Source organism: Pontibacter burrus (assembly GCF_010686685.1).
GTDB lineage: Bacteria > Bacteroidota > Bacteroidia > Cytophagales > Hymenobacteraceae > Pontibacter > Pontibacter burrus.
The window spans coordinates 1-115,343 of the sequence record NZ_JAAGWD010000007.1; the positions used below are offsets into that span (position 1 = coordinate 1).

The window sequence follows — 115,343 nt, forward strand, 5'->3', positions numbered from 1 at the left end:
CAATCGAAAGCAGTTATATCCAATGCTATTTTTTCGATGCCGCAATTGTCGGTAGAGCCATTATCTACATCTTCTGCTTTGATCGTGGCTTTGCCTGTTGCATCAAGCTGCACGGTAATGGCCTTTGTCTTAACAATTGGTGCGGTGTCATCTTTTACAACCACCTGCTGGGTCTGCGAACTAGAGTTTCCTGCCGCATCAGTATAGGTCCAGGTGATGGTGTAGGTCCCCTGTGCTGTATATGAGAGCAGATCAGTGGTTTTACCTGCAACTGTACCTGACACGTTATCTTCAGCGCTTGGCACGGCTGTAACTGTCGCTCCACACTGGCCCGTTATAGTTGGCAATGTAGCTATAGTTGGCACCGGTGCCTCCTTATCCTGCACAGTAACTACTTGCGTAGCTGTAGCTTTATGACCAGACGCATCGGTTACCGTCCAGGTTACGGTTGTTTTACCTAACGAGAAAGTAGCCGGTGCATCATTTGTTACACTAACATCGGAGCAGTTATCGGCTATAGTTGGTGTGCCCAGTACAACGCCTGAAGCGGTACTCTTTCCTGCATCCGTATTCACTACAACAGCAGCCGGCGCGGTAATGGTAGGCTTGATCGGGTCAACGATAGTTACCACGGCCGTTGCCGTTTCGCTGTTGCCATTCACATCCGTCACAGTCAGTGTAACGGTTTTGGTACCTAGATCAGCGCAGGTAAATTCGGTCTGACTTAAGCTATAGCCATCTGCAGCAATTGAACAGTTGTCGGTAGAGCCATTGTCTACATCTTCTGCTTTGATCGTAGCATTACCATTAGCATACAGGTTAACGGTTATGTTTTTGGTAACCACAGTTGGTTTCTGGGTATCAGTTACAGTTACATCGAAGCTTATAGTTGCTATGTTACCGGCAGCATCAGTCGCTGTAAACGTGTTAGTGGTTTTACCTACCGGGAACAGAGATCCTGAAGGAAGACCTGCTGTTTGGGTAATGGTAACTGTTTCGTTCTTCCAGGAGATAACAGCTATTCCATGGCCTGAACGCCCTACCATTTCGCCTCCCTCTGGATTAGGCATAGTTGCATTTCCTGCAATAAGTTGAGCATCGGTCATGTAATATTCAGCAGTTGGAGTGTAATCAGCTGGCTTGAATGAATCAGCTGTTAAAACATAGCCAGAACCACCCGAAGATGTTGGCCAGCTTGTAACCCCACCGTACCAGCCACCACCAGCTCCACCGTTAGCCCAGTCATCGCTACCTGCTGCGCCACCGTTCCAGCCTCCAACGGAGCCAGAATTCCCCATATTATTAGGATTTGCAAAGCCAAAAGAGCCGATTACAACACTATTGTAGTCCTCGGTCGATGTTCCTCCATTGGTCTGACCAGAACCTGTTATGGTAAAGCCCTGTGTAGAAAATGAAGGAGCGTTTAAGCCTCCACCGTCGTTCCCGACATAGCCCGATGATGCCCCCTCATAGTTTTCACCATGTCTGCCGCCGCCCCCGCCGGCAACGATGATTCGAGAATATAAGCCGTCACTGTTATTCCAGGCTCCATTTATTAATCTGATGTCCGTAGCACCGCCACCACCTGTTGATGCCCAAGAGGAGTTGGTGCTTCCTGTACCCTGACCACCAACATAAATGTAAAGGGTTGTGCCAGCTGTTAATGTAACTTCTCCTTTAGAATATCCCCCTCTGCCACCAAATTGATTTGGCACCTTCAAGTCGTTGCCACCCTGAGCACCCCACGTTTCCAGGGTGTACTTACCAGTAACTGGTACTGTAAACGTTTGAACACTGCCTGTAAAGTTGAAAGTCTTTTTGTTGTCTTCTCCTGAACCAACACAATTATCTGTAGCAGTTGGCATGGTATAAGTAACTACAGCCCCACACTTATCTGCGTCATTGTTTTTAGTGATGGAAGCTACAGCTGCAAACACAGGCTTTGTCTCATCCTTAACTACAACCTGTTGTGTTTGTGTTGAGGTTAAGCCTTCCTTATCTCTGTATGTCCAAGTAATGGTATAATTACCTTGTTCTTTGTAGCTTAGCGGATCAGTTGTTGTTCCTGTAATTACACCATCGTTATCATCGTTGGCTGTAGGAGCAGTTACCGTAACTGCACATTCTCCTGTTAAAGTCGGCAACGCTGCCAGGGCAGGTACCGGTGCTTTGTTTGGTTCAACTATAGTTACATTTACAGTAGCTGTGTTTGAAACCTCGGCACCATTGCTTACCTTATAGGAGAATGCATCTGTGCCAACTAGATTAGCCGCTGGAGTATATGTAAATGCTCCTGTGGCTGCATTGCCAATAGTAAGCGTTCCGTTGACAGGTGCTGTAACTATAGAATAGGTAAGTGGATCTCCACTCACATCCCTCGCAGTTAAAAATCCAATATAAGCCTCATCCTTTAAAGTAGTGACCTCCCCCGCATTTAAGCTTGACCAAGCGGTAGATAACCCCATATCCTTGATAATGCCGTGATTGGCGTTCGGGGTTGCATCGTAGGCTATCGTTCCAGATGTTTCGTTAAAGCGCCAGAAACCTGCGAGACCTGCTTCGTTACCGTTCAGAGTGGTGACAGCAAGCGATTTTATTTCTTCAACAGTTAACGCCTTTTTCCAAAGCGATACGTTATCAATCTGACCGTCTGCGAAGGCTCCGTCAACGTTCATAAAGGTACCAATGCGAATAGGTGCGCCGGATGCAGAAGAAGTATAGTTTACTGTTCCTGACCCAACCAGCTTACCATTCGCATAAATTTCCATTCTGCGCTGGCCACTAACATTGCGTCTTACAGTTGTAACATGTACCCACTCCCCAACTTCATAAGCTTTTTCAGTAGCAATCCAGGTCCATCCATAGCCGTGTTTGTCGATTCCGTAAGTAAATACGCCATTCTCAGCAGTAAGCCAGAACTGCATATCACCACCACCGCCCGATGGCCTATTAAAAAGGCCGGCAGCAGCCATGCTATTTGCCTTAAACCATAGCGAAACGGTAAATTCTGTTTCGGAATCGAACTGATTGGAAGCTTGAGACGGAATTTCTACGTAGTCGTTTACCCCGTCGAAATGCAAGCCGTTAAGGTAAACGGCAATTGGTTGTGATTTTGGTTCATAAACAAGGGAAGGTAAATTACTATTCCCCGCCCCGTCAAGCTTAAAATAATACCGACCTTCAGTTACAGAAGAAGTAGGTTTTAAAACCCATTCAAATTCTTTAACATTTGTCTGATTTTTAAATGCAAAATAATCAACAGGAGACCCACTGTTTATTACCTGCCCTGGCATGTAAGTTTCACCAGTATTTGTCAATTGTTGCGTAGTTGGCGTACCACTTGGTACATATGCACCAGCGTCCATTACAAAATGCTCGTTAGCTGTACTTGTCGCTGATATTTTAATAAATGGCCCATCGACACTTTCTGAATAACTCAATCGGTTTTCTAGAAAAATATTGTGCTCATTACTAAAATTAACGTCAGCCAGAGTATGAATTTTAAGCCTCAACCTGATGGCCTCATCTGTATTGGTGATCTTAATCTCTTCATTCTCTGCACCTTTCCAGGTAGCAGACGTTTCAGATCCATCGTCGTTTCTCCAACGCCAGCTACTGTGGTTCAGAAATGGACCAGCTACCGCATCAAAGAGCAGGCAACTAAAGAAAAAAAACAGTAAAAGTTTTTTCATTTGAATTGGGCTAAAAAGTTGTTGGTTTATTGGTTATATAGTTGGGCTTTGTGATTTTCAACTTCGTAACACTCTAGTCTGGAACAGGCTAAAAATCAGGCTCTTGTTATAAAAACTTATCAACAGTAACAATGCTGTCGCTAAAAAAATAGCATATATAAAATAGTGGTAATTAAGCGCCGCGACCTGGTTAGGGAATACATCTACCTGTTGCACACTACTCTGGTCAGATTGATATTGAGCTCCTATTTCCCCGTTTGCACGTATCACACCGGAAATGCCCCTGTTATTGTTGATAACCAAGTCTTTTCTTGATTCTATAGCTCTTAACCTGCTATTGTAAAAATGTTGCCGGGTTATAAAGGAGTCTGAAAACCAGCCGTCGTTACCTAAATTAATGAGGAAAGAAATCTGATCAGTTGGGTATCTGTTAAGTAAGGCCGGAACAGCTGACTCGTTGCAGAGCAATACTCCTGCTTTGCCCCAGGGAGTTTTCATAGCCTGTTGTCTTTGCCCTTGCTGAACAATAAGTCCGCTACCAGCCAGAAAAGGAAGAATGATATTACCACTATTACTAAAAAGCGGAGATTCAACAAGCGAGAGGAGCTCTCCTTTATCGTAGCGGTCTAGCACGGCACCAGTTGGGGTAAAGAGATAAGCTGAATTGTAGACTGCATTACTAGCCTCCGCAATACTAGTGCTCATACCCAGTAAAAAATGGGTATTATTATCAGCTGTGGTTTTAGCAACTTCTTTCAGAAAGTCGTCTTCATTACTATAGGTCCAGGGGATAACAGTTTCAGACCAAAGGATAAGATCTGAATTGACCGCTGCTGCCTGCCTGTTTAGAGTGAGCAGGTTCTGGATCAAAGCATTTCCATTTTGTTCGTTCCAGACTGTTTCAGGAGACATGGAGGCGAGAATAAGTGCCACACTTACTTTAGGTTTACTTTGTGCGACTACCTGTTGCGAACTATAATTGTAGAGTAAACTCCCGGCAATAAAGTGAGCTGATACAATAAGAGCAGGAATCAGAGCTAGTCTCCAGGCTTTCTTATGAAATGCATAACTAAGGGTAAAATTGACAAGCACAACCAGAAACGACAAGATGTACACACCGCCTACCGCTGCTGGCTGCGCCAAGAATAAATGACTGGCCTGAGTAATACCAATACTATAACTCATCCAGGGCATACCCGCAAACAGCACTGCACGAAGCCATTCAACTATAACCCAAACTGAAGCAAATAGGAAGGCATTACCCCATGCATGTAATACAGCAGAATCCGAAAACTTAACTCTGGAGTAAATGAAGAACTGAAGCGCGTAGATACTGCCAATTATAGTTGCTGCAAGTAACCAGCAGATAATACCTAACACAATACTACTCTGCGCATATTGATATATGGCAGCAACCATCCAATAATTTAGAATACCTGCTGATACAACTCCAAAGACAAACCCCTTATAAAGAGCCTGTTTTGATTGAGTTATGTTGAAAAAAGAAAGGAATAGAAAACTGAGTGCAAACCATGCTATAGTATAGTTTACATACATCAAAGAAAGACTAATGAGTATTGCCGATACAACTACAAGCGCATAACTATAAGATGCTGAAGATTTCCGTAAGTGTGCTAAAATCGTCTTCCAAATATGCATGGTTTTTCAGCCCTACTTACAAAGAGTACAGTAATTTGCCTCGTAAGAAAAGGGTAAAAGTTTGGCTAATAGTTGATAATTAAAAATTGCAAATACTACTCCATCGAAAAGCAGGAGCTACTCATGATCATAGCTTTGTATAGTTGGGCAGGAGGCAGAAATTAAGAAAGGGTAAGTATTTTGCACCAATAAAAACAAACTCAAAAACTCAGACTGTTTTCGACAGTACACAAACCCAAAATAAACACCTGAAGGCAAGTCAGATTCTAAAAGCTAATTCTTTGAAAACCTTACTTTTACAGGCATTTATTTCATTCCGCAAGTTACAAGTTGTGCTTGCGTCTTTCCTATAAGGGTTTGGACTAATTTGTCTCCGTTTTAAAAACAAGACAAATTAAAAGCTTAAACTGCTGCTCATATTAAAACGGGGATCATGAACTAATGCTCTCAAACTATATTGGATAGGATATTAAACTATAAACATTAGCATGTAAAAGCCTTATGTGGTGAACAGCCAAAACATTGAATCTGAAGACCAGACCTATGTAATCCACGGCGTCTATACCCTGCTCACGAAACTGGAAAATAAAGCAGAAGAGTAAGTTATATCATAAAAGTGTCCGAACATGGCCGCTATAGATTCCAAAGCATATATAGTATACAGACAGTTTACAGACAGAAGTTGATGCAGCTTTTTGTACCATCGGGTAGCTGATGCCAAAGAAGTGCATGCCATTGCAAAAATGTTTCGGGAACTGGGCGAAATTGAGCAAGAGCATGTCACCCAAATGGCGGAAAAGCTGCTTCAGGATGGCATAAATACCACTGTGCCACCTCCCTCCTGGCGTGTCCGCACCCTCGACCGCATTGGCAAGTTACTGGGTTACGGTTTTAGTATTGGTGTGATAATGAACACCGATAGAAGTATAGCAACTGCCCAACTGACTCAGAATAAAAAAAGCCCGCCGGGTTTGCTTTATTTATTAACCTGGATGAACTGCAGTATAAAAGAAAAGCACTTGACTTTCAACACAAAAAACCACAACACATGATCCTTCCCGCCCCTGCTGTAAACAGTTTAGCCGTTGGCAAACTATAGCAAGCCCGTAAAAGGATAAGCAGCGAAACTATAGTTAAAAAATGAGCAGGGCACTAACACCTCCTGACCTGATTCCGGGTTGAGGCCTAAGCAACAACTTTTCTTTACGTATCTTCAGCTTTTGATCCAGCACGTTGTAGAGATAGAGGGTTCCCTTAGCTGACACATACCCTATCAGAGCGCCAGCCAACACATCCGTTGTCCAGTGGGCGTTATCGTTAATGCGCGAGAGCCCTACCAACGTAGCAATGCCATACGCTATGGGCGGAACGGCGGGATGCTCGTAACGGTAAACAGATGCCACAGAAGTTGCCACAGCAAACGCAGTTGTGGTATGGGAAGACGGCAGGGAGGTATGAATAGTACTTTGAAATGGGCCATCAAAAAAATGATTATCTTCCCCAGTACTAGGTCTGTGCCGGTGAAACTGATGCTTTAGTCCTTCTGTAATTCCGGCGCTCAACATAATACTGCCTGCCGCTAGCATACCAGCTTTTTCCAGCTTTTTATCTTTGATCAATATGCCAATCGCCATCGCTGTTCCGGTAACTGGTAGCATATAATGCTGCCGACCCAGGGGCTCTACCACGGTCGCAATCTTATCCCCTACCTGCGACCTGTGAGAAAACATAAACCGCTGAGCCGGCTCATCCACCCAGGCAAAAGTTGCTATCCAGGCCCCCACACCTGCAACTATAAGGGCTCCATTTTTCAAAGCCGATGCTTTCGGCACGCTACCCTGTGGCAACTGTACCGGAAGTATCTGTTGTAAGGTATCCACACTATGACCATAACCCACTGTATCTGTAGTTCCTGACGGCACCTGAGCATGCGCCTCCTGAACGATAAATAGCAGAAAACAAAGAAATAAACGATACCTGCTGCTAAAAAGAAAAACCAGTTTCATAGGACTGTAGTTTCAGAAAGAATAAGTACTGTTTATCTGCTACCTGGTATGGTAAAGCCCAGGTCCGCACTGATGATAAAGGCCCTAAGGCCATCGCTGCGCCAATAGTTGCCACCCCGCACTTCTATGCTTTTAAACTGTGTGGTGTTACTGGAAAAAGGAAGTCCGAAATGGGTGATGCCTTCCAGCGGAGAATAGCGCACGCCAAGCCCAGCTTTGTGGCTGTTTATCCCTGCCAGATCATAGTCTGAAGTATAGAATTCTTCAGTTGAGGAATGCGTTTTGTAAGGAGCGAAATAATCCACAGCCGTTTGAGTGTGGTAGCGGTAGAAGGGGTAAAACGAAAAGAACGGCCCTATCTTGATCGGCGTTTCGAGTTCTACAGTATTTGCTGTCATGCCCCAGCTATCGGTATAAAACCGGTAAAAGAAACGCATGGTCAGATAATCGGAGGTATAATAGTTTATCCGCAGTCCAACCGGATATTTGTAACGACTATCGGGCAGGCGCTCAATATCAGGGAGTTCCTGGTCAGTAAAATAGACCCTGTGAAAAGGCGTGGAAAGTAAACCAGTCTGGTACACAATATCAGAGGAAAGAGCTGCCTGCATTTTCTGGTTTAAGACCTGCGACAAGGTGGCGGACAAACTATAGGATTGCCGCTTGTCCTCGCTCAGTAGCTCGCCCTGGCTGCGCAGCTCTATCGGGTAAATTAGCGACCAGGTATCAAAAAAGGCCAGTGCGCCCAGGCTCAGCTCACGGTTCCCATCCTTCGAAAGGATAGCCCAATTCACCCCTACCGACAGCGACCGATAATCGTACTCGGTAGAGCCGCCAATGGTGATGCCTTTTATCGTGCGGCGGGCATTGTTGCGGCGGCTGATACCTACGTTCAGATGCGTACGGGTATCTGATTTAGAGGCACTGGAAACATTATAGTCTATCTTGTCAGTAGAAGCTGAACTATAGAAATCCATCCCGAAGTTCACGTTCAGGTTGGTCACCGTATCCAGCGGCACATTCACAATTATAGTTGGGGTGACATCGGTCAGTTCTTCGGTGCCTACCCCACCTGTTACCGGCGAGTGCTCGCCGGTCTGGCTATAGTAGCTGCCCAGTATATTTACCTCCGTTGGCGACAGTTCGCGGGTTCTGCGGCCTTTGGCAGTTGTGGTGGAAGTAGTCTGAGCCATAGTTGCCGTGGCCACCGAGCAGGCAACCATCAGACCGATAAACTTTAATTGCATCCGCAGCCCCCTCCCATTTTACCTCCGGTCGCGCCGGATGCCCCTTCCCGGTAACTTTCAAAATTCATTTCAAAGGTCTGCACCTTGCGGGCGCTCAGCTGCATCTCTTCTTCGTTTAAGTACGTTTTCTGATACGGCTTTACGGTTTCACAGCTGCTCAGCAAACCAACTATAAGCAGGCAGGTACAGGCAAATAAGGATCTTAGATGTGTTTTCATAGTTTATGGCTTCGGGCTGCCTGTTTTGTTCTCTTTCTCAGGCGATTTCCTGTTTTGGTAAAAATGCAGGCTAAGGTTGTCAGAAGCGAGCATTTCATCTTTATCCGTTATCAGCAGGCACTCCACTCCTTTCAGTTGGTTAATGAAGTATAAGCCATCTTCGGGGCCCAGTACATAGGTGGCGGTTGTCAGGGCATCAGCCAGCTCGGCATCGGGACAAATGATGGTCACGCTTTTCAGGCCGGTGGCAGGATACCCGGTCCGGGGATCGATGATGTGGCCGTAGCGCTTACCATCAACTTCTGCATATTTCTCATAATCGCCGGAGGTAACGATAGCTGTTTCGCTGGCCGTTAGCCAGCTGAATACTTTGTCTTTTTCGGCAGGGTCGGCAATGCCCACGAACCAGGGCTGACCGTCAGGTTGTTTTCCCCAGGTAATCATGTCGCCGGCTGCATTTACTACCCCGGCCTTAATGCCCATTTTGCGCATCACGTCGCGGGCACGGTTGGCGGCGTAGCCTTTTCCAATTGCTCCAAACCCGATCTTCATTTCCGGATCGTCTAGAAAGACGCTATAGTTTGCAGGATTGAGTTTGATACGCTGATACCCGATGTGCTTGACAGAAGCGGCCACTTCTTCAGGTGAAGGCATTTTAGTCATCGTGCCATCAAATTTCCATAGTTTGTAAGCAGCGGCAAATGAAATATCAAAAGCCCCGTCAGTGAGTTTGGAGACTTTAATGCTTCTTTCAATAAGCTGATATAGTTCGGGATCGACGGAAACGGGCATAGAGCCTGCCGCCCGGTTAATGGCACTGGTCTGGCTGGTGGGCTGCCATTCGGAGATCAGGGCCTCAATGCGCTTAATTTCATTTACACCGACTTCAATGGCTTTATTTGCCAAATGCTCGTTTTCAGAAACAGCTACCAGCTCAAAACGGGTACCCATTAAAAGGAGCACCTTCTTGTGCGCTTTGGCAGAAGAAGGTGCTCCTTGGGCAATCGCCTGTGGCTGCATCAGCAGCAGGCAAACCATAAAAAGCAAGCGCAGGCGATGCAGCATAGGAAATAAGTTTATGTTAGTGGTGCAACAGTTTCTCGAGGTGTTGTACGTAAGCTTCAGGTCCTCCGGTTTTGTAGCCGGTCTTAGAAATTATTTTTCCATCTTCGTCAACCAGTACTACCAGTGGAAAGACACCCTCCGTGTTATACTTTTCAGCCAATAGCTCGTTGTGCTTCACTTGTTCGGCTGGCAACTGGTTTTTCTTGAATCTCGGAAAATCCAGCTCTAACAGCACCAGATTATCTTTGGCATATTTTGCGAAGGTGTCGGTGTTCCATACTTCTTTGTTGAGCAAAATGCAGGGCTTGCACCAGTCTGAACCGGCAAATACCATCAGGATAGGTTTGTGCGCCGTTTTTGCCTGTTTTATAGCTGCGTTGTATTCGTGCAGCCAGGCCTCGTGCCCGGCTATAGTTTGCGCCTGGCTCGCTGTGGAAACCATTACGGCAAAAAGAAAAACGAGTAGTGAAATACGCTTTTTAAACATAGCAGCAAAAATTAAAGTGAACATCCAGCAGTCCCTTAACTGCCATGCTTTTACAACTTTGCAAACAGCGGTATTGGTTCACTTGTGGGGTAGGAATGTTTCGCTAAACTATGTCGTCAAGAATGGTATAAGTATAACGCTGTTTTATGCCTAAAGTATATTTAGTGTCCTTTGTTTCTTTAGTTCTTTGCATCTCAATTTATACTTATCCTATAGTCTCTTTATTCTTGCTTTACAACGTGACTAGGGTGCAACGATTTGAGCAGTCAATAGATTTTGAGCAGTCAATAGATGTTATTAAAGCCAACTAGGCACTTTATCTCAACATTTAAAAACCTTTAAAGACTTCTCAAATACTACCAATTCCCAGTGAAAATGGGTCAATAATTCCATCTTTCGGTCTACTTCAATAAAAAAGCCGCTCCATATCAATTAGAGCGGCTTTTCGAACTCAATACATTTCCCCTTTATTTACACTTATCTAACTAAAAGTGGGGCAGGTTGTTTTATTCCACAATGTTTTAATCTTTTAAATTTCTGCTCCGCTCGTTTTGTATAAAATAATTGTCAACTTTTAAATACGACTCATTATTTACACGAAAAAAAGTCCATCCTATAGAATCAGGTAATTACTCTTCTACTTCAAATGAAAAACCTACCTCATCCTCTCCTCTACCTGCTGTACCACTGAACCTTATCTTGGTATCAGAGATTAATGTAATTGCCAACCAAGCTTCCTCCTGACCATTATTCATTAAGATTAATTTCCCAGTACCCTTATCTATTTTCCATTGGTGGGCGCCACTACCATCGTTATTATAGCTTTTGTCAAATGATCCCGAGTTGCAATTATAAGTATGTTTTTCTGATTTAATATTTATTGCCAGGGTAGATGAACTGAAGGAAAACGTACCTTCTACAAATCTGGTTTTATCATAAACTCCAGCTGGATAACAAGTTTTGTTACCTAAATCTTTGAAATTAAATTGCTCCTCTCCGCCTACAACATAGGATGTGAGTTTCCATGGGCTTCCATTTATCAATCTAACCACTATGCCTAAAGTAGCTTTAAAGGTAACAGGAGCTCCACTTACTATGGTACCATCCCCTTTTTTGACAGTCGCTTCTACCGTTTGATCCGCAGCAGGCGATTGATGCATCTTCCAGGTTACTTCAGCCATACCTTGGGCATTGGTAATAGTTTTGGCTGCACTCAATGTACCATTTCCTGATTTAACAGTCCATTCCACTTCTATGTCCTTTAGAGCATTTCCATCTGCATCTACCACTTTCACTTTTAATGGCTTCGCTAAAACCTTACCTGGTTCACCTTCCTGGTTGTTTCCATCTACCAGGGAAATAGTATGTGGTTGTGTAGGCCTGTATGTAGCAGTCACTTTTTTGGTAAGCAGCACCCCCAGGTTACTATCCGTAAATACAACATCAAAGCTGAATGGCTTATCCTGCAGGCCGGTAGCAGTTGTACTGGTAGCGACCAAGTTAAACTTGCCAGCTGCTGCGGGAGTAGCCGAGAGTTGAATCCTGGCATCCGAGATATTCTTAAAAGTGACTTTACCAGAGGGTAGTGGCAGCTCTTTCTTTGCAGCCTGCGTCTTAACCGGGTCTTTATATACCGGAAGGCTGGGACCAGTCCCTAAGAACCAACTTTTGATTTTATTGGTAGTTGCCAGAATGGTATTGTAGGCTTCCTGCATTTTGGCCAGGTACATAAAGGTAGTGGCAAAAAAAGCAACCGAAGAAGCAGCATCTGTTTTTACCAATGTTCGGTATTCTCCATTTAAGGTCAGTACTTTTGCTTTATCTTGGTTAAAAACGTTCTCGTCTTCTGCTGCCTGTCTACCACCTGGAGATACTGCTCCTACACGGTTACTGGAAAACTCTTCCAGAATTTTCTCTGCTACACCTTTCAACTGGGCTACTCTTTGGGCTTCTGTATGTGCCTTCACAAAAAAGCCAACACTTGTGGCCATACATGCTGCAGCTGCTACTTTATCATATAATAATGGGGAAGGGAGCATGGCTAACTGTGTGCCAAGAAATAAACTTGCAGAACCGGCTATCATGCTTTTGACAAAGCTCTTCCCTGTTCTGTAAATTTCTTCGCCGGCATCACTGCTGCTAGTTACACGATAGTTGCCCGGATCAGGCTCATCTAACCTAAATTCGCTTTCATTTGGTGTAATACTCTGAAGCATATACGCCAGCTTTAACTGTTCCTCAGCAGTTAGTTTTGCGAAGTTTTCTTTCACAACCTGCTTTTGCTGCTTCAATACTTCTATGTAAGCCGGATCCAATTGTATAATAGGATCATCTACATATGCTTGCAATTTTTGCGAAACAGCATCTAATTCAGTTGAAAAGGCATTGGCCACAGCTACCGGGTCAGTTATAGTAGTATAAGCTCCTACTGTCAAATCAAGTTGTTTATTGATCCCTATTCCACTGTAATCAACCAGTACATTTCCGGAAGCAATGACAGGCATGATAAAAAGTACCTGGTTGGAATCTCCGGCAAAAACCTGTACATCCACATTCCCTACTCTAATCATAGAAGCAGAAGTAACCACAGGTTTATCTGTTGCCTGAGAAATCACGATCTGTCCCGGAGTAGCAGATTTAGTAAGAAGTAAGATAGATTGCTTTGCATCCGGCGACGGTTCTTCAGAAGAGCTACATGCCACTACAAAGAAAATGGTTAAGAAAAAGAGTATGATTCTTTTCATCCACTAAGAATTAAGGGTGAATTTGATATAAAAAGGGGTGAGTTATGCTATGTTACACTTACTATTGATACATCAAAGGTACTTTTAATTCTTACCTACTTCCTATACCTAAAACTGGGTATTATATTCTAAAAACTTCTTAAAACACTGAATATTAAGCATCCGCAATTTTAAGATTTACTATAAGATTGGGATATGAGGTAAAGATTTCATTCTATAAGTAAATAGCTTATTATGGCTTGTAATTAGAATCATTTCAAGTTCAGGTACACAATCTAGAACTATGAATTTAACATGCTTTCTAAAGTTGGAAATTGCTTCGACTTCATACTTATTAAAGATGAGAATCAGGTACTACATGCTACTCTGTGCGCTTTAATAGCTAATCTCCTATCCCAAATATTCGCCTACAACTGCCAAATCCCTATTAAATGGTTCGATAATTCAATCCTTTGGTCTACTAAAAGGGAAAAGCGATCATTCTGATCGCTTTTCCCTTTTTCTTTTTCTACTAAAAACTGCTGCACAAGGCTGCAAAGGGCAAAAAAGCTATTCCCACACATTGTTCGATAATCCTCTAATCTACAATAGTCTATTGCTTCACTACCTACATTGGCTCTGAAATTTGCAGACCTAAGCAATGGTATTGTTATTGTGAACAATGCTCCATTTCCCTGCATCAATATTTCATTTGTAAAGCCTAGGAGCACATTCCCCATACCAAAAATATCTAATGTAAAGTAAGAACGGGTTAAATGAAGAATAGTCTAATGTCCGTTTTTCAGTTACACAATAACATTAATTTATAATTACCCTTTTAGATTTCTTCCACAACAACTGCTTCTCTGCTGTTAATTAAAGTACGTTGCCTTAATATATAGTCATTTATAGTGTGCCTGAAAACAATGAGTTTATAAACATTAAATTTGGTACTACTCTATTAAAATTATTCAGCACGATCTTATCTTTGTAAACTTTAAAATCAGGCTATTGAACTTTCAAATCCGCCTGATACTTCTATCAAAGTAAAAAGTTTATTTATTCTCTATACCCGACACGTACTTGCAAAAAATTTACACCTCCCGTCTAGCTTTTTGCTTATTTTTCTTATTTGTAGCGTTTAGCGCAGAAGCCCAGCAACAGTCCAATACAGATCACATTATACCGTATTCGACTGACAACACACATCTTACCATATGGAATGGAGAACAATATGTCCCTCTTTTTATAAAAGGTATCAATATGGGGATCGCAAAACCCGGAACTTTTCCGGGAGAACTGGCAGCAAGCCGTGCGGATTATGGGCGGTGGTTTGATTTGATACGTGCTGCCGGCTTTAATACCATTCGGTTGTACACCCTGCACTACCCGCATTTCTACGAAGTGCTTGACTCTTTTAATCTCGCCAATCCACAGCATCCCCTTCTATTTTTTCAAGGAGTCTGGCTGGAAGAAGAAGTACCTGGCTATGACGAAGACTTGTATACTCTTAGTACATACTTTGAACAGGAGATCAAAGAAAATGTAGATGCGGTGCATGGTAATAAAGTGATAGCTTCCAGACCTGGAAAAGCTTATGGTTCTTATAAATCGGATGCCTCCCGATGGTTGCTAGGCTATATCATTGGGCGTGAAATTCACCCACCCGAAGTAGTACATACCAACGAGAGACATTTAACAAGTACCTCATTTCAGGGAACATACTTTTCTATTGCGAATGCTAGCGCAACTGAAACCTGGGCTGTTAAGCATCTGGATTTATTGTTAACCTGGGAGATGGACAACTATAAAACACAGCGCCCTGTCAGTTTTTCAAGTTGGCCTACTTTAGATCCCCTGCACCATCCTGGCGAAGAAAATCAGTATGAAGATTTGGTTTCGGTTGACCTTGCAAAAATAAATAAATCTAAGGCACAAGCTGGTTACTTTGCGAGTTACCATGCCTACCCCTATTATCCAGACTTTATGAGCCGGGATGCCGCCTACACCGGTACAACAGATTACCTGGGCCAGAACAGTTACCTGGGATATCTGAAAGCGTTAAAATCACACTATAAGAATATACCACTTATAATTGGCGAGTTTGGAGCGCCATCTAGTTGGGGAGTTGCGCATTATGCACAAAGCGGTATTCACCACGGGGGCATGGATGAGGCTACACAAGGGCAAAACAACCTTCGGATGCTCCGCAATATTGATGCAGCTGGTGGTGCAGGCGGTATTCAGTTTGCCTTAATGGATGAATGGTTCAAACGTACCTGGATAACGGACCCGATGGACTTTAACCCAGACAGACGCATACTATGGCACAATGTAACAGCTGCTGAACAAAATTTCGGGTTACTTGGCTTTAAAAAAGAAGGTGCTGTTACAAAACCGTGGGAGCAATTTTGTACCGGCTGCCCTGTAAAAGCAGTGGAAGCCGGTGCTGACTTTGCCTTTCTGAATCTGAAATTGTTGCTTGAAAAGCCCTTTGTAGTAAATGATACCCTTTGGATAGCACTCGATACATATGATGCTGACTTAGGCGAGCAAATCTTACCGAACGGAAAAAAGGTTAACAACAGGGCTGAGTTTTCTCTTATGATTACACAGGATAAAGCAGAGTTATATGTAACAGAAGCTTATGACTTATTTGGTATCTGGCATGGCACATCAGCATCAAAGCAGCTATTCCGCTCTATTGCAACCACCGGTGCACCCTGGAACATAGTACGCTGGCGCAACAATAACAATGATCAGGAGGTGCAGTACATCGGTCAGCTCCGTGTAAACCGGCTGGGTTTACCGCCAACCTCCATGGATGCTGTGACAATTAGAGACACTTCAATTGACATCAAACTGCCCTGGACATTACTGAACTTTACGGACCCTAGTTCATTAGCAGTCATGCACGATGACCGAGCTATCCCTGGAAGCCAGGAAAGGGTATCGGATGGGGTAGCGGTGACATTGTTTTACAAAGGTGAAAGTTATCCTACCGAAAGCAGGTTTAAATGGGATAACTGGAACAATGTCAGGACAGCAGTGGAGTATAAAAAAGCATCGTACGACATAGCACATCGGTATATGCGTTCTTTACCTGGAAACCCGGTCGCTAAACAAGACTTATACACGGTTCATGTGGATGAGTTACTTGAAGTAAAAGCAGCAAAGGGTGTTCTTCACAACGACCTCTCTCTTGATGGAAGTCCGATGGAAGCCGTATTGCATACTGGACCCAAACATGGCCAGCTCATACTATACCGGGATGGTGGATTTGTTTATCTGCCTGAAGAAGGTAAAACTGGTTTAGTAACCTTTACTTACACTATCCTAGCCGGTACGCACCAGTCGGAACCAGTAACAGTAAAACTATTCGTTGACGGAACACCTAGAGGAACGGGTTTTGCTACCCTCTACCCTAACCCAACTTCAGGTGAAGTACAAATAGAAGCAAAAGCTGTAGTCGATCGCCTAGAACTCTATAGTAATGTCGGTATGCTTTTACAAAAACAGCCTGTAAATGCCAAAGAAATAAAACTACAATTAGATAAGTTACCTTCGGGTATGTATATCATAAAGCTTTACTCTGGTAAAGAAAGCCTTACCAAAAAAGTTATTTTGATTCGTTAAGGTTGGTTAATTCCAAAGGAAGCATCGTGCATACGGTATACTAACTTTTTATCCAGAAAAGTAAACTTTATCATAGTACGTAATGAAGTCTGATAAAAAGGAGCTTACATAAACAGTAGAATTGTTATTAGACATTGGTGATTCTAATAACAATACTTTAAATCATATATTGAAAAGCTCAAATCGCCCTTAGGAATATGATATTACTTCTGTAGCCAGGCAATGTTAGTATTATGGCATTCAGGACTTATGCTTTTAACTATTCTTCTAAAGCCGCCAAATCCTTATAGATGAAATTCGATAATTTTATCATTTGGACTACACAGTAAAGTTATAAAGACCCGCTTATTTTGATAAATAAGCGGGTCTTTGTTTTTAGAGTAAAAAACATCAAATCTGCAACAGGCCACTACCAACAACTACTACAGCACGGGATATCTAGCCAGTGTGCTGACCGAAAAGTTTGGGAACTACGATACGGCTCTAATCCACTCAGGCCTCTTTATTTTTTCCGGGATACCTATTACCGCTCTCTTTCTATCAACAATTTTCAACGCTATCAGCAACATCTCTACGTTACAAGCGAAGACACCACTTATACCGGCAACCACGTCACTTGGCAGCTATACTACGATACACAAGGTGTGCCACTGTTTTACCACTACTAACATAGTACACACAACAGCAAAAACGCGGTATTTCCCTCCAGGTTTTAGCGGGTATTGATTTTTGGGTTTATTAACTCAAGTCTTTCTAAAAGGAGCTATTACAAGTTGTAACAGAGCTAGAACAAACTCCCATGCTTAGGTAACGGACGCCTTACATCAACCGTGTTTTGCGCTACAGAATTTACTAAGGTTGAGACAAGATATGCTTTTATGTCTGTGACCAGAAAAGGCTGCAATATATTGCGTAAGGTTTAGAAACCTTCATTTTTAGCCAGCCAGAATACTTCGCTTTCCGGATACAAGTTGACAGGCATCTGTTCATGTGTTGATTGTATCGGTTCGATTGCGTTCGTTGTAATGATGGTAGAGGTGTTCAGTATGGGTCTGTTTCATATCAATCCACTACTCTAAGAGCCCACCAAGGGAGAATAAGGCTTTGCTTATTAACAGAAACCGGTAAGGCACTTTCCCGGTCGTAGTTTTGCGCTATTCATAAAAGCCTTTAGCCGGCACCGTACAGAGCTTGTTAGAAATTAAATCTTGGAAGCTGGGATTTTCCAGTCCAACAGAACAGATTCTGTTATGTTAATCAGTCTCCCAGACACGGACTTTTATAGTTTAATCCCCCAGCTCAGTTGGCTCTTTGGTCGTTCCTTCAACTTCGCCAATTCCTGTGTCAGAATCTATCCGGTGCTTTGGATCGAACCGGTAAAATTCTTCATATCCTAGTTTTTCCACAGCTCTTGCACCGTTGGCTTTGATGTAGCCTACGGAAAGCGCGTAAGCTTCCCAGTCAGCTTTCAACTCGTTGAACTTAACCGGAAACTGTGCCGCCACATTGTTCTCTTCTTTAATATCTTCTTTCAGGTTGTACAAATGCCATTCATCGCCTTCTCCATAAGGTGGCGGCATAAAAATCAATTTCCATTCGCCTTTCATAACTGCTTTACATTCTGCTATTTCATAGCCTAATACATCAAACGCATTTCGTATGGGCTGTTTTGTTTCTTGCTGCAAGAATGGTTTCAGTGTAGTCCCATAGAGCGGTTTCATGCCCTTCTCGCTTGGATACCTGACATTGGCATAATCGAGTATAGTGGGCATGATATCTGTAACATGAAGCATTTCATTGGTGACCACACCCCGCTTATGCATGCGCCTGCCAGAAACGATGAGCGGTGTTTGGGTTCCCCCTTCATAGGTCGTAAGTTTAAAGTAAGCCAAAGGAGTATTAACTACTTCAGCCCAGGCACCGCCAATAGAAATAAACGAATTGATCTTGCCGTAGTTTTCCAAGCGGTTATCATACTCCCGGGCAACCGATTCCCTGGTATTTGGTGCATAAAAATGTGGCTCTTTGGGATTGGCACCATTATCAGACATAAAGAATATGATAGTGTCATCAAATTTGTTCAGGTCTTTTAATTTGGAGAATAATCGGCCCAGGTTCCAGTCTAGGTTCTCAATCATAGCGGCGTAAATCTCCATCTTCCTCGATTCTTCCATCCGCTCTCTCTCAGTCAGATCATCCCATTTTTTAAATTCTCCACTACCTTCGTTGGGAGTCAGATTATTGGGTACTAGCCCTAGTTCCTTCATCCGTTGCAGGCGCTGCTCCCGGATTGCATCATATCCCTTGTCATAGGTGCCCTTGTATTTATCCAGCCATGCATCCGGCACATGTAAAGGGTCATGAGGCGAAGTAAAAGCCAGGTAAGCAAAAAAAGGATTCCCATCTTCCTGCTTTGTTATGTATTGGATCATTTTATCAGTATAGTAATCAGAAGAGTAAAAATCTTCTGGTAAATCCTCTACTGTCTTTCCATCTTCCGAGTACTCAGTGTGTGGCTTCTCAAATTCACTCAGGGCACGCTGGTCGTTAAAATGACTGGCACCACCCCCTAAAAAAGAGAATGTTCGTTCGAAGCCCCTGGAATGGGGTCTTTTACCTTCCAGTTCACCTAAATGCCATTTACCCGCCATATAGGTATGGTAGCCGGCATCTTTCAGAATTTCAGGAATGGTCAGTACATCGTTATTCAAATAGCCTTCATAACCTGGCTGCATATATTGATTAGTAGAGTGTGCCGTCGGCATATTGCCTAAACCCGCATGATGGTTATCGCAGCCGGATAAGAGCATGGCCCGTGTTGGGGCACACAGCGCAGAAGTATGGAAATGCCGGAAGCAGGCACCGTTGTCTGCCAGCTGCTGCAGATTAGGTGTATGGATTTCGCCTCCGAAAGGCTGACAATCAGAGTAGCCCATGTCATCCACAACAACAAGCAAAAAATTTGGCTGGCCTTGTACACTCATATTGTTTTCAGATTTTATACAGCCTCGAGACCTTCTCTCTCCTGCTTTAACTATGGATTAAAAGCAGCAAATAAATTGAAGCCTGTATGCACACCCGCGGTAATTAAGTTATCAGTTAAGGAAAAATACTGCAGCGAATCAGGGGATTTATCCGCTATAAGAGAAAAGATTTGGACTACTTATTTAGTCAAATGCCAGAAACTATAGTTTAAGCTATTGCTCTTTAATGTTCGACTATGGTTCATTTACACCTACCCTCTATAACAATAAGCAATTTGACCATCTAAATTCTATACGAATGATTACCCTTAACGCCTATAGAAACAACACTAAAATTCAGTTACAGGCAGAGAAGCCAACCACAACTATAGGTTTCTTCCTTTGGATTTAGTTAGTAAAAAGGTTAATTAGGCTGTGCGTACAATTAACACGTATAAAAATTAATTTATTCTGCTCCTTCTCTTGTACCACTTGACGCCTTCGTACCAAACCACTGAAACGAAACCAGTAACTATAGCCAACAGCAATTGATTTCCGGCTAAGGGAACTAAGTTAAAAAAGCGGGCTAATGGTTCTACATACAGCAGCAACCCCGATAAAACTATAGTTATGCCAATAATCAACGGTACCAGGTTGTTCTTATATTTTAGGGTAGTAAGCACTGAATAGTAAAAAGAGCGGTTCACCAGCGTCAGGAAAATGTTGGCTGAGATAAGCACTGTAAAAACCATTGTGCGTGTAAGGGCTTCCTCATATCCTTGTTGTACGGTGAACTGGTACACTAATAGAGAACAAACTGTAATAACAAGCCCTTGAACGATACTGGTCGTCAGCTCCCTCCAGTTGAAAAAAGTCTGAGAAAATTTGCGTGGTTTCTGCTCCATGACATTTTTCTCAATTGGCTCGTTTTCGTAAATGATGGAACAGGTAGGGCCCATGATGAGCTCAAAATAAATAATGTGAACTGGCGAAAATATATTAGGAAACTTCCACCCCAGCACCAGCGGGACAAACACTGTTAAGATAATTGGGATATGAATGGATATGATGTATTGAATAGCTTTCTTGAGATTTGCGTAAATCTTTCTCCCCATTGTCACAGCGTCCACCATCTTACCCAGGTCGTCTTCCAGCAAAATGAGTGAAGCTGCCTGCTTAGCAATCTCAGATCCTTTCCGTCCCATGGCTATACCAATGTGAGCGGCTTTCAGAGCCGGTCCGTCATTAACACCGTCTCCAGTCATGGCAACTACCTGCTCTTTTGCCTTCAGGGCATTAATGATGCGGAGTTTAGCCTCCGGAAACATTCGGGTAAACACTTTTGTATTCATTACCCGTTCAGCCAATTCTTTCTCTGGAATGGAGACTAGTTCTTCCCCCGACATACTTTTCTCGTAGCCCCTAAAACCAACTTGCCGGGCAATAGCTGCAGTTGTAGCGGCATTATCCCCGGTAACAAGCTTCACATCGATCCCTGCAGCGTAAAAGGCTTCGAATACCTGCTGAATGCCATGCTTAGGTGGGTCATAGAACGCAACAAGGCCTTTAAATTTAAAGGGCAGCTCTTGTTGCCTACCTGGAAAATTATCTCCAGCCCAGGCTGCTGCTGCCACACCCAACACACGGTATCCTTCCCCAGCTAGCTTATGCATCACACTTTCCACTTCAGCTTTTTCACTAACTGATAATCCCTCCAACTTAATATATGCCTCGGGTGCACCTTTCGATGCTACAATGCGCAGACCATGGCTATTTTCAAATACATGAGTCATCATAGGAGGCTTTCCTCCCAGCGGGTATTCGTGCACCATGCGGTAATGGGGTCTTTCATCCGCAGCGGTCTGTCTTCTGTAGGCCTCATGAAGTGCCACTTCCATAGGGTCAAACGGAATTGGCTCGCTGGCCCACATAGCTATCCGAATAAGCTCCTTTTCGTTATCATCCAGGTTAACATCTAAACGAGAAACACGGTGAGAAGCTAACGCGAAGACCGTGTCAAGCTGCATGCGGTTCTCAGTGATAGTACCGGTTTTATCAGTACAAATAACCGTAGCGCTCCCCAGAGTTTCCACTGTTTTCATCTGTTTTACCACGATCCCTAGCCGCATCAGCCGCCAGGCCCCCAAGGCCATAAAGGTGGTAAAGGCTACTGGAATTTCTTCCGGCAGAATACTCATGGCTAAGGTAAGAGACTTGAGCAAGCTATCGAGCACGCTGTAACTATGGGAAAAGTTTATCGCCCACACAATCATAAGCACCGCAGCACCTAACAGCACCATTTTCCGGACGAAGTTATTGATCTGAATTTCCAGAGGCGTCACTTCCTCTGCAATGTCTTCGATACTCTTCCCGATCTTACCCAGTCTTGTATCGTTGCCTATTGCTGTAACCGTGGCTATGGCCAGACCACTGGCTACGGTCGTCCCCTGATAAACTATAGAATCTGGCTGATGCTGGTCTTTAAAAACTGCAAGAGACTCACCAGTCAGAATTGATTCATCTACCGAAAAATCATTTGCCTGCTGGATATGGCCGTCTGCCGCTATCAGCCCTCCTTCCTCAACCATCAGGCTGTCACCTACTACAACCTCTTCACTTTTGATTTCCTCAATACGACCATTCCGGATAACCTTACAGGTTGGCTGTGTGAAAGTACGTAGCTTTTCAAGGGCGCTGCGGCTTCTGGAGTCCTGGTATAGCGAAATAGCAGCTACCATTAAGATAGCAACAGCCAGAAAAATACTGTTGCCAGTGTCTCCACTTATCCAGTAAATGAGCGAAGCTGCTAATAATAAGACTACCATTGGTTCTTCAGCTAACCGTTTGATGGCTACCCAAAGTGCACTTTCCCTTCGCTGTTCCAATCGGTTCAGTCCGTACTTCGCTCTAGATGCAAGCACTTGTTCAGTGCTTAGGCCTTGCGTGTGCATGCGCTGTTCTGGTATTTGAGCTTCAGGCATGGGTTTGTGAGCTAGCATGGTTGTAATTGCAACTGTGAGGCTTATAGATAGCTGATTAATGTTGCCAAACAGTATATCCATCATACGCATCTGCCTCATTTTGTATACTAGCAGTAGTGGCATTAACCATACAGAACAGCAGGTCTTGCAACAGACTTGTCCTTACGGACAGGTTATGAACACCGCTCATAGAACTCCATCTGTTTTTCACAGAATAAAACAGATGATTAACGTAATACTTGGGCAGAAAGCAACTCCCTGCACCTACATGTGTATACTAAAGTAACATTGAAAGAAAGGCCCCCTAGAAGAGTTAAGCCATACATAACTCTATGATTGACTCTCGAATAACTTTGCAGCCTTATATGCTTAACTAGGCAAAAAGTAAATACACATCCAATCCCATGAGCACTTAGATTTCCAGTAAACACCTTTTAGCGCTCTATAAAGACAATCCAACTAAGTAAGTATCCCTCACAGACGTTTGTACTTTTTACCTTAATCGAGCAAACTATGAAGTATATTTTAAAAACATGGATGGTCTTCACACTGCTACTGGGCATGAACTACCATCCTCTCCTGGCGCAGGAAACAGATACGCTCCGAAAATATGAGCGGTCCCGGTCTGTTAGTCTGAGAGTACCGTTCTATAAATCTAAATTATTCAAAGCCTCTATAATACCGGCTATACTGATCGGGTATGGCGTGAGCACAATAAAGGACAATGGCATCTATTCAAGCTACGACATGCGGGATGATGTCTTACGCCATAATCCTGACTTTAATTCGGGGCTGGACAACGCCCTATTGCTGGCCCCTTATGTTGAGCTGGCAGTGGTAAACCTTCTTCAGGTAAAATCTAATAACGATTTTGTGAATACGGCACTGGTTACCCTTAAAGCAGAAGCCGTCATGGCAGTACTGGTTTTTGGATTAAAGGAAATAACAAACCTGGAAAGGCCGAATGGAGAAGATGATAAATCTATGCCCTCGGGACATACAGCGCAGGCTTTTCTGGCTGCCTCCATTGTTCATACAGAGCTTCGGCACCGGAGCCAATGGTATGGGATTGGGGCTTATGGCATCGCAACAAGCGTAGGCGCCCTAAGGGTACTAAAGAACAAGCACTGGCAGTCAGATGTGTTTGTAGGAGCTGGCATTGGCATCTTATCTTCCCACCTTTCTTACTTATCGCATCGCAATCGTTGGGGACGTAAACCCTTTACCCTCATTCCGACTTATAACGCCCATGCCGCTGGACTTGCCCTTTTTATCAACCTGGATGAATTACAGTACAAGCGAAAAGTACCAGCTACCCATGCGCCTGACTTTCGGCTGTCTTCCACAGCGACCACAGGAATGACTTTCCCGCTAAAAGCAAACTATAGCATGCCATAAAGGGGAATGTATACGCTACTTAAAAAATGAGCTGGGTACTCACGCCGCCTGCAGCTAAACCCGGTTGTGAAGTAACTTAAGGGTACTATTACCACTTGAAATGCCAACACATTACTAGATAAAAAAACTGTTTAGGTAGAGTATAGTAGCCCCTTACTAAGTTTTATCTCCTGGCAATCACCTCACTTGTTCTTACAAAAGTATAATACGCTATACCTATAGTTAAAAATAACGACAATATATTTATATGCCTGAGAAAAAGATCATAACAGTATTTGGCGCAACGGGTGCTCAGGGCGGCGGCGTTGCGCGGGCTATTTTACAGGATAGCGATAGTGCATTTGCAGTTCGTGCCGTTACCAGAAAGCCTGACTCAGACAAGGCAAAAGCGCTGGCTGCTATGGGTGCAGAAGTAGTGACAGCAGATATTGATGACAAAGAGAGTATGAAGCAGGCGCTGAAAGGTGCGTACGGAGCATACTTTGTTACCTTCTTCTGGGCTCACTTTTCTCCTGAAAAAGAATATGCAGAAGCAAAAAGCATGGCCGAGGCCGCTAAAGAGGCAGGCTTACAGCATGTAATTTGGTCTACATTAGAAGATACCCGCCAATGGGTACCCTTGGATGATAACCGGATGCCTACACTCCAGGGAAAATATAAGGTACCTCACTTCGATGCCAAAGGCGAAGCCGACCACTTCTTTACTGAATCAGGAGTTCCTACTACCTTTCTGAGGGCCTCCTTTTACTGGGATAACTTTATATACTTTGGCATGGGACCTAAAAAAGGAGAAGATGGGCAATATTACCTCACCTTGCCAATGGACGACAAAAAGATGGCAGGTATTGCCTCAGAAGACATTGGCAAGTGCGCCTATGGCATTTTTAAACGGGGCAAAGAATTGATAGGAAAAACTATCGGCGTGGCCGGCGATCAGCTGACAGGACAGGAAATGGCCCAGGCCATGTCCAAAGCACTGGGGCAAACGATCACCTACAACAGCATCTCGCCGGAAACCTACCGGGGACTGGGCTTTCCGGGGGCAGACGACCTGGGCAACATGTTCCAGTTTTACCGGGATTTTGACGAGGTTTGCAACAGCGCTCGGGACGTAAGCTTTTCAAAAGCCCTGAATCCTGAACTGAAATCTTTTGACACCTGGTTGGCTGAAAATGCACCGCGCATACCGCTTGAGTAAACTATAGCTAGCGGTATGCTTTTGCCCATATGCAACAGGGTACACCTATATGTGCTATGAACAAGCGGCTTGTATTAAACTACTCCGAAAGGCTTTCTATGATTTTCCGTTTTATCTCGCGCTCCACATTAATGGTATCGGCTGCACTTATTTTTGAGGCGAGTGAATCGATGCCCGTATGCCGTTCAAGTTCCTTGTTTGCAGCATGGTGCAACGAATCTATTGCCATGTTGGCACCAGATTCTACTACATTGTAAAGGGTATCTTCCAGGTTATTATCTATAGAACAGGATGCAGTACACAAAGCAATGGCTACATAAAGTATCTTTTTCATCTGATGGTTCGGGTTATTCAAATTTCAATGTAACACGAACACGAAACATGAGCACCATCCTAACTACAGAAAACACTTCAGTTAAGCCAAACAACACTATTAAAGGCTATATAGAAATGAAATTGACTTATAGTTTACAGATTAAACTATAACATAAGGATTAACTGTTGGTCTTAGGTATTTGGTATTTTACCTATTTCACCAGCTTTACCACCTGAATCACGTTTCCCTTTCCTTTCATAAGCTCTACGGGCTTCCTGATGTTCTTTCCTTTCCTTGAATTCTTTCTGACGCTGTTTCTTTTGCTGATCTCCTGACCTGGTACTCATTGTCTCATTTTAAATTAAATAACGCTAAATCTGATTCTTTCAAATACTGATTGTCAAGATAATTATTGCTCAAACGCTTAAACGAAATTTACTCACATTCTGCTTTGGGAGCGATAAGCTATCCTAAATTTCTTAACAAGGATAGAATAATCGATAACTATAAGGAGCCGAACTCGTGAATATATAAAATGTTGAGCAGCGGCGGAATTTTAACTAATTTAACAAACACACATAATGTAGTTATAAAATAGAAGCTATGTAAGCAGGAATCAGGTCTTAGTAATACAGGTACCACTTTCCGACTTTCATGGTTTTTGTAAAATCCTTGATCATCCAGCGCTTGTTATCAGGCATCTCTCCTTTTGTAATCAATATAGTTTTCTGGCTCAGCAATTTTGTTAATGCAGTTGAATCAGCTGCATTACTCAACTCAAGATAAGTCTGTCGCCACAGCATATCCTGTTCGAATTGGGTTTCCCTTTTCACACTTCGGCTGTGGTCATGCAGCGTGATAAAATTGCGCTTTAGCTCAAAAGCCAGGGAAGGCAATAGCTTATCGTAAACTATAAGTTCATGATCTATAAGCCCTTCTGATTTTAACACTTCAGCCAAGTGCTTTGTGGAATTAAACTCATCAGGGTTATTTTCAAAGACATACGTTGAGAAAGGAATTATAAAAAGTGTGAATATAAAAGCTACAGCTAATAACTTATGCAGCATCCCTCCTACCTTCTTCCAGAGAAAGAAAAAACAAACCAGTATACAAGCCAAATAGATGTTTGCTATAGTTGGTACTGAAATAATCTGCAACAGGTAGGAAGCTATTAAAAGACAGATTACGATCAGCACATAGTACCCAACACTTATAGTTGCGGCTTTTACTTTCTGTGGTTCACTAAGGTGGTGCAGCAACCATGCAACCGGTAAAGCGAGCCCCGCAAAAAGTGGAAGAATGTATAGTATCAGTTTTGAGCTGGAAAGTGAAAAAAACAACAGCGGGATGACCAGCCATAGTATAAACAGCCTTTTTTGCCCCGCTACAAGGCTTTTAAGCTTTTTAAAGTATAGAAGTAATATGAGTGACCATGGAAAACTAAGTGCAGGTGCCAGCAAAAAGTAAAACCACCAGGGTTTGGACCGGTTAAATGTTTCCGGGTTAGCATAGCGGTTTACAACATGATTTAACAAAAAGTAATCGACAAACTGCCTGTTCTTAAACATAAGGTACAGGTACCACGATGCACTTAACAACAGGAAAACTACGAACCCTGCAAAATGATGAGCCTTACTAGATTTTGATTTTACAGCAGTATCCGATTTATAACCCGCAACTACCATTAAAGGGAATATAAGGCCTACAGGTCCCTTTGTAAGAAAAGTGAAAGCTAAAGCGAGATAAAAGGCGTATAGCCATCCAACTTTCCTCCCCAACTTATACTTTACCCATGCCCAGATGGCAAGTAATTCGAAAGTAGCCAGGTAAGAATCGGTGGTTAGGTTGCGGGCAGATACCAAAACTGCGGGCATAGTTATATAAACTATAAGGGCAGTTAAAGCAATGGCGCGGTTTTTAAAGATCAACCAACCAAGCTGGTAAACCAGCAGCGCCTGAAGAATAAATGAGAGCTGTAGAAAAAAGCGAACACCAAATTCATTTACACCGAACAAGGCCATGCCAGTTGCTGAGATTATATAGGTTACCGGGGGCTTATGATAGTGTAAAATGCCCAGTAAACGCGGGTGTATCCAGTTATCAGACTCGAGCATCTCTCTGCTGATTTCTGCGTATCGTGCTTCGCTTGATTCGATCACTCCCCACCCACCCAGGTTATAAAGCAAAGCTGCCAACAAGAGCACCAATATAATCCAGGCAGTGCTGCGCCCATGCAGCCAGTTTTGCAATTGCATGGCGAGTAAGCTATCCGGAAATTGTTTGTGACGATTTCTGCTGCCGAAGACCGATCATCAGGTTGCGGCTATAGGCAATGATGCCAAAAAGCTGACCAATAAAGATAACCGGATCCAACCTCAGCACAGCATAAAGGATGATCATCAGGCTACCAACCAGACTGATGACCCAGAACCCATTGGGCAATACCGACTCCTGCACCTTTTCGGAGCAATACCATTGATACACAAAACGTATCGTAAAAATTATCTGCCCTGCGCCTCCCCAGGCTACCAATGCGCCGGATATTTTACTATGCTGCCAGATGTAAGACAAACTATAGATATCACCGAATAATAACCATGCAACAGCAGCCATTGGAAAAACTACTGATGACCACCTCACCCACCATGGCAATTCCTGCCACACATTCTTAAAGTGCAGATTCCGCATATAAATAAAATATGAGACAACCTGCCCACCAATGATCACCAGGTCATTCCGGAGTATCCCGTATAGCATTAGAAGAAAGGATGCCAGTATACTGAAAGTCCAGAAAGAAGTTGGTGAAAGTACTCTGCCTGCTCTTTCAGACATTATCCATTGCACGAGTATGCGTGAAGAGAATAAAACCTGGGCTATCAGCCCCAAACTATAAACCCCTATATCAGACCTGCTCATGCTTTACTATAGTTTGGGATATGTGCTTGTCGGATAAGCTATAGTTTATATACCTGCTGCGCATCCACCTGAAAGCGAAAGTATCGTTCAGAGGTCCCCATAGTCGGTTAAACAAATGGTATTTGGCTGTACCGGCATACCGTTCGAAATGCTGAACCGGAACCTGCTTTACACTACCACCTTGCAGTTGAATCAGAGCTGGTAAAAAGCGGTGCATGCCATTAAAAAAGGGAATTCGTCTGGCATAGGCTGTATCCATTATTTTAAGAGGGCAGCAGGTGTCCTGTATGCCATCATTTATCATCAGCCTTCTGAAACTGTTCGCTATTTTTGAGGATAGCTTCTTAACTAAAGTATCCTTGCGTCCCATTCGTATGCCATTTACCATCTGGTATGTTGGCAGAAATTCAAAATAGAGCAGAAAATCCAGCGGGGAAGTTTGCAGGTCAGAATCTATATACCCAATATAGGTGCTTTCGGAATTATCGATGCCGGCTTTTATGGCTGTACTTAACCCATAGTTCTTATCTAATGAAATGAAACTATAGCTCGTATTTCGTTGGCAGATTTGCCTGATCTTTTCAGCGCTTCCATCTTTTGAGCCATCATTTACAAAAAGTACCTTTGTAGGCAAAGGCGTCTGTTGCAGAAAAGCACCCATCGACTCGCAGAATCTTTCGAGGCATTCTATTTCATTGTACACCGGAACAATTATAGTTAGAGATTTTGCTTCCATAGGTGCTTTGTATATTTAAAGCTAAAACGCGCTTATTTCACAAGGGCCGCCACTTTTGGGGCATAGTGGTGGAGGTTAAACCACTGCACAAACTGCGTCAAACCATTTTCCAGAGAAGTAGCTGGTCTATAGTTTATTTTCTCTTCCAGATCCTGTACGTCAGCATATGTTGTATGCACATCACCAGGCTGCATAGGCTCCAACTGTAAAATCGCTTTCTTTCCAAGCAATCTTTCCAGGATGGAGATAAGTGTCAGTAAGTTTTCAGGTTTACTATTGCCTACATTATAAAGATGAAAAGGCGTGCTGACCTGAGCAGTTTCGGGAGAAAGGTGAAGCAAGTTGACAATACAGCTTACGACGTCATCTATGTAGGTAAAATCACGCTGCATGTCTCCGTTGTTAAAAACTTTAACAGGGAAGCCTTCTACAATAGATTTTGCAAAACAATAGTAAGCCATGTCGGGTCTGCCCCAGGGACCGTACACTGTAAAAAAGCGAAGGCCGGTGGTGGGTATGTTATAAAGATGCGCGTAACTATAGGCTAGTATCTCATTAGCTTTTTTAGTAGCCGCATACAATGAGACCGGATAGTCTGTACACTGGGCAGTATTAAAAGGCACCTCAGCGCTATTGCCATAGACAGAACTGGAGGAAGCAAAAAGTAAATGCTTGGTTTTATACCTGCGGCAACATTCCAGTAGGTTCATAAAACCAAGAATGTTGCTATCAATATATGCTTGTGGGTTATCAATACTATATCTGATGCCTGCCTGCGCTGCCAGATTAACTACTATATCAAACTGATGTTCATGGAACAGCATTTGCAGCCCTTTTACATCTGTCAGGTCTAGTTGTATAAAGCTTAAATCAGGATCTTTACAGTTGAGGCAAAGCTGGTTATACGCAATCTTTTGCTTCTCAAAACCCTGCGCCTGTAGCCTGGCATACTTTAATTCAGGATCATAAAAAGAATTAAGCACGTCTAACCCAATTACGGTATGGCCTGTATGGTAGAGTGACTGCATCACATGATGCCCAATAAAACCTGCACTCCCGGTTACCAAAACCCTTTTGTCCTCCACTACATCCATAAGACACTAATTCTTAACTGGAACCTGGCTACTTATTCTCATTTAATTAAAAATATAGACTGCCAAGTAGTTTTATAATTAAACTCCCATTCGATTGCAATGTTTCAAACTATTATATAAATAATTATAACCTATAACTATAGTTTATAATATTTATTGAGCCTAATATTAGGTTATAGAGATAAAGGCTAAAGGAATAAATGCTTAAGTTCGTCTTACCTATAAATAAGTATTGTGTGATACTGTAGTAACTATAGAATTCTCAATGTAATGCCTGCACTCTCGGTTTGCTTGTTGTCTATAGTTCTGTTAAGCAACTTTGCTCAATACATTAATTATTGATAAGCGCATTTGTTGTTGCGCTAAAGGCCATGCCCAGCACACTTTCAAGCGAAAAGCCGCCGCCCATACCGGGTGCTGCATTCAATAGCAGTTGGGAGTGCGCATAGTATTGGTTCTGCTCTTCCGACAGGTAAAATTCACAGCCTTCCACTTCGCCAAGCAGCACGTCGCGGGAGCCTGGTTTGTAGTCGCCTTTCTCATAGCACATAGGCTGCGAACCTTCGCAGCAACCACCACTCATGTAGAACATCAGCTCGCCGTAGCGCTCCTTCAACTGATCAATAACATCTTTTGCTTTTTCTGTAGCTATAATCTTTTCCATGTTTCTATATGTTAAAAAAAATCACCTGAGGAGGCCCCAGGTGATTTCAGGTTAAATGACAAACTTTAGATTAAAAGAAACCTTGTTTCTTCTTGTCGTAGGAAATAAGCATGTTCTTAGTCTGGCGGTAGTGATCCAGCATCATCTTGTGGTTCTCTCTACCGTAACCCGACTGCTTGTAGCCTCCAAACGGAGCATGCGCCGGATAGGTGTGGTACTGGTTCACCCAGACACGGCCAGCCTGAATGGCTCTTGGAACCTGGTATAATTCGTGCGCGTCGCGGGTCCAGACACCTGCACCCAGTCCATAAATCGTATCGTTTGCGATCTCAATGGCTTCTTCGGTTGTTTTAAAAGTGGTAAGCGCTACTACCGGGCCAAAGATCTCTTCCTGGAATACACGCATTTTGTTGTGACCTTTCAGGATAGTAGGCTGGATATAATACCCTTCTGCCAGTTCACCCTCCAGTTTTTGTGCCTCACCACCTACCAGTACTTCGGCTCCTTCTTCCTTACCAATCTCAATGTATTTCAGGATCTTCTCATACTGAGGTTTCGATACCTGTGCTCCGATCATGGTCTCGCCATCCAGTGGGTTACCGGCTTTAATGGCCTTCACACGCTCAATTACGCGGGCCGTAAAGGCGTCGGCTATACTTTCGTGCACCAGAATACGGGTTGGAGCAGTACAGATCTCGCCTTGGTTCAGAGCAAAGAACGTGGCTCCTTCCAGGGCTTTGTCAAAGAATTCGTCATCGGCTTCCATCACAGACGGGAAGAAGACGTTCGGGGATTTACCGCCCAGCTCCATCGTAGACGGAATGATGTTTTCAGAAGCGTATTGCATGATCAGCTTACCTGTTGCCGTAGAACCTGTAAACGCAATTTTGCTGATTCTTGGGGAAGTGCCCAGCGCCTTACCAACTTCTGCACCGAACCCGTTTACCACGTTCAGCACACCGGCTGGCAACGCGTCACCGATCAGCTCCATCAGGCCCAGGATACTGGTTGGCGTCTGTTCAGCTGGTTTCAATACAATACAGTTACCAGCTGCCAGGGCTGGAGCAATTTTCCAGGAAGCCATCAGCAGCGGGAAGTTCCATGGAATAATCTGCCCTACCACGCCCAGCGGCTCGTGCAATACAATGCTGACTGTGTTGGCGTCGTGCTCTGAAATACCACCTTCTTCGGCGCGGATCACACCGGCAAAATAACGGAAGTGGTCTACTACCAGCGGAAGGTCAGCTACGCGTGTCTCACGGATCGGTTTCCCGTTATCTATAGTTTCCAGTGTAGCCAGGTACTCCAGGTTATCCTCAATGATCTGTGCGATTTTTAAAAGTGTGTTACTGCGTTCCGTCGGCGATGTCTTGCCCCATTTCTGAAACGCTTCATGCGCCGCGTCCAGCGCCAGTTCAACGTCCTCCTTCGTGGAGCGGGCCGCCTGCGCGAAAACTTTCCCGTTAATGGGGGAAATATTGTCGAAGTATTCTCCTTTAACTGGTGGGACAAATTGCCCACCAATGAAGTTATCGCGTGGCAATTCTTTCCCTTTTAACTGTGGAAATTTAAATAATTTCTTCTCGGCTCTGCCGTTCTCAATGATAGGCTCTAATACTGTGCTCATAATTTTATAACTTTAAATGAATGTATATGCAGATTACTACTGTCTTTGCAACTCTTACAAATTTACAACTATACCAGGCACGAGGGGTAGTACAGAACATCCATAAGGTAGGACAAAAGGGAAATCACCAGACAACTATAGTTTATAGTTAAGGGGGATAACCGAAAGGAGAAGCTGATGGATAAGGTGCTATAGTTTTAAAATTGATAATATGATACAGCCTATGGATCCGGATAAAGACCTGTTTTTTATAAGCCCGCTCAAGGCCTTACCCCAGTCTTTTTTCGAAAGCCCCTTCCGCGAAGATTATTTTGAAATAGCCTGGCTAAAGAATGAGGAACCCATACATTTTATAAAGGATGAAGCGCTTTATATCAAAGGAGACTGGATGTACCTTATCCCGGCAAACCGCTCTCCGCGTCCCAGCAAATCAGGTAAAAATGGGACACTTATCGCCTTTCATAAATCGGTACTCGACTATGAGGTAAAAGAATTTACGCTGGATGTGATCAGGCTATTCCTCGGGAAAGGCGCAGGTAGTTTCTCCACGATATTGCTGGAAGAGGATATGGTGATTACACTGGAAGGCCTCCTGCGGGAGTTAGAAAATGAGTATGAGCAACAGCAAAAGAATTTACTGGTACTCAAAGCCCTTTTAAAAGCATTTCTGTTAAAGTTAATGCAGTATAAAACGCAAAGTTTTACGAGCCAGGGCCTGAATGAGAAGCGCATCTATCATTTCCTGCTGCTATTGGAGAATCATTTCAGGGAAGAAAAATTGGTGACATTTTATGCTGATAAACTGAACATAACGCCCAAAAGACTAAACCAGATACTGAAACAGAAAACCGGGAAAACCATTACACAGCTATTACAGGAGCGCACTGTAGTGGAAGCGAAACAGGAGCTTATTTTAAGTGCTCAAACTATAAAGGAAATTGGCTACAGCCTGGGATTTGAAGACAGGTCTTACTTCAGCAGGTTCTTCAAAAAAATGACCGGACAAACGCCGGAGCAGTTTCAGAAACAGGCAAAAGAGAGAATCTTTCCCGCCTGATTTTCACAAATAAGGATAGATCGTTACTGAGTATTTAAGCTAAATTAACCACCCTAATCCCTCCTTCTACTGGTTCTCGATGATTAACTATAGTAAACTATCGTATAATCAGTTACATCCTTAAAACCGACATTACCGCCCTCTTTGTTATTCAACAACATTCTGTGAGCTTTACCAGTGGTCAGTTCCACTGTTTTTAACTTAAAAGTATAGTGCTGTTGGCTATAGTTTAAGCCCCTCAGAATACTACTCCTCCGTTGGCTTTATAGTCATAATAAAGCAAAATCCAGTAGCCTAAATTTCTTAGTAATAACAATCTGTGCCTGAAACATCAAGAAGTATGAGAAAACTCCTACCGCTTATAGTTGCTGTGTTACTGTGTGGGGCACTCAGTGCTCAAACAAAACAAAATAAGACCAGGAATCTTAAGAGCTCAAATCCTGCATGGGTAAAAAATATACCCACAAAAGATGTGATTACATGGCGACGGCATATTCACCAAAATCCCGAACTGTCTTTCGAGGAAGAAAAGACGAGTAAGTATGTAGAAGATGTACTTAAATCATATCCAAACATCGAAGTCATAAGGCCTGCTAAAACAAGTGTTGTCGGAATTCTGAAGGGTGCTAAACCTGGCAAAACGGTTGCCTTCCGGGCAGATATGGATGCTTTGCCTATGCAGGAAGAAACCGGATTGCCTTTCAGTTCAAAAGCGGACAATGTGATGCACTCCTGTGGCCATGATGCACACACGGCGATGCTGCTGGGAACTGCTGCTACCTTATCCAAAATGCAGAACCAACTGAAAGGAACAGTCTACTTTATATTTCAGCATGCAGAAGAACAGCCGCCGGGCGGTGCATTAGATATTATAAATGCCGGAGTTTTAAAGGATGTAGATGCCTTTTTTGGCATGCATGTACTTCCCAATTTTCCAGCCGGGCATGTTGGCATTTTGCCGGTGGGAGCTGCATCAACTGCCCAAGATGTATTTGATCTGCACATTATCGGAAAAGGGTCGCATGGCTCGATGCCACACCTTGGAATTGATCCGGTCGTGGTAGGGGCTGCCATTGTCACTGCGTTACAATCTGTCGTATCCCGCAATGTGGAGCCGGGTGAACTGACGGTAGTGACTATCGGTAAATTTCAGTCGGGGGATGCTTTTAATGTGATCGCAGACAGGGCAGAACTGGCTGCCAGTATAAGAACCACTTCTGACGCGACCCGAAAACTTGTAGAGAAAAGAATTAAAGACATCATCGACAACATTACAGAGGCATATGGAGCTACCTACGAGCTGAATTACATTCCAACCTATCCGGCCATACAAAACGATAAAGCGCTGAATGCCCAAGCCAGAAACAGCGCGGTCACAATTCTAGGGAAAGAACAGGTCTTTGACGCCCCCATGATGACTGCCAGTGAGGATTTTGCATACTATAGAAAAATAGCTCCCGTGAATTTCATGACACTTGGTATTGGAGATGGCGCGGCTAACCATAACCCTAAGTTTACGGTGGATGAAAATGCTTTGCAGAACGGTGTGAAAGCACAGGTACAGATCATCCTGGACTATCTGAATAAGTAAGGCACAGTTACAAACTATCGGATTTTTACAGATCAATTGCCTTGAGATAGCTGGCAGAATCAACGAGTAAAGCAAGATGGATGAAGTATAACCGAAACCCTGAACCAATGAGCAAGTTCACTTTCCCATCAGGCATCGCTAATCAAAAAGTATTACTCCTGCTACTCTTCCTGGTAATTTTAAATAAGGTAAACGCCCAGGAACAGGAAAGTGAAAAAAGGCTCGAAGTATACGGCTATCTTAAGGCAGATGCGGGCTACGATTTTAAACAATCTGACCCCAACTGGTTCGATATTTTACGGGTTTCCAGGCTCCCTCAGTTTGAAGACCAGTACGCACCTGATGGCAAAATTTATTTCAGTGTCCGCCAGACACGACTAGGCTTTAATTCCTGGATACAAACGCCAATTGGCAGGCTCAAAGGCAATTTTGAGTTCGACCTGTTTGGTGTAGGACCAGATGTCGGTCAAACCACCTTCCGGTTCCGGCAGGCTTACGTAGAACTTGGGCGCTTCACCTTCGGGCAACTCGAAAGCCTTTTCTCGGATGTGCAGGTAACGCCAAACACACTGGATTTCGGGGCACCACCCAGCAGACCATACCTGCGCCCCATCCAGGTCAGATACAGGCAGGTCAGGGAGCAGGATAGTTGGGGAATTGCCTTAGAGCAGCCTGGAGCCATTTCAGATGAAGGCATTTATGCAAACCGCATAGAACTTCAGAACGTGAGGCCTGCATTTAAGGCGCCTGATCTTTCGGCAGAATACCGCAGAATGCTCAGCAACGGCTACATTGAACTGGCAGGAATTCTAAAATGGATCAGATGGGAAAATACAGTAAGCAGCCCAATTGACCTGAGCGGCGAAGAAATTGGCTGGGGATTTAATCTTAGCTCTACCCAACAGGTAACAAGCAAAACCTTATTTAAGGGGCAACTGATCTATGGTAAAGGAATTGAGAGCCACTTAACAGACGGAGGCCCGGATATTGGTATAGCAAACAATTTACAGGACCCGATCAGGCCAGTGTTAGGCGTTGCATTGCCCGTGACAGGTGGACATCTTTTTGTAGAACATGCCTGGGATAGCAAATGGACCAGTGTAATGGGCTATTCCCGGATACACATTTACAACTCGGATGCGCAGGCTCCCACTGCTTTCAAAAACGGGCACTATGCCGCGTTCAATCTGCTGTTTCACCCAATTCCACAATTCCTGACAGGTGGTGAGCTACTGTGGGGCAAAAGAGATAATTTCAGGAATGGTTTCGACTCATCTACTGTCAGACTACAGTTTTCAGTTAAATACAGTTTTTCACATTCGGTATCAGCAAATGAGAAGAACTAATAAACTGACCTGCTAACTGTGCTACCCTCCTACCTGTTATAGTTATCAACTATAGTTGGCGCCAACTGTTTGCCTGTTCATAGGTTACATAAAAAAGCCTTATAACGAAGTTTGGATTGCTTTCTGCAATCTGATTTTATACTTTTATGTAATTTGTTGCCGGAACGTTTTAAGCCTGACACCCTGTTGAAATAAAAGCTGCGGACGTTTACGTGCTGCAATACGCTGATATGAGAACCTACCTGTTGTTATTTCTGAGTACGCTTTTTTTGCTTTTCGCAATGCCGAAAAACAACAGCGTGCTGCGCAGTACACAACAGGCAGAGCTGAAAGAGGCAGGAAAATACTGCAAGCGTACCGGCAAGCCTTGTCCTAAAAAGTGCCTGAGACACCAGACAATCCCTAACCAACAGCATAATGAAGGTATTGCGACTGACTGTGGCCAGCAACTATATGCTATAGTTGATTTGTCGCAGGCAGATACTCTCCTCTCGTTTACAACCACTTCTGATTATGTGCTCCCACATATCCGGAAGCACCTTTCTCCTGTACTGGAACACGAACCTGAACCACCCCGGTTTGCTTAACTTCATTTAGCAACCTGCATTTCAAGTTTAAGCACGATTCTGGATAAGTACCTAAAAGTGTACAGCCCGAAATGTGGCATTCAGTATAGTTTGTAATTCAATACAGAGAAGTAAATCATTCACATGAACAAAAAGAAATTTTCGATAAAAGATATACCGGGCTGGGCTATTACGCTGGCTATTTTTGGGGTTTTATATTTAACCGGCCTGCACACCGAAGCTATTGGCCAGGTACAGCGCATTCTGCTGGCAACCGGAATTAAAAATGCAGACGTACCGGAAACCTTACAAAACCCGGATGCAAAAGCAGTAGTAGATGCCGCAGCTTCCGCAAACCCAACTATGGCCGGAGCCGGTTTCAAAATGGTGGACCTGCAGGGAAATCAGGTGAACTTCGAAAGCCTGAAAGGCAAAGTAGTATTCCTGAACATCTGGGCTACCTGGTGCCCGCCTTGCATTGCCGAAATGCCCAACATCCAGCGCCTGCATGATAAAGTAGCCTCAGATAAAATTGCTTTTGTGATGTTATCTGTAGACGAAGGCGGCATGGAGAAAGTGAAAAAGTTTATCGACAAGAAAAACTATAGTTTCCCGGTGTACATGCCGGCCAGCAACTTCCCGCGTGAGTTTTACTCTGAGGCCATTCCAACAACCTTTATCATAGCTCCGGATGGTAAAATTGTAGCCAAACAGGAAGGGATGGCAGATTACGATACACCCGAGGTAGCGGCGTTTCTTCAACAGCTAGCTGCAAAAAACTAACGTTATAGTTCGCCAATTGCTATCGTTCTTTCTACTTTACTACTAAGTCAGAGCAGAAACAAACTATAGCATCTGAATTCGCACCATAACATATAAAAAGCAGGAAGTACTCACTTCCTGCTTTTTACTTTTCAGACCATACACTCTTATCAGTTCCCCATTATCCAAACTATAACTACTTTAAAAAAAGCTATAGTTTAAAAAGCCCGCTCAACTATAAGTTAAGCGGGCTTTTTATTATTTTATAGTTACAGATTGCTGATAAGGAAGCGGACGTTAAAGGCAACATCTCCCAGCCATACGCCCTGATGACCAACCAGGTTAATACCCGGTTTCCAGTCGACACCAACAGAAAAAGGTATCTCCTTAAAAGCGTATTCCAGCCCCATGATCAAGTCTGCACCAAACACGGTATGACTATGATCGTCGTGGTCGTGGTGTTTATCGAACCAGGGATGGTGGTGGTGATGGTGGTCGTGGTAATCCCAGAAACCAACGTGTGCGCCAATACCGCCATAAAACTGCAGTTGAGGCACTTTAAAAGCTGTAGTATGCTTTTCGTAAAGCCCTGTTAAAAGTACGCCGTCCCAGCGCGGTGAGATGATACCTTCTATGGCACTCTTATTATCAACAAAATGCTTCACGGTAAGGCCATAAACATAGCCTCCTCTCAGGCCGATGCCGGTCTTATAGTTTTGTGCCAGCAAGGGCAACGCAGATAGTAAAATCAGTATAATGGTAAGTTTTAACCTAATCATAGTTTTATATTCTAAGCTGATGTAAAACTATACGTATTGCTACTACGAATGGCCATAATGAGGTTTTTGCTTAGCCAGGGCTATTGTTTCACATCAAGATGGCACATTTGTAAACTATAAACTTTCTCATATCCCCCATATCAGAGAACTGGTGCTTCAGCTTTTATTTTTGTGTTTACTGGAGCCCTCGGGCGGAAACGGAATAGTATTACGTAGCTTATTGATGCGCTCTCTGTCAAAGTCAGGGAGCTGCATTTCTCCCGAATCGCGCCACTGCCTCACAGTTGCACTTACCTCCTGGGCCTGTTCCTCCGACAGGCCTTTGTCGCGGGCAAGAAACAGCATCTGCGAAGGAAGCGCAAAGTCAGTTCCGCTGGCTTTAATTACATCCATCATACGCAAGAACAGGTCTTCTTTTACCTGCAGGAATTCATCAAAATCTTTGGCCGTTACATAAGCATACACTTCCAGAATAAGCGCATCCTGGGCAAGCTCTGCAAAACGTATACGCGCTGGGTCGGGGCTAACTTTGGGGTGTGCGTATAGTAGTGTACGTAGCTCTACAAGCAGATAACGGACCTGGTCGGGGGTGGTATCGTAGCGCAGGCGTAGTTTCGGGGCCATCAAAAAACGATCGCGTGGAGCAAAATTTTCGATGTGGAGCGATGAAAACTCGCCGTTTGGTATCGTAACTATCGTTCGCTCGTTCGTGCGAATACGCGTAGATCGCATCCCGATCTGCTCTACAGTGCCCGATACGCTACCTACCTGGCAATAATCCCCCACCCGGATGGGCTGATCTGCAATAAGCGTAACGCTACCTACAAAGTTCTCAACGGTTTTCTGCGCACCAAGCGCCAGCGCAATACCGCCGATACCCAACGCCGCAATACCGGCTGTAACATCAAAACCAAAAGTATCCAGCGCCAGAATAACACCTAAAATAAGCAGAGCCACTTTTAACCCTCTGCGCAGGAAAAGCACCGCCGAAACACCAGCCTGGTTATTACGCCGTACAAGCTGCTTCTCAAATAGCCGGGTCAGGAACTCCATCAGTTGCCACACCAGTAGCAGCATGGCCACAATGCCAACTATAACGGTAATCTCACTAAGCCTTAGTCGTACGATGATAGAAATACCGGCATAACGGCTTGCCAGCACAAAGATCCAAACAGCCAGGTACAACCTTACAGGTAACGCAAATGCCCGGATAATACCAGCCGTAGCTTCCTCGCGGGCCTTTCTCCAGACAAGCGGTATCAAGTAAATTATCAGCGAAACAACGCCCTTTGCTACTATATAGGAAACTATAGCCAGCACGATAATGGTAAGCCAGTGCCCGATGGGTACGCCTCCCCATTTGTTTTCTTCCAGCACTTCAGGCGTAACTTTATCTACCAGAGCAGATGTTTCCGCTTCTTCCACTGGCAATGGTATGCGCTGTACTGTTTGTGATGAAAACAACCAGATAGGGCCACCGTCCGGACCTTGCGTGCGCTCCAGAACCAGGTCGGTGCGGTCGGCATTGATGGTGATGGTGCCAACCTGGTCCAGGTTTGGGCCCAGGTCATCGTTAATGTTCCCTTCAGGCGAGTCGCTGATCCAGGCATAGGGCATCATTTTACCGGTACGGTCCATGAGTTGCTGCAGTGCCTGTGCTAACACCGGTCCGTTCCGGGTTTTTATCAGGGTGGTATCAATGTTAAGGTATTGAGCTGCCTTCTGATAATTCTGGTTTGCCACGGCTTTTATAAAACCTTCAACAGTGCCCTTGGGTGTGCGTCTTCCCAACGAATCTTCAGGCCAGGTGGGTGCGGCAATTTCCTGTGTAGTGTCAGCAGTATCCGGAGGTGTGTCCTGCGCCCGCGCCGGGTACAAGAGCCAGACTGAAAGCAGCGCAATTGTGAGTAAAATTCTGAGTGTATAGTTACCAGCAGAAGGTGATGCAACTGGTATTTTATCATTAATCATGCTCTGATCTTTCTATGTAAAAATTAGCGTAGCCGCCAGCGTAACAGCGGCAAACTATAGCTAAATCAAACGTAGGGCAGGCATAGTAGTTACGAACCAGAAACCAGGGCACTTACTTTCAGCAACTCAAAAAACGATAGAAAGCTGTATTATTCCTGATTCAACTATAGACTATAGTTTTGCAGGTAAATCAGCATTGCAACAGTTTGTAGGAGGAATTGATTCAGCATTCTATGCCCCGGAACTATAGCCTGAGAAGGCATAAATGAATGGCAACAGTGCTATATTTGGCTGTACCGGTTCGCTAGTGATGCGGATAATCAATTGAACCTATAGCCCTGTCTACGCTGATGGCACAAGGTCGAGCTCCTTTATTTCCTGTTTATAAGCTGGCGGTAGCAGCAAGGCTTTAAGTAGCCTGTCTGCCTTAATTATCCGCCCTAGTTTGTAGAGTATGAGAACAGGCTTAAGAAGCGAACCCTTTCTAAACCTCAGCAAGGCTCCTACCCTGTCTGGTATGACCATAGCCTGGGCCTCGAGCAGGATATAATAGCGCAGCACGCCTAGGTGCTTCCGGTACTGCCTGAAAAGGTCCTGGGTATAGTGGCTTTGCTGCAGGTTATGTTGCAGATGATCGTTGCGCATGATCAGCCAGGTTTCAAATGTGTCAGGAAGTTCCTTTAAGCCCATCCTGTTCCCCACGCGGTTAAAAACCTGAAAAACCTCCTGTTTCTCCTGCAGGCTCAGTTTACGTTCCAACAATTCATAAGAGCGGATAGAATAATCGATCAGCATGAACAAGACATCGCGGTAAGCCCAGTCTGGTATGCTGGCGCCGCGCTTCGCCTCTACCGAAGCATGGATCGAGGCCATGGTATCAATGGCACGTAAGGCAGCTGCTTCTTCAGAGAAGACGATTTTACGCGCGTACGCCACCGTGGAAAAAAGCCGGCGCAGGGGGTCTGCAGGCAGGCGGCCTGTAAAGTACAACCAATCGACAGCTTTGTTCAACGCAAACTCAGCAGCGGCTCCGGCAAAAATAAACAGTATGGTATCGCCCTTACCCCAGATTTGCCGCACCACAGATTGTTCATCTACAAAATACCTCATACCTGATAAACGAAAAGCAAGCCCAGTTTGTGCAGAACAGGTGAATCCATTTCGATTTATGCTTTATTGAGACCAGAGAAAGGGACCAGGAACAGAAAAGGTAGAATGAAGAAGTGTGACCGACATCAGCACATGCTTCCGTACAGCCACACTTTAATCAGGGTTTATAGTTTGATAAGTTGGCGGGGGTCGGAGTATTGCTTCGCCAACGGTTCGTAATATGGCAAGTTGACATAATACATGCAAGTGACTTGATTTTTTTCAGTATTTCACGCAAGGCAACCCGTATAAATTACCAGCTCGCCTGCTACCCGAACTATAGTCTGGGATTCCTATCGTTTATCTTTACAAAACCTGTTACTGCTTTTTATTGTACCTGCGCCGGCCCATTTTTATGTGGTTGAGGCGCATTTGCCGTGTTGCCAGAAAATGGAGTTTCTCGCTATACAGTATCCAGCCCCCGAGTGCTCCGATCAAACTGCCTGTCAGTATATCGAAGAAGCGGGTCGTGATCAGGTTGGTAGGATTAACGGTGAGCGAGTTACCTGTTTCGGCCAGGAATATGGTTAGCACCGTGATGAATATGACAGCAAGGCCATAGTTGCGCACCACAAAAAATTCGACCACAATCTGCAACAGAATAATGCTCAGGCTTATAGTTAAAAGCGAGGGCTTCAGCAACAGGATAAACCACGTCAGAATAAGGCCTATAAAAGTGCCCAGTACACGCTGTGCGCTCCGTTGCCAGATGTGTGTGGTACTCACACCCTGCATTACCGCTGCACACGAAGCAGGTACCCAATACGGATTCTCCAGTTTCAGCAAGTAACCAACCAGTAACGACAGCCCGACAAAGAAACCGTATGTAAGCGACTCTATCAGATTAATGTACTGGTTCTTAGTAACGGCCACTACATCGTTGGTGGTGGCAGCACGTCGGAGGGTTATCAAACTATAGACGAGACCCAATATGCAGGAAACAATGGTACCGATGGCAGCCAGTCCCAGGTTATGGGTCACTTTTGTAATGTCGTGAGGCAGGGTAATGGTTACGGCCGCAATCATGATAAAGAAGAAGTTACCCGGCGGGCGCACCATGTTCAGGTAATACAGCACAAGATGTACAACAAAGGCATACAGCCCCAGCACCAGCGCTGCTACATACGGGTTAAAACTAAAGAGCAACCCCACCATAAACGACACCAGCATCCCGAAGGAACAGGTCATCAGGATGATCATGCGGCGGCTCAGCTGTTCCGACTGAATGTAGAGAATTACCAGAGCAGCCATAGAAGCCAGTTTCCCATCCTGCAGATGCCCTGTAAAGTAGCCCCCCAGCACCGGAACACCAATACACAGGCCGGCCAGCACCGGCAAATGCCACTTTCTTTCTGTTTTCTTAAACTCCAGTAAATTTATCAGCATAAGGCACAGTGCAGTTTGTACAGGTATTCTGAGTAAACGATAATTTACAACGAGCAGCTAATATCTGCTTTAAAAGCCTGAAACTATAGTTTTTCAAGCAACAGTAATCCACAAAAGGCACTTGTTACCTGAACTATAAAAAGACCGGGCAGCCATATGTTAATTTTTTTTAAGTTTTTTTAAGAAATATGTAACCTACTGTAACCGTGCTCCGTAAAAAGAAACGGCTAAAAGTTGAAAAGTTTTTAAATAAACTTATCACAAAAAAAGGGTTCTCAGACGGGGAACCCTTTTTTATTTCCCTCTTCCCTGATAATATGCTCTAGTTCAGAACCCCTTCTTTTTAAACTATAGTTTCTTTAAATACCTGGCTCGCCTTCACAGTTAATTCTTAATTTTGTACCTGTCCTGAACGGGTATCACTTTACAGCAACAAATTTTGGAAAACGCTACCAGAAACAAAATTAAAGGCATTGCCATTTACCAGATTGCCGGCGGTATACTGGGCATCATTCTTACAGCCTGGGTAATGTACAGCAGCGGAATGGTGATAGACCAGAATGCGTTACGTATGGGTTTGCTGGCTGCAGGCCTGTTTGTTTTCTCCATTTTATGTGGCCGCATGCTCTTTCGTAACCCGGCGCGCGGCCTCAGGTTATCCATCGTAAACCAGGTATTGCAGGTCATTTACTTCTCGTTTGGTACCTATGGTTTCCAGTATGTGGCTGGCTTGCGCATTGGCATTGGGGTTGATATGGTAGGTTCCTGGGTATTTAAATTCCGTGTTGCTTTGTCCTCGTTCCACTTTAACTTGGATACCGATATTGGTCAGAAGTTTATCGGCATTAACCTGGTTGCCCTTTTTCTTATTTTCTGGATGGAACAACTGATGGAGAAAGTAAAAGACTAACATGCTATAGTTTAAAGACTTGCTATAGTTAAAAATTAACAAGAAAGCCCCGGCCTAAGCACCGGGGCTTTTTGTTTGCAAAGGGTTTAAGAAAAAAGTTGTACTTCTATTACCTGTAACCAGACAGCTAGAACAAACTCATAATGCTAACGCTTAATTTTTAGTACAATTTCTAATAGGTTGAAAGCTGCTTAACACAGTTCTAACATGCTGCATAAACTAAACTAACAATTACCTAATAATTAACATGTTACAATAACAACAAAAATCAAATCAATTCTAAAATTGTAAAGTAACGAACAGTTATAGTTTGGGTAAAAATTAACTATTTGTAATAGTCGGCTCTTACCTGGTAAACTATAAACCTTTACCAGATAGTAGCGGGCTTTCTATAGTTTGTTTTGCCACTAATAATCCTGAAATAACTATGAAACAACTTTACTTTACCTCACATTTCCTTTCTCAGCTTGCAAAGGCTTTCAAACATTCAAAGCTACTTTTTCTGCTTCTCATCTTAGTACCCGTTGTAACCCATGGGCAGTTTAGGCTACGATGGGCTAATATTTCTGGTTTACCAACAGGTAATGCAGCGGTTGCCGTAGGCAACGACCAGAATCCTGTATATCTGACTTCAGAAAAAGCAAATAACGGGTACGCCAACCCCCATCTTAAAAAAATGAACCCAGGCGGTGGGACACACTGGATACTTGAGCTCAGTAACGGTATGTTTCAACACAAAATGGATTCGCAGGATAACATCTATGTGTTAGGGACAAACTCTATTACAAAGGTAAATGCCAGCGGACAGGTAACCTGGAATCATGACCTGACACAATACAACCTGCAGGCAGATAACATTGAGTTAGATGAGCATGATAATGCGTATGTAACTGGTACTACAAATACTTCAGCAATTAGCGTTATTAAGATATCTCCATCGGGCGAGCGTGTCTGGCTAAGCACAATACAATACGATCTTGATCTTAGCAGAAGGCCGTTTGTTACAATTGGCGATGAAGTATATGTAGGATTTTCGGAGAGAGGGAATGGCAACGCCAGTTTTGTTACGCTTTTAAAAATAGGCAAAGCAGCCGGAGACACATTACTACAAAAGAAAATAAAGGATGCCCAGGTATTTCAGAACTACTACCTGGAAGCAATGCGCTGGCATAGTAGTGGCAGTCTTCATTTGTTCATAATGAACTCCCCTGCAACATCCACACTGGTACTTAAACTGAACACAACAGGAGAGATTATATGGAGAAACAATTTCAGGAGTGAAGATAGAAATTACTTTTCCGATGCAACCTTAGATGAGCAGGGAAATATTCTGTTGCTAACATCTGTACAACTCTCGAATAACCGGCCAAACAGTTTCTCGGTAGCTAAGCTCAGCAACACCGGGCAAACCTTATGGCATCACACTTATAACAATTCAGCAAGCAGAAGCGCATCCGGGAGAGGGATTGATCTTTTAAGCGATGGCAATATTGCTGTCATAGGATCAGTTTTCGATAGCGATAACAACAGATCTGTGCTTATGCAGCTTTATAGCACGGTTGGAGATTTGATAACCGAACACCACCACCGACCTACTAGCGGTGGAGACCCTGAAGGTGTAGACCTTGCAGCTGATGATGAGGGCAATCTGTATGTGGCAGCATACTATGAATCGTTGTTAGTGATGAAATACACCGCATCATTTGACTGTATTCTCCCACATGTTAAGGCCTCTGGTAGTACGATAGACTGTAATACCGGCACGGCACAGCTTACAGCAACTTCTCCATTCTCAGACAATGCAATATTCAGCTGGACGGGGCCGGAGGGGTTTACCTCAAATGAGCAAAACCCGTTAGTAAGCGTCGCCGGTAATTACAGGATTACTGTAACCCTGCCTGATTCTGACTGCAAAACAAGTACTACTGTTACTGTACTACCTGCAGGCAGCACCACCTGCTATACTATAACGTTCGATGATGATCCTCATGGCCTTATCACAGCTACTCAAACCAAAGCGGGCACTGTAAATATTTTTGGAAAGAACCGCAGACCAGATGGTACCTATGCAACAGAAAACCACGCTGCCATTTTTGACACCGGTATGCCAACCGGCGATGACGATGACCTGCATACTATGGACTGGGGCAAGGCACTCATCATTAACCAGGACCTGGGCGACGAGCCAAACGACAACCAATGGGGCGGAGAACTGATCCTGGACTTTTCAGCCTTTGGCCCTGTAACAATGGAATCGCTCAGAGCATTGGATATAGATGCTTATGAAGATGACAGTTGGGTATACCTGTATGACGGAGATGGTAATGAACTTCACAAGGTAAGATTACAGCCACTAGGAAACAACAGCCGTCAGGAAGTATATCTAGGTAATACAGCAGGTGTGATGCAGTTACGCATTGTGCTTAATGGCACGGAGGGTCTGGTTGGCTCAGCTGCTGTAGACAATATCAGGTTCTGCACAAAAACTGAACCTTGCGAAGAACCAGAAACTGAAAATAGATTAACTGCCTACGCTGCCCCTACCCTCTTCTCCGACAAAACAACTATAGCTTTTCAAGCCACCGAAGCTGCGCCTTACACCGTTACGCTACACGACCTCCGCGGCAACCTGATCGGTGAGCTGGCCACAGGCACAACTATAGCCGGTGAAACAAAAGAGGTGGAAGTGGATGGCACCGCCCTGCCAAACGGCATGTACATCGCCCGCATCATCAGTGGCTCTCAAAGCAAGGCTGTCAAACTGATTCTGAGAAGGTAAGTTCCTACAGGAAAACTATAAAACAAAAATCCCCGGCCAATCTGACCGGGGATTTTCTTTATCAATAAGTATTAAGAGAGTTATGCATGCGGATTTACATAGGCAGGATCACCACCGTCGTCATCTGGTAAATTACCACCTTTGGCACGCAGTTCGGCCAGGCCTTTTTTACCGTAAGCCAATCTGGTGATTACAACATATAGCACCGGCACCACAAAGATAGCGAGGAACGTAGCGGCCAACATACCACCAATCACCACCCAACCTATCGTTTGGCGAGACACGGCACCCGCACCGGAAGACATTGCCAGCGGAACCACACCCAAAATAAAGGCAAGTGAGGTCATGATGATCGGACGCAGACGCAGCTTAACAGCTTCTATAGTTGCCTCTATCAGTTCCATTCCCCGGTCTACCCGTTCCTTGGCAAACTCCACAATTAGAATGGCGTTTTTGGCCGCCAGACCGATCAGCGTGATCATACCCACCTGGGCGTACACGTTGTTATCCAGTTTAGGAAGCAATGTTAAGGCAAGTATAGCACCGAACATACCCAACGGAATAGCAAACAGGATGGAGAACGGCACCGACCAGCTTTCGTAAAGCGCCGCCAGCAATAGCAACACTAATATGATAGAAAGTGAGAAAATATAGATCGTACTGCCACCTGCTGCAATCTCTTCGCGACTCAGACCGGAGAATTCGTAGCCATAACCCGCTGGCAATACCTGTGCTGCTACTTCTTCCAATGCCTGAATAGCTTGTCCCGAACTATAGCCCGGCGCTGCACTACCATTTATATCCACGGAGCGGAACAGGTTAAAGTGCGAAATTACAGGAGCATTTTCTACAACCCTCGTCGTAATCAGAGCGCTAAGCGGAACAGATTCTCCCTGGCGATTCATTACATAGAACTGCTTCAGGTTTTCGATGTCCATACGGTAGGCTGTATCGGCCTGCGCCACCACCCTGAAGTTTCGTCCGTAGCGGGTGAAGTCGTTGACATAGCGGCTACCCATGTACGTTGACATAGTGGCATACACATCGGCAATATTCACACCCAGGCGCTTGGCTTTTTCACGGTCCACATCCACATGGTAGCCTGGTGTTTTAGCGGTAAAGAAACTATAGGCCATGGCAATTTCAGGGCGCTGATTGGCTGCTGCCAGGAACTGCCCCATTACCTGCTCCAGTTCCTTCACGTCGCCGGCTCTGCGCTGCTGTAACACAAAAGTAAAACCACCCGAAGCGCCCAGACCAGGGATAGCAGGCGGCGCAACTACCAGAATGTTAGCTTCTTTTATACCAGATAGCTTTTGCTGCAGCGTAGCCATTACGGCCTGCAGGTGTTCTGATTCATCCTGACGCTGATCCCAAGGCTCCAACTGCACAAAGAAGGTACCACTGTTAGACTTGAACGAGAAGTTGATCGCGTTAAGACCGGCAACTGAGGTATAGTTACGGATTGCCGGAATGGTGGCCATCTGCTCCCCAACCTGGTTCAGCACTGCTGCTGTACGGCTCGTAGAGGCACCTTCAGGCAGCTCTATCGACACAAACATTCGGCCCTCGTCTTCGGTAGGGATAAAGCCGGTCGGTTTGTTAACAAACAGGCCAAAAGTACCTACATAAAGGCAAACCAGCAAAATGAGTACCAGCGGGGTAGCTTTAATGCTTTTGCGCACACCTACTGAGTAAGATTCGGTTGTGCGGGCAAACCAGTTGTTAAAGCGATAGAAAAACTTATTGATACCACGTGAATTTTTATCCACGTTCATTGGCTTCAGCATCAGCGCGCAAAGTGCCGGTGTAAGGGTCAAGGCCACAAACGCCGAGATCAGTACCGAGATAGCAATCGTGATCGCGAACTGCTGATACAGACGGCCCACAATGCCCGGTATAAAACCTACAGGTATAAATACGGCTGCCAGAATAAGCGCAATGGCAATTACTGGTGCCGTAATCTCTTTCATCGCCTTTCGGGTGGCCTCTTTAGCCGAGAGCCCCTCGTGATCTATGTTATGCTGCACCGCTTCCACCACCACAATGGCATCATCCACCACTATACCGATCGAAAGCACGAAACCAAACAGCGTTAGCGTATTGATGGTAAAGTCGAGCGGAATAAAGAAAATGAAGGTACCGATGATCGAAACCGGAATAGCAAGAATCGGGATGAGCGTAGCGCGCCAGCTCTGCAGGAACAGGAACACCACGATGATTACCAGTATGAGCGCTTCTATCAGCGTCATTACTACCTCATTAATCGACACCTGCACCACAGACACTGTCTCGAAAGAAACGATGTAGTCTACGTCAGCAGGGAAAGTCTCTTTCAAATCGTCCAGTGCTGCGTAAATGCCCTCAGCTGTATCCAGCGCATTACTGCCCGGTGCCTGGTAAATCAGCATCATCGTAGCCGGGTTGCCATTGATCTTGGATTCACGGCCATAGTCAAAGCGGCCAAACTCGATACGCGCCACATCGCGCAGGTAAACTATAGATCCATCAGCAGGATTGGTGCGAACGATAATATTGCCAAACTGCTCCTGCGTCTGTAAGCGGCCTGTTACGGTTATCGGGTACTGAAATGTTTGTGAACTATACTGCGGCGAGTTACCAACCGAACCGGCTGCAACCTGCAGGTTTTGCTCCTGAATGGCTGCGGTCACTTCACTGGCCCCGATGTTGTACTGCGCCAGTTTATCCGGCTGCAGCCAGATACGCATACTAAAGTCCTGACCAATCGAGAAGATATCACCCACTCCGCTTACACGCATCAAAGCATCTTTGATGTAGATGTTGGTATAGTTATCCAGAAACTGAATATCGTGGGTTCGCTCCGGTGAGTAAATACCGATTACCATCATGATACTCGGGTTACGCTTACGTACGGTCACACCCAGTCGGCGTACTTCTTCCGGCAGGGTTGGCTCTGCAATACTGGCGCGGTTCTGCACATCCAGCGTGGCAATATCAATGTCAGTTCCGATCTCAAACGTAACCGACATGTTCATCTGCCCAGTACCCGTACTGGTAGATGAGATATAGGCCATCCCCGGAGAACCGTTGATCTGCGTTTCGATTGGAGTGGCAACCGCCTGTTCTACCGTAAGGGCATCAGAACCGGTATAGTTGGCCGATACCGAAACCGATGGCGGCGAAATATCCGGATACTGTGTTACGGGCAAATTCAGCATGGCCAGCAACCCCACCAGTACGATCACAATCGAGACCACCATGGCGGTGACGGGCCTTCTTATAAATACTTCTGAAATCATGTTTCGCTTTAAATGTCTTCTGAAAGATGATGGTGATTATTTCTGACCAGATGCCTGCGGTTGCCCCTGTTGTGGCGCACCAACCTGAACTTTGGCCCCCTGGCGCAGGCGCTGTATGCCTTCGGTTACGATCTGCTGCCCTTCTTTCAGGCCTTCGCGTACCACAATGTCGGCGTTCACGCGTGTGCCCAACTGCACATTCTGCTGCACCGCTGAGTCACCCTGCACTACATACACATAGTACTCGCCAAGCTGCTCTGATACTGCTTTATAAGGGATCACAAGTTGCTCGCCTATATCCTGGTTCAGCACATCCAGGCTCACTGTCATGCCCGGTATCAGCACATTGTCGGGGTTAGGGAACTGCACACGCACAGTAGTTGTACCCGACTGGCGGCCAATGGCCCTGTCGATAGCCAAAAGCTTGCCCACATGCGGGTATTGCTCTCCGCTGTTAAACCTGATCGTGAAAAGAGAATCAGGCTGATTACCCTGCTGCAGACGGCTGAAGCGGGCTAATTCGGCCTCGTTTATCACAAAATCAACCGCCATCGGGTCTGAAGATGAAATAGTGTTAAGCAACGGCTGTCCCGGCGAAACCTGCGCCCCTACCCTTACCTGCGAAATACCTATAGTTCCGCTGAAGGGCGCATTGATTACCGAGTAGCTCAGGTCTGTAGAAGCGCTGCGTACCTGCGCCTGTGCCGATGCTACCTGCGCTCTGGCTGTCTGAACTTCGGTGCGGGCATAATCTACCTGTTGCTTTGCTATGGCATCACGCTCGGCCAAACGCTCGTAGCGCTCCAGGTCTTTTTCTACGCGGGCAAGGTTAGCTTTGGCGCTCTGCAGGTTTGCCTGCGCCTGCTGAATACCTGCCTGGTACTTGTTCTGATCTATTTCGTATAGTTTCTGGCCTTTGGTGACACGCTGCCCATCCCGCACAAAAATGTTGGTGATATAACCCGCTACCTGCGGACGCAGCTCCACTTCCTGAACCGCCACCACCGTTGCCGGATAAGTATCTTTGCCTGTTACGCGTTCTTCTTTTACCTGTACCGTGTTTACCGGGACGGCCATGGCGGCAGGATTCATCTGCTGCTGTCCGGCATCGTTGCCGCCACAGGATGCAAGTAAAGCCGGTGTAATAATGGCCGTAAGCAGCCAGGCGTATTTGTTATTCATGTTCGTCTTTTTCACTGATTTTATCTGTTGATATCGATGTTACCTAAGGCTCTTTGAAGGTCCAGTTTGCTGGACAGCACATTATATAATGAGTTGTAGTAGTTAAGCTGAGTAGTGCGCAGTTCGGTTTCGGCAACCACCAGGTCTACATAAGCTTTCACCCCTTCGTCGTACTGCAGCTTTATGATCTCGTACACTTCTTCGGCCATTTTCAGGTTATTCTGCAGAGTGCGCCACTCTTCGTAATCGCTCTTATAGTTGGCCAGTGCGGTCTGGTATTGTGTGTTCAAAACGCGGCGGGTATTCTCGATCTCAACATCAAGGCGTTCCTCTTCCAGTTGCGCGATCTTTACGTTCTGCCACCTTCTGGTTCCCTGAAAAATAGGCAGCGACACCTGAAGGCCAACTCCCGAAGTAGGATAGTGCTGGTTGTAAAGGCTTGCGATATCGTTGTTGAAGTATAGCAGGTTATAGTTGCCAAACGCAGAAATGGTTGGTAGGAAACTCCAGCGGTTATAGGCGGTGTTGAGGCGCAGCAGCTCGCGTTGGGTCTGCAGTTGCTGCAGCTCTATTCTGTTTTCGTATGCCAGCAGTTGGGTGGTATCTACCTGCACGGCAAGCTCCATGCGGCTATAGTCGTAGGCTAGCTTCAGTTCTTGGTCTACCGGGTAGCCCATCAGTTGCTTTAGATAGGCAATACCGGCTTTAATCCCCTCCTGCGCACGTTTGCGGTCTGCCCGAATGTTGGCAAGCGTAATGGCTGCACGCTGGTAATCAGTTTTATCTACCAGGCCCACTTCGTAGCGGCTGCGGGCATCGTTGTACTGTTTTTCCTGGCGCACAATGTTCAGGTCCAGAATGCGGAGCTGCTCCTGCGTAAGCAATACATCAAAAAAGGCCTTGCTCACTTCCACCACCGTAGTTATGCGGGTATCGGTGATCTGCTGATCCAGCAACACTCTTCTGGAGCGCGCAGCGCGGGAGGCAAGCAGCAGGTTGCTGTCAAAAATATTCTGGGTAGCCTGCAGCGAAAGATTGGAATTGTAGCGCTGCCCGATGGTCATGATCTGATCGCCGAAGGGCTGTTGCTGCCTTTTGATGTTGAATGTACCACCCAGATTGGCAGAAATCTGCGGAAACCAACCCGAAAGGCTGGCTCTGATCTCTCTTTCTCCGATGGCTTCATCAATCACTGCCTGCTCTACTGCTGCCCTGTTCTCGAGCGCATAGTTCACGACCTGCTCCAGTGTCAGGCTGTCGGTTGCCGGTGCGGGCTTGCTTTGGGCAAGCAATACTCCCGGTGCAAACAGGCAGACTATAAGCAAAAGTTTAAATTTGGTTAGATTCATTCTGGGTTCAGTATTCAGTATTAAATGATGTTATTAACGGAGAAAAAATACATGGCTGACAACAAACCGAAAACTTTATTTTCTATTCATTTAATTCTATGTCAGGTTTTTACCTATAGTTGTTTAAACATTAGTTATACTATAGTTAAACGATAGCCTACAGCACTTATGCAGCCTGCTTCATACCATCCCAAAGCAGTTCCGGAATCTGCCTGAGTTCACGTTCCTGCAGCGTAATCTTATCCGAGCCAGCCAGTTTTACTGCCGTAATAATGCTGCTGTTTGCCAGCGTAGCCAGAATTTTAGGGCTTACCTTCTTCAGCTTTCCTTCAGTTATGCCGCGCTCGAAGAATGCGATGAACAACGAAAAAAAGTCATCCTGCTCCAGCGATGGCCTATCGGCACTATAGGGTGAATTCAGGAATTGCTCAAAAAACTTCAGCACATTCGGCTGCCTGGTGTAAAAGGTAAAAAGCCCGAACCACAGGTTGAAGAAACAGTCTTTGAAAGGTATTGTTTCGCAATTTTCTTCACTTATTACCTGGATGGGCTTCTGCTGGGCGTATGCGAACAACTCGTGGATGAGCTGGTCTTTACTCTTGAAGTAATGATAAATGGTACCGGCTGCCACTCCAGCCCGCTTTGCGACCATACTCATAGGTGTACCGTGGAATCCGTTTTCACGCACAAGCTCCAGGGTACTCTCAAATATGGCTCTCTTTTTATCGGCAATCGGCTCCATGCTTTCCAATTGAATGTTCATTCGGATTTACAAAGGTAACAGGGCAAAGCCTGCCATAAAAGCAATTTCGTCGTAAGGTTGGATTTCCGGGGTAAACTGCAGAAATAATGGTACTAAACCGGATCAGTAACAGAAATCGTAAATATAGCTATAGCACATTTATTAACTTAAACTATAGCACCATGGCACTTGCACATAACTTACATAAACCCCGGCGTGTGAACAGCGCCAATAATCCGGTCTGGATGGATGCCCTGCGTATATTACTCGGGCTGTTCCTGTTTGTGAAAGGTATCTTTTTTTTGGAGCACACCACCGATGTTTTCTACATTTTTGGTTCCGGGCAGGAGTTTATATCAGCCGGCAAAGCACATTTCTTAACCAGTGCAGTTCATATAGTTGGTGGACTGATGATCGCATTCGGCATGCTGACGCGCCTGGCACTGCTTTGCCAGATCCCGATTCTGTTAGGCGCACTGCTTATTGTAAACCCGAACCGCAGCAGCGGCATTAGTGTAGATAATTCCGAACTGGTACTTTCGCTGGTAATCACGGCCCTGCTTCTGTTTTTCATGTTTGTTGGCCCCGGCCGCTATTCTGTAGATAATAAGATTCTGCGTCCTAAACCGAACGAGGAACTATAAACAACCATTTACTACCGATAAAAGGGTAACATGTAGCAGTACAGAGCGCTACAGTACCAGGGTGCACAGGCAAATACATGAGCAGTTAAAATAAATCGATCCGTATCAACAGGCTGATACGGATCGATTTTTTAGTAACTATAGCTTATCACCCTCCTGTACGGTTAAGCTCTTCCAGGTTATTTCTGCGGCGCTCTTCCACATTCTGGCCTTTGCTGAACTTATACCGCAAAGTAAATGTGGCATTACGGGTTCTGAAGTACTGGTCAAAATCGCTTACGCTGCCATCATCCAGCTTGGTACTCAGCACCAGGCTCTGGCTCTTAAAAATGTCGTTTACGTTAAGGCTTACGTCCAGCTTATCATTCAGGAAGCTCTTACGAATTCCGCCACTCACCCACCAGCGCGGTTCAATAATGTACAGGGCATGCACCGTTTTGCTATAGTAGGTACCGTTCAGCTCCAATCTGTATTTGCGTGGTAAAGCTATCGTGTGGTTCGATTGCAGCATGTAATAGATCTGATCGTTGATCACCTGCCGCTTATCAACTATAACACTGTTCTCATTATAGGCCAGCACAAAGGTATTGTTGGTGTCCCAGTTCTTCATGATTTTAAACGGGGCCAGCAAAGTCATGCTGATACTGCGCATATCGTTTACATTACCCACATAATAAACCGTGGTAGTATCTTCCGGTATAATTTGCACCAACTCGGCAATTACGTCCTGGTTGTGCTGGTAGCTCAGGCCTAAACTATAGGTTTTACGGAACAGCTGTGTAATGCCCACTGAATTGGTAAATTGTGGGCGCAGCTCGGGGTTACCCAGCCAATAAGTATACTGATCGCGGTAGGAAAAGAAAGGATTCAGGTGGCCATAGTTAGGGCGTTGTATGCGGCGGCTATAGTTATAGTTTACCTCATAGTTATCACTGATCTTGTGCTGCAGGAAAATACTCGGGAACAGGCTCAGGTAATTGTGCTTGTCTATATCTTCGGTTGTCACCAGCTCCCCTTCCGATACCGTTTGCTCGGCACGTAAGCCGGCCTGCAGTGTCAGGTTATCTTTCAGCTTGCCATTCCAGTTAGCGTACGCTGCATAAATGGTTTCGTCATAAATAAAGTGATTGGTTCGTCTGGCATCTGGCACAGGCACCGGTCCATTGTTCAGGAAAAACCGGGAGTCGGCATCTGAAACAACTTTACTTGCTTTAAGCCCCAGTTCCAGTTTCTGGCTATTAGGCAATGGTTTCACAAAGTCCAGTTTGGCGGCATAAATATCAAATCCGCTTGGGGTTTCTGTGTACCACAGGTCCTGCCGGCGTGGTGCACTTGCGCCAATAAAGGTTGTATAGTTATAGAAATTGGCGTGCCCCCTATTAGTGATCCGCACATAGTCAAGGTCAAAGTTAAGCGCCGTACCCAGCGTGTCAAATTTGCCGGCGTAATGCAGGTTTCCGGTAACATTGCTGAAGCGGTTGGTGTTATAGTTGTCGGCTTCTACAAAAAGGTTATAGTTGCCGGGCGTATTACCAATATAGGTATCGGTCAGGAAGTCGGCATTCAGTTTATTTGTCACGAAATATCCCATAAAGCCAACACTGTGCTTCTCGTTCAAACTATAGTCTGAGCCCAGGCGAACAGCTGGTGGCCCCTGCACCACACCATTCGACTCGGCTGTCTGGTCAAAATAAGTGGTGGTACCTTCATCCTTAAAAACGCGCGTAAAGGTGGCTTCCCGGCCAAAAACCCTGCGAGCCATATCCAGGTTCAGGAACGAATTCCAGTCACCGGATTTATAGTTGATGCTGCCCGTTGTACTATAGCCAAAATCAGTTCCGTTATAGTTTCCACCTGCTGATATGTTGCCATTCAGGCCAAAAAGCGTGTTCTTCTTCAGGTTGATGTTCAGGATGCCGGAAGTGCCTTCAGCATCGTAGCGGGCTGATGGGTTTGTGATAATCTCGATGTTTTTGATGTTCTCAGCAGACATAGACTCAAGCAGCGAGCGCAAATCACGGGACGACAAATAAGTAAGTTTGCCATCAATCATCACAGTAGCGCCGGACCTGCCGTTTAGCTGGATATTGCCCTCCTGGTCTACAAAAACGCCCGGCGAAGTTGCCAGCACATCAAATGCTGTTTTCCCCGTTGCCAGTGCTGTGCCTTCGATACTCACAACCAGTTTATCGGCCTCCTGGGTTATAGTTGGGCGCAGGGTTTCCACGGTTACTTCTTTCAGTTGCGTGGTGGCAGGTGTAATACGGATGGTACCCAGCTCAAGTGCCGGCTTTTGTGCTGTAACCTGTAGTTGTTTAAGCGTTTTGGTCTTGTAGCCCACAAAGCTGATCACCAGTTGGTATGCACCTGGCTGCAGGTTTGCAAACTGAAATACTCCCTGCGCGTCGGTCATTTTTACGTCGGCTGTCTGACTGGTGCTTTGGTGCAGCAGGGCAACGGTTGCGAATTCAACAGGCTTGCGGGTAAGGGAATCGGTGAGTGTTCCGGATATTTTACCTGCAGCTGGCGGGTTACTTTGTGCCAATGCTATAACAGGTAAGCTTAGGCAAAGGCATAGACATGCCAGCAAAAGCAGTATACTTTTTTTCATAGTGAAAGCTCTAAAGTGTTTTGACAGGTGTTGCTCTAAAGACAAGTGCTTTTATAAACGGTTGCACCAGTTGAGAAAAAAATATGCAGGCTAACTATAACAGAGTAAACTATAGTTCCTTCAAAATAAAACCGCCTGCTCTATGAGAGCAGGCGGTTTTATTATAATTCATTAATATACTGGGGTTAAGAACGAATTCTATAGTTTACAACTATAACTTACCAGTTTAGTGGCGGCCGTGTAGTAGCACCAGGCATCATACGGCAATCATCAGGAAATCTGAAGAATGGGAAATTATGGTTTATATCGCGGCGTAAAATGGTAACCTTTTTCTCACTTACCCCTGATACATCAAAAAAGCCAATCACCTGTTCATTAGCGTCAGAAGCATTTTTCATATTCCCCTTTACCTCAGCAGGTGGTGGGTCGAATACAGTACCAGTACTGTTCTTCTGCTGCTCCAGTATCCGGAAGTAGTTAAAAGCATCTGCAGAAATAGCGTGCTGGTAAACAGTAAGTTTGTTTTTTACACCCAGGTATTTCTCAAAGGGCAAGAATAACACTTCCTTATTCCGCACTTTTTGTCCGTTAGTCAGGCGGTCATCGGCAACCTTTAAGAGCTCCAGCTTTTCGCTTAAAAAACACTGCACACAACATTCCTTCGGATCAGGGTACCCGGTCATCGGATTTATAAAATCCCAGGGCTGTGTATTTATTTCATATTCAGTTTCAAACGACCAGCGCATATAGTCCTTCCTGTCTCCGGGATCCTTGTAATCCACCAGCACCTGGTAGCCAGGTAGTAGCTGTTTTTCACGATCTCCCTGAAAAGCAAAGGTCTGTTCATCTACCTCAAAATGGACCGAGTCGATCGGAAGTGCCTTGAGCAACATGACAGGTTCGGATATATATTGTTTTCCGCCAACATGTATGTTGAGCGTGTAGGTATGGCCAGGTATACCATAGGCTTGTTCGGAACCGTACCCCTGACAATAGTAGCCGGCTTTGTCATATTTAAAAGGATAGTACTCTCCTTCGTCGCTGGTAATAAAAACAAGAGCTTTTTCCTCAAAAGAATTGTATGGCACAGAGTGCGGCTGTGAGTAGCTCAATCGAACATAGTTTAGCTTCGACAGATTGGTAAAGTAGGCTTCTACTACCAGGTGTTTACGTTGGGTATCCAGATCAACATCTACCGGATCAATGCATCCCATCAGGAACACAAGTGCTATTGATAAAAACCGTTTCAGCATATCGGTTTAGAATTTAACATTAACGTTTACAGAAGGGATTGGCGCACCAATAATGGAGAGTTTATAGGCACTTGGTGGTTCGCCATAGTGGTGCTGGTAAAGCATTGAATAAGCATTTTTGCGACCATACAGGTTGTATATAGAAATACCGCCACTATATTCTACTTTACCTTTTTTTATCGGCTCCCGGTTTAGCGATACATCCAGGCGATGATAATCAGGCATACGCTCCTGATTTCGGCCGGAATAGTTTGCATAAATCTGCCCCTGATACCAATACCAGGAGTCAGCGAGCGTAACCGGGCGGCCGGTAGTATAATTAAAATTGGCAGAGAACTTCCAGTTTGGCCACAGATGGTAATCCGTAAATATGTTCAGGTTAACCGGCTTGTCGTAGTTGGAAGGATAAGGATCTCCATCGTTTATAGTTTCCGCCTCTGTAGCACCTTTTATCTGGCGCATTGAGCGGGAGTAAGTTAAGCTAACCCAACCTCTTAAGCGGCCCAGATTCTTTTTTATCATCCACTCCGAGCCATACGCATACCCATCTCCAAACAGCAGGTCTGATTCCAGGGATGGGTTCAGCAGCAATGTGGCGCCATCTTTATAGTCTACCTGGTTGTAGAGTTTTTTATAGTATACTTCCCAGTTATACTCATACATGCTCTCCGGGTCTGCCTTAAAATATCCTATTGAAAGCTGATCGGCAATCTGAGGTTCTATATGCTGGTTCGACAATTTCCAGACATCTACAGGAGTTATGGCAGCTGTGTTGGAAATAAGCTGGATGTACTGGCGGGTGCGGCTATATCCGATCTTTATTGATGATGAAGGTGTAAGGCTGTATTTTACAGATGCGCGAGGCTCTAAGCCCTGGTATGATTTAACTATATTTCCTGAGCCAAAATACAGAGTGTCAATAATGGCCTGTTCACTGCGAGGCTCACCTTCGGCATACACATAAGTGGTAGCAGGGCCAAGTTTGGAAAAGTGTGAAAACCGTAGCCCCACCGAGAGAGACAACTTCTCGTTTAGTGTTATTTCATCATTAATGTATACAATCTGCTCGTACCCCTTTTCCTGCTGGAGAGTACGCGAATTCAGGCTCGAGGTGCCTGAAGGAACCAGGTCGCCGGGATCGATCACATACAAAGAGGACTCCCCTCCAAAGTCGATCTGGTGGCCGGCCATACCAAAATAGCCAAAGCTGATCTTTGCCTGGGTAAGGTCAACCCCAGAGTTCAGTTCAAACTCCTCACCGGTCGATAACCCTTCTACCTTATTTTTGTAAATGCTTTTAATCAGGGTTACATCGCCGGTAAAATTATTGCTGAACAGGTGGCTCCACTTCAGGCTGCCCAGCGTGTTGCTCCATTGGTAAGTAGTATCGTTCGGGAATTTAAAACCATCGTTACTATAGTATCCCGAAAAACTTAAACTGTTGTTCTCATTCGGTTTATAGCGTAGCTTCAGGTTCCCATCATAAAAATGGCCTGAGCTGTTCTGTATATTTCTGCTCGGAAACAGCTTCATAATATAGTTCGGATAAGCTCCGCGAACTGCAGCAAGCATGGTTACTTTCTCAGATAAAGGTCCATCCATACTGAACTTTCCTGTTATAGGTGAAGCCCCAATCTCGTATTGCATTTTGTCCGGGTTACCGTCGCGCAGGCTCACATCCAGAATAGAAGAAATCCGGCTGCCGTAGCGTGCCGATATACCACTGCGGTGCAACACAAAACTTTTCAGGATATCAGGATTATACACTGAGAAGAATCCGAAAAGGTGGTTGGCATTAAACAACGGCGCATCGTCCATCAGCACCAGGTTTTGGTCGGCGCTACCGCCACGCACAAAAAAGCCGGACGTTCCTTCGCCTGCACTTACCACACCGGGCAACGAGGTAACCGTTCTGAGCACATCGGCTTCGCCAAGCAGTTTTGGCATACGCGTCATCAGCTTCTGGTCTATAAAAGTGCTGCCCATGTGGGTAGAGTTCTGGTCAGTTACCTGCCGGGCAGTTACTTCTACCACCTTCAGGTCAAAATTGCGGTTTATCAGCGTAAACTCTACCTCCTTGTCGGCATTTAGAGTTACACTTTCACGGAAAGGCGCCATCCCGATGTATTGACAAGTTACTTCATGGGTACCTGCCGGCAGGCTAACCATAAACTTGCCCTGCTTATCTGAAAGGACAGTCTTACCGTTACTGAAAACCAAAAAAGCGCCCTCCAGTCTTTCGCCCCAGGCACCTTTAACAGTCCCTGACAATCGATACTGCCGTTCGCTGGCCTGCTGGGCTAGTACCTGCTGTGATACGAAAAACAAAAGCACCAGAAACAATCGTTGGAGCATATAAGCGGGAGTTTAGAATTGAAAGACCAGGCAAATACAAGTTTAAACAATAAAAATACAGATTTATATAGAATATAAACTATATGCATTACGGAATTTATACACAAAAGCTGACGGAGCGGATTATTAACTCACAAAAAATGCATGTTTGAGCCTCAAGTTGTTAGCACCACTTTGCCAATCGTTTTACCCTGCTGGAAAAGCCGGATAGCCTGGTGCATAGCTGAGAACGGGAAAACCTGCCCAATGTACTGCGGCGTCAGGTTAAGGTCCTGTAGTTCGCCCAGCAGGCGGTGCATCAAGTCTGTTTGTTCGTACAGGTAAATAAGGTTAAAGCCCATCAGGGATTTATTTTCGGTAGGCAGGCGTAAAGGGTCTATTTTAGGCCGGCGCAGGAAACGCCAGATAAGCCTGGGGTAGTTTGGTTTGGCAGTATGCGTGGTAAAGCTGGCATTTCCGTACACCACCATGCGGCCCATGGGTGCAAGCAGGTCCCAGCCTTGTTTCAGGATATCCCCGCCAATGCATTCCATTATCAGGTTCAGCGGCCTTCCCTGTAAGGCATTCTGCAGTTGTCTGGTAAAGTTATCATCCCGCACAATCACTTCATCATAGCCTTCCGAGTTTAACAGGAAATCAGCTTTACCCGGATTACCAACCGTACCAATTGTATGGGCACCAAATGCTTTACAGATGCGGTTAGCCAGAATACCAACTCCACCTGCCGCACTATGTATAAGCACTGTTTGGCCTGGCTGCAGATCGCCCAGCTGCCTGAGCGCATAGTAAGCCGTAAGCCCCTGAACCAGGTAGCCTGCTCCCTCTTCAAAACTCCAGGTATCGGGTAATTTTATTACATAGCGCTGGTCGATGCAGATGTGCGATACATACCCTCCAAATCTGGTAACCCCCATTACCTTATCGCCTACCTGCCATGCCGTTACCTGCTCCCCTACTGCTATAATTTCGCCTGAGAACTCCAGGCCGGGTATAAAAGAACCACTTGGTGTTGCACTATAGAGCCCCTGCATCGCAAAAATATCTGCAAAGTTTAGTCCGACCGCTTTTACCTGCACGCATACTTCCTCAGACGCGGGTGGCGACAGCGTTTCGGTCTGTAGCTTTAAGTAGTTAATGGAACCGGCACGCGGCATACGGTACACCTGGCGTTGAAGCATAAGCTATAGTTCTTATCTGTTAAGGAACACTAATCCGCTATTGCACCAGGCACTACACAACTATAGACGGGGTTCTCCTTGCCAAAACGGCAAATAGCAGAAAATAAAGATAGCGTTATTGTTAATTTCTGCAACTACTTTTCTACATCCTGTTCTATAGTTAGCTGAAAATTACTAACTGCCTACGCTGCCTTAAACTACAAAACGCAGCACCACCCGAAGTTCAGGCAGTGCTGCGTTTTAAACTATAGTTTCAACGAAACCGAAAAGCGGAATTGTTAGCCTATTCGTACAGAGGTCATCGTAAGCGAGCCACCTACAGCTTTATCGTTAAAGAAGGCAACATCGTCTTTGTCGGTTTTAAGACCCAGGGTATACATCAGCGGCCAGTAATGTTCCGGGGTTGGAATGGCCAGCATCGCTTCTTTGCCAAGCTTCTCGTACTTTATCAGTTTATCGTGGTGACCGTTGCGGATCAGGTCTTTAAAAGTGTTGTTGATCTGAATCGCCCAATCATAACCATACTCGTTGTCATTGAGTTTATCCCAGGCTACCATGCGCAGGTTGTGTACCAAGTTGCCACTGCCCATGATCAGCACGCCTTTTTTGCGGAGCTGCATCAGTTGCTTAGACAAGTCGTAATGATACTGCGGACCTTTGGTATAGTCTATACTTAACTGTAAAACCGGAATATTGGCTTTCGGGTACATATGGCGTATCACCGTCCAGGCACCGTGATCCAGGCCCCAGTCGTGGTCCATTTCTACATTGGTTGATGTAATAATAGATGCCGTTTCCTTTGCCAGTTCCGGGCTTCCGGGTGCATTGTATTGTACATCAAACAAGGCCTGCGGAAATCCACCGAAATCGTGAATGGTCTTCGGAAAATCCATGGCTGTGATGCGGGTGCCCCTGCTCAGCCAGTGCGCCGAAACAACCAGCACTGCTTTTGGTGTTGGTATTTCTTGGGCAAGTTTGCTCCAGTACTGACTGAATTCATTGTCCTCGATGCCGTTCATGGGCGAGCCGTGGCCCATAAACAATACCGGCATCAGCTGATCCTGCTCATTGAGGTTATCTGTAAATCTGTTAAATGCTGATAAAGTGGTCATGCCTGCTACTCCTGCTACTAATGTCTTAATGAACTGTTTGCGTTTCATATCTGCAGTTCTGTTTTTAAAATCGATGTAAATATATGGCAGTTGTTCTGCACTTTACATTTACAAAGGTAGGCCAACCCAAACTGCTTTTCATTGACATATGTTAAGAAAGCACGAGCAACTAATATGGCAGATATCAGCCAAACTCTTTCGGAAACTATAGACATAACTATAGTTAAGCCTTTTCGCGGACGGCTATAGTTTATACTTTTGTTTTATCAGCTCTACCAACGCTTTTTCTTTGGCTGCATCTGGTTGGTTGGCTGCAAAGTATTTCCATACACCATCAATGTAGATGAGAAGCAATTCGGCTTCGAGTTCAGGCTGGCTATAGTTAAGATCTTCGAAACATTCGGTTAGGCGCAGCAGGCAAGGACGCATAAAATTCTCGTGATACCTCGATGAGATCGGATTCAGGGGCATGATCTTGTACTGCATCCGCCAGAAATCAGGATTGGAGCGCGTCAGGATGATGGGCAACTCTATCATGCTGGCAATGTATTCTTTTGAAGACAGCCCCGCCAGTCGCACCGTAGTTTCGCGAACTATAGCCTGGTAGGCTTTCTTCATGATCTCCTCCAGCAACTGGTCTTTTGTACCGAAATGTTTAAAGATCAGCGCCTCCGAGGTTTCGGCTTCTGTTGCAATGGACTTAGTGGGTGTTGCCCTTACGCCGTTCTCAGTAAACAGCCTGAGGGCAGCATCCAGTATGTCCTGTTTCTTACTCATTTATAGTTTAACTGTGATTAAACGCGCTCCAGGATAACGGCATAGCCCTGCCCTACACCTACGCACATGGTTGCCAGCGCATAGCGTTTGTTCGCTCTTTTAAGGGATAAAGCGGCACTGTATGTAATACGTGTACCCGACATGCCCAGCGGGTGACCTAAGGCAATGGCGCCACCGTTTATGTTTACGCGCGCATCATCATCTGCCAGCCCCAACGCACGTGTGCAGGCCAGGCTCTGGGCCGCAAAAGCCTCGTTCAGCTCGATTACATCCATGTCATCTATAGTTAGACCAGCCCGCTGTAGCGCTTTTTGGGTAGCCGGAACCGGGCCGATGCCCATGATGCGCGGCTCCACACCTACTACTGCCGAGCTCACAATGCGGGCCAGCGGCGTCAGGTTATACTTTTCTACCGCTTCACCAGATACCACATAAGTTGCCGCCGCTCCATCGTTAAGGCCAGATGCGTTCCCTGCCGTCACCGTGCCGTCAGCCTTAAACGCGGGTCGTAGTTTTGCCAGCGTCTCCAGCGTCGTATTCGGTCGAATGAATTCATCTTCCGTAACTATAACCGGATCGCCTTTGCGCTGGGGTATCGTAACCGGCATTATTTCTTCTGCCAGCGTACCGTTCTTTTGTGCCTCAGCAGCTTTGCGTTGCGAGTGGAAAGCAAACTTATCCTGATCTTCGCGCGAAATGTTGTACTTTTCAACCAGGTTTTCGGCAGTAACGCCCATTGGGTCTACGCCGTAGGCTTCCTTCATTTTAGGGTTCACAAAGCGCCAGCCAAAACTAGAATCTTCCATTTTGGAATCCGTACCAAAGGCTTTGCTTGGCTTGGATATGACCAGCGGACCGCGCGTCATGTGCTCTACACCGCCGGCTACAAATACATCGCCATCGCCCACTTTAATGGCACGGGCTGCGTTAATGATTGCCGACATTCCGGAAGAGCAAAGCCTGTTCACCGTTTCGCCCGGAACTGTATAAGGTAAGCCAGCCAACAGCGCAGCCATGCGGGCCACGTTGCGGTTATCTTCGCCGGCCTGGTTGTGGCACCCCAGAATCACATCGTCAATATCTTCTGCAGGGATGTTCGGGTTACGGCTCACCAGTTCTTTGATCACCATTGCCGCCAGGTCATCGGTACGTACTGCGGAGAGCACGCCTCCCAAACTGCCGACTGGTGTTCTGATACCATCTATAATATATGCTTCTCTGTTCATGATCTGTATGTTTTACTTTGTTGCAGCTTTAATTCTTTTTGAGTTGACCAGCTAAAAAGGCCGTGGATACAGAAACTCCCAATCCGATCAGACAGCCAAGGGTTACGGATACAAATCTTTCCACCGCCGACCAATAGCTTTTGGTTTCCTGTTCGTGCAGCACAACAATTATGAGTGCTACCACGGCCGTTCGGGCCACGTTCATCAGGTTAAAAAAACGGCAGATGAGAATGGCAAGCCCAATTCCCAGCACCATCATCAGGAGTTCCGGCACAGGCAATAGAAAGCAGAGTAAACCTACACTCGACCCGATCAGGTTAGATTTCACCCGCTCTACTGTTAGTTTCGGAGAGTCTTTTACTTCCGGTGCAAGTACCAGAATAATGGAAAGTATGGTCCAGTACAGTTCGTATTGCGGAAAGGTCAGGTACAGGGCATAGCCGATAAAGAAGCCTACCGTACACCGGATGGCATACAACACTACATCCGCACTAAGCATATATTTTGTGTCTGCCATGAGCTGCTTTATAGTTTGGTTTCTATCTTAACGTGTCACTTGTTTCCGGACGCTGTTAGCCTTGCTGGGCTGTTTGTGTTAACTGCATTCAACTATAGTTTAAACTATTGCCATACTCATCCCTGCTTATAATTCATGAATTAACCAACTAGCAAGTAACTGCTAACTATAGTTGAAGCGGCAGGTGTATTTTATGCTGATGCCTGCGCTTCCAGCTTCTCTACAAAAGTGGCTGAGGTTTTTTCCCTTACTTCTTCCAGTGTAGCACCGGGCATCACCTCCGTAAGTGTAAGTTTCCCGTCAATAAATCTGAAAACTGCCAGTTCTGTAATAATCATATCAACAGCTTTTGGTGCCGTTAACGGTAGCTTACAAACCGGAACAACTTTGGGAGACCCGTCTTTATTTGTATGCTGCATGGTAATGATGAGCGTTTTAGCACCCGAAGCCAGGTCCATAGCGCCACCCACCCCTAACAACTGCTGACCAGGCACAGCCCAGTTTGCCAGGTTGGCCTGCTCATCTACTTCCAGTCCACCCATTACGGCGACATCCACGTGGCGGCCCCTTATCATGGCAAACGAATCGGCACTATCGAAATAGCTTGCGCCAGGTAATGCCGTTACCGGAATTTTACCTGCATTTACAGGGTAGTCCATAGCGCCGCCACCATCCGTTGGGGTTGGCCCTACGCCCAGCATGCCGTTCTCAGTATGCATCACAATGCCGTCTTCCGGTGTTATCAGGTCTGCTATTAGCGTTGGGATGCCGATACCCAGGTTTACCACATCGCCCTTCTTCAATTCCTTTAAAGCACGACGGGCCATATTCATGCGTTTCTCATCTACTTTCTTAGACGATGCCACAGATGCCGAGGAGCCAAGATCTTCCAGTGTAAGCGTGGCCTGCACCAGGTAATCGACATAAGAGCCCGGCGTATGTATGTGCTCCGGCTCAATCTCTCCGACAGGAACAATTTCTTCCACTTCGGCAATTACAATATCGGCCGCTGTAGCCATGGCGCGGTTGAAGTTCTGTTCCGTCATGCGGTAGCTCAGGTTGCCGGCCGTATCTGCTTTCCAGGCACGCACAAAGGCCACATTACCCCGGATGCCTTCTACAAATACCTGCTCCTGCCCTTTTATTATTTTGGTTTCACGGCCTTTAGCAAGTTCTGTTCCGGCAGATGTTGGCGTAAAAAACCCACCAATACCAGCACCGCCTGCCCTTATGGCTTCTGCCAGAGTGCCTTGCGGTAACAGTTCGTATTCCACTTTACCTTCCTGGGCAGCTTTTACCGCTTCGGGATTACTGGTAAAAAACGAACCGATCATTTTACTGATCTGCCCGTTGCGCAGCAAAAGGCCACCGCCAATACCGGCCTCGCCAACGTTGTTCCCAACAAAGGTCAGGTTCTTAGTGCCGGTCTCTGCCAGTGCGTGCATCAGGTGCACCGGGTTGCCGGTCATCCCGAAACCGCCCTGTAAAAGTATATCGCCATCTTTAACCAAAGCAACTGCTTCTTCAAGACTTATCTGTGGTACTGATTTCATATGCTTAGGAGTAAATTTTTAAATAGAAGTCGCCTTCATTTTTCATAAAATAGAGCAGATTTTTGGCAAAGGCTTCCGGCAGTTCTACACTGGATAAATGGTTGGCATCAATACACTCGTGCCGCGCCTGCGGAATACGTGCCGCCATAAATTCACCGTCAGCAGGAGTTGTTACTTCGTCTTGCAAGCCGCTGATAATAAGTACCGGAACCCGAAGATCCTGTAGTTGATTTCTGAAGTCTGCATCGCGCACGGCAGCACAGTTAGCCGTATAGCCTCTCACCGGATTCTGCGCGAACTTCTGAAGAATGGCATGTACTGTTTCCGGGTGCTCCTCTCTGAACTTAGGCGTAAACCATCGTTGTTCAGTTCCATCCAGAATGCTTTCCAGGCCATGTTCCTTTACCTGCTCTATCCGATTGTTCCAGCCTTCTACTGTTCCGATTTTTGCGGCTGTGTTAGCCAGTATAATCTTCTTAAAGCGCTGCGGAGCATAGATGCCCAACCACTGCCCGATCAGCCCTCCCATCGAAAGGCCGCAGAAATATACTTTTTCAAGTTTCAGATGATCCAGTAATTCCAGCACATCCTGTCCCAGTTCGGCTATAGTTACTTCATCGGCTTCTATGGTGCTTTGTCCGTGGCCGCGCGTGTCGTAGCGCAAAACGTTATAATCGTTTCCAAGTAACTCTACCAGTTTGTCCCACATGGTGTAGTCGGTGCCCAGCGAGTTCGAAAGTACAAGCGTGTCTTCCATTCCGGAATCTTGGAAATTGTAGAAGCAGGTATAGTTGGAAAGTTTAATTGTTGACATCTCTGTAAGAAACTATAGTTTAGACTGCTCCATTTCAGGAAGCGTTCGTGCATGGCAGTGTTACAAAGTGCATGATGGCGACAGTACAACTGTAGTTTGTGGTACTGCCGCCAGTTAATGCCCGCTTATCTTGGTCCGTGGGTTCTTTCTATTTCAGCGTCAAACACGCCGGCTTTTTCTTTATGAACCACAAAGTCGAAGTCAATGGATGCAAAAGGCTCATCGATATTGAATTTCTCTTTTGCTTCTGCTTCGGAATATCGGGTAATGTGCGGCACCAGGTCTTCGCGGGTAGCAAAGGCAAAATCATCCCAGATCAGCGGATCGCCTTCTATATTGATCTGTGTAGTGAGCTTGCGGTAGCCGGGTGCAGTTACAAAGAAGTGGATATGGGCAGGACGGCTGCCATGGCGGCCAATTGCCTGCAGTAACTGATCGGTACAACCACCCGGAGGACAACTATAGCCTACCGGCAGAATGCTTTTGAACTTATACCTTCCTTCAGCATCTGTAATGATGGCACGACGCAGGTTAAAAGGAGGCTGAGAAGAGTCGAAAATAGAATACATCCCTTTTAGGTTGCAATGCCATACTTCCACTTTTGCATTTGGTATTGGGTTGCCTGCGTCGTCTTTTACCTGGCCCTGCATGTAAAGTCGCTCGGCGCCAACTTCAGGCTCAGTTTCCAACTCCGCATACCCCACCGATTCAGGTGAGCCTGGCACATAAAGCGGACCTTCTATAGTTCGTGGTGTACCGCCTGTAATGCCTGCTTTGGCCTCGGCCTCGTCCATGCGCAGGTCCAGAAAATGTTCCAGGCCAATGCCAGCTACAACCAGTCCCCATTCATTGTTACGACCAGTGTTGGTCATCCAATCTACAGCTTTCCAGATCTCTTCGGGTTGTATATCCAGGTCCTCAATGGCGTAAAACAGGTCGCGGGTAAATCTGTTAACAATCTCTTTTATGCGATCAGAACCTTTGCTCGGATCTTCAGTTGATTTGATCTTTTCGATAACAGCGTCAATCACAGCTCTTTCCATGGTAGTTAAGTTTTAGTTATAGTTTGTTGATTTAAGGTGCTGGGTTAGTGTGCTTCTTCTTCGTTTTTAACAGAAGAATAATGTTGGCAGAGGGCGGTCACTTCTACATCCATGAATGGGTAAAGCGGCAACGACATCAGGATATCGTGCAGTTCTCCGGCACTGGCTACATTAAAAATGCTGATGTTGGCATACTTACCGGCTATGCGCCAGATATGTGTCCATTTGCCCTGTCGTTGCAGATCCTGTGATAGGGCTTTTTCTTTGGCTTTCAGATCATCCACATAGTCCTTGTCCAGGTCCAGTGGGATGTTTACCGTCATGTGCACGTGAAATAACATACCTTATTTTCTTTTATATTTTTCTACCTGATTCATATCCAGCTCAATGCCAAGGCCCGGACCCTGTGGAATCTCCATCACGCCGTTTTCATACCTTATACGTTTTGTAACGATATCATCGGTAAGCAACAGAGGTCCAAAGAGTTCGGTGCCCCATTCTAAGTGAGGGAGTGTGCTGAAAACATGGGCCGATGCTACCGTACCAATCGTACCTTCAAGCATGGTGCCACCATACAGGCTGATGCCGGCGCCCTGCGCAATGGCTGCCTGCTTCTGAATGTTGTTTAAACCGCCTGCTTTGGATATTTTAAGTGCGAACACGCTGCCGCCACCAATCTTAGCGAGTTTAAAGGCATCCGAAACGGTACCAACAGCTTCGTCGGCCATAATCGGCACCCGGAAGTATTGGGTCAGCTTGGCTAGTCCGTCGAAGTTGGTTTTAATGATAGGTTGTTCAATCAAGTCGATTCCGGCATCCTGTAGTTTGGCAATTCCCTGTTTGGCAAGGCTCTCAGACCAGGCCTGGTTTATATCTACCGTGATCTTTACATCCGGACCAACTGCCTTTTTGATAGCTGCCACATGGGCAATGTCCAGGTTCGAGTCTTTTCTGCCGATCTTTAGTTTAAAAGTGTTGTGGCGGCCATTCTCCAATAGCTCCTGGGCTTCCTGTATGTCTTTTTCGGTATCGCCGCTGGCAAGGGTCCAGAGTACAGGTAAGGTTTGTGTTACAGCCCCGCCCAGCAAGGTTGCCACCGATACGCCCAGGCGTTTGCCCTGTGCATCGAGCAGCGCCGTTTCTATGGCTGACTTCACAAACTGGTTGCCTTTTACCTGGTATTCCAGCTCGGCCATCAGGGCGTTAATGCAGGTTGCTGATTTACCGATAAGCAAGGGCGCGATGTAGGTGTCGATGGTGAACTTCATGCCTTCCGGAAACTCATCGCCATAGCTCAATCCACCTATAGTTGTGGCTTCGCCTAGTCCTTCTATGCCATCGCTGCAGAACAGCCTAACAATAACTATAGTCTGGTTGCGCATCACAGCCATCGACAAATGGTGCGGCCTTATGGTAGGCAGGTCAACAACTATAGTTTCTATTTTCTCAATATGTGCGTCTTTCATAAAAGTGGCCCCGGTAAATGCAACAACTAGTGAGTATACGCTCACCAGGGTAAGTGTTTACTTACTATTAGTACAAATTTACTTGGATTGCCACCCCTAGGAGTAGGACATTTCGGTTAAAAACAAGACAAACCGGACATTTCAGGCTTAGTTTGCCTTCATTCCTATCTGTTTGCGGAAGGCCACAGGGGTTTGGCCGGTGCGTTTTCGGAAGAGCCGGGTAAAGTAGGCTGGATCATCAAAACCGAGGTCATAGGATATGTCGGCCACGTTCATGTTAACTTCTGAAAGTGCTAGCTGCGCCTCAGTTATAAAGTAATCGATGATAATATCTTTAGGTGATTTACCGGCTATAGTCCGGCAGATGCGGCTCAGATGGCCAGTGGAGATAAACAGTGCGTGGGCGTAATCTTCTACCGTTTTCTTGTATGATCTGTATTCTTTAATCAGCTGCTGAAATCTGCGGTAATAGACCTTGCTGATGTTGCCGGCGGAAGCGATAGCAGTCTGCCCACCCAATGAAATGCGGTATAGTTGCACGAGCAGTTGGCCCACCAGGTACTGTAACATCAGCAGACGACCGGGTAGCTGGCTTTTGTATTCCTGTACGCATTTTTGCATGGTGGCATATACCTCTGCAGTAGCCTGGTCTGCATCAATAACAGGGGCAATATGAATCTGATCCATACCAAATACCACTTCTGCTTCGCGCTGCAGCATATGTTCGAGTACCGTATCAGCCAACGTAATGATCCAGCCGCTCACTTCCCCCTGGTGCAGAAAACCGTGTTCCAGGTTTTTAGGAACAACTATAAAGGAAGGGGCATCTATCGTTACGGTATTCGAGCTGTAATGGAATATGGTAGTCCCCGCTTCCACTATAAAGATCTGCAGCAGGTTGTTGTGAGCATGCAGTTTTACCTGGCCGGCGTGCTGCTTCCCTATCTCCCCAAAGGGGTGCACATTTATCAAACCTTTAGCAAATTCGATGGTATTGTTGCCGTAAAGCCCTTTATAGAATTTCTTGTGGATCATGCTACATGAAATATCCGTGATTCGGGGCACTAAAGCAACTATAGTTCATGGTTTCGGATCAGGCATTTTCATGGTGCTCCTTAAAAAGATTGAAAGCCTCTTCGTTGCCCTGCTGATAGGCCAGATCAAGAGCTGTAAGGCCGCGCGCATCGCGTATGCTGGTATCAGCTCCAGCATCCAGCAAAACTTTTACCATTTGATTACGACCAAACAAGGTTGCAAACATCAGGGCTGTTCCGCCACTTCCGTTCTGCAGGTTCAGGTCTGCGCCATTTTCAATTAAAAGCTTAGCAATTTCAGAATAGCCTTTAAAGCTCACGCCCATCAAGGCTGTATTGCCGCTGTTGTCCTGTGTGTTCGGGTCAGCTCCGGCTTCAAGCAATAGTTTGGTAGCATCCAGGTGACCATCATAGCTGGCTATAATAAGCGGCGTAAAGCCGCGGCCATTGGTTATGCTCAGATCGGCACCTTCTGCAATCCGCTCTTTCAGGTAAGTTACATCGCCATTGCGGGCAGCATCAATTAAAAGGTCATCCGGGTTAGTGGAATAAAAGGTCATAGGTAAAGGATTTTGTTATAAGGCTGGTTACGTAGTATAACTTTAAATGGCTGCGCTTATCTTTATAGTTTATAGTCGGATTAAAATCAAACATATCCGGAGCGGGCAGGTTTTCCGTTCAGTTAAATAAAACTATAGTTATGCTCGATATCGTAATTGAAGCCCGAAAGGCATCGCTGGCACCGGGTATGGATGTGCGCCGTATTCTGCCATTCAGGCTGCGCCGCATGGTAGGCCCGTTTATATTTATGGACCATGCCGGCCCCGTGGATGTAGCTCCTGAGCAAACCCACAACATGGATGTTTTGCCTCACCCGCACATTGGCTTATCAACGGTAAGCTACCTGTTCGGCGGCCAGGTTACGCATCGCGACAGCCTGGGTGTAGAACAGATCATCAGGCCCGGGGAAGTAAACTGGATGACAGCCGGCAGCGGTATTGCCCATTCCGAGCGCTTCGAAGACCCCAGTGCCCTGGCAGGCGGCAACCTGGAGATGATACAGACCTGGGTAGCCCTGCCTGAGAAAGACGAAGAAAGTACCCCAGCTTTTACAAACTATAAACCGGAACAGTTGCCCGTTTATACAGATAACGGGATATGGATGCGCCTGATTGCCGGAGATGCCTATGGCTTACGAAACGATGTAAAAACCCACTCCCCCCTGTTTTACCTGCATGTTGTTTTAGAACCGGGCGCCCGCATCAATTTACCCACTGAACATACAGAGCGTGGCATTTATGTAGCAAAAGGAAGCATAGAAGTCAGTGGAAGAACTTATACTGTAGGTCAAATGCTGGTGTTTAATAAAAATGCCGAACCAACTATAGTTGCCAGAACGCCGGCTACACTCATGCTGCTGGGTGGCGAACCACTGGGTGAACGCTTTATCTGGTGGAACTTTGTATCGTCGCGGAAGGAACGGATAGAGCAGGCCAAAGCCGACTGGAAGGAAGGCCGCATTATTTTGCCTCCAAACGATAACCAGGAATTTGTGCCGTTGCCCGAAGACAAGTCCAAGCCGGCAGGCGGCCCGGCACCACAAGCGTTATCTTAATCAGTTTGAATCTACAGAAGCTGGTATTTCAGTAAAGTATTTCGCAACAAGTTTTAACAAGGCATCGCGGGTGAGCGGTTTACTCAGGAGTTCTGTTACGCCCGCAGCTTTTACCTTTTCTATATCACGCGGATTTGCCGAAGTGGTAAGCACGGCTATCACCACGTTATGGTGTTGCATGGCTTCCATATTATTCAGCGTATCTAGAAAGCCAAATCCATCCATGATAGGCATATTGATATCCAGCAGAATCAGGTTGGGCACACAATGCTCTCCGCTGGTTTTCGATAGTTCGCAACGCGCCTGAAGTAAGTCAATTGCCTCCTTGCCGTTCATACAAACCAGCAGTTCACTGGCAATACCTGCACGTGTTATAGTTAGTCTGTTAATATAATTCGTGGTCTCATCATCATCAATGAGCAATACCGAAGGTACTTTCTTCATAAAATTTCAATCTCCTGAATACGAGCCTAAGCTATGGCAACTATAAACTACCGTTATAGATCAGCTAAAATATTCTTTTACACGTTTTTAAAGTAAAGTTCAAAGGTTGTGCCTTCTCCTTCGTTACTGATCACTTCAATGTATCCTCCGGAGTTATCAATCAAGCGTTTTACAATGTAAAGTCCCATGCCTGTACCATCAACATGCGTGTGGAAGCGCTTAAACAGCATAAACAACTTCGACACGTTGGCAGGGTTAATTCCCAGGCCATTGTCATTTACCGACAGCTTTATAAATCCATCGGTTGCTTCCGTTTTAATGCTGATTACCGGATCTCTGTCTTTTGCTTTGTACTTAATCGCATTGCTGATCAGGTTATACAGCACGCTGTGAAGGTTCTTTTTAGAGAAAATAACCTTGGGAGCAGCATCAAAATCAACCTGAACCTGGGTTTTTTCATGAGATAGCTGGTCCTGCAGACTTTGCCTCACATCCTCAAACACCTCACGCACATCCACATGTTCAGGCTCGCCATCAATGTCGCGCTGCACTTTTGCTATATCTGTCAGGTCCTGAATCACATTCTTGAAACGAACTATAGCTCCTTTCATCATTTCAAAAACAGGTCCGGTTGGCTCTCCGGGAATGGGTCCTGCGGTAGCGATCTGGTCTTCCAGTAATAACATCAGGCCTTCTATGTTCCCGATCGGTGATTTCAGGTCGTGCGAGGCTGTGTACACAAACGTATCCAGGTCTTCGATCACGCGCAGCAGGTGCTCGTTGGTCTGCTGTAGTTTTTCCTGGGTATTTTTCAGGTCAGTAAGGTCAATGAATGAGCCCAGTACACGATACGGCATCTGGTACTCGTTGTGCATAATGTATGCTCTATTCGATACAAAGGCAAAGGTGCCGTTCGCTTTTCTGATCCTGTATTCCCCGGACCATTGATCTTTACCGGTATTGATGACGTTATTTATAGCATTTACTACCTTCTTACGGTCATCGGGGTGAAGCAGGTTAAACCAGCTGTTTACACCTTCGCCCATCTCCGATATTTCGTAGCCCAACATGGTTTTAAGGCTGTCGCTCCACCAGATTTCGTTGGTTACCAGGTTCCAGTCCAGGATAACATCGTTCGTCGCCATCGACACCATTCTGAAGCGCTCTTCGCTAGCGGCAAGTGCAGCAGTACGTTCTGCGACCCGCTTCTCCAGCTCGTTATTCAGCTTTATCAGGTCTTCTTCTGCCGCTTTAAGCTCTTCATAGGCCATCAGCACTTTGTCTTCGCTGCTTTTTTTAACGGTAACGTCGCCCATCGTCAGGGTAACACCATCCCCCATTTTTACAGCTGCCAGCTCGTACCAGGTTTTGTCACCATTTACCTCTAATTGCTGCTCAATATGGAACGATTTGCCTTCTTCGGCTACCTGCACCAGTTTGCGGAACAGGCCTGCTTTTTTAAGGTAGGGCATGCTCTCCAGCACACTCTTGTTTAGCAGATCAGCCTGTGATGCATCTATTAAAGCTTCGGCCTTTTTGTTCAGCAATGTCCAGTTAAAGTCAACAATGTTACGTCGCTCATCACGTACCGCCTTGAAGGCCATAATACTGTTAAGCGAACTGTTCAGCACGCCCTGTACTACATTGCTCAGTGTCTTCAGGGTTGTTACATCAACAAAACTGATTACTATGCCATCCTTATTTCCATCCCGCTTCAGGTATGGGATAATACGCATCAGGTAATACCGTCCATCCTGGGTTTCTATCTCCTGCTCTACTTCCGCCGAAGTATTGTTGACCTTCTTTATCTCATCTATAAACTGGCTATACTTCAGGTTATGCGACAAGTGGTGTATAGGGCGGCCCAGGTCGCTTTCTATAATGTTGATGAGCTTACCAACAGCCGGGGTAAACTTACGGATAGCCAGGTGATGGTCCAGGAACAGCTGCCCGATGTTTGAGCTGCGGATATAGTTATCCAGGTCTTCGTTCAGTTCCTGCAGTTCCTTTATTTTTAGCTGGTGCTCTGAGTTTACAGTATGCAGTTCTTCGTTGAGCGATTGCATCTCTTCGTTGGAGCTCTGCAACTCCTCGTTGCTCGACATCAGCTCCTCGTTGCTCGATTGCAGCTCTTCGTTGGATGTACTCAGATCCTGTACCGTCATGTGCAGGCTTTCGCGCACTTCCTTCAGCTCCATTTCCAGTGCGGTAAGTTGCTGATAATAGTCTGTATCCGATACAAAGGTCATGTCTGATACTTTTGGAAGCGGCGTTACTTCACCAAGTTCCTGCAACAGCACCAGTATTACTTTAGCCTGTCCTTTATCAACAGCTACCGGCCTGATAGAAACATGCACAAGCTGTTCCTTTTTGCCCATTTTTACGGTTACCTGTCGCGCTACCACCTTGCGGTCCTGCTTCAGGGCCTTGCGGATGCCAACACTCAGCGTGACAGCCAGCTCTTCAGGCACCATTTTAATCAGGTTGAAATGCAGGCGCTTATCCGGGAATTTAAGGAAACGATTTATATCGCCGATGCCATGTAACAGTTGATACTGCTCATCAACATAAAGGGCCGTTACCTTAAAGTCTTCGGCCACGGCATCCATAAACGAGTTGTTGTAAAGCGCTAGCGATACGTTTTTATATTGGGTATTCTGACTCAGTGGAAGATGGTTTGTGTTGTTATAGCTCAGTCCATAGGCTTTCTGGCGGCCTGCCTGCTGGCTTTCTTTTGTTTTGCGGAACAGCTTCCATTTGCGGTTCTCTTCTTTAAAGTAAGAACCCATATCGCCGATGTGCTCGCTTGGCCCCAGCATCAGGTAGCCACCAAAGTTAAGGGCATACGGAAACAATGCAATTACCTTGTTCTGCAACTCTGCATTCAGGTAAATGAGCATGTTCCGGCATGTAATCAAATCTATACGACTATAAGGCGGATCTTTCTGTAGGTCGTGCTGCGCAAAAATCACCAGTTTCCGGATATCATCTTTTACAATGTACCGGTTGTTCTTTAAGGTGAAGAAACGCTCCAGACGGGCTGCTGAGACATGCTTGGCAATACTGAGAGGGTAACTGCCTTTTGATGCCTGTGTAATCGCCTGCTGATCTATGTCCGTAGCGAAAAGCTTTATGTTAGGCTCTCTGTCCAACTTCTCGTAGGTTTCGGCAAAAAGCATAGCCAGCGAGTATACTTCTTCGCCGGTACTGCAGGCGGCCACCCATACTTTAACAGGCTGGTCTTCCGGCTTGTTGTCAATTATCTTCGGAATGACTTCGCTTTCGAGCAGTTCAAATGCTTCTAGGTCGCGAAAGAAGCTGGTTACGTTAATAAAGAATTCCTGGCAAAGCTTTTTAATTTCGCCTGGGTTCTCATGCAGGTAATCCAAATAAGCAGCCAGGTCCGCAACCTTTAAACTATCCATCCGCTTCCGTATTCTACGGTTAATGGTAGCTTCCTTGTAATCCGAAAAATCGGTTTGGGTGTGGTTGCAAACCAGATCTAATATTTCTTTTAAAATTTCCTGATCGCGGTCTTGTTTGTTATCGTTTATCAGAGATCTGAGCAACGGAATTTTTTGAGTATAAGAGATAATTTCTTCGGGCATGTGCTCCGGCGCAAGCACATAGTCCACGTTACCGGCATCAATGGCGCTGCGGGGCATTCCATCAAACCTGGCAGTGTCCGGGTCCTGAACTACTACCATGCCGCCTGCTTTTTTAATAGCCCTGGCTCCCTTTGTTCCGTCTGTACCGGTTCCTGATAAAACTACACCAATGGCATATTTGCCCCTGCTCCTGGCCATCGATTCAAAGAAGAGATCAATAGCAAAATTAGGTTCACGGCTACGGGCTTTGTCGGTCAGGCGAAGGCGACCGTTCTCGATTGTTAATTGTTTCCCGCTTGGCAGCACATACACGCAGTTTGGCTTGGTAAACATGTTGTCTTCCGCTTCCAGTACTTGCATGCTGGTGTGTTTGCTTAGCAGCTCCGCCATCAGACTTTTATGGTCAGGCGACAAATGCTGAATGATCACAAACGAAAAACTAGAGTTATTAGGGAAGTGATCGAAAAGCACATGAATTGCTTCCAGGCCACCCGCAGATGCACCAATCCCCACAAGGTAGTGGTCGGCCGGTTTTGCCTTCTCGCTTTTGGTTGTTTTGGCAATTGTCTTTGGTAACTTTTCTGGTACTGACTTCATGTATGCGGTAGTCGTATTATAGCTTCAGGCTTTCACTAGTATCTATCTTTCATCAGCTTCTCCAGAACAGCGTGCCGTAGCGTTTCTGCAGCATCGGCATCGTCTGCATTCCAGGGAAGCGAAGTAAATTTCACCGTTTCTTTATAGATCTCAAAAGAGTTTCGCGGATGGTAGCTTTTGCCGTCTGGCTCCATTTGAATCGCGTTGTTAGGGTTACCGCCCCAGTTTACTGTTTGCTGCACTTCAGGACGGAAACCCAGAATAAATTCCCCTTGTTCAGCGTTTATAGGAATAGCTAAAAGCCCGCTTGCAATTGTGTGGTAGGCCTTGCTATGTGGGTAAACCTGCGGCAGCACATTGGTAACATATAAGCCCCCTGCATTGTTGCGACGCAGCCACGATACCAGATCTCTCATTTCCTGTTCCGAAGGTGTTTCGCCGGCAACCCACACAGTTCCTTCATAAAATACGGCTGCTCCAGCCAGGTCGAAAAGCTCCAGAATTGTAGTCTCTCCTTCCAGTAAGCCTTCGGCAAAATTTGTGCTGGTGTATAGTTGCTCCAACAGGCTGGCGTGTACACTACGAAGCTTTACTCGGTGCGCCATCGTTTCTTCTTTATGCCGGGCTTCCAACTGTGCAGATAGAATACCGGAAAGCAGTTCCATAGCAGAGCGCATTTCGTAGCTCGGGTACTTCGGCGTTTTATGATGGCACGAGATCAATCCCCACAATTTATTATCGATGATCAGGGGCAGCGACATAGAAGCATCTACATTCATGTTGGTCAGGTACTCCAGGTGCACACTGGCTACACTGCGTAAGCTGCAATCTGATAAATCGGTAAACTTATGCGTGATTGGGTTAAGCACTGGTACCAGCCGCACAGGCGTATAGTTGCGCGTTGGTATCAGGCGGTACGGGTTTTTAAAGTACAGATCACGGGCTTGCTTTGGCACATCAGATGCCGGGAAACGAAGGTCAAAGTAATCGTCCATGTCTTCTTCACGGGCCTGTGCTATCACAATGCCGTTCCAGCTCGGGTCGAACTGGTACACCATTACCTTATCAAAACCACTGAACTTTTTAAGCTCCTCAGCTGCCACCTGGGCCACCTGCGGGATCGTTTCCGGCTCTTTCAGCAGGGAAGTGATGTACTTGAGATGCTGATACAGACTGATGAACGACTCCTGCACGGTAGGTTTACTTTCTTCAAGCTCTACCAGAATGTACTCGGCATGCTGTAAAAAAGTAGACGTGAAGGATTTCTCTACACCATCAACTATAAACGTGAGCGTGAACGGAATTTTATCCTGATTAGCATGGGCACCCAGCTTGGAAGTAATCTCAGCTAACTGGCTCTCCTGTATCAGGCTTGCAAAGGGCTTGGAAAGCAGCTCATCAGCTGTAATCTGCAAAAAAACCTCAGTATTGGCACTGGCTTGCAGAATCCGTAACTCCTGTTTATCGAGCACCAGCAACATGCCATGCGGCTGTATCAGATTGACCAAGTGTAAGGGAATACTTCCGCAAACTTCTGAGTCATAGTTCTTTTCGAGCGGGATATTTACTGGAGCTGGACTGTATTGCATTCGTACTATTTATAGCGTTTACCAACGTGGCAATGCCATAAACATACACATTAAGCTGCAGAAAGTTTAATTTTAACTAGGATAAAATTTACGTAATAACCACAACAAGTTACGTATTTACCACAATAACAGAGTTGCCTGCCATTAAAACGGAGCATCTGTTTTATAAGAACATAGCTAACCGGCGCTTACTTTTAGGCCTGTAAAGAAGTGCCCTTCTGGCTAAAGGGTTTGCCTGATTATATACCTATAGTTTTGAACTGATGCCCGGAACGAGCAATCAGCATTAGGCTGAAATAAAGTTACTCAGATTCTGCATCCTGCCAACTTATAGATTATAGTTTTAAACTTCTTCCTGCAAGTTAGTAATGAAGTATTTACCCGTGTTGATGCCATCTACCAGATCCTGAACAGTTCTGCTTTTAAACACTCTGAGTAAATGCTCGCGGTAAGCTTTAATCTCGTCGTGCAACGGGCACGGATGCAGGTCAGAGCATTGCTTCATGCCCATGCCGCATTTCCGGAAAGCTTCCAGGCCATCTATCGTTTGTACTACTTCCAATATGCTTATCTCGGCGGCGGGACGATGAAGGAAAAAACCACCACCAGGACCCTTAATCGAAGCGATCAGGCCTTTGCGTACCATGTCCTGCAGAATTTTACCGATAAAGTGCATCGGTAACTCTAGTTCTTTAGCAACTTCTTTTATACCTGTTTTAAGCCCTAGTGCGTCCTGTATAGCAATATACACGATGGCGCGCAGGGCATATTCTGTTGTTTTCGATAACATGGAAAAGCGTTTATTCTCTAAAAACTGGTACGGCTGCGAAGTTAGTTCTTTGCTTCCAGTTGCCGCATTCCTTCTGCTGTAATCATTTCGGTAGACCACGGTGGAGACCACACCAGGTTTACTTTTACGTCCAGGTTCGGGAATCGCTTCAGCAGGATCTGCTCTGTTGCGTTAACTATAGTTCCGCTCATCGGGCAGCCGGGTGTGGTAAGCGTTAGGTTCACTTCTAAGGTGTCGCCGTCTAAACTTACTTCATAAACAAGCCCCAGATCCACTATGTTTATGCCAACTTCCGGGTCGATGATGTATTTCAGGGTTTCGAATACCTCGTTTCCGAAATCCTCAGGCACGTGCGTTTCCATAGGTAAAAGGTTTAAGTTCCTGAACTTTGTGTAATAGTAATTGGAAAACAGATACAGTATACAGCACCGATGTGAGTGTAAACCCAATAGCGCCGGCCAGAATTACTTGTTGGTTGCGGAGCAGCACTCCCGTTAACAGTAGTAGAAAGCCAAGCAGGTAAGTTATGTTCAGGCAACGCTGCAAAGTATGGTTATAGAGATCTTTGGGCAGCGGTGTTTTAAAACGGCCTACATAGTTCTCGTAAGCGTGCATCCAAACTATAAACGGCAAGGTTTTAAAAGTTTGCCCTACTATAATAGCAGATACAAACCCGAAGAAAACTGAGATGCCATACACCAGGTAAATAGACGATAACAGTTGCTGCGGCAGGTTTAAGTTGCTACTCACAACTATAACCAGCACCAGCGGCAAAAGCAGCAGGCCCAGCGCTACAAAGGTTTGTTTCATACCCAAATCCACGTCGTGCCGCTGGCGTGTTTTGCTGGTCTCGTAAACGAACAGCAGGAAAAGCACTACACCAACTACTACCAAACCCGCATACACCGGCAGCAAAGCAGTATGAAAGAACAGGTGATCGAAAATGAAGAACACCAATCCGGCATTGATCAGGTTATAGCTCCAGTTCAGCTTTTTAAAGTTCTCAGCATGAGCCAGCAGAAACATCGGTATCAGCTTAGCCCCTACCCCAATAATGAGTAGTAAAAACCAACCGGCCATGCCAATGTGTGCATGCAGTTTCAGGTAATGGGTGTGCTCTACCGGCAGAAAAGCCATAGTGAAATTCAGCACCATCACCAGCCCAACAATACCCGTTAACAACAACCAGATAGCCGATGTAACGATGAAGTCTGCCTCTATAGTCCATTTAGGTGCCAGCCGTGCAGTCTGGATTACGTTTATTGTAAAAAGCGTGAAGGAAATGACCAGGCTACAGGCAGCAACGTGTATCAAATACCCCAGCTCAAAATGCCAGAAGCACCAGGCCAGCAGTATGGTACCCGCTCCTAAAAACCCGAACGCTATAGTTGCCAGCTTCTCGGAGTATAGTTTACACTCCAGCACCACGGGCAACAACTGGTACAGCGCCCCGAAAATAAGCATGGTTGCCCAGCCCAATGCCGCCACGTGTGTTAGGGTCAGCAGTTTCGGGTGAAAATAGTGGCCGCCAAAAGCATCTGTAGAGAACAGCAACAGGATGCTAAGTGCCACAAAAGCCAGGGCAGCAAATGCATAGTGCGGCAGCACAACCCATTTGCCCGGCGAATTGGATGTAGTGGCAGCGCTCATCGTTTTATTATCTATAAATTAAAAGGTATACTTCGTTGGGGCCAACGTCATTTATTGCTACAGTAAAACCACGTTCTTCCAGTTGCGGCAACAGGAACTTCGGCACTCTTTTATGCGCTACATACAGCGCTTCATCGGTCGGCAATACTTCCAGCTCATCTAGTATAGTTACCATAGGCTGTGGCATTTCCAGGTGGCGCACATTTATGCGTTTTACCTTGCCGGCAAAGCGTGCCACGGCAGCTTCAAAGGTCACTGTAGCGGGTGCTATAGTTTTAGATCTAGCAGCTATAGTTTCACCTTCCTTCCAGAAATAAGTATGCACCAGGTCCGGCGACTTCACATCGGTAAAGTAGTGCAGGTTCTTCTTTTTCAGGATGGCAATCAGCGGTGTCGGTTCAAATGTGTTGATGATCAGCAATGCTTTATCACCAGTTATCTCTCCCACTGCACTCATAATCTTCCGGAAAGGGTCGTTGCCATCAGCTATATCCTGGCGCACATCCAGGGTAATAAGCTTGTTTCCCGGTAGTTGAACCAGGCAAGGTGGTAAATCAGCAACTATAGTTTCAGGAGTTTTCATTGCCGTGGTTGTATGTTGTTGTCCAGTTGTAAAGCCGAGCGGTTCCAGCTTCCGGTAAAAGGTCTCTACTTCGCAGCCGCCAATGCGCGCAGCATCAGCTATAGTTACCCGCGAGGCCAGTATCTTGCGCAGCACCGGATTCCGAAGTTTCTCAAAGTGCTTGTTGATACTGGCAATTGCGTCTATGGCCGCCGGGTTTTCCTTTATCAGGGCCGAGATTTTGGTATTGGCTGCAATGTTCATATGCTAAGCTGCCTGTGGCTTTGCTAACCAGAACTCAGGGGTGAAATTGTCCTGGCGCGGGTCATGGTTATGGTTCAGGAGATCAGCACTGGATGCCAGTTCTTCCGGGTCAACTACAGCCTGCAGGTACGGAAACAGTTCGCGTTCTTCCCACCGGATGTGGTCGGTCAGGTCGCGTTCCAGTACTTCAAACAACTGCTTATTCATCGGGCTGCCTTCTTTGATCAGCTCTATAATCGTATGAATAAGTTTGTGCTCTTCGGCCAGCCGTCCGCGCAGCGTATCATCGGTTTTTAAGATCCTTTCCAGCAACCACTCTTCTTCATCGCAGTGTTCTTTCAGAATGTTCTCCCAGAAATACCGCACGTAACTGCGCAGTACTTCCAGGTCTGTACCGTTCTTCAAACCCTGTCGGATCTTCCAGCAGAACAGCAAACCAAAGTGGTGCTCACGCGAAAGCGGCACTAAACTTTTATCTCTTTTTTGTGGTGTGATCGTCTTGTTCATAGCTATAGTTGTTTAATTGTCAGGCCAGGAATTGGGGACCGACAGGCGGTCAGAAAACAGGAAGTTAGTTAAGTATTCCTGCCAGTCCCTGCATCCTATAAATCATCTACTACTTCACTACTTCTTTTTCCATCTCAAGCGCTTTCGGGAACAGGATGTTGTTCTCTAAGTGGATGTGGCGGAAAAGGTCGTCTTCAAACTCCTTCAGTTTTTTGAAGGCTACGGTATATGTCGCGCAGGCATCGGCCGGCAAGGTATAGTTGTTGGTCAGTTCACGAATTCGCTCCAGCTCGTTGCCGGCGTGGTCGTGCTCCATTTCCATCATGTTGATCGGGTTCTGGATAGAGCCAAATGCTGCAGGCTCTAACTTCACGCCGCTCTTTTTAGCTTCGTCCAGCTGTTTAATATACGGGAATAGCACGCGCTCTTCTTTCGGCATGTGTGATTCCAGCTCGTTTGCCACGTTGGTAAAGTGCTTTACAACTTCCAGCAGTTCTGGGTGGCGCTGGCCATGTACACGGGCAATTTTAGTGGTGTATTCGTAAAGGGCCGGGATGGCTTCGCGCACATATTTGTGGTGCATGTTCACGATATAGTCCGCTAAAAAGCCTGGCTCCCATTTATCGTATTCAGCTTCACGCGCTTTCTCGGCTTCGTCCATGGCAATCAGTTCGGCTTCCAGCTCATCCTGACTGATGCCTTTTTCTTCGCAAACCTGCTTCACCGATTTTTTACCGCCGCAGCAAAAGTCAATACCATATTTTTTAAACACCTGCGCTTTACGGTAATCTTTGGCCACCAGTTCGCCAACAGTCTCGCCTTCGGCTGGTGTCAGTTTCGCAATGCGTACCTCCCATACTTCCGGGCCCTGCTCCAGGTACTCCCATTTAAAGGTGTTGCCACGCTCGCCTAACAGCTGGTAATACAGCGGTTTCGGATCGTGGTCGTTGTGGATAATAAAGGCTTCGCCACCCTTTAAGGCATCAAACCATTCGAAGATGGTCGGGTGCTTCATGCGTGGTTCCAGTACGGTAACGTCCAGTGTTTTAATTGTTTCTGTGCTTTCCATTTCGTTAAGATTAAAAGTCTTACTTCTTGTTGTTACAAATGTATTTAGTTGATGGCACAAAAAAAGAGTAAAATGTCTTTTATTAAAATGACATTCGTCATTTCTATTGGTAATTCTATATAGCACTTTTGAATACTTCTTTCTATTCAGAATTAATCACAGTCAATCCACCCTGTTCATGAAAAAAAATGCCAGCCCCAGCGCGAAAGGTCTCTCCTTTAAAAGAAAATTTACCGGCACCAAAAAGTCGCCTTATGAGCAGTATAAGTATGAACTTCGCTCATCCACTATTCGTAACCCTGCCGGCGATGTAGTGACCGAACTAACCGACGTGGAAGTGCCGGTACAGTGGTCGCAGATCGCTACCGATATTTTGGCCCAGAAATATTTACTCAAAGCAGGTGTGCCGCAGCCCGATGGCAGTACCGGCGCTGAGAGATCGGTAAAGCAGGTAGTGCACCGCCTGGTGGATTGCTGGAAACAGTGGGGCAGCAACTATGGCTATTTTGCAACAGAGCAGGATGCGCAGGTATTTTATGATGAGCTGGTGTATATGCTGCTGGGCCAGTATGCCGCGCCCAACTCGCCACAGTGGTTTAATACCGGACTCTATAGTTCGTACGGCATTACGGGCAAAGCGCAGGGGCATTATTATATAGACCCTGACACCGGCGAAATGAAGGAATCCACTTCTGCATTTGAGCGGCCACAACCACACGCCTGCTTTATATTGTCGGTGAAGGATGACCTGGCGAACAAAGGCGGCCTGATGGACTCGCTGGTCCAGGAGGCGCGTATCTTTAAATACGGCTCGGGGGTGGGTACCAACTTCTCGAATGTGCGGGGCAAAGACGAAAAACTGTCGGGCGGCGGTTCTTCATCGGGACTGATGTCGTTTCTGAAAGTGAACGACCGGGCGGCTGGCGCTATAAAATCGGGTGGCACGACGCGACGCGCCGCTAAAATGGTGTGCCTTGATTTAGATCACCCCGAAATTCAGGAATTCATCAACTGGAAGAAAGAAGAAGAGAAAAAAGTTGCTGCGCTGATTGCGGCCGGTTATTCTTCGGATTACGAAGGCGAAGCGTATGCTACCGTGTCGGGCCAGAACTCCAATAACTCTATCCGGGTACCGAACACCTTTTTTAAAGCCCTGAAAGAGAACGGCGACTGGCTCCTGAAAGCCCGCACCGATGGTAAAATTCTCAAGTCGATACCAGCCCGTAACTTATGGAAACAGGTTGCCGATGCTGCCTGGGCCTGCGCTGACCCGGGCGTGCAGTTCGACACCACTATAAATGAGTGGCACACCAGCCCGGCAGAAGGCAGAATAAACGCATCGAACCCCTGTTCGGAATACATGTTCCTGGACGACACAGCCTGCAACCTGGCCTCACTGAATTTGATGCGCTTTTTTGATGAGAAGAAACAACAATTTGATGTAGCCGCTTTTGAGCACGCTTGCCGCCTGTGGACTGTAGTATTGGAGATCTCAGTTTTGATGGCGCAGTTCCCTTCCGAAGCCGTGGCGCAGCGCTCTTTCGACTATAGAACCATCGGGTTAGGTTATGCTAACTTAGGTGCTTTGTTGATGGTGCAGGGCCTGCCCTACGACAGCAACGAAGCGCGTGCCTTGGCAGCTGGCATTACCTCTTTAATGACTGGTACCGCTTACCGTACCTCCGCCGAAATGGCCGCTACCTTGGGTGCTTTTGCCAAATACGACATCAACCGTGAGGCCATGCTCCGCGTGATCCGTAACCACCGCTACGCTGCTTATAACGAGGCAGACAACTATGAGCAACTAAGCATTAAACCAGTTGGATTAGATCAGCAATTATGCCCGGATTATTTGCTGAAAGCCAACCAGCAGGCATGGGATCAGGCATTAGCACAAGGCGAGAAATACGGTTACCGCAACGCGCAGGCTACCGTTATTGCCCCAACCGGAACTATAGGTTTGCTGATGGACTGTGACACGACAGGCGTTGAACCAGATTATGCGCTCGTGAAGTATAAAAAACTTTCCGGCGGCGGTTACTTCAAGATCATCAACCAGTCTATACCGGGGGCGCTTAAAAAGCTGGGCTATAGTTCAGAAGAGATCGAAACTATAGTTAACTACGCCAAAGGTCATGCCACGTTAAAAGGCGCTCCGCACATCAACCCGGAAAGTTTAAAGGCTAAAGGCTTTACCAATGCGGAAATTGAAAAGCTGGAAAATGCGGTGGCCACGGCCTATGATGTAACCTCGCTGTTCAGTGCCTTTACGTTGGGCGAAGCATGTTTAGAACGCTTAGGCTATAGTTCAGCGCAGTACCAGAAACCGGACTTTAACTTGCTGCAGGCGGTTGGCTATAGTTTCAGACAAATTGAAGAGGCCAACGATTATGTGTGCGGCACCATGACTGTGGAAGGCGCACCTCACTTAAAAGCAGAGCACTATCCTGTTTTTGATTGTGCCAACCGCTGCGGCAGCAAAGGCAAACGCTTTATCCATGCCGATGGACATATTAAAATGATGGCAGCCGTGCAGCCGTTCATTTCCGGAGCGATCTCGAAAACCATCAACCTACCGAACGAAGTAACGCCTGACGACATTGCCAGAAGCTACGAACTGTCGTGGGAACTTGGGTTGAAAGCCTGTTCTATTTACCGCGACGGCAGCAAACTTTCGCAGCCGCTTTATTCCAAATCCAGCAACTCGGAAGAGGAAGAAAAATCGGAAAAAGCTGATGAAAAATACAACGCCGAACAGGTGCTGAAAGCAGCACAAGCCATCCTTTCCGAATCTGCCAACGAAGTATTCCGTCAGGAATTATCGCGTATGGTAGAGCGAAGAAAGTTACCGGACAAGCGCAACGGTTTTACCCAGAAAGCTAAAATTGACGGCCACACCGTTTACATCCGCACCGGCGAGTATGAGAATGGCGAGTTGGGCGAACTGTTTATTGACATGTACAAAGAAGGGGCTTCGTTCCGGTCTATACTCAACTGTTTCGCTATTTCGGTGTCGCTGGGTCTGCAGTATGGTGTGCCGTTGGAGGAGTTTGTGAACCGCTTTACCTTTACCCGTTTCGAGCCGGCCGGTCGCGTAGAGCATCCGAACATAAAATCAGCCACTTCGGTATTTGACTATGTGTTCCGCTTGCTTGGTTTTGAATACCTGAACCGCACCGACCTGGTACACGTGCAGCCACAGGAGCCCGAAATCATAAACGAACCGCTGCCCGAGCCAGCGAATACTATAGTTGAGAAACCGGTTAATCAAACTAATCCCAACTGTTATAGTGTTGTAACTAAGAGCCGCACCGTATTGATGGAGCAAACGCAACAAGTACTGGCCAACATGATGGGAGATGCCCCGGCCTGCAACGTATGCGGGCACATCACCATCCGCTCCGGCACCTGTTACAAATGCCTGAACTGCGGTAATAGTTTGGGCTGTAGTTAATGTATTTTTGTCATTTCGAACGGTAGTGAGAAATCTGATACTTTTGATTCAGATCTCTCCTATGGTCGAGATGACAAAATTGTGAAGAAGTAATGAAAATGACAGAGAAACACGATATACTGACCTTGGATGATGTGAAACTGCTGGTGGACACCTTTTACACCCGCGTGCGTGCCGATGAGTTACTGGGACCAGTGTTTGATGAGCGCATACAGGACCGCTGGCCGATACACCTGGATATTATGTATCGCTTCTGGCAAACTGTATTGCTGGGCGAATTGACGTACCAGGGCGCCCCCGGACAAAAGCACATTACCTTGCCGGTTGGCGCAGAACATTTCGAGCGTTGGTTGCTGATATTTTTTACAACGATAGATGAGCTATTTGAAGGCGAAAAAGCTGCCGAAGCCAAGTGGAGAGCAGAGAAAATGGCCGATATGTTTGCCAGCAAGATCGAGTACTATAAAAAGAACCAGCACCGGGCAATTCTATAGTTCTACACATCAACTATAGTTTACCAAAAAGCGCACGTTGCCGATACAACGTGGGCTTTTTTATGCTTCTCTCAGCTCCCGGTCGGACAGATTTTCGGAACTATAGTTAGCCTGATTGCGCTGCGTTAGCTGTGCTATAAAGAACAATATTATGCCTACTGGTAATAATATGCTCACAGCAAAAAGCAAGGTGTGGTAACTCGGAATCTCCCCTAAACCTACCCAATAAAAAATGCCCTGCAAAAACAGCAATGCTTCGCTGGAGATAAAGCCAACTATAAAAACACTCATTCCCCATTTGCTTAGCTTACTGCTATAGTTCAGCCAACCTTGTTGCGCCATAAAAGCCAGCATAAAAAAGCTTACAAACCCAATAAGCACCAGGTGCAGGTAGCCGATAATAAAGTTGCGCAGGTTATACGCCAGGTCGGCCATGTATGGGAAAGCAGTGGCAAACTGCATGATTATTTTCAGCACGAAAGCAATAGCGGCAAGTACAACTAGAGGCTTCGCCCAACTCCTGAACAAACTATAGATCTGACTCCGAATCGGCCAAACTATAGCTGTTAAAATTACCAAAGCTGCAACCTGAGCTATAGCTGCCACTCCTGCCACGACATAAAATATAGCATCCGGTTTGATCCAAAGCACCGACAACAGATAAGCCGGAAAACACGCCCAGAACATCAGCCTGAAAAACCATAAACTATAGTTACGGTTAAAGCTGACCTGATATTTCTCAAGCAACCAGAAAAGCAGGCCCAACACAGCAAAGGCAAACCAGCCATTGTACAGGAAGTGCAGGTAAAAGTAAATGGCGTTGTAGTATAGTTCGGTAAAGCTATTGCCAGTCGCCATAATAGGACCCATCGCCCAAGGCCCCAGCGACGAAATCACCAGGAAAAGTAGTGCAGCTTTAATAAACCGGAAAGAAAAACGATGCTCGCCTGCTGTAACGCGGGCTTCTTTAGAATCCATTAAGACCCTGTAAGCAAACCAGTAACTGAGCAGAATATGTACTGTAGAAAAGATAATGGAAACAGCGCCATAGCCCTGCACCGGAAAGCTCAGCAGCATACCAAGCACCGAGAATTGCGATAACCAGAACAGCCAACTATAGACTTTCCGACTTCCCATTTCTGGTGGCAGGTAGGCATGCACCAATGCAATAAAAATTACCGGATAAAGCCACCCCAATAAGGCTACATGCGAGTGCGCGTGCAGCAGGTACTTATAGTTGATACCTGGAACAGCGCCTACAAAAGTATAGCGCAGCACCAAACCCAGCAGCGCAATAACGACCAGACTTAGCAATGCCGATAACAGCGCAAGCCGCCATCTGCTTATATTGTTCTCAGTAAACTCTCCGGTTAAGGGCATCAATTATTTAAAATAGGTCTGGTACAAGTCCAGCCTTTTTGCAAGACGGTCGCGTGCTGCAATGGCGCTATCCAGGTTATCAGCATTCAGCGCTTTCACATCGTCCAGCATCGGCATCAGGTATACGTGAAGCATATCGTGTTCGGGTCCTTTCATCCTGCACTCATCAAATACCTCCTGAAATCCGCTCTGCATAAGGCTGCCAAGTTCACTTACTGCTTCTACGGAGTTATAGTCTGGCAACCTCAGGTGGTCCTGCATCAGTTGCTGCAACTGCGCTATGTTCTCGTTGGTTGCTTCATCGGCATGCCAGCGCTCTTCTCCGTTAAGGGCCAGTTCGGCCGTAGCCTTTTGCTCAGTCGCTGCTGCATGTTCGGCAGGGTTGTGCGCAACCTGTGTGTCGTGCTGACGGCTGCAGGCAGTAAACATGCATGCAAGTACAATAATTAAAGCTGAGATCTTCATAACACCTGTATTAAATTTCTGTTGACATCACCTGCTTTTCCAGCGCATCCTGCACAAGCCTTGTCAGGTCCTGCTGCAGGGCTTTACTCTTATCTTTGGCATACCACAAATGTATCTGCTGCACCAGCTCTGCATGGCTGATCTCAGGATAACTGGCTTTTAACTGATTCACCTGTTTCTGGATGGCTGTTGGTCGAGGCCCCCAAGTAAAAATACGTTCACCCGTAGCCGCATCCTCGCATATCAGTTTCGGGATGGCGCGACTTCCATTTGTCAGGCAGGTGTCCATCAGCTCAGGGTTCTCATCGCGCAGCAATACGGTAAGCTTAATACCGGGTGCAGCGTGTGCAATAGAGGCAATGGCCGGTAGCAATTGTGCTCCATCGCCACACCAGCTCTCTACCAGCACCAGCCAGTTCCAGTTCACGCCATCCTGCTTTATAAGTTCCTCTAATTGCGTGTCCAGTTCAAACTGCTTTTCCACCCGCTTCATACGTTGCAGGTTAAGCGCTGTAAATGCAATTTTCTCATCCGACTGCTCTATTCCTGTGGTTCTATGTACTGCTGTAAGGGCTTCGGTTAGTATACGGTATTGCTGGTAGTTCATTGGGTTTACCAGCTGGTATGGTCGTGTATTCATGTTGATCAGGAGTAGTTGAAATTGCTACTGCAAGTCTACTATAAAGTACTGTTGCATAAAATGATACATATCACTTTGCTATATAATCCTGTCAACAACTATGAGCCCCAATAACTTCATTCAAAAAAATGACCTTTATCACTTTTGCTGCTGATACTGCTCATTTATAAGCGTACGGCTTGCCCTTACCTTGCAAACATGTTTGGAGTGCACAATTGTGCCTTAGTCAGTTCGGTCTCGCTGGCCCTGGCCGGATACAAGCTATAATTAGGTTGCTATTGTTCGAACAAAATGAAGCACCATGATCAATCCAAACTATAGTCTTACTACACCGGCAAGCTTTTATAAACGATGGATTACTGAGGTTGGCGGGTGTTGTGGCAGACAGCCAGGGCGGCTGCAAAGAATCTGCAAAAGAAATTAAACTACAGACAACAAATTCCATGGCAACTATAACAGAGATCCGGCAGCAATTTAAACCAGACGACCTGCAGGTAGCTTTCTGCACCCGATCAGACGGAGAACTCAAGCTGGCTCACCGGCTTTACAGTCTGATGCAAAATCCTACGCTGGTAAAGGTGGGCGGTGCTGCAACCAACCTGGCGCTGAAACTGCGTCTGCCCATTAAAGGCCTGATCAAACAAACGGTATACAAACTATTCTGTGGCGGCGAAACCGCACGCGAAGCACAGCAGGTTATACAAAAACTTGCCTCAGCCCGCGTACAAACCGTGCTGGACTATGCTGCCGAGGCGCAGGAAACAGAAGCTGGCTTCGACATGGTGCGTGATGAGATCCTACGCAACATCCAGCTGGCTAAAGACACAAAGGCCTTTACCTACATCAGTGTTAAGCTTACAGGTATCGGTCATAAATCCATTTTCCAGAAGCTGCACTACCGCGAAACTCTAACACTACAGCAAAAAGAAGCTTATAAGCGGACGAGAGAACGGCTTGATGCTGTTTGCCACGCAGCTGAGCAGGCTGGTATAACTTTGTACATCGATGCCGAGGAGAGCTGGATGCAGAACCCGATGGATGAACTGGCTGAAGAAATGATGCGTCGGTACAATCAAAACAGGGCTGTTGTATTCAACACCTTGCAGATGTACCGCACCGACCGAGTAGCTTACCTGGAAGCTTGCCTCGACCGGTTTAAAAATGAAACTATAGTGCTGGGCATTAAAATAGTGCGGGGCGCCTACCTCGAAAAAGAGCAGGAACGGGCACAGAAATATGGTTACCCTTGCCCGGTATTTACAAAAAAAACAGACACTGACAACAGCTTCAACAGAGCCATCGATATCTGCCTGGAAAACATACACCGGCTGGAGCTATGTGCTGCCACGCACAACGAGTACAGCACCACCTACCTTACCAGCAGAATGGAAGATGAAAGACTGAAGCAATACCGGCACCGCATCCATTTTTCGCAACTATATGGCATGAGCGATAACTTGACCTTCAACCTGGCTGCCGCCGGTTATAATGCTTCTAAATACCTGCCTTATGGCGATGTGGCTACGGCAGTGCCTTACCTGATCAGGAGAGCCGAAGAAAACACATCCATTGCCGGGCAAATGGGGCGCGAACTACAGCTGCTGGAGCAGGAAATGCGCCGCCGAGAACTATAGATACACCAATAAAGCAACTATAAAACATCTAACGATACGCATGTTACAACCCACACCGCACACTTTTCACATTCCCGTAATGGGGCTTGCCTTTTCTATTGATTCGCCACTTAAAGTGGCTCGTTTTGGTATTTCTTCGGTGGTTTCGCTGAGTGATGATATGCTGCTGGAGCAGATGCGTGAGCACTACAGCAAACTATACAACAGGGAGTTCACCCCTATCACACCGAAAGAGGAAGACTACAGAGCACGCCGCACAACCGCTTACCTGAACCTGATGGATGAGCTGGTAACGCAGCAAATACTGGAACTGAAACTGCAGGAATTTACACCTGAGTCTGAGCTTACCAAATATTTCGAGCTGCTACCCGATACCTCAGCACTGAAAGAACAGTACCTGCAGATGCTGGGTGTAACAGACCCTGCCTGGAAAGAACAACTACAGGAAGAACTCCGCGATGCTATAGTTGCTGGCAGCATAGATGTAAACATTATGACCAAGCTGGACAAAACCAACTATAGCAAGCAAGGCGAGCCATTGCCGCAGGAGTACACAGATGCCCTGGCAGCGCTGCGTGGTTTTGCCAACAGTACGGTTCGTGCATCTGTCGTTTTCTCGGCTGGCATGAACATGCGCCTTTATAGTTATATCGATCAGTTTCCGGCCTTTTTACCTGACAATGCGGGACTGTTTGCCAAAAAGATCATCATTAAAGTAAGCGATTACCGTTCGGCGCTGGTACAGGGGAAAATACTTGCCAAGAAAGGACTGTGGGTATCAGAGTTTCGCATCGAGTCAGGCCTTAATTGCGGAGGGCATGCCTTCGCTACAGACGGTTACCTGATCGGCCCGATTCTGGAGGAATTCAAGCAAAACCGCCAGGCGCTCCGCAACGAACTATACAGCATGTTCAGCTCGGCGCTTGCCAGCAAAGGCATACATGTTCCAGCTGAGATACCTGTACAACGCCTCACAATGCAAGGCGGCATTGGCACTGCACAGGAACAGCAATTCCTGATGGAACACTATAGCGTAGATGCAACCGGCTGGGGAACGCCTTTTCTGCTGGTACCGGAAGCTACAACCGTAGACGAGCCAACGCTGCAGCAACTGGTAGCAGCCCGATCAGAGGATCTTTACCTGAGCCCGATCTCACCGCTAGGTGTGCCATTTAATGCCATGCGCAATACCTCTGGTGAACAGCTTAAAAAAGAGCGTGCCGACAAAGGAAAACCTGGCAGCCCCTGCATTAAAAAGCACCTGGTTTCTGATACAGAATTTACCGATGAGCCAATCTGCACGGCATCACGCAAATACCAGCGCCGCAAACTGGAGCAACTGAAAGCACAGCAGCTTGACACGATCACGTACCTGGCCGAGGAAGCCAAAGTACTGGCAAAAGAATGTCTCTGCGAAGGATTGGCCAACTCTGCCCTGCACTTACTCAACATAGGCAAAAAAGCGGCATCCAAAGCGGTCACTATATGTCCGGGCCCTAACCTGGCCTATTTTTCTGGTATTTTTAAGTTGCAGGAAATGGTCGACCACATCTACGGACGTTTCAACGCGCTGAACAATACATACCGCCCGCACATGTTCGTGAACGAGCTGACCATGTACATCAGCTACTGGAAAAACAAGAAAGCGGAGCAGCTTGAGACTTTAACCGACAAGCAATACAAATACCTGCAGAGCTTCTGGGATAATCTGCAGCAGGGCATTCAGTATTACAAAGAGCAGTTGCCGGCAATTTTTAAAGATGAACTGGAGCGGCAGGTTCTGATGCTGGAAGAACTGCTGGAAGCAGAAGAGCAATTATTGCAGGCCCGCCTGCAGAAAGCTGTTGTGTAAACGATGGTAAAGATCAGGTTAACACGCCTTTTTAGGTTTGAGATGGCGCATGCTCTGCACCACTACGATGGCCCCTGCAGCAACATTCACGGGCACTCCTACAAGCTGCAGGTAACTATAGTTGGCACGCCCCTGGACAATGAAGCTGACCCGAAAAACGGGATGGTGATGGACTTTGGGGAACTTAAAAAGCTGGTGAACCGAACTATAGTTGACGAGCTGGACCATGCCCTGCTTTTACGCGAAGACAGCGATGCAGAACTGGTGGATACATTGCGAAAACTACATCATAAACTGGTGCTTACAACTTACCAACCTACCTGCGAAAACATGTTGCTGGACTTTAAAACCAGATTGCGAAAGCAAATGCCCGAACACATTGCACTCCATAGTTTAAAGCTCTGGGAAACTGCCAGTTCTTTTGCAGAATGGTATGCTTCGGATGAACTATAGTATTCATAGTTCGCGCTTTTTGCGTAAATCTTTGTATCGTTCTGCTTAAACTATAGTTTAAACCTTTACTGCAACTATCTGATTTATAGCTCGTTTTTTATAGTTTACCAACTAGTTGAGCTATGAAAAAGATATTGATAATTGGGTTAGGATTTTTCGCGTTTGCCTGCAACGATACGAACACAACTAACAAAGAATCGGATAACGAAGCAACCAGAACCGAAGAAGCTGCCGGTGAAAATGATGTAGAGATCGGATCGGGGGAAGAAATCAGTCCGCAACTGGAAGGATTGGAAGACACCGGACGATTGGAAGTAGATACCCTTTCATCAGCGGCGGAGGAACAGCAGCGACAGCAACAACACCGAAAACACTAGCGAGTAAAACAAAACAGGAGCGCAAACTATAACCGTTGCGCTCCTGTTCTTTTTAAGTCAAACTATAGTTTGCTATAGGTCTCTTCTCGCAAATATGCGTCGGGAACTCAGCACGGGTATCAGCACCCAGAGCAGCAGCAATCCAAAGGCGGTCGCCATTCCCCACACGCTCCCGAAAATACTTTTGTACAAGGCTCCGGTATAACCCATCAGCGCAGACACATCCAGGTTCAGCAGAACGATGATCCTGCCCAGATCGATCGGGTTCAATGCCGTCATGGCCAGGGTAGCATATTCTAATGGATAATCGCTGAAAGCGTATAGGATAAACAGCACAATGCCATCGTAGATCAGGGCAAAGTAAAACCATAGCAACAGCGCAATGCCTATACCTTTGGCTTTATCGCGGGTAATTACCGACGCCAGAAACGCCATCGCCACGAAAATGAAAGTGATAAACACACCCGTCAGCACTAAATAAAAACCCGTAAGGCCTGAACTGAAGATGATGACCGGAATACCCACGCCAACTATAAAAGCAGCCGAAAGCGAAAACGCCACACCTAAATACTCACTCATGAATATTTTTTTGCGGTTGATCGGCTGTGCTACCATTAGTTCTATAAACTCATAAGAGTTATAAAAGTGCGTTGTAGCAAAAACGATACTTATCAGCGGCACCGTCAGCAGTACCAGGTTCAGCAGGCTCAGTATACCTTTATCGGGGCTGCCGCCGAGGTTAAAAAGGCCAATAGAAAGCAGCAACAGAAACACCGTGTAAGCTATAATGATCTTACTTTTTATGATGTCCAGCAATACGTATTTAATGATCTTGTTCATGGGTGATATCCTTCGTTCATGATTTTGGCAACGGCACGGCTCAGGCGGTCTTCCTGGGTGTGCGCTTTCAGCTCAACTATAGATTCGTAGAACTTTATACTACCATCTACCAGGCACAACACTTCGTCGGACACTTCTTCTATCTCGCTCATAATGTGCGACGTGATCAGGATCAGTTTGCCGCGTTTCTTTTCTTTAAGGATCTTGGCCTTCAGAATTTCGGCAGCGATCGGGTCCAGGCCTGCGGTGGGTTCATCCAGGATAAGAATAGGCGGATTGAACATGAAAGCCAGCGCTGCACTTACTTTCTGCTTGGTACCACCCGACAAGGCTCCCATGCGTTTGTCATAAATTTCTTCCAGCGCATAAAGCCCGATCAGTTCTTCATCCACGTCTTTTTCCTTTTTGCGGATATCGCGGATCATTTCGATCACCTGCCGTATCTTCATGTTCTCCGGGTACTTACCGATCTGGGGCATATACCCGATCTGGCTGCGATAAGCATACTTTTTCAGCACACTTTGCCCGTTTATCTGTATGTCGCCACTGTCAGGTAATACCATGCCCAGTATGCACTTGCTCATAGTGGTTTTACCCGCTCCGTTAGGGCCTATAATGGACACAACTTTCCCTGTACCAAACTCAACGCTCACGTCCCGCAGCACTTGTAGTTTGCCGTAGGACTTGTGCAAATTCTTTATCGTTATCATGTTTAACTCGCTTCATCAAGGGTTTTTCATCTACCAGGTTCTCCGGAATAATGCTTGGCAACACTTTTTCCATGTTATCGAGCAGGTCTACCATAAAACTACGCATCAGCATCACCGAAGGCGGCACGCGCTCTACCAGCATGGCATACAAACTTACAGGCCTGTACGGTACATCGCCTACGCCGTTTTTGTCCAGATCGTAGCCGGTGTATTTCTCCCAGTAGTTTTTTTCGAAGTGGTTCAGCTGGCTGGTGCCATTGGTACTTACATCAAAAGAGTTGCCGGTAAAGTTGTTCAGCCGGAAGGTATCATCCACGCAGGTAGTCATCAGTTTAATAGCCCAGCCGTTGCGCTCAAAATCGTTGTTCTTGATATCCAGGCGGCTGGAGCTTTCCATGTAAATAGCGGTAGTGTTGCGCCGGAAAATGTTGTTGCGGATCACGCTGTCGCGGATGTCTTTGAGCAGCAAACCATAGGCCGCTGCGCCCCAGTTATCTTCAAATGTATTGTGTTCCATCCGCACATCATCGGTATACATCACAGCCACACCAGCCCCGTTGTGCCGGAACACATTATAGGTATACGTATTGCCATTGGAGAACATAAAGTGCAGCCCGTAGCGTTGGTTATTTCGGCTTGTGTTGCGGTGTACCTTGCTGTTCTTTACTACTTCCAGGTAAATGCCGTCGCGGTGGCCCTGCACATTGTTACCGCTAATCTCCACTTCGTCGGTATAGTATAAATGGATGGCATTGCCCAGCGCCGATTCTGTTTTGCCGTCATTTTCCCCTTTCACCACATTATCCTTTATAGTTATCTTCTCTGAGTTCTGCAGGTAGATACCATAGTAAGTGTTCAGTATGGTGTTGTTGAGGATGCGGACGTTACTGGCCCGGAAAACACGAATGGCGGCGTCATCGCGGATGTAGCTGGTGGCGATATTTTTTAGGGTGAGCCCCTGAACCGTCACATCATCGACAGTAATCGTCAGGATCTGTCCTTTATAGTTGCTGTCGATGACCGGGTTATTCTGCCCGATCAGGCGAAGCGGTTTGTTTATCTCTATCCCGGACTCCTGATAGGTTCCGCCATCAATTAAAACGGTGTCGCCGGGTTTAGCTTTCTGCACGGCCTGCTTCACCGAAGTATAGGTGCAGGTTTTACAAACTTTCAGGGTGTTGCCAAAGGCTGTTTGCCCCCAAAGTATAAGGGCTAGAATGTGCGCTAATAAAAAGATCTGTTTATTCGGGTTTTTCATTTTTCTGTACAGCTAATACTACCTCATTCCAGTTAAGCAGGCGACCGCCGTGCTGTTGTTGCATCTTTTGTGCAGCTCCCTTATCAGCATATGCTGTCAGGAACATACCCATCGGGCTCGGCAACTCCCGGCACTGCAGAAAATGAGCTTCCCGCGCATTTATGATCTGGTTGGGGTTTGTATAGTCTGTCACCATCAGGTAAGCGGCATTGTTTCCCTGTTCTGGCTGCTCGTTCACAAAAGCTGCCAAGCACTCAGCAGAGTCAAAAAAGATGGCTTTCCCTTTGTCGTTCACCAGTTCGGCTCCAAACCGATTGTCGGCTACGGTCATGTTACAATGGGCACAATTTGCCTGTCCGTACGGGATAGGCTGCGGCTCAGCAGAGCAGGCTGCTAATAGGTGAAGTATAAGCAGCAGGCTAATTGTATAAATGGTCTGTTTTATCATGATTTTCAGGTGAAAAAGCTACGCTTCGGTTAAATGAGGTTGTTTTCTTGTTTTACCTAATATATAAACCAACCCGCTGACAACTATACCCAGGAAGATGCCCAGGCTGCCCCAGGATGGCAAGGATAAAGCTTTAAAGTTTAGCAATTGCTTACTGCCCAGCAGTGGCGGAATATAGGTCATGCCCGGTACTTTAATTGGCGCTTCGGGGTTAAGGTTTGTTCCGAACTTATACAGCCACAGGTAAAAATCCAGTACGCCTGCTAACCCGGCTATAGTTAGCAGCACTACCCAGATCAGCACCAGTTTTCTTTTCCCAAGCAGCCCTACTATTACCCCGGCAATCATAAACGCGATCACGATGTAAGGCATAAACCTTAGTTCGGCAAACGATTCTCCGTGGATCGGTTCCATGCCAATGTAGTGGTTCAGGATGTTGAAGTTTTGGAGTACGCTTTCAGAGCTGCCACCCAGTTTATTCACCCAGATATGCAATTCCAGCCCTTCGGGGTACTGCGGTGCTTCAAGGTAGATCTTCCACATCGGGAACAGAAACAGCAGGCCAAGAGACAAAGCCGCCAGTATCATCAGTATTCTAAGGAATAAGCTCATCTTGGTTCTGTTTAAGTATAAAAAGACAGCGGAGCCTGCCAATGACAAACTCCGCTGTTTTGGCCGTTCAGCACATAGTTAATTTACTGAAGCGGTGGATGGTGGATGTTTTCGTTCTCCGGTCGAGAATTTGATCGGTACATTGGCACCGCGTGGCGACACCCTTACATAGCCCTGCATCTCCTGGTGAAGTGCCGAACAGAAGTCTGTACAGTAGAATGGATAAACGCCTGCTTGTTTAGGCACCCATCGCAGCGACTGTGTTGCTCCCGGCATGATCAGGGTTTCAGCGTTGTTGGCTCCCATTACGGCAAAGCCATGCGGTACGTCCCAGTCCTGTTCCAGGTTGGTAACATGGAATATCACCGTATCACCAACCTGAATGCCTTCAATGTTATCAGGCGCAAAGTGACTTCGTATGGATGTCATGTTTATTTTCACAGTTTTGCCCTGTCTGGTTACACTCACATCTTTCTCCGACTTTACAGCATCCGGGTGCCTGTTCTCATCCAGTTTATGAAACTTCACACTGTTTGGTGCAACTTTATCAGCCGGTATGGCCTGTGCATAGTGCGGTTCTGCCAGCGTCGGGAAGTCGAGCAACATCCGCATTTTGTCTCCGGAAATGTCGATCAGCTGTGCCGAGTGAACCAACTCAGGTCCGGTAGGTAGATAGCGGTCTTTCGTAATTTTGTTCATCACCACCAGGTACTTGCCATATGGTTCGCGGGTATCTCCGCCCGGTATCACCAAGTGCCCCGGGGAGTAATAAACAGGTAATCTGTCTTTGACCTGAAGATCTTTTAAACTCCACTTCACTACCTCAGACGACACGAACATAGTGGAGTATCCGTTGCCTTTGTTATCAAACTCTGTATGCAATGGACCTAAGCCTGGCTCTTTTACTTCGCCGTGCAGTACAGCTTCGTACTTAAATACCGGGATGCCGTTCACTTCACCATCAAAATCCTTGTTCTCAATTGCTTTCTGCATTTTAGAAAAAGAGAACACCGGCAGCGATGAAGCCAGTTTACCGTTTACTACCATGTACTCACCAGTTGGGTCCACATCTATACCGTGCGGCGATTTTGGTGCCGGAATCAGGTACATCATGCCTGGGCATTCTTCAGGCAACAGGTAGCGCACTTTTTTCTTTAAAGTAGATTTTGCCTGGTGTGTACCATGGTCCAGCTTGTTGTGGTAGTAATTGGCTGGCATTTCGTGTGCTTTACCTTCAGCAGCATATTTAGCAGCCAGTTTCCAATTGATGGCTGCCAGGTAATCTTTATCGTTCTGAGAAGCGCCCAGCTCTTTTAAAGTACCGGCTTTTTCTGTATTATACGTTGTAAAGAATACCCAGTCATTAGAAGGGCCCTTACCCCCGTTTGCCAGGTCGTAGTCGAAGCCTGGTACCAAGATCTGGAAATCGAGGTCCATATCGCCATTCTCTTTGTCCACCTTTATAAAAGAGATAGATCCTCTGAACTTGTCTTTATATTCATCCAGACTCGCATCACCCATGCCTCCTTTTTCCAGATCGAGCGGAACAGAGAAGCGGGTACCTGCCAGAACATACTCTCCGTTATTTGTCGGATATGGCGAGCAGTGGTTACCGGCAGAGTTCGGAATTTCCATGATCTCTACTGTTTCAAAAGTTCTCAGGTCTATGCGGGCTACGCGTGGTGTGTTGTTACCGTTCACAAACAGCCAGCGTCCGTCTGCCATACCATCAGCTCTCGATAGTTTCGGGTGGTGCAGGTCATCCCAGGGCACAAATCCATGTGAGGTCATCAGCATTGGTTTTGTCTCTTCGTTATAGCCATATCCGTTTTCAGGGAACTGCGAGAACACCGGGATCACTTTCAGAAGTCGCCCTGAGGGAAGCCCATAAACTGATACTTGCCCGTTAAAACCACCAGACAGGAAAGAGTAGAGCTCATCATGCTCTCCAGGTGGTACATATACCGCAGAGGCAACATCATCTGAGACCGCATTATTTTTATTGTTTCCGTCGTTACCACCACAGCTTTGCAGAATGGTAACAGCAAGAAACGCCAGCGGCATACCTAACCATGCCGTTAGCTTACTTTGTGTTGATTTCATAGTACTTGGTTTGCTGATTACGATAGGTTAATTACTGGCACCGGCATTATTCAGGTCGTTCTGTCTCAGGAATTCCAATATAGCGCGTGCGTCTTTTTCAGAAATGTCCTGGTTTGTCATTTGGGTCAGATGCTCTGCCAGTAGTTTTTTAGCAGCTGGGTCTTTTTTGGTCATCTCTTCCGGGTTTATCACCATGTTCATGATCCACTCCGGCTTGTGTCTTTCTGTAACTCCCAATAGTCCCGGTCCTACTATTTTCTGATCGGTCAGCTGGTGGCAGGCAGAACATTTGTTCTCAAAAATTGTCTTCCCTTCTGCTGCCAGTGTTTCATCAATTTTATCACCAACCTCAACGGTCGTAATCGGTCCGATACCTTTGCCTTCATCCTCAATTTCATCTCCTACTGTCTCGTTCTGCTGGTTTGTTGCCGATCCTTCCCGGGCGTCAGCTCCCTTGTTCTCGTTCTCACCTGATGAGCAGCTAAAAAGTAAGACACAGCAAAACATAGCCATTCCCCTGAATAGAGTTAGGCGAGACATTAAACCGTGTAGATTCTGTTGTGAAGTTTTCATAATTCTATCGTTTAGTTTGAGTAAGAGCGTAATATATTGGTTAAAAGATGTTTACGAGCAGTAAAACTTTCAGTTTAGTTTTATGCAATTTCTGATATGTGTCGCCATACCATAAAACAAAAAAAGCGCAGGCTATTCAGCCTGCGCTTCCAAAAAACAAAACACCAAATATATTATTCCTGTATGGGCAGATAACTTTTAAATCTTACAAGTCTCTCCTGCTAAAAATCCTTCTGGAGCTCAGGATAGGTATCAGAATCCAGAGCAGCATCAGCCCAAAAGCTAAGCCTATACCCCAAAGGCTACCCAGTATGCTTTTATAAAGTGCTCCAGTATACCCCATCAGTGCAGATACATCCAGGTTTAGCAGCACGATGATGCGCCCCAGGTCTACCGGGTTCAGAGCTGTCATTACAAGTGTTGCTTTTTCAAGTGGGTAATCAGCGAAAGCGTACAGGATAAACAGTATAATTCCATCGTATATCAGGGCAAAGTAAAACCATAACATCAGAGCTATACCAATCCCTTTGGCTTTATCGCGGGTAATTACAGATGCGAGGAAGGCCAGCGCCACAAAAATGAACGTGATAAAGACACCAGTCAGCAGCAGGTAAAGTCCTGTAAGACTAGCTCCGAATACAAGTATCGGCACGCCCACCCCAAGTATAAAGGCGCCAGATAAAGAACAGGCAACCCCGAGGTACTCGCTCATGAAGATCTTCTTGCGGTTAATGGGTTGTGCCACCAACAACTCCATAAACTCATAAGAGTTGTAAAAGTGCGTTGTAGCAAAAACAATGCTTATAAGCGGCACAGTTAGCAGCACCAGGTTCAGAAGGCTTAGAATGGCCTTATCGGGGCTACCACCCAGGTTAAATAACCCGATAGAAAGCAGGAGCAAAAACAGGGTGTAAGCCAATACAATCTTATTCTTGATGATGTCGTAGAAAACGTATTTTATGATTTTGCTCATGGCTTAGTCCTCCCCATTCATTATTTTGGCAATAGCCCTGCTCAGGCGTGCCTCGTTAGTCTGCATTTTAATTTCGGCTATAGTTTCATGGAACTTCACCTGCCCGTCTACCAGGCACATCACTTCATCAGCAACTTCTTCAATCTCGCTCATGATGTGAGAGGTGATCAGGATCAGCTTTCCTTTCTTCTTCTCTTTCAGGATCTTACTTTTCAGTATCTCGGCAGAGATCGGATCGAGGCCGGCGGTTGGCTCATCGAGGATCAGAATCTGCGGGTTGAACATGAACGCCAGCGCTGCACTTACCTTCTGCTTCGTACCACCCGACAAAGATCCCATCCGCTTCTCATACATGTCTTTCAGTCCGTATAGGCCGATGAGCTCTTCATCTACATTAGTGGCCTCTTTCCGGATATCGCGGATCATGTCGATCACCTGTCGGATCTTCATGTTCTCAGGGTACTTTCCTATCTGCGGCATGTACCCGATCTGGCTGCGGTAAGCATGTTTCTTCAGCACGCTCTCCCCGTTAATTTTAATGTCACCCTTATCCGGCAGGGCCATTCCCAGTATGCATTTGCTCATGGTGGTTTTGCCAGAGCCGTTCGGTCCGATAACTGATACTACTTTGCCAGCTTCGAAACCAACACTCACATCTTTCAGCACATGCAGTCTACCGTATGACTTGTGCAAGTTTTCTATCGTTATCATAGTTGGTTTTCTTCATCAAAGGTTTTTCATCTACAAGGTCTTCGGGTATAAAACTTGGCAACACTTTTTCAATGTTGTCCAACATATCAACCATAAAGCTGCGCATAAACATAACCGATGACGGTACGCGCTCCACCAGCATCGAATATAAACTTACCGGACGGTATGGCACATCGCCAACCTGGTCTTTGTCCAGGTCATAACCGCTGTACTTATCCCAATAGTTGTTTTCAAACAGATTCAGCGTTGAGTTGCCGTTGGTGCTGACATCAAAAGAGTTGCCTACAAAGTTGTTATACCGGAACACATCGTCGGTGCAGCTGCTCAGCAGGCGTATGGCCCAGCCATTCTGCTCAAACTCGTTGTGCTGAATATCCAGCCTGCTGGAGCTTTCCATATAAATACCAGTGGTGTTGCGGCGGAAAGTATTATTGCGAATCATACTGTTACTGATATCCTTCAGAAGTAAGCCATACGCCGCCGCACCCCAGTTGTTATCAAACGTATTGTATTCCATGCGTATATCGCGTGTATACATCACGGCTACACCTGCCCCGTTTCTGCGGAAAATATTATGGGTATACACGTTTCTGTCTGAGAACATGAAGTGCAAACCATAGCGCAGGTTCTTCTCGCTCAGGTTGTTTTTCACCTCACTGTCCTTCACAAATTCCAGGTAAATACCGTCGCGGTGGCCTTGTACCTTGTTGTTGCTGATCACAGCATTGTCGCAGTACCAGAGGTGTATGGCATTACCCAGCCCAGACTCGTTTTTGCCGGTTACATCCTGCCCTTTTACCACGTTTCCTTTTACCACACAGTTATCTGAGTTTTGCAGGTAGATTCCGAAAAAAGTATTCAGGATGATATTGTTCAGAATGCGAACGTTGCTTTGCTCCACAACCCTGATAGCAGCATCATCCTGCCGGTAACTGGTAGCAATGTTTTTAATGGTCAGCCCCTCTATAGTTACATTACTTGCTTTAACTGTAAAGATCTGTCCTTTATAGTTTCCATCAATCACAGGCCTGTTGCGGCCCAGTATTGTTAGTGGTTTATCAATTTCAATTCCATACTCCTGGTACACTCCGTTTTCAATCAGCACAGTTTCGCCGGACTTAGCCGCCTTAACTGCCTCTTTTACCGAAGTATAGTTACAGGTACTGCACACTTTAAGGGTACTAGCGAAAGCCTTATCAGCGATCAGCAGCAACACCATCGTGCAAAGTATAGTGGTATATTTATTCAGGTCTTTCATTTTTTCTTACGGTTGTTACCGCATCATTCCAGGTTAGTAGCCTGCCGCCATATTCCTGCTGCATTTCAGCACCGGCAGCCTGGTCAGCTACGGCAGTTAAATACATGCCCATTGGGCTTGGCAGCGCTTTCGCCTGCAAAAAACTGGCATTGCGCGCATCGGTCAACACGCCGGGATTTGTAAAATCTGTAACCAGCAGGTAGGCGGCTTTTTCGCCTTGCTCCGGCTGCTCTATTACATAAGCGATCAGGCATTCTGCCGAATCGAAGAAAGATGCTTTTCCTTTATCGTTCACAAGCTCTGCCCCGTACCGGTTATCGGCAACGGTCATGTTGCAGTGGGCACAGTTTGCCTGGCCGTAAGGTATAGTTTGTGGCTCTACAGCACAGCCCGACAGTGCCAGTAGCACTATCGCGAAGCTGCAGATATATAGTCTTAAATTTTTCATGATATCAGTACTTTTTCAGGAGTAGCTGCCGTAGTTATTTTGTTATTTTTAAGTGTAAAGTAATAAGTAACTATAGAAAGCGAGATTGCCAGAAAGATGCCCAGGCTACCCAAAGCAGGCAACGACAGGGCCTCGAAGTTTAGCAGTTGCTTGTTACCCAATAGTGGTGGAATATAGGTCATGCCTGGTACTTTAATGGCTGCCATCGGGTCCAGGTTAGTGCCGAACTTAACAAGCCACAGGTAAAAGTCCAGTATACCTGCTGCACCTGCCAGCATCAATGCTCCAGACCAGCCTAGTACCAGATTTCTTCTGCCAATCAAACCAACCAGCACGCCGGTAATCATAAAAGCAATCACGATGTAGGGCATAAACTGTAGTTCAGCAAACGATTCCGGATGGATCGGCTCCATGCCGATGTAGTGGTTCAGGATGTTGAAGTTTTGAAGTACGCTTTCGGAGCTGCCGCCCAGTTTATTCACCCAGATATGCAGTTCCAGTCCTTCTGGGTATTGCGGAGCCTTCAGGTAGATCTTCCACATGGGAAAGACGAACAGGAGGCCAAGAGATAATGCTGCCACAATCATCAGCACTTTTTGATAAGCTTTCATCCTTTTCTATAGTTTGAAGATGATAAAAATTGGTTGCAGCGGGTAAATGAGACGTTTATCTACCAGTAAGCTTCAGCTTCTTCTCATCCCCTATCCCTTACCATCTGAGACTTCAGGATGAAGTTTCTCGTGTGCTGAAGTATTTTGCAACTCGTATTAAAGATTCAGCGGAGGTTACTCCAGGGCAACCTCCGCTGATCTACCCAGTTATCGCATTATTTAGTTGATGCTACCCCTGGTATGTTTTGTTTCTTCTTACCTGTTGAGAAGGTAATCGGAACGTTGGATCCTTTAGGAGACACCCGGATGTAACCTTGCATTTCCTGGTGCAGTGCAGAGCAGAAGTCTGTGCAGTAGAATGGGAACACGCCGGCTTTTTTCGGTACCCAGGTCAGGGTTTGTGTCGCTCCCGGCATGATCAGGGTTTCTGCGTTGTTGGCACCCATTACTGCGAAGCCGTGCGGTACGTCCCAGTCCTGCTCCAGGTTAGTCACGTGGAAGTAAACTGTATCACCTACCTGTATGCCTTCGATGTTGTCCGGGGTCATGTGGCTTCGGATGGCTGTCATCTTCACGCGAACTCTGTTCTTGCTTTCGCGAACAACACTAACATCTGCTTCTTTCTTCACAGCGTGCGGGTGTTTGTTCTCGTCCAGTTTGTAGAACTTCACACTGTTAGGCGCTACTTTCTCAGCTGGTATGGCCTGTGCGTAGTGCGGTTCAGCTACGGTCGGGAAGTCAAGCAGCAGCTTCATTTTCTCACCAGAGATGTCGATCAGCTGTGCAGAGTGTGCTAGCTCAGGACCAGTTGGCAGGTAGCGGTCTTTTGTGATTTTGTTCATTGCTACCAGGTACTTGCCATGCGGTGCTTTTGTATCGCCACCAGGAATCATTAAGTGACCTACTGAATAGTACACTGGAATTCTGTCTACCACTTGTAGTTCGTTCAGCTTCCATTTTACAACCTCAGAAGACACGAACATAGAAGTGTAGGCGTTTCCTTTGCCGTCGAACTCAGTGTGCAATGGTCCTAAACCTGGTTCTTTCACTTCGCCTTTCAGCACTGCTTCGTACTGCAATACCGGAATACCGTTTTTCTCACCGTCGAACTTCTTGTTCTTGATGGCATCCTGCATTTTAGAGAAAGAGAACACCGGGATAGCTGAGGCCAGTTTACCACTTACTATCATGAACTCACCTGATGGGTCAACGTCGATACCGTGTGGTGATTTAGGAGCTGGCAACAGGTACATCATGCCTGGACACTCTTCTGGTAGCAGGTAACGCACTTTCTTCTTCACAGTAGATTTTGCGATGTGCGAATCCTTGTCTATTTTGTTGTGGTAGTAGTTGGCAGGCATTTCGCGCGCTTTGCCTTCTTTGGCATATTTAGCGGCTAATTTCCAGTTAACGGCTGCCAGGTAGTCTCTGTCATTCTGAGAAGCGCCTACTTCTTTCAGTGTACCAGCTTTCTCTGAGTTATAGGTTGTAAAGAATACCCAGTCTTCAGAAGGGCCCTTGCCACCGTTTGCTAAGTCGTAGTCGAAGCCAGGTACCAGGATCTGGAAATCAAGGTCCATATCCCCTTTCTCAGGATCAACTTTGATGAAAGAGATAGAACCGCGGAATTCCTCTTCGTACTTGTCCAGGCTCACGTCGCCGGTGCCACCTTTCATATCCAGCGGAACGGAGAAGCGTGTACCTGCAATCACATACTCGTTGTTGTTGGTCGGGTATGGCGAGCAGTGATTACCAGCAGAGTTCGGAAGCTCCATAATCTCTACTGTCTCGAACGTTTTCAGGTCGATGCGGGCTACACGTGGCGTGTTGTTACCGTTCACGAATAACCAACGACCGTCTGTCATACCATCAGTGCGTGAAAGTTTCGGGTGGTGCAGGTCATCCCAGGGCACAAAACCATGTGAGGTCATCAGCATGGCCTTAGACTCTTCGCTGTAGCCGTAGCCGTTCTCGCCGTGCTGTGTAAATACAGGAATGATCTTTAGCAGGCGGCCTGAAGGGAGACCGTATACCGATACCTGGCCATTAAAGCCACCTGAGAGGAAAGAGTAGAGCTCATCGTGCTTACCAGGCGCTACATACACTGCAGAGGCGGCATCTGTTGCCACACCTTCGGCGGTGTTTGCGCTACCGCCTTCCGTGTTGCTGCAGCCCTGCAGCGCGGTACCAGCTGCTACTGCCATCAGCAGTGCGGCCTTCGGTACCAGTTTTTTCAATTTAAAAATTGAAGTTTCCATGTTGGTTATGGTTTATTGTTTTTTTAGCTGTTTTTATCATTCTGGCGAAGGAACTCCAGTATTGCTCTGGCATCATCCTCGTTCACGTTCTGGTTGGTCATCTGAGTTAAGTGCTCAGCCAGAAGCTTTTTAGCAGTCGGGTCCTTTTTGGTCATCTCCTCCGGGTTGATGATCATGTTCATTACCCATTCCGGCTTGCGTTTCTCGGTTACACCAGCCAGGCCTGGACCTACAATTTTCTGGTCAGATAACTGGTGGCAGGCAGAGCATTTGCCTTCGAAAATGGCCTTACCATTGCCGGCTAGCGCTTCGTCTATACCCTCTCCAACCTCAACTGAAGTAACTGGTCCGATGCCTTTGCCATCGTCAACAGCAGGAGCTTCAGCCGCTTGGTGAGCCAGTCCGGATTCGTGTTCTGTTGCAGCTGACTGATCTTCATTTCCCCCTGATGAGCAACCGTAAAGCATGGTACTGAAGAATATGGCCATCACTCCGAATTGCACAGGTTTAAGCATCTTTTTGAGAAGCGTGCCTAATTGTTTGCTTTTATTTTTCATGATCGAAAATTTTTAAAGTAAGCGTGTGAACATTTATTGGTGATTATTTCTGTAACAAAAGTATAGTCGCATACCTATGGAATAAAAGACCTTTATCTCTTTTAATAATGACATTTGTCATTTTTCTAACAAGCAGCTATAAGCCAGCTTGTTACAACAAACTACAGTTGTAATTTAAAAGGAGTAACACACTGATAATCTGAAATTTGCTATATTTTACAACAACTATAGTTTGGGCCAAGAGGCAGGCAGGTAACTATAAAATAAAAAAGCCGCAGCTGTTTATCAGCTGCGGCTTTGTGCGAGTAAACTATAAAATGGAGAGTACTATTTAATCATATCCAAAAAATGAAACTATAGAATATAAACTATAGCTTGTTGTTATATGGTTGGGGCGAAGGCTTCTGTTTCTGTAGTAACCGGTTTATTAATTCCTTCTTTCACATCCAGGTACTTGATAACGCGGGCAGGGTTGCCAACCGCTACACAGTTATCCGGGATGTCTTTTACCACCACAGAGCCAGCTCCGATCTTAACGTTATTTCCAATCCGTACCCCTCCAATAATGCACACGTTGGAACCCAACTCCACGTTATCGCCCAGAATAGGTGAGTCGGAGTAAGAGCCGTCGGCATACCTGATGTTACCGAGTGTAGTACTGTGGCGTACGTAACAGTTTTTACCAATAATAGAGCATCCGTTTATAACCAGTGCCTGCCCGTGCCCAATGTAAAAGCCTTTGCCTACGGTGGTCCAGTGGGGTAGCTCAATGCACATAAACCACTCTACCAGCAGCTTATAAAATGCCAGGTAAGGTAAATATAAGATATAAAAAAAACGGTTAAGGGATGCAGGGCGCGCCAGCCTGAAAAGCACCATCACAATCCTTCCTTTCAGATTTCCTTTGTTGGCTTCCCAGTCCTGAAAAATATATGAGAACATAGCGATTTAATTATTTAATGTGTGAAGGCTTACGATGTTCGTGAAACAGGTGTTGCGTTAATTCCGTCAGAAAAACTGCTCTAAAATGTCAGGTAGAAATAATAAATAGTCCGTGTACTCTGGCGGGTTATCTACTTTGCCAATACTGGTTTCGGGTGGCTTTGGTTGTGGCGGGTACTTGTGTTTCGGGCACACATTACCGGCTAGTTTGCCTGTCTCTTACTTATAGTTATAGTTTCACTTCTCTCTTAGACACCCGCACAAACTATGGCATTAGGCAATAGTAATCTGCAGCTCTATATTCCAGAATTTAGCATTATTCTAAATTAGCCTGAGCGGGTATGTTTTTGCAACCTATGGTCCTTAACTGGCAGTATAAACACACTATAAACCTTACTATAAATGTTATGGAAGCTACATGTAACCACTGTGCACATTGGGAGCAGGATCCCAATAAAGTACAGCTTCAGAGCAATGACTTTGGAGTTTGCGACGAATTAACTGGTAAGCATGCCCTGCAGCCGGAATATGTGCTGCCACTGGTGCACGAAGGCACGAATGAACTCAAGCCAAAACAATTCGAAATGATTACAGGTGCCATGTTTGGCTGCAATCACTTCAGTCAGCGCAAAGGCTGGGTATAAAAGAAACGAACTCAAATTACAACTATAAAAGGCCATACAATCTGTATTGTATGGCCTTTAAACTATAGCTACTTTAAACTATAGAAAACCGCTTACGGTGTAGTGCCGGTAAGCCAGGTAATTGCATCGTTGTAATCTAAAAAATTTTCGACGGCGAATGGCAGTTGATTTACCTGCCGTACATGCGCTATGTTACTGGCTGCTGTTTTCTCTACAGCTTCACTCTTAGACTGCAACCGCGCTACTTTCTGTAACCGGGTGGTCATAAATCCTACTGCCAGCCATTGGGTCACTTCCCTACTCTCCTCCGCACTGACCGATATCTCGGTTTTAGTTGAGTCCAGGAGCACGCGTTTTACATCATAATTTCGGATCATATCTACCAGAATGTTGATGGTATGCCTTATCTCAGGGAGCAGGTAACCATGCAGGTCGGGATATTGCACCTCCAGTACATCGGTGGCAGGTTTGTAAGTAAGTGTTACTAAACTATTCTGGAATAAGATCATGCAATAAACTGTAATCTCTAAAATTCAAAAGCTTTGTCGCCATTAATTTGCTTTGCCAGCAGGCAGTAGTTTCAGACTAAATGCCTTTTCAGGATGGATTAACTTTATGGCAGGATTTTAAGTTCAGTTACCGGGTCCGGTTTATTGTTAAGAAGCAGTAAAGAAATAGTAGTCAGGTATTTTCATATTTTGCATGTACCTCCCTCCGCAAACATTATATGCTTTAAAAGAGTAGAATAAAGCATTTAATCGGTCTTGCATATACTTAACCTGTAAACTATGAATTATCTGAAACTTTTTTTGGCCGGGTCGTTGATACTGGCGTTAAGCAGCGCCTCCTGCAACGAGCAAGCTGCTACAACTACTGAAAACGGCACTGCAACCGAGCAGGATACAACCGCAATGGATACTACTGCCACTGCTTCAGCCACACAACAAGACTGCCAGCCACTTGAAACCCGCGAGCGCAACTCACCGGAACAGAAGCCTACTTTTGAAGGCCAAACGCGCGCCTGCGCCATCAAAACTAATACACCGCTCGAGGTTACTGTGCTGGCCAGTAATTTGGAGAACCCGTGGGCTGTAGAGCCGCTTCCGAACGGCGACCTGCTGGTAACTGAAAAACCAGGACGTATGCGTATTGTAACTGCATCGGGGCAGGTGGGCCAGCCAATTAAAGGAGTTCCGGCCGTTATGTCGCGCGGGCAGGGCGGTTTACTGGATGTAGCCCTCAGCCCGGACTTTGCCTCTGACCGCACCATTTACTGGAGCTTTTCGGAGCCGCGCAGCAATGGTAACGCCACAAGTATAGCGAGAGGCGTGCTTTCTGAGGACCGTACAAGCCTTTCTCAGGTAAAGGTTATCTTCCAAGCTAAGCCAGCATACAACGGAGATAAGCACTTTGGCTCCCGCATTACTTTTGGCAATGATGGCATGTTGTACTTAACCCTGGGCGAACGTTCTGATCTGGAGATCAGGCCGCAGGCACAACAGATGAACAGCCACATGGGCAAGATCCTACGTCTTACAAAAGATGGCAAACCTGCCCCCGACAATCCGTTTGTAAATCAGCAGGACGCTATGCCGGAGATCTGGACTGTAGGCCACCGAAATGTGCAGTCTGCTGCATTAGATAATCAGGGCAGACTATGGATTGTAGAACATGGCCCTAGCGGTGGTGATGAACTGAACCTTATAGAGAAAGGGAAAAACTATGGCTGGCCGCTCGTTACCTTCGGCGAGGAATACTCGGGCAAGCCTATACCAAATGCCGTTACCACCAAACAGGGCTTTGTTGACCCGGTGTATTACTGGGACCCGGTAATTGCGCCGTCAGGTGCACAGTTTTATAGCGGCAGTTTGTTTCCGGAGTGGCAGGGAAATCTGCTGATCGGAGGGTTGAAGGACAAAACACTGGTGCGCCTGAAAATTGAAAATGACCGTGTTACCGGCGAAGAGCATCTGCTGAAAGACCGCAACCAGCGTGTGCGAGATGTGCGTCAGGGCCAGGATGGAGCCATTTATATTGTGACCGACCAGAAAAATGGTGAACTATGGAAAGTAACTCCGGGGCGCTAACAGCCACAGTTGCCAAACTATAAACTATAAAACAGAAAACCCTGCCAGCTACTTTGGCAGGGTTTTCTGTTTTATAGTTGGGTCGCTTTACTTACTGCCCAGTTGTTTGCCTGCTGCTTCGCCAGCCGATAGGTTCAGGTCAATGGTAAAGGTGTCGTGAATGATCTTGTCGGCAGCAGTACCAACCAGGCTCGAACGATATTTGATATCGTATTTAGTGCGGTCAACTTCTATAGTTGCTGCGGCCGTAGCGCTTTTGCCACTTATCGTTACAGTAGCCGGAAACGTAATTGGGTGCGTAATGCCTTTAATGGTCAGGTTGCCGGTAACGCTATAGTTTGGCTCACCAGCCTTTGCCTTAACAGGGGTGGCTTTTGTAATGGTAAAGGTCGCTGTCTGGTGCTTCTCTACGCTGAAAAAGTCATCTGATTTCAGATGGTCTTTCAGGCGCTTGTTAGAGTCTGCACGCGTAATGTCTTCCACAACTATAGTACCCATATCGATGGTAAAATTGCCACCTACCAGTTTGGATCCTTTTATCTCAAGGGCGCCATTTGCCAGTTTAATGGTTCCGTAATGTTCGCCGCCCACTTTTTTGGCATTCCATTTCATGGTGCTGGCTTCGGTATTTACCTGTAGTTTATTGTTGTTAACCGCAGTAACGGTACTTGTTACCGGGGCATGGTTGCCAGCACTAACCGGTGCAGCAAACAGCAAAGTTGCCAGGGCAAATCCGCTGAGCAGGATGTAGTGTTTCTTCATAATTTCTGATGAACTATAAGGTTAAGGTAGAAAAGAGGTCAACAAGTTACATAAATATACAGAAATCCTAAGCCCAGAGAAGGCTTTTATGTATATAAACTATAATTATTCACTTTTTTAGTTACGATTTACAAATATTTAGAAATAAATAGTCGGATTTGTAAATTTTTTATCGTTCTTTGTAACAAATAATGAACGCATATGCCTCCCAAAATGTAGTAGGTATATATTAATCAAATCAACACATGAATAACGGAACAGTAAAATTCTTCAATGACAGCAAAGGTTTTGGCTTTATCAAGGAAGATAACACAAATCAGGAGTACTTTGTACACGTAACTGGTTTAGTAAATGAAATCAGAGAGAACGATAAAGTAACGTTCGAACTGAAAGAAGGAAAAAGAGGACTGAATGCAGTCAACGTGAAGTTAGCTTAAGCCTGGCTTTATACATAATAACAAAAAAGCCTTACGCCCTGTAAGGTTTTTTTTTTAACCTCTCAGCAGGTTAATCTCTCATCAGAATATTTCCCACCCTTAAACCCCACTCATCATGAACCGCAAATATCTAGTAGACACCACCACCCGCGAGTACATCTGCGTAGCACTTAAAAAAGGTCAGGAATGGGTACCTAACAACCAGGACGAACTGCCTGGCTTTATGAATTCCAGACAGAACCAGGATGCCGAAGAATTTGAGTTAGTAACCGGCGAATTCAGCGACAACAACTTTTTTGAGAAGTGGATACGTAATGGTACTAACTACCTAGCTAAATAAGCACCCAACCACACAAAATAGATTTTTAACAAAATAATACTTCATGGGCAGATCACAAGAAACCTTTAGTAAAAAAGAAAAAGAAAAGAAGAAACTACGCAAACGCCAGGACAAGGAAGCCAAGAAGGAAGAGCGTAAAGCGACCTCAAGCAAGGGCAAAGGCATTGACGACATGCTGGCCTATGTAGATGAATTTGGTAATATTTCGGATACGCCGCCAGATCCTACTAAAAAGAAGAAAGACATCAAACAGGAAGACATTCAGATTGGCGTATCAAGACAGGCTCCGATCGACCCTGCTGACCTGATCCGCAAAGGCACTGTTACGATGTTCAATTCATCAAAAGGCTACGGCTTTATCAGAGACCACGTATCGCAGGAAAGCATTTTTGTGCACCAGAATAACCTGACTACCACTATAAAAGAGGGCGATAAAGTTTCTTTTGAAGTGGAAAAAGGCCTGAAAGGTCTGACTGCTGTAAAGGTAAACCTGGCCGGCTGATACACACTCTACACGCAAGGCCCTGGCCTTTGATCCAGGAAAAAAAGCTGATGGTACTGATAAACGTATGAGTATGCTACGTTTATCAATACCTTCCGTAATTTCCACAGACATAGTCTCCTCCAGCTGCCGTCCCGCTAAGCTATAGTTATCGCACTGCCACACCGCTTTTAATAGCATTACCGGCGCGTTTAGTGTACTTTTGCACCAGCGCCACTGCAAAGCGCAGCATTTACCAAACTATAAAGCCCTCTCCGAATGATGAATCTGTTAACTGTTTCTGATATAAGTGTGCAGGAATCAGGCATTCCGATTTTGCAAAACATCAGTTTCAGTCAGCAGGAAGGCCAGAAAATTGCCATCTCAGGCGAAACAGGTTCCGGAAAGAGCACGCTGCTGCAAACTATAGCAGGGCTTGTACAACCCGATTCCGGTACAGTTTACCTCCACGACTCGCTGGTAGAAGGCCCACACGATAAGTTAGTACCCGGCCACCCCGAAATTGCTTACCTTTCGCAGCAGTTTGAGCTGCCGCAGTTTTTAAGGGTAGAGCAGGTTCTGCAGTACAGCAACTCGCTCACCGAAGAGGAAGCTGCCAGACTATATGAGATCTGCCACATACAGCACCTGGCCAAGCGCAAAACCAACCAGCTATCCGGCGGCGAACGACAGCGCATTGCACTTGCACGCCTGCTTAGTTCCTGGCCCAGCCTCCTCCTGTTGGACGAGCCGTTCTCGAACCTGGACATGGGCCATAAAAGCACGCTTAAAGCCGTCATCCGCGACATAAGCGAAGAGCTGGGCATCACGCTTATCCTCATCTCCCACGACCCGTTGGACACCCTCTCCTGGGCCGATGAGATTCTGGTGATGCAGCAGGGTAAACTTATACAACAGGGCACGCCACTACACATTTACCAACAGCCTGTAAACGCCTACGCGGCTTCTCTTTTCGGTAAGTACAACCTGATACCGGCTGAAGATGCTGCCCTGTTTGGCTTACAGAATGATTCCGGTAAACAGCTCCTCCTCCGCCCCGAAACCATAAGATTGTCCCCTTCCGGAACTATAGCCGGCATTGTAACAGACATCCATTTCTTTGGTAGTTATTATGAACTGGCTGTGCAAGTAGGTGAAGTAAAACTGCTTATCAAATCCATTCAGCCTGATTATGCTATTGGTGATAAAGTGTTTGTTGAGGTTGGGGATGTTTGGTGGGTTTAGGGTTCTATTTTATGCTTGCGCTATAGTTCTATAGTTTCAGCTTCTGTCATGTCTAGAGAAGCCAGAGAATTTCACGTCATATAATTACCCATTTGTCATTTCGAGTATAACGAGAAATCTATCTTAGGCTATAGTTTCTCTTTGTCATGTCGAGCGCTTGCCGAGACATCTTATATGTTCCATAGTTGGAGAAGACCTCACAGTGTGCGCAGCTCCTGTGAGCGTCTAATGCTATAGTTGACTAAAGCTTCAACTCGAAACAAGCAGTTTGTGCTATCGTTACCTTTTATCCTGGGAGCTTTACTCACCTATCGTGTTATAGTTTGCTTTGGTGCGCTCACGGCCGCGAGGCCTCGTCTTCGGGCATCGCGCTGCTGCCTTCTTGCTACCCTCGCTGTGCTCGTGTTGCCTGCGGCACCGCAATAAGTCAAAGGCGCTCAACCCAAAGACTGATATCCTTCGATAGCTAATCTTTAGTTAATGGATAGCTATTGTTGCACCGCCTTTCCGTGGTCGTAGTTCCGTAGGGCCAGGTAAACCTG

Annotated in this window: 97 protein-coding genes; 26 read left to right on the forward strand and 71 right to left on the reverse strand. The window is 46.0% G+C overall.

The features are described from left to right. A partial coding sequence (locus GXP69_RS15165; protein WP_163915941.1) for a glycine-rich protein occupies positions 1 to 3,692 on the reverse strand: 3,692 nt, incomplete at its 3' end. Positions 3,693 to 3,749: 57 nt separating this feature from the next. Then, positions 3,750 to 5,351: an apolipoprotein N-acyltransferase gene (lnt, locus tag GXP69_RS15170; protein ID WP_163915942.1), complete on the reverse strand. Its 1,602-nt coding sequence runs from the start codon at positions 5,349 to 5,351 to the stop codon at positions 3,750 to 3,752. A gap of 695 nt (positions 5,352 to 6,046) precedes the next feature. On the opposite strand from lnt, the gene GXP69_RS15175 reads away from it, so the two are divergent. Next, a complete protein-coding gene (locus tag GXP69_RS15175; RefSeq protein WP_163915943.1) occupies positions 6,047 to 6,403 on the forward strand; it encodes a ferritin family protein in 357 nt (118 codons plus the stop codon). Positions 6,404 to 6,484: 81 nt separating this feature from the next. Here the strand turns inward: GXP69_RS15175 and GXP69_RS15180 are convergent, their stop codons facing one another. From GXP69_RS15180 to GXP69_RS15205, 6 genes are all read right to left on the reverse strand, one after another. Then, complete coding sequence (locus tag GXP69_RS15180; RefSeq protein WP_163915944.1) at positions 6,485 to 7,357, reverse strand: phosphatase PAP2 family protein; 873 nt, start codon at positions 7,355 to 7,357, stop codon at positions 6,485 to 6,487. A 32-nt stretch (positions 7,358 to 7,389) separates the two neighbouring features. Beyond that, the gene (locus tag GXP69_RS15185) at positions 7,390 to 8,604 is read right to left on the reverse strand and encodes a DUF3570 domain-containing protein (RefSeq protein WP_163915945.1); all 1,215 of its coding nucleotides are present in this window, start codon (positions 8,602 to 8,604) and stop codon (positions 7,390 to 7,392) included. Then, entirely contained in the window at positions 8,595 to 8,822 is a 228-nt protein-coding gene (locus GXP69_RS15190; RefSeq protein WP_163915946.1) for a DUF4266 domain-containing protein, read from the reverse strand. The genes GXP69_RS15185 and GXP69_RS15190 overlap by 10 nt, the downstream gene beginning before the upstream one ends. A gap of 3 nt (positions 8,823 to 8,825) precedes the next feature. Then, positions 8,826 to 9,887, reverse strand: a complete 1,062-nt coding sequence (locus GXP69_RS15195; protein ID WP_204282059.1) for an FAD:protein FMN transferase — start codon at positions 9,885 to 9,887, stop codon at positions 8,826 to 8,828. Between the two features lie 16 nt (positions 9,888 to 9,903). Then, complete coding sequence (locus GXP69_RS15200; RefSeq protein ID WP_235925755.1) at positions 9,904 to 10,329, reverse strand: thioredoxin family protein; 426 nt, start codon at positions 10,327 to 10,329, stop codon at positions 9,904 to 9,906. A 674-nt stretch (positions 10,330 to 11,003) separates the two neighbouring features. Beyond that, positions 11,004 to 13,118, reverse strand: a complete 2,115-nt coding sequence (locus GXP69_RS15205) for an Ig-like domain-containing protein (protein WP_163915947.1) — start codon at positions 13,116 to 13,118, stop codon at positions 11,004 to 11,006. A 1,062-nt stretch (positions 13,119 to 14,180) separates the two neighbouring features. On the opposite strand from GXP69_RS15205, the gene GXP69_RS15210 reads away from it, so the two are divergent. Further along, on the forward strand, positions 14,181 to 16,733 hold the full coding sequence (locus GXP69_RS15210; RefSeq protein ID WP_163915948.1) for a T9SS type A sorting domain-containing protein: 2,553 nt from the start codon (positions 14,181 to 14,183) through the stop codon (positions 16,731 to 16,733). A gap of 919 nt (positions 16,734 to 17,652) precedes the next feature. On the opposite strand, the gene GXP69_RS19375 is transcribed toward GXP69_RS15210, so the two are convergent. From GXP69_RS19375 to GXP69_RS15220, 3 genes are all read right to left on the reverse strand, one after another. Then, complete coding sequence (locus GXP69_RS19375) at positions 17,653 to 17,781, reverse strand: SOS response-associated peptidase family protein (protein ID WP_394367364.1); 129 nt, start codon at positions 17,779 to 17,781, stop codon at positions 17,653 to 17,655. Positions 17,782 to 18,019: 238 nt separating this feature from the next. After that, positions 18,020 to 19,717 (reverse strand): arylsulfatase, encoded by a 1,698-nt coding sequence (locus GXP69_RS15215; RefSeq protein ID WP_163915949.1) that lies wholly within the window; start codon positions 19,715 to 19,717, stop codon positions 18,020 to 18,022. A 440-nt stretch (positions 19,718 to 20,157) separates the two neighbouring features. Then, on the reverse strand, positions 20,158 to 22,677 hold the full coding sequence (locus GXP69_RS15220; protein ID WP_163915950.1) for a cation-translocating P-type ATPase: 2,520 nt from the start codon (positions 22,675 to 22,677) through the stop codon (positions 20,158 to 20,160). A 513-nt stretch (positions 22,678 to 23,190) separates the two neighbouring features. Here GXP69_RS15220 and GXP69_RS15225 point away from each other — a divergent pair. Continuing rightward, positions 23,191 to 24,075 carry a phosphatase PAP2 family protein gene (locus GXP69_RS15225; protein WP_163915951.1) on the forward strand — a complete coding sequence of 295 codons (885 nt, stop codon included), beginning with the start codon at positions 23,191 to 23,193 and terminating at the stop codon, positions 24,073 to 24,075. A 247-nt stretch (positions 24,076 to 24,322) separates the two neighbouring features. Next, positions 24,323 to 25,273 (forward strand): NmrA/HSCARG family protein, encoded by a 951-nt coding sequence (locus tag GXP69_RS15230; protein WP_163915952.1) that lies wholly within the window; start codon positions 24,323 to 24,325, stop codon positions 25,271 to 25,273. 79 nt (positions 25,274 to 25,352) lie between these two features. On the opposite strand, the gene GXP69_RS15235 is transcribed toward GXP69_RS15230, so the two are convergent. The 8 genes from GXP69_RS15235 to GXP69_RS15270 all read right to left on the reverse strand — a co-directional run bounded on the left by GXP69_RS15235 (position 25,353) and on the right by GXP69_RS15270 (position 32,626). After that, positions 25,353 to 25,607: a hypothetical protein gene (locus tag GXP69_RS15235; protein WP_163915953.1), complete on the reverse strand. Its 255-nt coding sequence runs from the start codon at positions 25,605 to 25,607 to the stop codon at positions 25,353 to 25,355. A 173-nt stretch (positions 25,608 to 25,780) separates the two neighbouring features. Next, positions 25,781 to 25,936 (reverse strand): hypothetical protein, encoded by a 156-nt coding sequence (locus GXP69_RS15240; RefSeq protein ID WP_163915954.1) that lies wholly within the window; start codon positions 25,934 to 25,936, stop codon positions 25,781 to 25,783. 276 nt (positions 25,937 to 26,212) lie between these two features. Beyond that, entirely contained in the window at positions 26,213 to 27,844 is a 1,632-nt protein-coding gene (locus tag GXP69_RS15245) for an ArnT family glycosyltransferase (protein ID WP_163915955.1), read from the reverse strand. Between the two features lie 10 nt (positions 27,845 to 27,854). After that, the gene (locus GXP69_RS15250; RefSeq protein WP_163915956.1) at positions 27,855 to 28,505 is read right to left on the reverse strand and encodes a lipid-A-disaccharide synthase N-terminal domain-containing protein; all 651 of its coding nucleotides are present in this window, start codon (positions 28,503 to 28,505) and stop codon (positions 27,855 to 27,857) included. Continuing rightward, on the reverse strand, positions 28,492 to 29,241 hold the full coding sequence (locus GXP69_RS15255; RefSeq protein WP_163915957.1) for a glycosyltransferase: 750 nt from the start codon (positions 29,239 to 29,241) through the stop codon (positions 28,492 to 28,494). The genes GXP69_RS15250 and GXP69_RS15255 overlap by 14 nt, the downstream gene beginning before the upstream one ends. Positions 29,242 to 29,273: 32 nt before the next feature. Then, positions 29,274 to 30,335, reverse strand: coding sequence for an NAD-dependent epimerase/dehydratase family protein (locus GXP69_RS15260; RefSeq protein WP_163915958.1), 1,062 nt, complete (start codon positions 30,333 to 30,335; stop codon positions 29,274 to 29,276). Positions 30,336 to 30,666: 331 nt separating this feature from the next. Beyond that, positions 30,667 to 30,999, reverse strand: coding sequence for a DUF779 domain-containing protein (locus tag GXP69_RS15265; protein WP_163915959.1), 333 nt, complete (start codon positions 30,997 to 30,999; stop codon positions 30,667 to 30,669). A 70-nt stretch (positions 31,000 to 31,069) separates the two neighbouring features. Next, positions 31,070 to 32,626 carry an aldehyde dehydrogenase family protein gene (locus GXP69_RS15270; protein ID WP_163915960.1) on the reverse strand — a complete coding sequence of 519 codons (1,557 nt, stop codon included), beginning with the start codon at positions 32,624 to 32,626 and terminating at the stop codon, positions 31,070 to 31,072. 26 nt (positions 32,627 to 32,652) lie between these two features. On the opposite strand from GXP69_RS15270, the gene GXP69_RS19245 reads away from it, so the two are divergent. From GXP69_RS19245 to GXP69_RS15295, 6 genes are all read left to right on the forward strand, one after another. Beyond that, positions 32,653 to 32,778, forward strand: a complete 126-nt coding sequence (locus GXP69_RS19245; RefSeq protein WP_262887448.1) for a hypothetical protein — start codon at positions 32,653 to 32,655, stop codon at positions 32,776 to 32,778. A 59-nt stretch (positions 32,779 to 32,837) separates the two neighbouring features. Continuing rightward, positions 32,838 to 33,683: a helix-turn-helix domain-containing protein gene (locus GXP69_RS15275; protein WP_163915961.1), complete on the forward strand. Its 846-nt coding sequence runs from the start codon at positions 32,838 to 32,840 to the stop codon at positions 33,681 to 33,683. Between the two features lie 340 nt (positions 33,684 to 34,023). Further along, the gene (locus GXP69_RS15280) at positions 34,024 to 35,274 is read left to right on the forward strand and encodes a M20 metallopeptidase family protein (RefSeq protein ID WP_235925756.1); all 1,251 of its coding nucleotides are present in this window, start codon (positions 34,024 to 34,026) and stop codon (positions 35,272 to 35,274) included. Between the two features lie 80 nt (positions 35,275 to 35,354). Next, the gene (locus GXP69_RS15285) at positions 35,355 to 36,620 is read left to right on the forward strand and encodes a DcaP family trimeric outer membrane transporter (protein WP_163915962.1); all 1,266 of its coding nucleotides are present in this window, start codon (positions 35,355 to 35,357) and stop codon (positions 36,618 to 36,620) included. A 230-nt stretch (positions 36,621 to 36,850) separates the two neighbouring features. Further along, a complete protein-coding gene (locus GXP69_RS15290) occupies positions 36,851 to 37,207 on the forward strand; it encodes a hypothetical protein (RefSeq protein ID WP_163915963.1) in 357 nt (118 codons plus the stop codon). 123 nt (positions 37,208 to 37,330) lie between these two features. Beyond that, positions 37,331 to 37,969 carry a TlpA family protein disulfide reductase gene (locus GXP69_RS15295; protein ID WP_163915964.1) on the forward strand — a complete coding sequence of 213 codons (639 nt, stop codon included), beginning with the start codon at positions 37,331 to 37,333 and terminating at the stop codon, positions 37,967 to 37,969. Between the two features lie 248 nt (positions 37,970 to 38,217). Here GXP69_RS15295 and GXP69_RS15300 read toward each other — a convergent pair whose 3' ends face one another. The 4 genes from GXP69_RS15300 to GXP69_RS15315 all read right to left on the reverse strand — a co-directional run bounded on the left by GXP69_RS15300 (position 38,218) and on the right by GXP69_RS15315 (position 43,233). Continuing rightward, on the reverse strand, positions 38,218 to 38,727 hold the full coding sequence (locus tag GXP69_RS15300) for a hypothetical protein (protein WP_163915965.1): 510 nt from the start codon (positions 38,725 to 38,727) through the stop codon (positions 38,218 to 38,220). 156 nt (positions 38,728 to 38,883) lie between these two features. Next, a complete protein-coding gene (locus GXP69_RS15305; RefSeq protein WP_163915966.1) occupies positions 38,884 to 40,698 on the reverse strand; it encodes a mechanosensitive ion channel family protein in 1,815 nt (604 codons plus the stop codon). A gap of 342 nt (positions 40,699 to 41,040) precedes the next feature. Further along, on the reverse strand, positions 41,041 to 41,808 hold the full coding sequence (locus tag GXP69_RS15310; RefSeq protein ID WP_163915967.1) for an oxygenase MpaB family protein: 768 nt from the start codon (positions 41,806 to 41,808) through the stop codon (positions 41,041 to 41,043). A gap of 357 nt (positions 41,809 to 42,165) precedes the next feature. Further along, positions 42,166 to 43,233, reverse strand: coding sequence for an FUSC family protein (locus GXP69_RS15315; protein ID WP_163915968.1), 1,068 nt, complete (start codon positions 43,231 to 43,233; stop codon positions 42,166 to 42,168). Positions 43,234 to 43,672: 439 nt separating this feature from the next. Between GXP69_RS15315 and GXP69_RS15320 the strand changes: the two genes are divergently transcribed. Beyond that, on the forward strand, positions 43,673 to 44,143 hold the full coding sequence (locus GXP69_RS15320) for a hypothetical protein (RefSeq protein ID WP_163915969.1): 471 nt from the start codon (positions 43,673 to 43,675) through the stop codon (positions 44,141 to 44,143). Positions 44,144 to 44,570: 427 nt separating this feature from the next. Continuing rightward, on the forward strand, positions 44,571 to 46,922 hold the full coding sequence (locus tag GXP69_RS15325) for a T9SS type A sorting domain-containing protein (RefSeq protein ID WP_163915970.1): 2,352 nt from the start codon (positions 44,571 to 44,573) through the stop codon (positions 46,920 to 46,922). 80 nt (positions 46,923 to 47,002) lie between these two features. Here GXP69_RS15325 and GXP69_RS15330 read toward each other — a convergent pair whose 3' ends face one another. The 4 genes from GXP69_RS15330 to GXP69_RS15345 form a co-directional block, all read right to left on the reverse strand. Continuing rightward, the gene (locus GXP69_RS15330; RefSeq protein WP_163915971.1) at positions 47,003 to 50,203 is read right to left on the reverse strand and encodes an efflux RND transporter permease subunit; all 3,201 of its coding nucleotides are present in this window, start codon (positions 50,201 to 50,203) and stop codon (positions 47,003 to 47,005) included. A gap of 36 nt (positions 50,204 to 50,239) precedes the next feature. Then, on the reverse strand, positions 50,240 to 51,400 hold the full coding sequence (locus GXP69_RS15335) for an efflux RND transporter periplasmic adaptor subunit (protein WP_317164601.1): 1,161 nt from the start codon (positions 51,398 to 51,400) through the stop codon (positions 50,240 to 50,242). 5 nt (positions 51,401 to 51,405) lie between these two features. Next, positions 51,406 to 52,734: a TolC family protein gene (locus GXP69_RS15340; RefSeq protein ID WP_163915972.1), complete on the reverse strand. Its 1,329-nt coding sequence runs from the start codon at positions 52,732 to 52,734 to the stop codon at positions 51,406 to 51,408. Between the two features lie 166 nt (positions 52,735 to 52,900). Further along, the gene (locus GXP69_RS15345; RefSeq protein ID WP_235925758.1) at positions 52,901 to 53,497 is read right to left on the reverse strand and encodes a TetR/AcrR family transcriptional regulator; all 597 of its coding nucleotides are present in this window, start codon (positions 53,495 to 53,497) and stop codon (positions 52,901 to 52,903) included. Between the two features lie 161 nt (positions 53,498 to 53,658). Between GXP69_RS15345 and GXP69_RS15350 the strand changes: the two genes are divergently transcribed. After that, positions 53,659 to 54,120: a DoxX family protein gene (locus tag GXP69_RS15350; protein ID WP_163915973.1), complete on the forward strand. Its 462-nt coding sequence runs from the start codon at positions 53,659 to 53,661 to the stop codon at positions 54,118 to 54,120. A 148-nt stretch (positions 54,121 to 54,268) separates the two neighbouring features. Here the strand turns inward: GXP69_RS15350 and GXP69_RS15355 are convergent, their stop codons facing one another. The 15 genes from GXP69_RS15355 to GXP69_RS15425 all read right to left on the reverse strand — a co-directional run bounded on the left by GXP69_RS15355 (position 54,269) and on the right by GXP69_RS15425 (position 71,619). Further along, the gene (locus GXP69_RS15355) at positions 54,269 to 56,731 is read right to left on the reverse strand and encodes a TonB-dependent receptor (protein WP_163915974.1); all 2,463 of its coding nucleotides are present in this window, start codon (positions 56,729 to 56,731) and stop codon (positions 54,269 to 54,271) included. A 218-nt stretch (positions 56,732 to 56,949) separates the two neighbouring features. Next, positions 56,950 to 57,984 (reverse strand): DUF4249 domain-containing protein, encoded by a 1,035-nt coding sequence (locus GXP69_RS15360; protein ID WP_163915975.1) that lies wholly within the window; start codon positions 57,982 to 57,984, stop codon positions 56,950 to 56,952. 6 nt (positions 57,985 to 57,990) lie between these two features. Then, the gene (locus GXP69_RS15365; protein WP_163915976.1) at positions 57,991 to 60,339 is read right to left on the reverse strand and encodes a TonB-dependent receptor; all 2,349 of its coding nucleotides are present in this window, start codon (positions 60,337 to 60,339) and stop codon (positions 57,991 to 57,993) included. 155 nt (positions 60,340 to 60,494) lie between these two features. After that, complete coding sequence (locus GXP69_RS15370; RefSeq protein WP_163915977.1) at positions 60,495 to 61,517, reverse strand: synaptic vesicle VAT-1 family membrane protein; 1,023 nt, start codon at positions 61,515 to 61,517, stop codon at positions 60,495 to 60,497. A gap of 278 nt (positions 61,518 to 61,795) precedes the next feature. Beyond that, the gene (gene ygiD / locus GXP69_RS15375; protein ID WP_163916151.1) at positions 61,796 to 62,629 is read right to left on the reverse strand and encodes a 4,5-DOPA-extradiol-dioxygenase; all 834 of its coding nucleotides are present in this window, start codon (positions 62,627 to 62,629) and stop codon (positions 61,796 to 61,798) included. A gap of 243 nt (positions 62,630 to 62,872) precedes the next feature. Beyond that, positions 62,873 to 63,406 (reverse strand): TetR/AcrR family transcriptional regulator, encoded by a 534-nt coding sequence (locus GXP69_RS15380; protein ID WP_163915978.1) that lies wholly within the window; start codon positions 63,404 to 63,406, stop codon positions 62,873 to 62,875. A gap of 17 nt (positions 63,407 to 63,423) precedes the next feature. Then, on the reverse strand, positions 63,424 to 64,632 hold the full coding sequence (pcaF, locus tag GXP69_RS15385; RefSeq protein ID WP_163915979.1) for a 3-oxoadipyl-CoA thiolase: 1,209 nt from the start codon (positions 64,630 to 64,632) through the stop codon (positions 63,424 to 63,426). A 28-nt stretch (positions 64,633 to 64,660) separates the two neighbouring features. Continuing rightward, on the reverse strand, positions 64,661 to 65,149 hold the full coding sequence (locus GXP69_RS15390) for an FUSC family protein (RefSeq protein WP_163915980.1): 489 nt from the start codon (positions 65,147 to 65,149) through the stop codon (positions 64,661 to 64,663). A 191-nt stretch (positions 65,150 to 65,340) separates the two neighbouring features. Next, positions 65,341 to 66,702 (reverse strand): 3-oxoacid CoA-transferase, encoded by a 1,362-nt coding sequence (locus tag GXP69_RS15395; protein ID WP_163915981.1) that lies wholly within the window; start codon positions 66,700 to 66,702, stop codon positions 65,341 to 65,343. A gap of 4 nt (positions 66,703 to 66,706) precedes the next feature. Then, the gene (gene pcaD, locus GXP69_RS15400) at positions 66,707 to 67,516 is read right to left on the reverse strand and encodes a 3-oxoadipate enol-lactonase (protein ID WP_163915982.1); all 810 of its coding nucleotides are present in this window, start codon (positions 67,514 to 67,516) and stop codon (positions 66,707 to 66,709) included. A 125-nt stretch (positions 67,517 to 67,641) separates the two neighbouring features. Continuing rightward, entirely contained in the window at positions 67,642 to 68,559 is a 918-nt protein-coding gene (gene catA / locus GXP69_RS15405) for a catechol 1,2-dioxygenase (protein WP_163915983.1), read from the reverse strand. 44 nt (positions 68,560 to 68,603) lie between these two features. Continuing rightward, on the reverse strand, positions 68,604 to 68,900 hold the full coding sequence (gene catC, locus GXP69_RS15410; protein WP_163915984.1) for a muconolactone Delta-isomerase: 297 nt from the start codon (positions 68,898 to 68,900) through the stop codon (positions 68,604 to 68,606). Between the two features lie 3 nt (positions 68,901 to 68,903). After that, a complete protein-coding gene (locus tag GXP69_RS15415) occupies positions 68,904 to 70,025 on the reverse strand; it encodes a muconate/chloromuconate family cycloisomerase (protein ID WP_163915985.1) in 1,122 nt (373 codons plus the stop codon). Between the two features lie 147 nt (positions 70,026 to 70,172). After that, positions 70,173 to 71,060, reverse strand: coding sequence for an AraC family transcriptional regulator (locus GXP69_RS15420; protein ID WP_163915986.1), 888 nt, complete (start codon positions 71,058 to 71,060; stop codon positions 70,173 to 70,175). A gap of 58 nt (positions 71,061 to 71,118) precedes the next feature. After that, positions 71,119 to 71,619, reverse strand: coding sequence for an ankyrin repeat domain-containing protein (locus GXP69_RS15425; protein ID WP_163915987.1), 501 nt, complete (start codon positions 71,617 to 71,619; stop codon positions 71,119 to 71,121). A gap of 140 nt (positions 71,620 to 71,759) precedes the next feature. On the opposite strand from GXP69_RS15425, the gene GXP69_RS15430 reads away from it, so the two are divergent. Continuing rightward, positions 71,760 to 72,674, forward strand: a complete 915-nt coding sequence (locus tag GXP69_RS15430; RefSeq protein ID WP_163915988.1) for a pirin family protein — start codon at positions 71,760 to 71,762, stop codon at positions 72,672 to 72,674. Here the strand turns inward: GXP69_RS15430 and GXP69_RS15435 are convergent, their stop codons facing one another. The 9 genes from GXP69_RS15435 to ric form a co-directional block, all read right to left on the reverse strand. Continuing rightward, positions 72,675 to 73,118 carry a response regulator gene (locus GXP69_RS15435; protein ID WP_163915989.1) on the reverse strand — a complete coding sequence of 148 codons (444 nt, stop codon included), beginning with the start codon at positions 73,116 to 73,118 and terminating at the stop codon, positions 72,675 to 72,677. Between the two features lie 77 nt (positions 73,119 to 73,195). Further along, entirely contained in the window at positions 73,196 to 77,323 is a 4,128-nt protein-coding gene (locus tag GXP69_RS15440; protein WP_163915990.1) for a chemotaxis protein CheB, read from the reverse strand. A gap of 35 nt (positions 77,324 to 77,358) precedes the next feature. After that, complete coding sequence (locus GXP69_RS15445; protein ID WP_163915991.1) at positions 77,359 to 78,912, reverse strand: GAF domain-containing protein; 1,554 nt, start codon at positions 78,910 to 78,912, stop codon at positions 77,359 to 77,361. A 343-nt stretch (positions 78,913 to 79,255) separates the two neighbouring features. Then, a complete protein-coding gene (locus tag GXP69_RS15450; RefSeq protein WP_163915992.1) occupies positions 79,256 to 79,702 on the reverse strand; it encodes an RrF2 family transcriptional regulator in 447 nt (148 codons plus the stop codon). Between the two features lie 41 nt (positions 79,703 to 79,743). Next, the gene (locus tag GXP69_RS15455; RefSeq protein WP_163915993.1) at positions 79,744 to 80,064 is read right to left on the reverse strand and encodes a metal-sulfur cluster assembly factor; all 321 of its coding nucleotides are present in this window, start codon (positions 80,062 to 80,064) and stop codon (positions 79,744 to 79,746) included. After that, on the reverse strand, positions 80,045 to 81,352 hold the full coding sequence (locus tag GXP69_RS15460; RefSeq protein WP_163915994.1) for a hypothetical protein: 1,308 nt from the start codon (positions 81,350 to 81,352) through the stop codon (positions 80,045 to 80,047). Before GXP69_RS15460 ends, GXP69_RS15455 begins: the two co-directional genes overlap by 20 nt. Before the next feature lie 7 nt (positions 81,353 to 81,359). Further along, on the reverse strand, positions 81,360 to 82,178 hold the full coding sequence (locus tag GXP69_RS15465; RefSeq protein ID WP_163915995.1) for a DUF2249 domain-containing protein: 819 nt from the start codon (positions 82,176 to 82,178) through the stop codon (positions 81,360 to 81,362). 3 nt (positions 82,179 to 82,181) lie between these two features. Then, positions 82,182 to 82,685 carry a hemerythrin domain-containing protein gene (locus GXP69_RS15470; protein ID WP_163915996.1) on the reverse strand — a complete coding sequence of 168 codons (504 nt, stop codon included), beginning with the start codon at positions 82,683 to 82,685 and terminating at the stop codon, positions 82,182 to 82,184. A 109-nt stretch (positions 82,686 to 82,794) separates the two neighbouring features. After that, positions 82,795 to 83,754, reverse strand: coding sequence for an iron-sulfur cluster repair di-iron protein (gene ric / locus GXP69_RS15475; protein ID WP_163915997.1), 960 nt, complete (start codon positions 83,752 to 83,754; stop codon positions 82,795 to 82,797). Positions 83,755 to 83,932: 178 nt separating this feature from the next. Between ric and GXP69_RS15480 the strand changes: the two genes are divergently transcribed. Together GXP69_RS15480 and GXP69_RS15485 are read left to right on the forward strand one after the other, a co-directional pair. Continuing rightward, a complete protein-coding gene (locus GXP69_RS15480; RefSeq protein WP_163915998.1) occupies positions 83,933 to 87,208 on the forward strand; it encodes a vitamin B12-dependent ribonucleotide reductase in 3,276 nt (1,091 codons plus the stop codon). Positions 87,209 to 87,306: 98 nt separating this feature from the next. After that, complete coding sequence (locus tag GXP69_RS15485) at positions 87,307 to 87,702, forward strand: group III truncated hemoglobin (protein ID WP_163915999.1); 396 nt, start codon at positions 87,307 to 87,309, stop codon at positions 87,700 to 87,702. Between the two features lie 60 nt (positions 87,703 to 87,762). Here GXP69_RS15485 and GXP69_RS15490 read toward each other — a convergent pair whose 3' ends face one another. Genes GXP69_RS15490 through GXP69_RS15500 form a run of 3 tightly spaced genes read right to left on the reverse strand, consistent with a single transcriptional unit; the run spans position 87,763 to position 90,187 of the window. Continuing rightward, positions 87,763 to 89,082, reverse strand: a complete 1,320-nt coding sequence (locus GXP69_RS15490; RefSeq protein WP_163916000.1) for a hypothetical protein — start codon at positions 89,080 to 89,082, stop codon at positions 87,763 to 87,765. Positions 89,083 to 89,085: 3 nt separating this feature from the next. Continuing rightward, on the reverse strand, positions 89,086 to 89,547 hold the full coding sequence (locus tag GXP69_RS15495; protein WP_163916001.1) for a hypothetical protein: 462 nt from the start codon (positions 89,545 to 89,547) through the stop codon (positions 89,086 to 89,088). 10 nt (positions 89,548 to 89,557) lie between these two features. Next, positions 89,558 to 90,187 (reverse strand): thioredoxin family protein, encoded by a 630-nt coding sequence (locus GXP69_RS15500; protein ID WP_163916002.1) that lies wholly within the window; start codon positions 90,185 to 90,187, stop codon positions 89,558 to 89,560. A 377-nt stretch (positions 90,188 to 90,564) separates the two neighbouring features. On the opposite strand from GXP69_RS15500, the gene GXP69_RS15505 reads away from it, so the two are divergent. The 4 genes from GXP69_RS15505 to GXP69_RS15520 all read left to right on the forward strand — a co-directional run bounded on the left by GXP69_RS15505 (position 90,565) and on the right by GXP69_RS15520 (position 94,503). After that, the gene (locus tag GXP69_RS15505) at positions 90,565 to 91,821 is read left to right on the forward strand and encodes a proline dehydrogenase family protein (RefSeq protein WP_317164602.1); all 1,257 of its coding nucleotides are present in this window, start codon (positions 90,565 to 90,567) and stop codon (positions 91,819 to 91,821) included. A gap of 40 nt (positions 91,822 to 91,861) precedes the next feature. Then, on the forward strand, positions 91,862 to 93,673 hold the full coding sequence (locus tag GXP69_RS15510) for a nitronate monooxygenase family protein (RefSeq protein ID WP_163916003.1): 1,812 nt from the start codon (positions 91,862 to 91,864) through the stop codon (positions 93,671 to 93,673). A gap of 3 nt (positions 93,674 to 93,676) precedes the next feature. Next, positions 93,677 to 94,126 (forward strand): 6-pyruvoyl trahydropterin synthase family protein, encoded by a 450-nt coding sequence (locus GXP69_RS15515; protein WP_163916004.1) that lies wholly within the window; start codon positions 93,677 to 93,679, stop codon positions 94,124 to 94,126. 122 nt (positions 94,127 to 94,248) lie between these two features. Next, the gene (locus tag GXP69_RS15520) at positions 94,249 to 94,503 is read left to right on the forward strand and encodes a hypothetical protein (RefSeq protein WP_163916005.1); all 255 of its coding nucleotides are present in this window, start codon (positions 94,249 to 94,251) and stop codon (positions 94,501 to 94,503) included. 72 nt (positions 94,504 to 94,575) lie between these two features. Here GXP69_RS15520 and GXP69_RS15525 read toward each other — a convergent pair whose 3' ends face one another. The 15 genes from GXP69_RS15525 to GXP69_RS15595 form a co-directional block, all read right to left on the reverse strand. Further along, positions 94,576 to 95,343: an ABC transporter permease subunit gene (locus tag GXP69_RS15525; protein WP_163916006.1), complete on the reverse strand. Its 768-nt coding sequence runs from the start codon at positions 95,341 to 95,343 to the stop codon at positions 94,576 to 94,578. Further along, on the reverse strand, positions 95,340 to 96,053 hold the full coding sequence (locus GXP69_RS15530) for an ABC transporter ATP-binding protein (protein WP_163916007.1): 714 nt from the start codon (positions 96,051 to 96,053) through the stop codon (positions 95,340 to 95,342). The genes GXP69_RS15525 and GXP69_RS15530 overlap by 4 nt, the downstream gene beginning before the upstream one ends. Next, positions 95,986 to 97,311, reverse strand: coding sequence for a nitrous oxide reductase family maturation protein NosD (locus tag GXP69_RS15535; protein WP_163916008.1), 1,326 nt, complete (start codon positions 97,309 to 97,311; stop codon positions 95,986 to 95,988). Before GXP69_RS15535 ends, GXP69_RS15530 begins: the two co-directional genes overlap by 68 nt. Further along, entirely contained in the window at positions 97,295 to 97,759 is a 465-nt protein-coding gene (locus GXP69_RS15540) for a nitrous oxide reductase accessory protein NosL (protein WP_163916009.1), read from the reverse strand. The genes GXP69_RS15535 and GXP69_RS15540 overlap by 17 nt, the downstream gene beginning before the upstream one ends. A gap of 18 nt (positions 97,760 to 97,777) precedes the next feature. Further along, the gene (locus GXP69_RS15545) at positions 97,778 to 98,371 is read right to left on the reverse strand and encodes a hypothetical protein (RefSeq protein WP_163916010.1); all 594 of its coding nucleotides are present in this window, start codon (positions 98,369 to 98,371) and stop codon (positions 97,778 to 97,780) included. A gap of 78 nt (positions 98,372 to 98,449) precedes the next feature. Next, positions 98,450 to 100,435: a Sec-dependent nitrous-oxide reductase gene (gene nosZ / locus GXP69_RS15550; RefSeq protein WP_204282065.1), complete on the reverse strand. Its 1,986-nt coding sequence runs from the start codon at positions 100,433 to 100,435 to the stop codon at positions 98,450 to 98,452. 66 nt (positions 100,436 to 100,501) lie between these two features. Then, positions 100,502 to 101,047, reverse strand: a complete 546-nt coding sequence (locus GXP69_RS15555) for a c-type cytochrome (protein ID WP_235925760.1) — start codon at positions 101,045 to 101,047, stop codon at positions 100,502 to 100,504. 205 nt (positions 101,048 to 101,252) lie between these two features. Next, positions 101,253 to 102,020 carry an ABC transporter permease subunit gene (locus GXP69_RS15560; RefSeq protein WP_163916012.1) on the reverse strand — a complete coding sequence of 256 codons (768 nt, stop codon included), beginning with the start codon at positions 102,018 to 102,020 and terminating at the stop codon, positions 101,253 to 101,255. A 3-nt stretch (positions 102,021 to 102,023) separates the two neighbouring features. Continuing rightward, the gene (locus GXP69_RS15565) at positions 102,024 to 102,731 is read right to left on the reverse strand and encodes an ABC transporter ATP-binding protein (protein ID WP_163916013.1); all 708 of its coding nucleotides are present in this window, start codon (positions 102,729 to 102,731) and stop codon (positions 102,024 to 102,026) included. Further along, a complete protein-coding gene (locus GXP69_RS15570) occupies positions 102,694 to 103,989 on the reverse strand; it encodes a nitrous oxide reductase family maturation protein NosD (protein ID WP_163916014.1) in 1,296 nt (431 codons plus the stop codon). The genes GXP69_RS15565 and GXP69_RS15570 overlap by 38 nt, the downstream gene beginning before the upstream one ends. Further along, positions 103,973 to 104,437, reverse strand: coding sequence for a nitrous oxide reductase accessory protein NosL (locus GXP69_RS15575; RefSeq protein WP_163916015.1), 465 nt, complete (start codon positions 104,435 to 104,437; stop codon positions 103,973 to 103,975). Before GXP69_RS15575 ends, GXP69_RS15570 begins: the two co-directional genes overlap by 17 nt. Then, positions 104,434 to 105,048, reverse strand: coding sequence for a hypothetical protein (locus GXP69_RS15580; RefSeq protein WP_163916016.1), 615 nt, complete (start codon positions 105,046 to 105,048; stop codon positions 104,434 to 104,436). Before GXP69_RS15580 ends, GXP69_RS15575 begins: the two co-directional genes overlap by 4 nt. 215 nt (positions 105,049 to 105,263) lie before the next feature. Continuing rightward, on the reverse strand, positions 105,264 to 107,306 hold the full coding sequence (gene nosZ, locus GXP69_RS15585; RefSeq protein ID WP_163916017.1) for a Sec-dependent nitrous-oxide reductase: 2,043 nt from the start codon (positions 107,304 to 107,306) through the stop codon (positions 105,264 to 105,266). A 23-nt stretch (positions 107,307 to 107,329) separates the two neighbouring features. Then, positions 107,330 to 107,863 carry a c-type cytochrome gene (locus GXP69_RS15590; RefSeq protein ID WP_204282060.1) on the reverse strand — a complete coding sequence of 178 codons (534 nt, stop codon included), beginning with the start codon at positions 107,861 to 107,863 and terminating at the stop codon, positions 107,330 to 107,332. A 381-nt stretch (positions 107,864 to 108,244) separates the two neighbouring features. After that, the gene (locus tag GXP69_RS15595; RefSeq protein WP_163916018.1) at positions 108,245 to 108,805 is read right to left on the reverse strand and encodes a serine acetyltransferase; all 561 of its coding nucleotides are present in this window, start codon (positions 108,803 to 108,805) and stop codon (positions 108,245 to 108,247) included. Positions 108,806 to 109,212: 407 nt separating this feature from the next. On the opposite strand from GXP69_RS15595, the gene GXP69_RS15600 reads away from it, so the two are divergent. Then, positions 109,213 to 109,449, forward strand: coding sequence for a hypothetical protein (locus GXP69_RS15600; RefSeq protein ID WP_163916020.1), 237 nt, complete (start codon positions 109,213 to 109,215; stop codon positions 109,447 to 109,449). Between the two features lie 92 nt (positions 109,450 to 109,541). Here the strand turns inward: GXP69_RS15600 and GXP69_RS15605 are convergent, their stop codons facing one another. Beyond that, positions 109,542 to 109,958, reverse strand: coding sequence for a hypothetical protein (locus GXP69_RS15605; RefSeq protein ID WP_163916021.1), 417 nt, complete (start codon positions 109,956 to 109,958; stop codon positions 109,542 to 109,544). 279 nt (positions 109,959 to 110,237) lie between these two features. Here GXP69_RS15605 and GXP69_RS15610 point away from each other — a divergent pair, with 279 nt between their 5' ends. Continuing rightward, complete coding sequence (locus GXP69_RS15610) at positions 110,238 to 111,536, forward strand: PQQ-dependent sugar dehydrogenase (protein ID WP_204282061.1); 1,299 nt, start codon at positions 110,238 to 110,240, stop codon at positions 111,534 to 111,536. A gap of 87 nt (positions 111,537 to 111,623) precedes the next feature. On the opposite strand, the gene GXP69_RS15615 is transcribed toward GXP69_RS15610, so the two are convergent. Next, the gene (locus GXP69_RS15615) at positions 111,624 to 112,298 is read right to left on the reverse strand and encodes a YceI family protein (protein WP_163916022.1); all 675 of its coding nucleotides are present in this window, start codon (positions 112,296 to 112,298) and stop codon (positions 111,624 to 111,626) included. 245 nt (positions 112,299 to 112,543) lie between these two features. Here GXP69_RS15615 and GXP69_RS15620 point away from each other — a divergent pair, with 245 nt between their 5' ends. The 4 genes from GXP69_RS15620 to GXP69_RS15635 all read left to right on the forward strand — a co-directional run bounded on the left by GXP69_RS15620 (position 112,544) and on the right by GXP69_RS15635 (position 114,801). Continuing rightward, entirely contained in the window at positions 112,544 to 112,735 is a 192-nt protein-coding gene (locus GXP69_RS15620; protein WP_163916023.1) for a cold-shock protein, read from the forward strand. A 115-nt stretch (positions 112,736 to 112,850) separates the two neighbouring features. Beyond that, the gene (locus GXP69_RS15625) at positions 112,851 to 113,075 is read left to right on the forward strand and encodes a hypothetical protein (RefSeq protein WP_163916024.1); all 225 of its coding nucleotides are present in this window, start codon (positions 112,851 to 112,853) and stop codon (positions 113,073 to 113,075) included. Between the two features lie 43 nt (positions 113,076 to 113,118). Then, on the forward strand, positions 113,119 to 113,577 hold the full coding sequence (locus tag GXP69_RS15630) for a cold-shock protein (RefSeq protein ID WP_163916025.1): 459 nt from the start codon (positions 113,119 to 113,121) through the stop codon (positions 113,575 to 113,577). Between the two features lie 258 nt (positions 113,578 to 113,835). Then, positions 113,836 to 114,801, forward strand: coding sequence for an ABC transporter ATP-binding protein (locus GXP69_RS15635; protein ID WP_235925762.1), 966 nt, complete (start codon positions 113,836 to 113,838; stop codon positions 114,799 to 114,801). The last annotated feature ends 542 nt before the right edge of the window (positions 114,802 to 115,343 follow it).

What these genes read in the sequence shown, in the direction of transcription:
- catC (WP_163915984.1), bottom strand. Translation starts at nt 68,900, where the DNA reads ATGTTATTTCACGTGCACATGACGGTAAACATCCCACTGGACCTGGAC.
- GXP69_RS15450 (WP_163915992.1), bottom strand. Translation starts at nt 79,702, where the DNA reads ATGTTATCGAAAACAACAGAATATGCCCTGCGCGCCATCGTGTATATT.
- GXP69_RS15340 (WP_163915972.1), bottom strand. Translation starts at nt 52,734, where the DNA reads ATGAATCTAACCAAATTTAAACTTTTGCTTATAGTCTGCCTGTTTGCA.
- GXP69_RS15380 (WP_163915978.1), bottom strand. Translation starts at nt 63,406, where the DNA reads ATGAGTAAGAAACAGGACATACTGGATGCTGCCCTCAGGCTGTTTACT.
- GXP69_RS15305 (WP_163915966.1), bottom strand. Translation starts at nt 40,698, where the DNA reads ATGATTAATGATAAAATACCAGTTGCATCACCTTCTGCTGGTAACTAT.
- GXP69_RS15565 (WP_163916013.1), bottom strand. Translation starts at nt 102,731, where the DNA reads ATGATAACGATAGAAAACTTGCACAAGTCATACGGTAGACTGCATGTG.
- GXP69_RS15630 (WP_163916025.1), top strand. Translation starts at nt 113,119, where the DNA reads ATGGGCAGATCACAAGAAACCTTTAGTAAAAAAGAAAAAGAAAAGAAG.
- GXP69_RS15490 (WP_163916000.1), bottom strand. Translation starts at nt 89,082, where the DNA reads ATGCCCTTAACCGGAGAGTTTACTGAGAACAATATAAGCAGATGGCGG.
- GXP69_RS15260 (WP_163915958.1), bottom strand. Translation starts at nt 30,335, where the DNA reads ATGGATGTAGTGGAGGACAAAAGGGTTTTGGTAACCGGGAGTGCAGGT.
- GXP69_RS15190 (WP_163915946.1), bottom strand. Translation starts at nt 8,822, where the DNA reads ATGAAAACACATCTAAGATCCTTATTTGCCTGTACCTGCCTGCTTATA.
- GXP69_RS15180 (WP_163915944.1), bottom strand. Translation starts at nt 7,357, where the DNA reads ATGAAACTGGTTTTTCTTTTTAGCAGCAGGTATCGTTTATTTCTTTGT.
- GXP69_RS15230 (WP_163915952.1), top strand. Translation starts at nt 24,323, where the DNA reads ATGCCTGAGAAAAAGATCATAACAGTATTTGGCGCAACGGGTGCTCAG.
- GXP69_RS15625 (WP_163916024.1), top strand. Translation starts at nt 112,851, where the DNA reads ATGAACCGCAAATATCTAGTAGACACCACCACCCGCGAGTACATCTGC.
- pcaF (WP_163915979.1), bottom strand. Translation starts at nt 64,632, where the DNA reads ATGAACAGAGAAGCATATATTATAGATGGTATCAGAACACCAGTCGGC.
- GXP69_RS15330 (WP_163915971.1), bottom strand. Translation starts at nt 50,203, where the DNA reads ATGATTTCAGAAGTATTTATAAGAAGGCCCGTCACCGCCATGGTGGTC.
- GXP69_RS15510 (WP_163916003.1), top strand. Translation starts at nt 91,862, where the DNA reads ATGTTACAACCCACACCGCACACTTTTCACATTCCCGTAATGGGGCTT.
- ygiD (WP_163916151.1), bottom strand. Translation starts at nt 62,629, where the DNA reads ATGACCACTTTATCAGCATTTAACAGATTTACAGATAACCTCAATGAG.
- GXP69_RS15575 (WP_163916015.1), bottom strand. Translation starts at nt 104,437, where the DNA reads ATGAAAAATTTAAGACTATATATCTGCAGCTTCGCGATAGTGCTACTG.
- GXP69_RS15355 (WP_163915974.1), bottom strand. Translation starts at nt 56,731, where the DNA reads ATGAAAAAAAGTATACTGCTTTTGCTGGCATGTCTATGCCTTTGCCTA.
- nosZ (WP_163916017.1), bottom strand. Translation starts at nt 107,306, where the DNA reads ATGGAAACTTCAATTTTTAAATTGAAAAAACTGGTACCGAAGGCCGCA.
- GXP69_RS15515 (WP_163916004.1), top strand. Translation starts at nt 93,677, where the DNA reads ATGGTAAAGATCAGGTTAACACGCCTTTTTAGGTTTGAGATGGCGCAT.
- GXP69_RS15430 (WP_163915988.1), top strand. Translation starts at nt 71,760, where the DNA reads ATGCTCGATATCGTAATTGAAGCCCGAAAGGCATCGCTGGCACCGGGT.
- GXP69_RS15235 (WP_163915953.1), bottom strand. Translation starts at nt 25,607, where the DNA reads ATGAAAAAGATACTTTATGTAGCCATTGCTTTGTGTACTGCATCCTGT.
- GXP69_RS15420 (WP_163915986.1), bottom strand. Translation starts at nt 71,060, where the DNA reads ATGATCCACAAGAAATTCTATAAAGGGCTTTACGGCAACAATACCATC.
- GXP69_RS15615 (WP_163916022.1), bottom strand. Translation starts at nt 112,298, where the DNA reads ATGAAGAAACACTACATCCTGCTCAGCGGATTTGCCCTGGCAACTTTG.
- GXP69_RS15310 (WP_163915967.1), bottom strand. Translation starts at nt 41,808, where the DNA reads ATGAGGTATTTTGTAGATGAACAATCTGTGGTGCGGCAAATCTGGGGT.
- GXP69_RS15425 (WP_163915987.1), bottom strand. Translation starts at nt 71,619, where the DNA reads ATGACCTTTTATTCCACTAACCCGGATGACCTTTTAATTGATGCTGCC.
- GXP69_RS15295 (WP_163915964.1), top strand. Translation starts at nt 37,331, where the DNA reads ATGAACAAAAAGAAATTTTCGATAAAAGATATACCGGGCTGGGCTATT.
- GXP69_RS15185 (WP_163915945.1), bottom strand. Translation starts at nt 8,604, where the DNA reads ATGCAATTAAAGTTTATCGGTCTGATGGTTGCCTGCTCGGTGGCCACG.
- GXP69_RS15520 (WP_163916005.1), top strand. Translation starts at nt 94,249, where the DNA reads ATGAAAAAGATATTGATAATTGGGTTAGGATTTTTCGCGTTTGCCTGC.
- GXP69_RS15300 (WP_163915965.1), bottom strand. Translation starts at nt 38,727, where the DNA reads ATGATTAGGTTAAAACTTACCATTATACTGATTTTACTATCTGCGTTG.
- GXP69_RS15315 (WP_163915968.1), bottom strand. Translation starts at nt 43,233, where the DNA reads ATGCTGATAAATTTACTGGAGTTTAAGAAAACAGAAAGAAAGTGGCAT.
- GXP69_RS15225 (WP_163915951.1), top strand. Translation starts at nt 23,191, where the DNA reads ATGAAGTATATTTTAAAAACATGGATGGTCTTCACACTGCTACTGGGC.
- GXP69_RS15415 (WP_163915985.1), bottom strand. Translation starts at nt 70,025, where the DNA reads ATGAAAGACGCACATATTGAGAAAATAGAAACTATAGTTGTTGACCTG.
- GXP69_RS15245 (WP_163915955.1), bottom strand. Translation starts at nt 27,844, where the DNA reads ATGCAATTGCAAAACTGGCTGCATGGGCGCAGCACTGCCTGGATTATA.
- GXP69_RS15555 (WP_235925760.1), bottom strand. Translation starts at nt 101,047, where the DNA reads ATGAAAACTTCACAACAGAATCTACACGGTTTAATGTCTCGCCTAACT.
- GXP69_RS15540 (WP_163916009.1), bottom strand. Translation starts at nt 97,759, where the DNA reads ATGATAAAACAGACCATTTATACAATTAGCCTGCTGCTTATACTTCAC.
- GXP69_RS19245 (WP_262887448.1), top strand. Translation starts at nt 32,653, where the DNA reads ATGCAGATTACTACTGTCTTTGCAACTCTTACAAATTTACAACTATAC.
- GXP69_RS15345 (WP_235925758.1), bottom strand. Translation starts at nt 53,497, where the DNA reads ATGAACATTCAATTGGAAAGCATGGAGCCGATTGCCGATAAAAAGAGA.
- GXP69_RS15220 (WP_163915950.1), bottom strand. Translation starts at nt 22,677, where the DNA reads ATGCCTGAAGCTCAAATACCAGAACAGCGCATGCACACGCAAGGCCTA.
- GXP69_RS15370 (WP_163915977.1), bottom strand. Translation starts at nt 61,517, where the DNA reads ATGCTTCAACGCCAGGTGTACCGTATGCCGCGTGCCGGTTCCATTAAC.
- GXP69_RS15500 (WP_163916002.1), bottom strand. Translation starts at nt 90,187, where the DNA reads ATGAATACACGACCATACCAGCTGGTAAACCCAATGAACTACCAGCAA.
- GXP69_RS15560 (WP_163916012.1), bottom strand. Translation starts at nt 102,020, where the DNA reads ATGAGCAAAATCATAAAATACGTTTTCTACGACATCATCAAGAATAAG.
- GXP69_RS15525 (WP_163916006.1), bottom strand. Translation starts at nt 95,343, where the DNA reads ATGAACAAGATCATTAAATACGTATTGCTGGACATCATAAAAAGTAAG.
- GXP69_RS15595 (WP_163916018.1), bottom strand. Translation starts at nt 108,805, where the DNA reads ATGTTCTCATATATTTTTCAGGACTGGGAAGCCAACAAAGGAAATCTG.
- GXP69_RS15240 (WP_163915954.1), bottom strand. Translation starts at nt 25,936, where the DNA reads ATGAGTACCAGGTCAGGAGATCAGCAAAAGAAACAGCGTCAGAAAGAA.
- lnt (WP_163915942.1), bottom strand. Translation starts at nt 5,351, where the DNA reads ATGCATATTTGGAAGACGATTTTAGCACACTTACGGAAATCTTCAGCA.
- GXP69_RS15205 (WP_163915947.1), bottom strand. Translation starts at nt 13,118, where the DNA reads ATGAAAAGAATCATACTCTTTTTCTTAACCATTTTCTTTGTAGTGGCA.
- GXP69_RS15275 (WP_163915961.1), top strand. Translation starts at nt 32,838, where the DNA reads ATGATACAGCCTATGGATCCGGATAAAGACCTGTTTTTTATAAGCCCG.
- GXP69_RS15600 (WP_163916020.1), top strand. Translation starts at nt 109,213, where the DNA reads ATGGAAGCTACATGTAACCACTGTGCACATTGGGAGCAGGATCCCAAT.
- GXP69_RS15350 (WP_163915973.1), top strand. Translation starts at nt 53,659, where the DNA reads ATGGCACTTGCACATAACTTACATAAACCCCGGCGTGTGAACAGCGCC.
- GXP69_RS15280 (WP_235925756.1), top strand. Translation starts at nt 34,024, where the DNA reads ATGAGAAAACTCCTACCGCTTATAGTTGCTGTGTTACTGTGTGGGGCA.
- GXP69_RS15495 (WP_163916001.1), bottom strand. Translation starts at nt 89,547, where the DNA reads ATGAAGATCTCAGCTTTAATTATTGTACTTGCATGCATGTTTACTGCC.
- GXP69_RS15195 (WP_204282059.1), bottom strand. Translation starts at nt 9,887, where the DNA reads ATGCTGCATCGCCTGCGCTTGCTTTTTATGGTTTGCCTGCTGCTGATG.
- GXP69_RS15470 (WP_163915996.1), bottom strand. Translation starts at nt 82,685, where the DNA reads ATGAACAAGACGATCACACCACAAAAAAGAGATAAAAGTTTAGTGCCG.
- pcaD (WP_163915982.1), bottom strand. Translation starts at nt 67,516, where the DNA reads ATGTCAACAATTAAACTTTCCAACTATACCTGCTTCTACAATTTCCAA.
- nosZ (WP_204282065.1), bottom strand. Translation starts at nt 100,435, where the DNA reads ATGCCGCTGGCGTTTCTTGCTGTTACCATTCTGCAAAGCTGTGGTGGT.
- ric (WP_163915997.1), bottom strand. Translation starts at nt 83,754, where the DNA reads ATGGAAAGCACAGAAACAATTAAAACACTGGACGTTACCGTACTGGAA.
- GXP69_RS15200 (WP_235925755.1), bottom strand. Translation starts at nt 10,329, where the DNA reads ATGGTTTCCACAGCGAGCCAGGCGCAAACTATAGCCGGGCACGAGGCC.
- GXP69_RS15605 (WP_163916021.1), bottom strand. Translation starts at nt 109,958, where the DNA reads ATGATCTTATTCCAGAATAGTTTAGTAACACTTACTTACAAACCTGCC.
- GXP69_RS15445 (WP_163915991.1), bottom strand. Translation starts at nt 78,912, where the DNA reads ATGCAATACAGTCCAGCTCCAGTAAATATCCCGCTCGAAAAGAACTAT.
- GXP69_RS15570 (WP_163916014.1), bottom strand. Translation starts at nt 103,989, where the DNA reads ATGAAAGACCTGAATAAATATACCACTATACTTTGCACGATGGTGTTG.
- GXP69_RS15255 (WP_163915957.1), bottom strand. Translation starts at nt 29,241, where the DNA reads ATGGAAGCAAAATCTCTAACTATAATTGTTCCGGTGTACAATGAAATA.
- GXP69_RS15270 (WP_163915960.1), bottom strand. Translation starts at nt 32,626, where the DNA reads ATGAGCACAGTATTAGAGCCTATCATTGAGAACGGCAGAGCCGAGAAG.
- GXP69_RS15250 (WP_163915956.1), bottom strand. Translation starts at nt 28,505, where the DNA reads ATGAGCAGGTCTGATATAGGGGTTTATAGTTTGGGGCTGATAGCCCAG.
- GXP69_RS15435 (WP_163915989.1), bottom strand. Translation starts at nt 73,118, where the DNA reads ATGAAGAAAGTACCTTCGGTATTGCTCATTGATGATGATGAGACCACG.
- catA (WP_163915983.1), bottom strand. Translation starts at nt 68,559, where the DNA reads ATGGAAAGAGCTGTGATTGACGCTGTTATCGAAAAGATCAAATCAACT.
- GXP69_RS15395 (WP_163915981.1), bottom strand. Translation starts at nt 66,702, where the DNA reads ATGAAATCAGTACCACAGATAAGTCTTGAAGAAGCAGTTGCTTTGGTT.
- GXP69_RS15265 (WP_163915959.1), bottom strand. Translation starts at nt 30,999, where the DNA reads ATGGAAAAGATTATAGCTACAGAAAAAGCAAAAGATGTTATTGATCAG.
- GXP69_RS15325 (WP_163915970.1), top strand. Translation starts at nt 44,571, where the DNA reads ATGAAACAACTTTACTTTACCTCACATTTCCTTTCTCAGCTTGCAAAG.
- GXP69_RS15460 (WP_163915994.1), bottom strand. Translation starts at nt 81,352, where the DNA reads ATGAGCGCTGCCACTACATCCAATTCGCCGGGCAAATGGGTTGTGCTG.
- GXP69_RS15535 (WP_163916008.1), bottom strand. Translation starts at nt 97,311, where the DNA reads ATGAAAAACCCGAATAAACAGATCTTTTTATTAGCGCACATTCTAGCC.
- GXP69_RS15455 (WP_163915993.1), bottom strand. Translation starts at nt 80,064, where the DNA reads ATGGAAACGCACGTGCCTGAGGATTTCGGAAACGAGGTATTCGAAACC.
- GXP69_RS15360 (WP_163915975.1), bottom strand. Translation starts at nt 57,984, where the DNA reads ATGCTGAAACGGTTTTTATCAATAGCACTTGTGTTCCTGATGGGATGC.
- GXP69_RS15285 (WP_163915962.1), top strand. Translation starts at nt 35,355, where the DNA reads ATGAAGTATAACCGAAACCCTGAACCAATGAGCAAGTTCACTTTCCCA.
- GXP69_RS15545 (WP_163916010.1), bottom strand. Translation starts at nt 98,371, where the DNA reads ATGAGCTTATTCCTTAGAATACTGATGATACTGGCGGCTTTGTCTCTT.
- GXP69_RS15590 (WP_204282060.1), bottom strand. Translation starts at nt 107,863, where the DNA reads ATGAAAAATAAAAGCAAACAATTAGGCACGCTTCTCAAAAAGATGCTT.
- GXP69_RS15390 (WP_163915980.1), bottom strand. Translation starts at nt 65,149, where the DNA reads ATGGCAGACACAAAATATATGCTTAGTGCGGATGTAGTGTTGTATGCC.
- GXP69_RS15620 (WP_163916023.1), top strand. Translation starts at nt 112,544, where the DNA reads ATGAATAACGGAACAGTAAAATTCTTCAATGACAGCAAAGGTTTTGGC.
- GXP69_RS15440 (WP_163915990.1), bottom strand. Translation starts at nt 77,323, where the DNA reads ATGAAGTCAGTACCAGAAAAGTTACCAAAGACAATTGCCAAAACAACC.
- GXP69_RS15365 (WP_163915976.1), bottom strand. Translation starts at nt 60,339, where the DNA reads ATGCTCCAACGATTGTTTCTGGTGCTTTTGTTTTTCGTATCACAGCAG.
- GXP69_RS15215 (WP_163915949.1), bottom strand. Translation starts at nt 19,717, where the DNA reads ATGAGTGTACAAGGCCAGCCAAATTTTTTGCTTGTTGTTGTGGATGAC.
- GXP69_RS15580 (WP_163916016.1), bottom strand. Translation starts at nt 105,048, where the DNA reads ATGAAAGCTTATCAAAAAGTGCTGATGATTGTGGCAGCATTATCTCTT.
- GXP69_RS15530 (WP_163916007.1), bottom strand. Translation starts at nt 96,053, where the DNA reads ATGATAACGATAAAGAATTTGCACAAGTCCTACGGCAAACTACAAGTG.
- GXP69_RS15485 (WP_163915999.1), top strand. Translation starts at nt 87,307, where the DNA reads ATGACAGAGAAACACGATATACTGACCTTGGATGATGTGAAACTGCTG.
- GXP69_RS15610 (WP_204282061.1), top strand. Translation starts at nt 110,238, where the DNA reads ATGAATTATCTGAAACTTTTTTTGGCCGGGTCGTTGATACTGGCGTTA.
- GXP69_RS15290 (WP_163915963.1), top strand. Translation starts at nt 36,851, where the DNA reads ATGAGAACCTACCTGTTGTTATTTCTGAGTACGCTTTTTTTGCTTTTC.
- GXP69_RS15480 (WP_163915998.1), top strand. Translation starts at nt 83,933, where the DNA reads ATGAAAAAAAATGCCAGCCCCAGCGCGAAAGGTCTCTCCTTTAAAAGA.
- GXP69_RS15635 (WP_235925762.1), top strand. Translation starts at nt 113,836, where the DNA reads ATGATGAATCTGTTAACTGTTTCTGATATAAGTGTGCAGGAATCAGGC.
- GXP69_RS15465 (WP_163915995.1), bottom strand. Translation starts at nt 82,178, where the DNA reads ATGAACATTGCAGCCAATACCAAAATCTCGGCCCTGATAAAGGAAAAC.